This is a genomic window from Sphingomonas sp. Leaf28 (genome assembly GCF_001421685.1).
GTDB lineage: Bacteria > Pseudomonadota > Alphaproteobacteria > Sphingomonadales > Sphingomonadaceae > Sphingomonas > Sphingomonas aurantiaca.
On record NZ_LMKX01000010.1, the window covers coordinates 1 to 114097 of the forward strand.

105 protein-coding genes, 1 tRNA gene, 5 pseudogenes and 3 riboswitches (1 of these 114 cut by a window edge) are annotated in these 114097 nt (G+C 63.4%); of the genes and pseudogenes, 55 read left to right on the forward strand and 56 right to left on the reverse strand.

The features are described 5' to 3' along the window. From ASE79_RS15485 to ASE79_RS22070, 4 genes are all read left to right on the forward strand, one after another. Positions 1 to 1179: YadA family autotransporter adhesin (locus ASE79_RS15485; RefSeq protein ID WP_200910397.1), on the forward strand; the 1179-nt coding region annotated here is incomplete at its 5' end. Positions 1180 to 1228: 49 nt separating this feature from the next. Next, complete coding sequence (gene bamE, locus ASE79_RS15490) at positions 1229 to 1672, forward strand: outer membrane protein assembly factor BamE domain-containing protein (protein WP_056418667.1); 444 nt, start codon at positions 1229 to 1231, stop codon at positions 1670 to 1672. Between the two features lie 203 nt (positions 1673 to 1875). Then, positions 1876 to 2490: a tetratricopeptide repeat protein gene (locus tag ASE79_RS15495; protein WP_235516968.1), complete on the forward strand. Its 615-nt coding sequence runs from the start codon at positions 1876 to 1878 to the stop codon at positions 2488 to 2490. 96 nt (positions 2491 to 2586) lie between these two features. Beyond that, complete coding sequence (locus tag ASE79_RS22070) at positions 2587 to 2907, forward strand: TetR/AcrR family transcriptional regulator (RefSeq protein ID WP_416354519.1); 321 nt, start codon at positions 2587 to 2589, stop codon at positions 2905 to 2907. Between the two features lie 1382 nt (positions 2908 to 4289). Here the strand turns inward: ASE79_RS22070 and ASE79_RS15500 are convergent. Next, complete coding sequence (locus tag ASE79_RS15500; RefSeq protein WP_082445367.1) at positions 4290 to 4649, reverse strand: VOC family protein; 360 nt, start codon at positions 4647 to 4649, stop codon at positions 4290 to 4292. Positions 4650 to 4958: 309 nt separating this feature from the next. Here ASE79_RS15500 and ASE79_RS21065 point away from each other — a divergent pair, with 309 nt between their 5' ends. After that, on the forward strand, positions 4959 to 5216 hold the full coding sequence (locus tag ASE79_RS21065; RefSeq protein ID WP_146168888.1) for a DUF6894 family protein: 258 nt from the start codon (positions 4959 to 4961) through the stop codon (positions 5214 to 5216). 160 nt (positions 5217 to 5376) lie between these two features. On the opposite strand, the gene ASE79_RS15505 is transcribed toward ASE79_RS21065, so the two are convergent. Further along, positions 5377 to 6141 carry an acyl-CoA thioesterase gene (locus tag ASE79_RS15505; protein WP_200910398.1) on the reverse strand — a complete coding sequence of 255 codons (765 nt, stop codon included), beginning with the start codon at positions 6139 to 6141 and terminating at the stop codon, positions 5377 to 5379. A gap of 104 nt (positions 6142 to 6245) precedes the next feature. After that, a riboswitch (cobalamin riboswitch) is annotated at positions 6246 to 6446 on the reverse strand. A 158-nt stretch (positions 6447 to 6604) separates the two neighbouring features. Next, a riboswitch (cobalamin riboswitch) is annotated at positions 6605 to 6828 on the forward strand. Between the two features lie 124 nt (positions 6829 to 6952). Here ASE79_RS15505 and ASE79_RS15510 point away from each other — a divergent pair. Together ASE79_RS15510 and ASE79_RS15515 are read left to right on the forward strand one after the other, a co-directional pair. Continuing rightward, positions 6953 to 7936 carry a putative oxygenase MesX gene (locus ASE79_RS15510; RefSeq protein WP_056418674.1) on the forward strand — a complete coding sequence of 328 codons (984 nt, stop codon included), beginning with the start codon at positions 6953 to 6955 and terminating at the stop codon, positions 7934 to 7936. A 27-nt stretch (positions 7937 to 7963) separates the two neighbouring features. Continuing rightward, positions 7964 to 8992, forward strand: a complete 1029-nt coding sequence (locus tag ASE79_RS15515) for a methionine synthase (protein WP_056418676.1) — start codon at positions 7964 to 7966, stop codon at positions 8990 to 8992. Between the two features lie 62 nt (positions 8993 to 9054). On the opposite strand, the gene ASE79_RS15520 is transcribed toward ASE79_RS15515, so the two are convergent. After that, entirely contained in the window at positions 9055 to 11094 is a 2040-nt protein-coding gene (locus ASE79_RS15520; protein WP_082445368.1) for a TonB-dependent receptor, read from the reverse strand. 168 nt (positions 11095 to 11262) lie between these two features. After that, positions 11263 to 11500, reverse strand: a riboswitch (cobalamin riboswitch). A 517-nt stretch (positions 11501 to 12017) separates the two neighbouring features. On the opposite strand from ASE79_RS15520, the pseudogene ASE79_RS20460 reads away from it, so the two are divergent. The 3 genes and pseudogenes from ASE79_RS20460 to ASE79_RS15530 form a co-directional block, all read left to right on the forward strand. After that, positions 12018 to 12257, forward strand: a pseudogene (locus ASE79_RS20460) (recombinase family protein); the annotation flags it as partial. Further along, positions 12254 to 12712, forward strand: coding sequence for a manganese-binding transcriptional regulator MntR (gene mntR, locus ASE79_RS15525; protein ID WP_056418680.1), 459 nt, complete (start codon positions 12254 to 12256; stop codon positions 12710 to 12712). The pseudogene ASE79_RS20460 and the gene mntR, both read left to right, overlap by 4 nt. 64 nt (positions 12713 to 12776) lie before the next feature. Then, positions 12777 to 14792 carry a TonB-dependent receptor gene (locus tag ASE79_RS15530; protein WP_082445369.1) on the forward strand — a complete coding sequence of 672 codons (2016 nt, stop codon included), beginning with the start codon at positions 12777 to 12779 and terminating at the stop codon, positions 14790 to 14792. A 108-nt stretch (positions 14793 to 14900) separates the two neighbouring features. Here the strand turns inward: ASE79_RS15530 and ASE79_RS15535 are convergent, their stop codons facing one another. Beyond that, positions 14901 to 17150, reverse strand: coding sequence for a TonB-dependent siderophore receptor (locus ASE79_RS15535; RefSeq protein WP_056418685.1), 2250 nt, complete (start codon positions 17148 to 17150; stop codon positions 14901 to 14903). A gap of 138 nt (positions 17151 to 17288) precedes the next feature. On the opposite strand from ASE79_RS15535, the gene ASE79_RS15540 reads away from it, so the two are divergent. The 5 genes from ASE79_RS15540 (at position 17289) to ASE79_RS15560 (ending at position 25476) form a co-directional block, all read left to right on the forward strand. After that, on the forward strand, positions 17289 to 19037 hold the full coding sequence (locus ASE79_RS15540) for a M14 family metallopeptidase (RefSeq protein ID WP_056418689.1): 1749 nt from the start codon (positions 17289 to 17291) through the stop codon (positions 19035 to 19037). 240 nt (positions 19038 to 19277) lie between these two features. After that, positions 19278 to 20018: an ABC transporter ATP-binding protein gene (locus ASE79_RS15545; RefSeq protein ID WP_056418692.1), complete on the forward strand. Its 741-nt coding sequence runs from the start codon at positions 19278 to 19280 to the stop codon at positions 20016 to 20018. After that, positions 20015 to 21454 carry an ABC transporter permease gene (locus ASE79_RS15550; protein ID WP_056418695.1) on the forward strand — a complete coding sequence of 480 codons (1440 nt, stop codon included), beginning with the start codon at positions 20015 to 20017 and terminating at the stop codon, positions 21452 to 21454. Before ASE79_RS15545 ends, ASE79_RS15550 begins: the two co-directional genes overlap by 4 nt. Further along, positions 21451 to 22746 (forward strand): DUF3526 domain-containing protein, encoded by a 1296-nt coding sequence (locus ASE79_RS15555; protein WP_056418698.1) that lies wholly within the window; start codon positions 21451 to 21453, stop codon positions 22744 to 22746. Before ASE79_RS15550 ends, ASE79_RS15555 begins: the two co-directional genes overlap by 4 nt. A 117-nt stretch (positions 22747 to 22863) precedes the next feature. Further along, the gene (locus ASE79_RS15560; RefSeq protein ID WP_200910399.1) at positions 22864 to 25476 is read left to right on the forward strand and encodes a TonB-dependent receptor plug domain-containing protein; all 2613 of its coding nucleotides are present in this window, start codon (positions 22864 to 22866) and stop codon (positions 25474 to 25476) included. A 348-nt stretch (positions 25477 to 25824) separates the two neighbouring features. On the opposite strand, the gene ASE79_RS15565 is transcribed toward ASE79_RS15560, so the two are convergent. Next, complete coding sequence (locus ASE79_RS15565; RefSeq protein WP_056418705.1) at positions 25825 to 26259, reverse strand: pyridoxamine 5'-phosphate oxidase family protein; 435 nt, start codon at positions 26257 to 26259, stop codon at positions 25825 to 25827. Positions 26260 to 26443: 184 nt separating this feature from the next. Then, positions 26444 to 26941 carry a hypothetical protein gene (locus ASE79_RS21070; RefSeq protein ID WP_146168889.1) on the reverse strand — a complete coding sequence of 166 codons (498 nt, stop codon included), beginning with the start codon at positions 26939 to 26941 and terminating at the stop codon, positions 26444 to 26446. 106 nt (positions 26942 to 27047) lie between these two features. Between ASE79_RS21070 and ASE79_RS15570 the strand changes: the two genes are divergently transcribed. Next, the gene (locus ASE79_RS15570) at positions 27048 to 27200 is read left to right on the forward strand and encodes a hypothetical protein (protein WP_162237051.1); all 153 of its coding nucleotides are present in this window, start codon (positions 27048 to 27050) and stop codon (positions 27198 to 27200) included. A gap of 119 nt (positions 27201 to 27319) precedes the next feature. Here the strand turns inward: ASE79_RS15570 and ASE79_RS15575 are convergent, their stop codons facing one another. The 3 genes from ASE79_RS15575 to ASE79_RS15585 form a co-directional block, all read right to left on the reverse strand. Beyond that, on the reverse strand, positions 27320 to 28117 hold the full coding sequence (locus ASE79_RS15575; protein WP_056418710.1) for an SHOCT domain-containing protein: 798 nt from the start codon (positions 28115 to 28117) through the stop codon (positions 27320 to 27322). Then, positions 28114 to 29070, reverse strand: a complete 957-nt coding sequence (locus ASE79_RS21075; protein ID WP_146168890.1) for a DUF3617 domain-containing protein — start codon at positions 29068 to 29070, stop codon at positions 28114 to 28116. The genes ASE79_RS15575 and ASE79_RS21075 overlap by 4 nt, the downstream gene beginning before the upstream one ends. Before the next feature lie 134 nt (positions 29071 to 29204). After that, positions 29205 to 30515 (reverse strand): cation:proton antiporter, encoded by a 1311-nt coding sequence (locus ASE79_RS15585; RefSeq protein ID WP_056418714.1) that lies wholly within the window; start codon positions 30513 to 30515, stop codon positions 29205 to 29207. 521 nt (positions 30516 to 31036) lie between these two features. Between ASE79_RS15585 and ASE79_RS21945 the strand changes: the two are divergent. Together ASE79_RS21945 and ASE79_RS21740 are read left to right on the forward strand one after the other, a co-directional pair. Further along, positions 31037 to 31420, forward strand: a pseudogene (locus ASE79_RS21945) (HPP family protein); the annotation flags it as partial. Positions 31421 to 31787: 367 nt separating this feature from the next. Beyond that, entirely contained in the window at positions 31788 to 31934 is a 147-nt protein-coding gene (locus ASE79_RS21740; protein WP_235516970.1) for a hypothetical protein, read from the forward strand. A gap of 323 nt (positions 31935 to 32257) precedes the next feature. On the opposite strand, the gene ASE79_RS15590 is transcribed toward ASE79_RS21740, so the two are convergent. From ASE79_RS15590 to ASE79_RS15605, 3 genes are all read right to left on the reverse strand, one after another. Beyond that, positions 32258 to 32932: a hypothetical protein gene (locus tag ASE79_RS15590; protein ID WP_146168891.1), complete on the reverse strand. Its 675-nt coding sequence runs from the start codon at positions 32930 to 32932 to the stop codon at positions 32258 to 32260. A gap of 115 nt (positions 32933 to 33047) precedes the next feature. Continuing rightward, a complete protein-coding gene (locus ASE79_RS15595; RefSeq protein WP_146168892.1) occupies positions 33048 to 33746 on the reverse strand; it encodes a hypothetical protein in 699 nt (232 codons plus the stop codon). Positions 33747 to 34283: 537 nt separating this feature from the next. Next, a complete protein-coding gene (locus tag ASE79_RS15605) occupies positions 34284 to 35759 on the reverse strand; it encodes a diguanylate cyclase domain-containing protein (RefSeq protein WP_056418723.1) in 1476 nt (491 codons plus the stop codon). A 133-nt stretch (positions 35760 to 35892) separates the two neighbouring features. Here ASE79_RS15605 and ASE79_RS21315 point away from each other — a divergent pair, with 133 nt between their 5' ends. Beyond that, positions 35893 to 36042, forward strand: coding sequence for a hypothetical protein (locus tag ASE79_RS21315; protein ID WP_162237052.1), 150 nt, complete (start codon positions 35893 to 35895; stop codon positions 36040 to 36042). Positions 36043 to 36483: 441 nt separating this feature from the next. On the opposite strand, the gene ASE79_RS15610 is transcribed toward ASE79_RS21315, so the two are convergent. The 3 genes from ASE79_RS15610 to ASE79_RS20470 form a co-directional block, all read right to left on the reverse strand. Next, the gene (locus ASE79_RS15610; protein ID WP_235516971.1) at positions 36484 to 37125 is read right to left on the reverse strand and encodes a TorF family putative porin; all 642 of its coding nucleotides are present in this window, start codon (positions 37123 to 37125) and stop codon (positions 36484 to 36486) included. A gap of 98 nt (positions 37126 to 37223) precedes the next feature. Further along, on the reverse strand, positions 37224 to 37673 hold the full coding sequence (locus tag ASE79_RS15615; RefSeq protein ID WP_055876914.1) for a hypothetical protein: 450 nt from the start codon (positions 37671 to 37673) through the stop codon (positions 37224 to 37226). Positions 37674 to 37765: 92 nt separating this feature from the next. Beyond that, complete coding sequence (locus tag ASE79_RS20470; protein ID WP_321163344.1) at positions 37766 to 37918, reverse strand: DUF465 domain-containing protein; 153 nt, start codon at positions 37916 to 37918, stop codon at positions 37766 to 37768. 426 nt (positions 37919 to 38344) lie between these two features. Between ASE79_RS20470 and ASE79_RS21080 the strand changes: the two genes are divergently transcribed. Beyond that, on the forward strand, positions 38345 to 38629 hold the full coding sequence (locus tag ASE79_RS21080) for a hypothetical protein (protein ID WP_146168893.1): 285 nt from the start codon (positions 38345 to 38347) through the stop codon (positions 38627 to 38629). A 190-nt stretch (positions 38630 to 38819) separates the two neighbouring features. After that, complete coding sequence (locus tag ASE79_RS15620) at positions 38820 to 39611, forward strand: hypothetical protein (RefSeq protein WP_056418727.1); 792 nt, start codon at positions 38820 to 38822, stop codon at positions 39609 to 39611. Here ASE79_RS15620 and ASE79_RS20475 read toward each other — a convergent pair. After that, positions 39601 to 40176: a MipA/OmpV family protein gene (locus ASE79_RS20475; protein WP_321163345.1), complete on the reverse strand. Its 576-nt coding sequence runs from the start codon at positions 40174 to 40176 to the stop codon at positions 39601 to 39603. The genes ASE79_RS15620 and ASE79_RS20475 overlap by 11 nt on opposite strands. A gap of 418 nt (positions 40177 to 40594) precedes the next feature. Then, the gene (locus ASE79_RS15625; RefSeq protein WP_056418729.1) at positions 40595 to 41572 is read right to left on the reverse strand and encodes a TerC family protein; all 978 of its coding nucleotides are present in this window, start codon (positions 41570 to 41572) and stop codon (positions 40595 to 40597) included. Between the two features lie 639 nt (positions 41573 to 42211). Between ASE79_RS15625 and ASE79_RS15630 the strand changes: the two genes are divergently transcribed. Next, positions 42212 to 43768, forward strand: coding sequence for an MFS transporter (locus tag ASE79_RS15630; protein ID WP_056418731.1), 1557 nt, complete (start codon positions 42212 to 42214; stop codon positions 43766 to 43768). Between the two features lie 403 nt (positions 43769 to 44171). Next, on the forward strand, positions 44172 to 44678 hold the full coding sequence (locus ASE79_RS15635; RefSeq protein ID WP_056418733.1) for a MucR family transcriptional regulator: 507 nt from the start codon (positions 44172 to 44174) through the stop codon (positions 44676 to 44678). 69 nt (positions 44679 to 44747) lie between these two features. Here ASE79_RS15635 and ASE79_RS15640 read toward each other — a convergent pair. Both ASE79_RS15640 and ASE79_RS15645 read right to left on the reverse strand, forming a co-directional pair. Then, positions 44748 to 45421: pseudogene (locus ASE79_RS15640) on the reverse strand (recombinase family protein). 462 nt (positions 45422 to 45883) lie between these two features. Then, positions 45884 to 46762, reverse strand: coding sequence for a hypothetical protein (locus tag ASE79_RS15645; protein ID WP_082445374.1), 879 nt, complete (start codon positions 46760 to 46762; stop codon positions 45884 to 45886). Positions 46763 to 47013: 251 nt separating this feature from the next. Here ASE79_RS15645 and ASE79_RS15655 point away from each other — a divergent pair, with 251 nt between their 5' ends. The 3 genes from ASE79_RS15655 (at position 47014) to ASE79_RS20480 (ending at position 51083) form a co-directional block, all read left to right on the forward strand. After that, positions 47014 to 47901 (forward strand): ImmA/IrrE family metallo-endopeptidase, encoded by an 888-nt coding sequence (locus tag ASE79_RS15655; protein WP_056418739.1) that lies wholly within the window; start codon positions 47014 to 47016, stop codon positions 47899 to 47901. 482 nt (positions 47902 to 48383) lie between these two features. Next, on the forward strand, positions 48384 to 49289 hold the full coding sequence (locus ASE79_RS15660) for a hypothetical protein (protein WP_056418741.1): 906 nt from the start codon (positions 48384 to 48386) through the stop codon (positions 49287 to 49289). Positions 49290 to 50015: 726 nt separating this feature from the next. Next, positions 50016 to 51083, forward strand: coding sequence for a serine hydrolase domain-containing protein (locus ASE79_RS20480; RefSeq protein WP_162237053.1), 1068 nt, complete (start codon positions 50016 to 50018; stop codon positions 51081 to 51083). A gap of 129 nt (positions 51084 to 51212) precedes the next feature. On the opposite strand, the gene ASE79_RS15675 is transcribed toward ASE79_RS20480, so the two are convergent. The 5 genes from ASE79_RS15675 to ASE79_RS15700 form a co-directional block, all read right to left on the reverse strand. Then, complete coding sequence (locus tag ASE79_RS15675; protein ID WP_056419668.1) at positions 51213 to 52436, reverse strand: S41 family peptidase; 1224 nt, start codon at positions 52434 to 52436, stop codon at positions 51213 to 51215. 102 nt (positions 52437 to 52538) lie between these two features. Beyond that, the gene (locus tag ASE79_RS20485; protein WP_082445377.1) at positions 52539 to 53348 is read right to left on the reverse strand and encodes an AraC family transcriptional regulator; all 810 of its coding nucleotides are present in this window, start codon (positions 53346 to 53348) and stop codon (positions 52539 to 52541) included. Between the two features lie 99 nt (positions 53349 to 53447). Then, positions 53448 to 54317, reverse strand: a complete 870-nt coding sequence (locus tag ASE79_RS15690) for an aspartyl protease family protein (RefSeq protein WP_162237054.1) — start codon at positions 54315 to 54317, stop codon at positions 53448 to 53450. A 73-nt stretch (positions 54318 to 54390) separates the two neighbouring features. After that, positions 54391 to 55836, reverse strand: coding sequence for a S41 family peptidase (locus ASE79_RS15695; RefSeq protein ID WP_235516981.1), 1446 nt, complete (start codon positions 55834 to 55836; stop codon positions 54391 to 54393). After that, the gene (locus tag ASE79_RS15700) at positions 55833 to 56669 is read right to left on the reverse strand and encodes a DUF5694 domain-containing protein (RefSeq protein ID WP_156359727.1); all 837 of its coding nucleotides are present in this window, start codon (positions 56667 to 56669) and stop codon (positions 55833 to 55835) included. The genes ASE79_RS15695 and ASE79_RS15700 overlap by 4 nt, the downstream gene beginning before the upstream one ends. Positions 56670 to 57362: 693 nt before the next feature. Here ASE79_RS15700 and ASE79_RS15710 point away from each other — a divergent pair. The 3 genes from ASE79_RS15710 to ASE79_RS15715 all read left to right on the forward strand — a co-directional run bounded on the left by ASE79_RS15710 (position 57363) and on the right by ASE79_RS15715 (position 61503). Next, the gene (locus ASE79_RS15710) at positions 57363 to 59327 is read left to right on the forward strand and encodes an AAA family ATPase (RefSeq protein ID WP_056418762.1); all 1965 of its coding nucleotides are present in this window, start codon (positions 57363 to 57365) and stop codon (positions 59325 to 59327) included. Between the two features lie 147 nt (positions 59328 to 59474). Continuing rightward, on the forward strand, positions 59475 to 59864 hold the full coding sequence (locus ASE79_RS20490; RefSeq protein WP_082445379.1) for an HNH endonuclease: 390 nt from the start codon (positions 59475 to 59477) through the stop codon (positions 59862 to 59864). Next, complete coding sequence (locus ASE79_RS15715; RefSeq protein WP_082445380.1) at positions 59857 to 61503, forward strand: terminase large subunit; 1647 nt, start codon at positions 59857 to 59859, stop codon at positions 61501 to 61503. Before ASE79_RS20490 ends, ASE79_RS15715 begins: the two co-directional genes overlap by 8 nt. Here the strand turns inward: ASE79_RS15715 and ASE79_RS21085 are convergent. Then, entirely contained in the window at positions 61500 to 61994 is a 495-nt protein-coding gene (locus ASE79_RS21085) for a hypothetical protein (protein WP_156359728.1), read from the reverse strand. The two genes, ASE79_RS15715 and ASE79_RS21085, sit on opposite strands and share 4 nt — an antisense overlap. A gap of 258 nt (positions 61995 to 62252) precedes the next feature. Between ASE79_RS21085 and ASE79_RS21090 the strand changes: the two genes are divergently transcribed. From ASE79_RS21090 to ASE79_RS15760, 8 genes are all read left to right on the forward strand, one after another. Then, positions 62253 to 62855 carry a hypothetical protein gene (locus ASE79_RS21090; protein ID WP_156359729.1) on the forward strand — a complete coding sequence of 201 codons (603 nt, stop codon included), beginning with the start codon at positions 62253 to 62255 and terminating at the stop codon, positions 62853 to 62855. Between the two features lie 87 nt (positions 62856 to 62942). After that, positions 62943 to 63578 carry a hypothetical protein gene (locus ASE79_RS15730; protein ID WP_156359730.1) on the forward strand — a complete coding sequence of 212 codons (636 nt, stop codon included), beginning with the start codon at positions 62943 to 62945 and terminating at the stop codon, positions 63576 to 63578. 221 nt (positions 63579 to 63799) lie between these two features. Then, positions 63800 to 65008 (forward strand): phage major capsid protein, encoded by a 1209-nt coding sequence (locus tag ASE79_RS15735; protein ID WP_056418782.1) that lies wholly within the window; start codon positions 63800 to 63802, stop codon positions 65006 to 65008. Positions 65009 to 65010: 2 nt separating this feature from the next. Beyond that, positions 65011 to 65544, forward strand: a complete 534-nt coding sequence (locus tag ASE79_RS15740) for an HK97 family phage prohead protease (RefSeq protein WP_056418784.1) — start codon at positions 65011 to 65013, stop codon at positions 65542 to 65544. Further along, positions 65535 to 66698, forward strand: a complete 1164-nt coding sequence (locus ASE79_RS15745; protein ID WP_056418786.1) for a phage portal protein — start codon at positions 65535 to 65537, stop codon at positions 66696 to 66698. Before ASE79_RS15740 ends, ASE79_RS15745 begins: the two co-directional genes overlap by 10 nt. Then, positions 66688 to 66981, forward strand: coding sequence for a head-tail connector protein (locus ASE79_RS15750; RefSeq protein WP_056418790.1), 294 nt, complete (start codon positions 66688 to 66690; stop codon positions 66979 to 66981). The genes ASE79_RS15745 and ASE79_RS15750 overlap by 11 nt, the downstream gene beginning before the upstream one ends. Then, positions 66981 to 67175 carry a hypothetical protein gene (locus ASE79_RS21320; RefSeq protein ID WP_056418793.1) on the forward strand — a complete coding sequence of 65 codons (195 nt, stop codon included), beginning with the start codon at positions 66981 to 66983 and terminating at the stop codon, positions 67173 to 67175. The genes ASE79_RS15750 and ASE79_RS21320 overlap by 1 nt, the downstream gene beginning before the upstream one ends. 1 nt (position 67176) lies before the next feature. Beyond that, a complete protein-coding gene (locus tag ASE79_RS15760) occupies positions 67177 to 68253 on the forward strand; it encodes a site-specific integrase (protein ID WP_056418796.1) in 1077 nt (358 codons plus the stop codon). 12 nt (positions 68254 to 68265) lie between these two features. On the opposite strand, the gene ASE79_RS15765 is transcribed toward ASE79_RS15760, so the two are convergent. Continuing rightward, positions 68266 to 68339, reverse strand: a tRNA-Gln gene (locus ASE79_RS15765). 186 nt (positions 68340 to 68525) lie between these two features. Here ASE79_RS15765 and ASE79_RS15770 point away from each other — a divergent pair. Beyond that, a complete protein-coding gene (locus tag ASE79_RS15770; protein ID WP_056418799.1) occupies positions 68526 to 69581 on the forward strand; it encodes a Ppx/GppA phosphatase family protein in 1056 nt (351 codons plus the stop codon). Further along, positions 69578 to 70258 (forward strand): RlmE family RNA methyltransferase, encoded by a 681-nt coding sequence (locus tag ASE79_RS15775; protein ID WP_056418800.1) that lies wholly within the window; start codon positions 69578 to 69580, stop codon positions 70256 to 70258. The genes ASE79_RS15770 and ASE79_RS15775 overlap by 4 nt, the downstream gene beginning before the upstream one ends. Positions 70259 to 70638: 380 nt before the next feature. On the opposite strand, the gene rpoZ is transcribed toward ASE79_RS15775, so the two are convergent. Further along, the gene (rpoZ, locus tag ASE79_RS15780) at positions 70639 to 70983 is read right to left on the reverse strand and encodes a DNA-directed RNA polymerase subunit omega (RefSeq protein ID WP_055882033.1); all 345 of its coding nucleotides are present in this window, start codon (positions 70981 to 70983) and stop codon (positions 70639 to 70641) included. Positions 70984 to 71102: 119 nt separating this feature from the next. Here rpoZ and ASE79_RS15785 point away from each other — a divergent pair, with 119 nt between their 5' ends. Continuing rightward, complete coding sequence (locus ASE79_RS15785; RefSeq protein ID WP_056418803.1) at positions 71103 to 72263, forward strand: phospholipase D-like domain-containing protein; 1161 nt, start codon at positions 71103 to 71105, stop codon at positions 72261 to 72263. Between the two features lie 191 nt (positions 72264 to 72454). On the opposite strand, the gene ASE79_RS15790 is transcribed toward ASE79_RS15785, so the two are convergent. Beyond that, positions 72455 to 73069 carry a class I SAM-dependent methyltransferase gene (locus ASE79_RS15790; protein WP_056418806.1) on the reverse strand — a complete coding sequence of 205 codons (615 nt, stop codon included), beginning with the start codon at positions 73067 to 73069 and terminating at the stop codon, positions 72455 to 72457. 243 nt (positions 73070 to 73312) lie between these two features. Here ASE79_RS15790 and ASE79_RS15795 point away from each other — a divergent pair, with 243 nt between their 5' ends. The 4 genes from ASE79_RS15795 (at position 73313) to ASE79_RS15810 (ending at position 77230) form a co-directional block, all read left to right on the forward strand. Then, entirely contained in the window at positions 73313 to 73573 is a 261-nt protein-coding gene (locus tag ASE79_RS15795) for an antibiotic biosynthesis monooxygenase (RefSeq protein WP_321163346.1), read from the forward strand. Next, entirely contained in the window at positions 73570 to 74895 is a 1326-nt protein-coding gene (locus tag ASE79_RS15800; RefSeq protein ID WP_056418812.1) for an MFS transporter, read from the forward strand. Before ASE79_RS15795 ends, ASE79_RS15800 begins: the two co-directional genes overlap by 4 nt. 276 nt (positions 74896 to 75171) lie before the next feature. Beyond that, positions 75172 to 76611: an ATP-binding protein gene (locus ASE79_RS15805; protein ID WP_056418814.1), complete on the forward strand. Its 1440-nt coding sequence runs from the start codon at positions 75172 to 75174 to the stop codon at positions 76609 to 76611. Next, positions 76601 to 77230, forward strand: a complete 630-nt coding sequence (locus tag ASE79_RS15810; RefSeq protein ID WP_056418818.1) for a response regulator transcription factor — start codon at positions 76601 to 76603, stop codon at positions 77228 to 77230. The genes ASE79_RS15805 and ASE79_RS15810 overlap by 11 nt, the downstream gene beginning before the upstream one ends. Before the next feature lie 43 nt (positions 77231 to 77273). Here ASE79_RS15810 and ASE79_RS15815 read toward each other — a convergent pair whose 3' ends face one another. Then, positions 77274 to 79547, reverse strand: a complete 2274-nt coding sequence (locus tag ASE79_RS15815) for a CDC48 family AAA ATPase (protein WP_056418822.1) — start codon at positions 79545 to 79547, stop codon at positions 77274 to 77276. A gap of 265 nt (positions 79548 to 79812) precedes the next feature. On the opposite strand from ASE79_RS15815, the gene ASE79_RS15820 reads away from it, so the two are divergent. Continuing rightward, a complete protein-coding gene (locus ASE79_RS15820) occupies positions 79813 to 80697 on the forward strand; it encodes a LysR substrate-binding domain-containing protein (protein WP_056418825.1) in 885 nt (294 codons plus the stop codon). A gap of 438 nt (positions 80698 to 81135) precedes the next feature. Here the strand turns inward: ASE79_RS15820 and ASE79_RS15825 are convergent, their stop codons facing one another. Then, positions 81136 to 81594, reverse strand: a complete 459-nt coding sequence (locus tag ASE79_RS15825; protein ID WP_056418828.1) for a peptidylprolyl isomerase — start codon at positions 81592 to 81594, stop codon at positions 81136 to 81138. 108 nt (positions 81595 to 81702) lie between these two features. On the opposite strand from ASE79_RS15825, the gene mgtE reads away from it, so the two are divergent. Next, positions 81703 to 83112 (forward strand): magnesium transporter, encoded by a 1410-nt coding sequence (gene mgtE, locus ASE79_RS15830; RefSeq protein ID WP_056418832.1) that lies wholly within the window; start codon positions 81703 to 81705, stop codon positions 83110 to 83112. A gap of 31 nt (positions 83113 to 83143) precedes the next feature. Then, positions 83144 to 83548 carry a DUF1489 family protein gene (locus ASE79_RS15835; RefSeq protein ID WP_056418834.1) on the forward strand — a complete coding sequence of 135 codons (405 nt, stop codon included), beginning with the start codon at positions 83144 to 83146 and terminating at the stop codon, positions 83546 to 83548. 19 nt (positions 83549 to 83567) lie between these two features. Here the strand turns inward: ASE79_RS15835 and ASE79_RS15840 are convergent, their stop codons facing one another. The 9 genes and pseudogenes from ASE79_RS15840 to ASE79_RS15880 form a co-directional block, all read right to left on the reverse strand. Continuing rightward, complete coding sequence (locus ASE79_RS15840) at positions 83568 to 84293, reverse strand: GIN domain-containing protein (protein ID WP_056418836.1); 726 nt, start codon at positions 84291 to 84293, stop codon at positions 83568 to 83570. Between the two features lie 36 nt (positions 84294 to 84329). After that, on the reverse strand, positions 84330 to 85061 hold the full coding sequence (locus ASE79_RS15845) for a head GIN domain-containing protein (RefSeq protein ID WP_056418838.1): 732 nt from the start codon (positions 85059 to 85061) through the stop codon (positions 84330 to 84332). A gap of 133 nt (positions 85062 to 85194) precedes the next feature. Beyond that, on the reverse strand, positions 85195 to 85557 hold the full coding sequence (locus ASE79_RS15850) for a Rap1a/Tai family immunity protein (protein ID WP_056418841.1): 363 nt from the start codon (positions 85555 to 85557) through the stop codon (positions 85195 to 85197). A 27-nt stretch (positions 85558 to 85584) separates the two neighbouring features. Continuing rightward, complete coding sequence (locus ASE79_RS15855; RefSeq protein WP_156359744.1) at positions 85585 to 86349, reverse strand: hypothetical protein; 765 nt, start codon at positions 86347 to 86349, stop codon at positions 85585 to 85587. A 56-nt stretch (positions 86350 to 86405) separates the two neighbouring features. After that, on the reverse strand, positions 86406 to 86717 hold the full coding sequence (locus tag ASE79_RS15860; RefSeq protein ID WP_055882210.1) for a hypothetical protein: 312 nt from the start codon (positions 86715 to 86717) through the stop codon (positions 86406 to 86408). 323 nt (positions 86718 to 87040) lie between these two features. Further along, the gene (locus ASE79_RS15865; RefSeq protein WP_056018441.1) at positions 87041 to 87574 is read right to left on the reverse strand and encodes a CarD family transcriptional regulator; all 534 of its coding nucleotides are present in this window, start codon (positions 87572 to 87574) and stop codon (positions 87041 to 87043) included. 206 nt (positions 87575 to 87780) lie between these two features. Beyond that, positions 87781 to 88122 (reverse strand): ferredoxin FdxA, encoded by a 342-nt coding sequence (gene fdxA, locus ASE79_RS15870; protein ID WP_031393648.1) that lies wholly within the window; start codon positions 88120 to 88122, stop codon positions 87781 to 87783. A gap of 272 nt (positions 88123 to 88394) precedes the next feature. After that, positions 88395 to 88649, reverse strand: a pseudogene (locus ASE79_RS15875) (RNA-binding S4 domain-containing protein); the annotation flags it as partial. 7 nt (positions 88650 to 88656) lie between these two features. After that, positions 88657 to 91149, reverse strand: a complete 2493-nt coding sequence (locus tag ASE79_RS15880) for a helicase-related protein (RefSeq protein ID WP_056418844.1) — start codon at positions 91147 to 91149, stop codon at positions 88657 to 88659. A 155-nt stretch (positions 91150 to 91304) separates the two neighbouring features. On the opposite strand from ASE79_RS15880, the gene ASE79_RS15885 reads away from it, so the two are divergent. Next, complete coding sequence (locus ASE79_RS15885) at positions 91305 to 91649, forward strand: hypothetical protein (protein ID WP_056418846.1); 345 nt, start codon at positions 91305 to 91307, stop codon at positions 91647 to 91649. 223 nt (positions 91650 to 91872) lie between these two features. Here the strand turns inward: ASE79_RS15885 and pyrC are convergent, their stop codons facing one another. Then, the gene (gene pyrC, locus ASE79_RS15890) at positions 91873 to 92910 is read right to left on the reverse strand and encodes a dihydroorotase (RefSeq protein ID WP_056418849.1); all 1038 of its coding nucleotides are present in this window, start codon (positions 92908 to 92910) and stop codon (positions 91873 to 91875) included. Positions 92911 to 92991: 81 nt separating this feature from the next. Between pyrC and ASE79_RS15895 the strand changes: the two genes are divergently transcribed. Then, positions 92992 to 93735 (forward strand): YgfZ/GcvT domain-containing protein, encoded by a 744-nt coding sequence (locus ASE79_RS15895; RefSeq protein WP_056418852.1) that lies wholly within the window; start codon positions 92992 to 92994, stop codon positions 93733 to 93735. Positions 93736 to 94139: 404 nt separating this feature from the next. Here the strand turns inward: ASE79_RS15895 and ASE79_RS15900 are convergent, their stop codons facing one another. From ASE79_RS15900 to ASE79_RS22075, 4 genes and pseudogenes are all read right to left on the reverse strand, one after another. Then, on the reverse strand, positions 94140 to 95258 hold the full coding sequence (locus ASE79_RS15900; protein ID WP_056418855.1) for an OmpA family protein: 1119 nt from the start codon (positions 95256 to 95258) through the stop codon (positions 94140 to 94142). A gap of 119 nt (positions 95259 to 95377) precedes the next feature. Then, positions 95378 to 95881 carry a DUF2793 domain-containing protein gene (locus ASE79_RS15905; RefSeq protein WP_056418860.1) on the reverse strand — a complete coding sequence of 168 codons (504 nt, stop codon included), beginning with the start codon at positions 95879 to 95881 and terminating at the stop codon, positions 95378 to 95380. A gap of 22 nt (positions 95882 to 95903) precedes the next feature. Further along, entirely contained in the window at positions 95904 to 98054 is a 2151-nt protein-coding gene (locus tag ASE79_RS15910) for a phage tail protein (protein ID WP_056418864.1), read from the reverse strand. Positions 98055 to 98262: 208 nt separating this feature from the next. After that, positions 98263 to 98664, reverse strand: a pseudogene (locus ASE79_RS22075) (DUF2163 domain-containing protein); the annotation flags it as partial. Between the two features lie 988 nt (positions 98665 to 99652). Between ASE79_RS22075 and ASE79_RS15920 the strand changes: the two are divergent. Beyond that, the gene (locus ASE79_RS15920; RefSeq protein WP_056418866.1) at positions 99653 to 100219 is read left to right on the forward strand and encodes an energy transducer TonB; all 567 of its coding nucleotides are present in this window, start codon (positions 99653 to 99655) and stop codon (positions 100217 to 100219) included. 94 nt (positions 100220 to 100313) lie between these two features. Here ASE79_RS15920 and ASE79_RS15925 read toward each other — a convergent pair whose 3' ends face one another. From ASE79_RS15925 to ASE79_RS15945, 5 genes are all read right to left on the reverse strand, one after another. Beyond that, positions 100314 to 100520 (reverse strand): hypothetical protein, encoded by a 207-nt coding sequence (locus ASE79_RS15925; protein ID WP_156359731.1) that lies wholly within the window; start codon positions 100518 to 100520, stop codon positions 100314 to 100316. Between the two features lie 132 nt (positions 100521 to 100652). Continuing rightward, the gene (locus ASE79_RS15930) at positions 100653 to 100925 is read right to left on the reverse strand and encodes a hypothetical protein (protein WP_056418872.1); all 273 of its coding nucleotides are present in this window, start codon (positions 100923 to 100925) and stop codon (positions 100653 to 100655) included. A 125-nt stretch (positions 100926 to 101050) separates the two neighbouring features. Further along, complete coding sequence (locus ASE79_RS15935; RefSeq protein WP_056418874.1) at positions 101051 to 101251, reverse strand: hypothetical protein; 201 nt, start codon at positions 101249 to 101251, stop codon at positions 101051 to 101053. Between the two features lie 189 nt (positions 101252 to 101440). Further along, a complete protein-coding gene (locus tag ASE79_RS21325; RefSeq protein WP_056418877.1) occupies positions 101441 to 101926 on the reverse strand; it encodes a hypothetical protein in 486 nt (161 codons plus the stop codon). Between the two features lie 102 nt (positions 101927 to 102028). Then, positions 102029 to 102910 carry a 3-hydroxyacyl-CoA dehydrogenase NAD-binding domain-containing protein gene (locus tag ASE79_RS15945; protein WP_056418880.1) on the reverse strand — a complete coding sequence of 294 codons (882 nt, stop codon included), beginning with the start codon at positions 102908 to 102910 and terminating at the stop codon, positions 102029 to 102031. Positions 102911 to 102981: 71 nt separating this feature from the next. Between ASE79_RS15945 and ASE79_RS15950 the strand changes: the two genes are divergently transcribed. Beyond that, entirely contained in the window at positions 102982 to 104130 is a 1149-nt protein-coding gene (locus tag ASE79_RS15950) for a DUF1176 domain-containing protein (protein ID WP_056418883.1), read from the forward strand. Position 104131: 1 nt separating this feature from the next. On the opposite strand, the gene egtD is transcribed toward ASE79_RS15950, so the two are convergent. The 4 genes from egtD to ASE79_RS15970 all read right to left on the reverse strand — a co-directional run bounded on the left by egtD (position 104132) and on the right by ASE79_RS15970 (position 107391). Continuing rightward, positions 104132 to 105109 (reverse strand): L-histidine N(alpha)-methyltransferase, encoded by a 978-nt coding sequence (gene egtD / locus ASE79_RS15955; RefSeq protein WP_056418886.1) that lies wholly within the window; start codon positions 105107 to 105109, stop codon positions 104132 to 104134. Continuing rightward, positions 105109 to 106377 (reverse strand): ergothioneine biosynthesis protein EgtB, encoded by a 1269-nt coding sequence (gene egtB / locus ASE79_RS15960; RefSeq protein WP_082445383.1) that lies wholly within the window; start codon positions 106375 to 106377, stop codon positions 105109 to 105111. Before egtB ends, egtD begins: the two co-directional genes overlap by 1 nt. 54 nt (positions 106378 to 106431) lie before the next feature. Further along, the gene (locus tag ASE79_RS15965; protein ID WP_056418890.1) at positions 106432 to 107016 is read right to left on the reverse strand and encodes a cob(I)yrinic acid a,c-diamide adenosyltransferase; all 585 of its coding nucleotides are present in this window, start codon (positions 107014 to 107016) and stop codon (positions 106432 to 106434) included. 144 nt (positions 107017 to 107160) lie between these two features. After that, positions 107161 to 107391, reverse strand: a complete 231-nt coding sequence (locus tag ASE79_RS15970; protein ID WP_056418893.1) for a twin transmembrane helix small protein — start codon at positions 107389 to 107391, stop codon at positions 107161 to 107163. 83 nt (positions 107392 to 107474) lie between these two features. Here ASE79_RS15970 and ASE79_RS15975 point away from each other — a divergent pair, with 83 nt between their 5' ends. Then, the gene (locus ASE79_RS15975; RefSeq protein WP_056418896.1) at positions 107475 to 107825 is read left to right on the forward strand and encodes a DUF3147 family protein; all 351 of its coding nucleotides are present in this window, start codon (positions 107475 to 107477) and stop codon (positions 107823 to 107825) included. A gap of 25 nt (positions 107826 to 107850) precedes the next feature. Here ASE79_RS15975 and gluQRS read toward each other — a convergent pair whose 3' ends face one another. Further along, positions 107851 to 108675, reverse strand: a complete 825-nt coding sequence (gluQRS, locus tag ASE79_RS15980) for a tRNA glutamyl-Q(34) synthetase GluQRS (RefSeq protein ID WP_156359732.1) — start codon at positions 108673 to 108675, stop codon at positions 107851 to 107853. Positions 108676 to 108764: 89 nt separating this feature from the next. Here gluQRS and ASE79_RS15985 point away from each other — a divergent pair, with 89 nt between their 5' ends. The 3 genes from ASE79_RS15985 (at position 108765) to ppc (ending at position 112554) form a co-directional block, all read left to right on the forward strand. Continuing rightward, complete coding sequence (locus tag ASE79_RS15985) at positions 108765 to 109331, forward strand: HNH endonuclease (RefSeq protein WP_056418900.1); 567 nt, start codon at positions 108765 to 108767, stop codon at positions 109329 to 109331. Between the two features lie 25 nt (positions 109332 to 109356). After that, positions 109357 to 109749 (forward strand): hypothetical protein, encoded by a 393-nt coding sequence (locus ASE79_RS15990; protein ID WP_056418901.1) that lies wholly within the window; start codon positions 109357 to 109359, stop codon positions 109747 to 109749. Between the two features lie 90 nt (positions 109750 to 109839). Further along, positions 109840 to 112554 (forward strand): phosphoenolpyruvate carboxylase, encoded by a 2715-nt coding sequence (gene ppc, locus ASE79_RS15995; RefSeq protein WP_056418904.1) that lies wholly within the window; start codon positions 109840 to 109842, stop codon positions 112552 to 112554. A 113-nt stretch (positions 112555 to 112667) separates the two neighbouring features. On the opposite strand, the gene ASE79_RS16000 is transcribed toward ppc, so the two are convergent. Then, the gene (locus ASE79_RS16000; RefSeq protein WP_056418907.1) at positions 112668 to 113060 is read right to left on the reverse strand and encodes an acyl-CoA thioesterase; all 393 of its coding nucleotides are present in this window, start codon (positions 113058 to 113060) and stop codon (positions 112668 to 112670) included. Continuing rightward, positions 113057 to 114097 carry the 3' portion of a S9 family peptidase gene (locus tag ASE79_RS16005; RefSeq protein WP_056418919.1) on the reverse strand. Its footprint extends 1014 nt past the window's final position, so the window shows 1041 of its 2055 coding nt (coding positions 1015-2055); the start codon falls outside the window, past its right edge; it ends in the stop codon at positions 113057 to 113059. The genes ASE79_RS16000 and ASE79_RS16005 overlap by 4 nt, the downstream gene beginning before the upstream one ends.

A 114097-nucleotide genomic window follows, 5' to 3' on the forward strand; every position in this document is an offset into this window, starting at 1 on the left:
GCGGGCGTCATCGGCGGTACCGTCAATCCCGACGGTACCTATACCGGGCCGACCTACGCCACCACGGGTGGGACGACCGCTACCACGGTGCAAGGCGCGTTCGACAACTATACCACCGCCATCACCAATACGGCAGCGGTCGCAAACCGGGGCTTTGACATCACGACCGCCCAGACGGGTACAGGTACAGTGACGGGCACCGCGGTTGCCAACGTCGCACCGGGCACGCGGCAGACGATCACGGCGGGTAACAACATCTCGATCAGTCAGAGCGGTACCGATCTTACGATCGCGACCAACCCGAACCTGGTGGCTGACAGTCTGACGACCGGTGGCACGGTCATCAACGCAGCCGGTCTCACAATCGCTGGCGGCCCGAGCCTTACGACCACGGGGATCAATGCTGGCGGGAAAACGGTGACGAACGTCGCGGCGGGGTCAATTGCTGCCGGATCGACTGATGCGGTAAACGGTTCGCAGCTTGCCGCTACCAACAGCAGCATCTCAGCACTTACCACTATTGTAGGCGGCAGCACGATCGGAGCCGTTCAGCGCCCTGGCACTGGCGACCGGCTTAACTTAGTGGCGGCAGGCGCTTCAGGCGCTGCCCCAGGCGCCGCACAGACGCTGGCGAACGTCGCAGCCGGTCTACTCGCAGCCGGTTCGACAGAGGCGGTCAATGGTGGCCAGCTTGCCGCCACCAACCTAGCGCTCGCGACACTTGGGCAAAGCGCAGTGCAATATGATGATGCAACGCGCACTGGGGTCACGCTGAACAGCGGCGGATCGCCGGTCGCCCTTCGCAACGTTGCCGCAGGTACCTTGGCGACCGACGCTGTCAACGTCGGGCAACTGGGATCCGGACTGGCGAGCACGTTGGCAGCAGCTAATGAGTATACCGACGTACGGATCAACGCGGTCAACTTCGATCTACAGACCTACAAGCGTGACGCAAACGCTGGCACGGCCGGAGCGTTGGCTTCAGCGGCGCTTCCCCAGGCCTTCGAACCGGGCAAGAGCCTCGTTGCGGGAGGCGTTGGTACATACCGTGGTCAGGCCGCCTTCGCAGTTGGCGTTTCGCGGATCTTCGACGACGGCCACACCATTCTGAAGGCCGGCGTCAACCGCGACACGCGTGGAAACAGCGGTGCCAACGCAGGCATCGGGTACCAGTTCTGACTAATAGCGGGTCGCGTCACGTGACCCGCTCCTCCAGCGGAGAACCATCATGAAGCAGTATGTCAGTTTGATCCTTGCCTTGGCCGCGCCGGCGAGCCTCCTCGTACCAAAGGGCGCGGCCTTTTCCCAAGTCCCCACTATGTCTGCGCCATCCCCACGACCACTCGTCGATGGCAGCGCGTTCAAGACAAAGTCCGCTTATGATCGGAAAAAGGGCATCGTCATCCAGCCTTCAATAGTCAGATTGATTGTGCCAGGTATGGACAAGGACGCAGTCTACCGCATCGTCGGCGCGCCGCATTTCGGCGAGACCATGACGCGCACATTCAATTACATCCTGAATCTTACGGCAACAGGCGACGACCCGATGCGCTGCCGGATGCAGGTGGTCTTCGGAACTCCCCAGCAGGGGCCGCTGGCTAGCCGTCGGCCGATCGTGCTGCGGGTTGTTTGGCAGACGTCGGCATGTGCCGACCGGGTAGGTGCGGGATGACGTCAGGACGGCGGAACCGTTGTGTGATCCGACGCGGCGGACCTAACGGCTTGGCCTGGTGCAAGCCCACGTTACGCCTCGCTGCCGCGCTTCTGGCGGCACCTGTTTCGGTCAGCACGGCTCAAACGCCCCCCGTCGACGCGCACGTCTTTGCCGAAGACACGGCGCGAGAAGTGGCAGCTTTGGTAAAGCCGGGGGCCGTCTTGATCGTCGGTGAACCTCAAGGCTATTATCAGATGGCCGTTGTCGCGCAGCTTGAGGCGAAAGGCTTTGTGACCGCTACGAGGTCGGTAAAAGGCGGGATACCTACTCGATTTTTGATGGCCGATGGCGGGCGCAGTGGGGCGGCAAAAGTCGACCTGGCGGTCGGTACCACTATCCTCTGGCGCACGTATGAGCGTTCGAGCGGAAAGCCTTCCGGGACATGGAGAAAGCAGGCACCGACGCCGACGCCGGTCGACCAAACGCTGAATGAATCCGAACAGCTGTATCAGCTCGGCCGCAGCATCGAAAATCAATCGCCAGACCGCGCAATGAGATATTATCGGCTTGCGGCGGCGTTAGGCCACAGAGAAGCAGCCTTGCGCCTGGGGCTGACCTTGATCGCGAATGGCAAAGCGGAGGAAGGCATCCGGTTCATCACCGTCGCATCAAATGCCGGTAATGCCCAAGCTGAGTACGTTCTTGGCCTGGCGTACCTCAATGGCACCGGGATCGTGAAAGACCCGATCCGCGGTCGGAGCTTGCTCGGTAAGGCGGCAGATGCGGGTATAGTTGCAGCCAGTCGGGCTTTGGGCCGCGAGGCTTTGGGCAGATGATACAACTCTTATTGCAATGATGACGCAATACCGTAATTTTATCGAGGGACCATTTATATGGTGAGATTTTCCCCTGGTATTCGATCGCATACACGAATGACCTACGTTAGGCGCCGTCTTCAATTGCTAGATATAGCTCTAAGCACTATTGAGATGACCGGAACTGCATCTCTAAAACTTGGTGATCTTGCTAAGAAAGCAAATATTACCAGTCCCGCGGTGTATAGATATTTTGCCAACGTTGACATATTAATTTTTGAGTTGCGAGAGCATTTCTTTTACAAAGAGGACATATGCAGAGAAATATCAGATCATCTTGCAAAAAGGCATAGTTCGCAGCCCGTAGGCGTGACATTCGACAATTCAATCTATGCCATGTCGCGAAATGGACAGCGAAAAATCGGAGTATCTCACTGACCAGCCGGCTAAGGGTCTGCAACCATATCTCCTCCAAAACTATGGCAGGCCAGGGCTCACTGGCGGTTGCCAAGTGGCGTCGCTCCCTCCGATCGAGGTGGTGGAGCTGAGGTAATTTACCGTCAGGACATTAACGGTATTCAGTCCTAAGATTTATAGGACAACTAGTACAAGAGGCATCCCCAAAAGTAAAACGTACTACGTCGAATAATTGACCTAATTGATCTAGATTATATACTAAATTACTAATCTATATCATATGCGGCAAATGCATGGTGATGAGCGGCGAGCGCAAATAGCAAAGATGATACTATCTACGCGTCTGAATCGTAATGTGCTATTTCCTAGTAATATGTTTAATGACCACGCATGGATAATTTTGCTTACCCTATTTGTTGCCCACGCAGAAAATAGAATATTATCCAAGTCTGAGGTAATCCATAAGTTAGGCGCTAATGTAGAAACGTGTACGCGTTGGATAAAATACCTAATTCAAAGCCGACAAGTTTTTGATATAGAAAAAGGAAAAGACTTAGTTTTATCAGATGAAACGATATCTCGCCTAAGAAGCGTATTTGACGACGTTATCACCGAAATATATGGTTTTAGTAAGTGACCTATAATGATTTGTTAGTAACAGGTATATCATTAGATATTAATATACGATTCTTATCGATCTCGGATAGGGTAATAGATCAGAACTAAGCGGGAAGGTCATCGACGGTTGGCAGTCGAGCGATCTCCACCTCACATTGGGTTGAGTCAGGAGGTCCACCGGTTGGGCCCCCGACACGGACCAGCTTTGGCGCACAGCTTATTTAGCGTGTTTTGGCGCATGAAACCGGTGGAACAGCTAAATCTCATATTTCTCTAGTGAGGTGGTGTTCGAAGTGGTCGTACCATTGGTCGGCGAGGCCAGACAATCTCAAAGATGAAGCGACCTCTTGGAACGTATGTGGCGTTTGGCGGACAGCCCTGGCCAGTCGTTGGGGATGTTCGGCGATCCTCACGATCGAACGGTAAACAACCCCGGCTATTCCCAAAATTCGATCGATTCCGAGAACGCCCTCACCGTCTCACTGGCGGTTCCCTTTTGGGAATGGCCAAAATGACCAAACCGCCCAATCGCCCAATCGCCGACGCAAAGATGGGTAATTTGCATCCGCGAAAGCGGACATTGGTTCAGCACGACTTTTGCTCCGAACCTATAAAATCGGGTTCTAGCAAAGGTTGGGGTGGGCAAATGACAAGTTCTGTTATTACAAGGCCAACGTTCTAGGCTTTGCCGGTATGTGACATGCCAATAGTAGACGGTTTGGGCTAAACGGGTGGATATGTCCGGTATCCATTATGATGGTGGACGTGTGAGATCAGCTCTTTCGTCAACCGGTGAAATCCTTTGGGGGCTCCGCTATGATGATCCTGTTGCCATCCTGATCAGCAATCTCGGCTATAGCGCCGAAACTACCCCAGCTGATCGGGCCGATATCGAGACCCAGATCGGTAAGTCTGTCCTTTTCCGCGCCCATATTGGGCGTCACGATCGTAACTACGGACCGTCCAGCCTTCTCGAAATCGCAGATTAATTGAATACCCGCCGTGCCAATATTCCGCCACTGCGTCAGGGTAGGCATAGGATGGTCGTCAGCGGGTCGGGCAAGCAGAGTCGTATACCAATCTTCGGCGCGAGCCATGTCAGTTACACATGCCACCGCATACAAGCCTTGGATGTTCATCGCCATGCTCCGATCAGCCTCATTGATAAGCTAGCTCAACGTGGTCGTCCTCCACAATATCGCAGCGCAAGCTCTCCACAATCTTGGGGTGTTGCCAGCCACCTCTCACCGAACAGTTCGCCCAATTTCAGACGTTTTTTGATCGTCTACCTCGGCGGCAGACCAAGCGAAATGCGATTAAACATGAGCTACCAGACGGACCGTCAGGTCAGATGCGCCCAGTGGAACCGAAGCCCTACGGTATTCGCTTACGGTAAATCGTTGGTTGTCGGCGACTGAGAGACTTGGTGCTCCCGCGTAATTTCGGGAGTTCTAATGCCAATTTACTATTTCGAGATTGCCGATGCTAATCCGGCTATTCCCTGTGTCGGAGAGAATTTACCGTCGCTTGCTGCAGCCCGTTGCTTCGCACTAAAATATGCAGGTCTACTTATACGTGATCAGGGCGAGGTGTTCTGGGGCGGAGAAGAGTGGGTCATGACGGTATCGGACGTAAACCACCTAACGATGTTCACGATAATGATTTGCTCCACGGCCGCGCCCGCCACCTTGAACCTCAAGATGCTGATCTGAGAAAGCCATAGGCGGCTATCCCTCGCCCCTTCCCGAATGCAGGCGGTCTGCTTTCCTCTCCGTTCCAGACATTCCCGAAATTGGATCGATTCCGAGAACGCCCTCACCGTCTCACTGGCGGTTCCCTTTTGGGAAGGTTTGGGGGGCTGAAGGCCCGGTACTATCCGATACAACCGAACGGCTTCGCTCGACCATTTTCATCAACCGAAACCATCGTGGATAGAGCCGTGGCCGCATGTCGTCGTTCCCCGGATATTAAATCCTCGGCGCTAAGATCAACACTGATGCGCACGGAACTGCGCCCGGTCATCCGTACTTCGGCGGTTAGCTCGACCATCTCGCCCTTCTGGATAGGGGAACGGAAGTCGATCCGGTCAGATGCTGCCATAACCATTACCGCCCGGGCTTGGCGGGTTGAGGCAATGAATGCCGCCTTGCCCATCATGCGAAGTGCATCACCACCATAGAGGGTGCCGTAATGGTTGGTCTGGTTCGGGAAAATCATTTCGACCATTCGCAACGGCTGCACCGCATCATGCGGAACCATCTCACCCATCGGTGGCAGAGGGTCTTCGCTTCCGACTGCGACGAGCGTGAAACGGCCTCGCGTACACAGCCGTCGTTCGCCCGATACCGGTGCCTCCGCGATCAGTTCGACCTCGACGTCGAGCGACTTACGTCCAACCCGCACGACGCAACCTGTCACCTCGACCATATCGCCGATCCGGGCAGGCGCCGCGAAATCGATCTTTTCCGAAGAGGCGGTGACGAAGGCCGCGCGACCGTGGCGTGAGGCCGCCAGGAAGGCGACCTTGTCCATATGCGCCAGAGCCACACCACCGAACAGCGTGCCGTGGTGATTGGCGTCACCGGGGAAGACCATGTCGATCAGCTGAATAGGGGTGCTGTGGTGTTCCTGTGGCATCCTGGTCCTCAATCATTCGCGAGGGCATCCAGACGCCAGCGACCAACGGGAGAGGTACACCTCTTCCTACAGCACGCAGCGGCCAGACCGGGCACCCCGCCGGTGGTCGTTATGGCGTCGAAGGCAGGTATCCTGGCTCGCGGGTCATCGTCGAAATCCCGGCCTTCCCAGCGCGGAAGCGCCAGTGGCACACGAGGGAATTTCTACTCGCCGCTTACAGTTGCGGGGGCAGCATCGGAATCGAACCGATTTCCCGTCTTAGCCTTCGGCCAATCGGCGAAGGAACCTTGACCTCACTGAGGTCGCAGGAAACGGCCCTTTACGTCAAGGCCAAGTGGCTTCGCGGACTGAGAACGGCATGGTGGGCGTAGCCGTACCACCGTCCGCCATGCTTCCACTCATGCCGCCTCATCAACATATAAAGATATCTTTATATGTTTGTTGACAATGATCGCTCGCTCGTGTCGAACGGCCACGTCGAGGTTCCCCATTCCAGGCATGGCGATGGGGCTAAGACGGGAAGCCGGTGGTGTCCTTCGGGTCAGATTCCGGCGCTGCCCCCGCAACTGTAAGCGGCGAGTGGCGGCTCCATTTCGTGTCACTGGGTTCTCGCAAGGAGCCTGGGAAGGCCGGAGCCACTGCGTTGACCCGTAAGCCAGGATACCTGCCTTCGACGCCATAACGTTCCTCGGACGGGGGTTCCTCCGGTGGATCGCGCTTGATGCGACGGTCCGTGGCTTGCCGCCATCCGGGCCTGTTCACGCCTTGCGCGCTTTCGCCTGACCTCCCGCCCGCATAGCCAGGGTGAGTCATGACGAATAGCGGGTTCATATTCTCGATCAGCAGTATCCCGTTCGACGAGGATTATCGTCCGGCCGACAACACGCGCATCACCACCAATTTTGCCAATCTCGCGCGCGGAGACAGCCGACAGGAGAATCTGCGCAACACGCTGGTGATGATCGACCATCGGTTCAACGCGCTGATGCACTGGGATAATCCCAGGGGTGATCGCTACACGCTTGAGCTGAAGATCGTCTCGGCCGCGCTCACGCTCGGGGATGGTGCCGACGACGAAGCCTTCCCGCTGATCGAGATTCTGCACACGACCGTGACCGACCGGATCAGCGGAGAGCGATCCGACGGCATGATCGGCAACAACTTCTCGTCCTATGTACGTGACTACGATTTCAGCGTCGTCCTGCCTGACCACCTGAAGGCTGGGGGTGGCGGTGCGCCAGAGGGGTTCGGCGATCTGCACGGCAACTTGTTCAAGCACTTCCTTGGCTCGAGCGCCTACCGTGACAATTTCCGCAAGCCCCCGGTTATCTGCCTCAGCGTGTCGAGCAAGGAGGTGTATCACCGGACCGCCAACGTGCATCCGATCCTCGGCGTCGAGTACCGGAACGACAAGTTTTCCTCGACCGATCAGTATTTCGCCAAGATGGGTATGAAGGTGCGCTACTTCATGCCGCCACACAGCGTCGCGCCGTTCGCCGTCTATCACACCGGCGATCTTGTCAGCGACTACACCAACCTTGAACTTGCCAGCACCATCGCAACGATGGAGACGTTCCAGAAAATCTATCGTCCTGAAATCTACAATGCGAACTCGGTCGCGGCGGAGCATTATCAGCCGAGCCTGAAGTATCAGGACTATTCGCTGACTCGCATCGTCTACGATCGCGAGGAACGTGGTTGCCTCGCTGTCGAGCAGGGCAAATTCGCCGAAGAGCATTTCATCAAGCCGCACAGTGCCGCGCTTCGGCGCTGGTCCGCGACCTGCGGCCTCTGATCCCCACGACACGAAGGTATTTGCATCATGACGACATTGTTGCCGACGACGACCGCGGGTAGCCTGCCCAAGCCTTCCTGGCTCGCCCAGCCCGAGACCTTGTGGTCGCCCTGGAAGCTGGAGGGCGACGAGCTGGTCGCTGGCAAGCAGGACGCGCTCCGCCTCGCGGTCAAGGACCAACGGCAGGCGGGTATCGACATCCTCGGTGACGGCGAGCAGACCCGCCAGCACTTCGTCACGACCTTCATCGAGCATCTCGACGGTGTCGATTTCGAGAAGCGCGAGACGGTGCGCATCCGCAACCGCTACGACGCCAGCGTGCCGACGGTCGTCGGCGCCGTATCGCGCCCGAAATCGGTCTTCGTCGACGACGCCCGTTTCCTGCGCGCGCAGACCGATCAGCCGATCAAGTGGACGCTGCCGGGGCCGATGACGATGATCGATACCCTCTACGACGCGCATTACCGGAGCCGCGAGAAGCTGGCATGGGAGTTCGCCCGCATCCTCAACGAGGAAGCCCGCGAGCTGCAGGCGGTCGGCGTCGACATCATCCAGTTCGACGAACCCGCCTTCAACGTGTTTTTCAACGAGGCGAACGACTGGGGCATCGCTGCCCTGGAGCGCGCGGCCGAAGGGATGACGGCTGAGACCGCCGTCCACATCTGCTATGGCTATGGCATCAAGGCTAACACCGACTGGAAGAAGACGCTCGGCTCCGAATGGCGCCAGTACGAGGAAACCTTCCCCAACCTGCAAAGGTCGAAGATCGATATCATCTCGCTCGAATGCCAGAACTCGCGCGTGCCGATGGACCTGATCGAGCTCGTCCGCGGCAAGAAGGTGATGGTCGGCGCGATAGACGTCGCGACCGACACGATCGAGACGCCGGAGCAGGTTGCCGAAACATTGCGCAATGCGCTGCGCTTCGTCGATGCCGACAAGCTCTTGCCCGCCACCAACTGCGGGATGGCGCCGCTGTCGCGCGACGTCGCTCGGGGCAAGCTCCAGGCGCTGAGTGCCGGCGCGGAAATTGTGCGGCGAGAGATACTCGGCTGATCACGGCGGTGTTGCATCGCCAGCGCGGAACGGGTCCCAGGCTGGCGATGCCCTCGGCCAGGTCAGAAATTGACCCTGGTACCCAGACGCAAGGTTCGTGGTTCGACCACACGACTCAACCGGCCATCCGTTGGCCCTGAAGCGTCAAACGAGGGAATATAGGATTCGTAAAAATAGGCGATGTCCTTGTCACGGCTGTCGAGAATGTTGAGCACCTCGCCATACACCTCGAACCGGCCGATTTTGCGGGCCGCCCGGACGTTGACGACGGTGCTTCCTGAATCCCGGACGCTATTGTCTTCGATCAGCGGATAAGGCCCGAGGTGACGGACGCGAACGCTTGCCTCCCACGGATCGAGCACCAGCGCGATCCCGGCGGATGCGGCGTTCTCGAAGGCGTTCGGAATGCGATCACCATTGTCGTACCGCGACCGGCTCGCGGTGTAATTGCCGTCGATCGCAAGCCACGGCCTGGGCCGCCAGAACGCCACCAGTTCATAGCCACGACGCTCGCTGGCACCGGTCGGTTCGACCGCGTTGGAATCTCCGACGAAGCGCAGTTCGCTGTCGACGTCGAGCCACCAATAGGTCGCGGTCAGCGTAATGCCGGGTAACTGCCACCGGGCGCCGACTTCACGGCCGTTGCCGCGGACCAGCACAGGCACCGGCGTTTCGACGTTTACCGCGCCGCGGACGTCGTTGGAGTGGAACCCACGTCCCCAGTTGCCGTAGAACTCCAGCCGATCGGTCGGCGAGTACGCGATCGATGCCTTGGGCGATAGGATCGTGTCGTCGCCGCTGCCTTCCCCGGCCAACACCGCCGCCTGATCCCGCGCGCGAACGACGTAGTGATAATAGTCCCCGCGGACCCCACCGATCAGGCGGAGGCCCTTAACCGGCGTCCATGTCGCTTCGCCATACAAAGCTGCCGACGCTTCCTCGACATGGTAGCGGCCGAGCGATGACAGGAACGATCGCGCGCTGGTGCGGTACACACCGACGCTACCGATATGGTCGTAGCGCTCTTCGGTACCGAGCGAGACGGCGAGGGTCGGCGCGAGCGTCCAGCGCTTTTCGCCCCGTGCACCGACGATCCAGCGTTTGTCGAACTGGCGGATTTGCGCGCTGGTCCCGTCCGGATCGGTGTAGGTCGGGTTCGAATACATCGACCAGTCGTAGAACTGACCATACACATTGGCGTGCCAGTCCGGCTGGCGGACCGCGATATTGCCGACCAACCGTGTGGTCTCGCCGCGTGCAGTCGGATCGGGTGAGCAGAAGACGTCCTTGCAGAGCGCGGTACCGATTATGCGCTCCGGAATTTGTTCGGTCGGACGCCAGGTCGCGCGGTAGGCGTTGAGCGACGCTTCGATCTGGCCTGCACCGGCTGGAGCAGTATATTTCGCGAAGCCAGAGGCATGGCGCAGATGCTCAGGCTCCTCCCAAGGGCCGTCATAGACCTTGGTCTGCGCGACGAGCGTCAGTTTGCCGGTGCCGATCCCGTCGATCGTGCCACCCGCGGCGATCCGGCCATAGCCATAAGAGCCGCCCTCGACCGACAGGAACGGCCGGGCGAGGCCATCGATCGTGGTCATGTACGCAGCCCCCGCCAGCGCGAAGTCGCCGCCATCGGCACGGTATGGCCCTTTGCGAAAATCCTCGCGCGCGACGATCTCCGGGATCAGTCCGTTGAGATCGAGATAGCCCTGGCCGTGACCGTGCGTGCGCAGGTTCATCTGCACCCCGTCGATATAGGTCGTGAAGTCCGAGCCGTGATCGAGATTGAAGCCACGCAGGAAATACTGGTTGGCCTTGCCGCTGCCCGAATGCTGCGCAGCGACCATCCCGGGAATCGCTTCCAGCAGTTCGGCGACGCGCAGCAGCGGGCGAACCAGAAGGTCGGCCCCGGCGACGGTGCCCTCACTCGCTGCATGCGCAACACCGATCTTCGCTTCGCCGCGGCCGAACACGACGATGTCGTTTGGTGCCTGTGACGGCACAGCCTCGGTGTCTTGCCCCTGAGCCCATGCGGGTGTGGTGCTACATGCCGAAGCGATAGCTATGCATTCGAGCCATTTTGTTCGTAATCTCAGATTCTTCATGTCCGTCCCCCGTGCGCCAAGCGACTTTGGACGGGGGCGTCCGCTGTGAACGGTCGGCGCGCGTCGGCAGGCGGACGCAAGCGCCCGCGACACGAACCGATGCGACCCCCGCCGCTCGTTCGTCGCTCAGACGGAAGAACCGTGCCCCGACCATCCCCTGGACCAAAGCAAGAGCGACCAGACGCTGGCAGGTCTCCTGGCTCACGGGTCGTCGCTCGACATACGGCCTTCCCGGATCTCGGCCGTTACGGCGTTGGTCCAGTGGCTGCACCCTCCAGAAGAGGACGCGATGTACGTCTCGCTCGCCGCTTACAGTTGCAGGGACAGCCTCGGCTTCGGGAGAGCGTCTCCCACACCGTGTTCCCTATTAAGTCCCTCTCGGGACACCAACGCGATCATTGTCGGGTCGGAGACACTTCTCCGGCCTGACGGACATTGCGTACCGGGGAAGGTTCCGATCGGCAAGACAGCCTCGGCCTTCTCTGATCCCGTCCGTTTGCAGGGTAGATCGACACGGCAATGACAGGACTGCCTGCCTGCGCTACCCGCGTTCGGTGTTCGCCGTTCGTCGCCTCCTAGCGCAACGCTACTTCGCGGCCTCGTGTGCGCGGCAACGCTGTTGCTCAAGCTGCTCGTACCGACCGGGTACATGATCGGCAGCGAGCACGGCCGGATCACAATCGAGCTATGTTCCGGCGTCGCCCCTCGAGCCGTGACGATGGCAATGCCGGGTATGCACGGCGACATGCCTGATCACAGCAAGTCGCGGGACCACGGCAAGGCTGAAATGCCGTGCGCGTTTGCGGGCCTGTCAGCCGCAACGCTCGGTGCGATCGATCCTATTCAGCTCGTCATCCTGATCGCCTTCGTCATGGCGGTCGGGCTTTCACCGACCGTGCTGCCGGCGATCACTCGCGTCAGCTACCTGCGCCGCGCTGGCCTCCGCCCGCGCACGTGGCCGGCATGGCGGTCGTCCGTTCAAGATGACACCTGCCAAGCTGCGCCTCGCCCAGGCGGCGATGGGCAAGCCGGAAACCAAGGTTGCAGACCTGTGCGCCGAACTCGGCGTCACGCGTTAGACGCTATACCGGGACGTTACTCCGCAAGGTGAGATCAGACCCGATGGTGAAAAACTGCTGTCGCGCAAAAGGACGAGCGCATGACCACTCAACCGAAGATGCCGGTAAAAGCTTTACCCGACGCCACACGTCGCGCAGCCGCCTTTCGGCGTATGCGCGAAGCGCAGCGCACCGAAGTCGCCGAGGATTATGTCGAACTGATCGGCGACCTGATCGCGATGATCGGGGAGGCGCGGCTGACCGATCTGGCCGAGCATCTCGGCGTCAGCCATGGGACAGCGGCCAAGGTCGTGCAGCGGCTGCAACGGGAGGGGCTGGTCGAAAGCCTGCCCTACCGATCGATCTTCCTGACCGAACGCGGGGCCGAGGTGGCGGCCATGTCACGGGACCGGCATCGCATTGTTCATGACTTCCTGCGCGCCTTGGGAGTGAGCGAGGCTGTTGCCGAGGCGGATGCGGAGGGCATTGAGCATCACGTCAGTAAGGAAACCCTGGAAGCCTTCATCCGACATACGAAAACCCTGGTCGCCGATCGCTAGTCGAATTGCCATTGCTCCACAATTAAGCCGAGGCTAAATCATGTAGCCTTGTATGGAGTGAGCAATGCTTGGACAGGCCTTGACGGTGATGATCGCGCCTGTCGCCGCGTCGCAGGAAGCAGCTCCACCAGCGAAATCTGCGGCATCGACCCCCGACCACGATCACTCAGATATCGTGGTGACCGGACGCAGCGAACGCCGCATCGGTACGGCTCAGTCCGCCAGCGAAGGTGTCGTCTCGGGGGCCGAACTGCGCGTCCACCCGCTGTTGCGCACCAGCGAACTGGCCGAAGCCGTGCCGGGGATGATCGCGGTTCAGCATTCGGGGGGCGGCAAGGCCGCGCAATATCTCATCCGCGGCTACAACCTCGACCACGGCACCGACTTCAGCATCGCGATCGACGGGATGCCGTATAATCTGCGTAGTCATGCGCACGGCCACGGCTATCTCGACCTGAACGGCCTGATCCCGGAAACGGTCGATCACATAGCGTATCGCAAAGGCCCGTACCGGGCGGCGGATGGCGATTTCTCGTTCGTCGCCGCGGCATCTCTCGATACGCTGGATCGGTTCGAGCGTCCGTTCGCTTCGGTGACGGCGGGCAGCTACGGCTATCACCGGCTCGCGGTCGGCGGGTCGTTAGATATCGGACCGGGCACGCTGTTGCTCGCCACCGAGGTGAAGGCGAACGACGGGCGCTGGCAGTTGCTCGAACGGCTGCACCATGTCGGCGCGTTTGGCAAATATACCTTGGAGACCGGCATCGGCACCCTGCGCGCCAGCCTGTCGCTCTACGATGCGCGTTGGCGCCCGACCGAGCAGATTCCGGTCCGTGCGATCGGCAACCAGATCCCAGACCGGTTCGGTACGCTCGACCCGTTCCTGCGCGGCAGTACGAACCGCGAGGTGTTCAACATAGGCCTGACCGGCGATCATCTGACGGCGACGGCCTATGCACAGCATTACCGGTTCGATCTGCTATCCAACTTCACGTTCTTCCTGAATGACCCGGTGCGCGGCGACGAACTGGAGCAAGCGGAGAATCGCTGGACCTATGGTGCGCGGATCGCGCGGCGGTTTGAACTCGCCGACGCCCTCACGCTGACGATCGGGGCCGACGGCCAGACCGACCGTATCGACCGCCTCGGTCTCTACCATACGCAGTTCGGCCAACGGATCGGCACCACCAGTCTAGTGGATGCGACCGAGACATCGCTGAGCGGCTATGCTGAGGCCAGCTGGAAGCCCGTCGAGCGGATCAGCCTGCTGGCAGGCGCGCGCATCGATCATTTCCGTTTCCGCACCACCGCCCGCGCCGGCGCGGGGTTCACCGGGGCGGTCAATGACACTATCGCGACACCGAAAGCCGGGGCGAACATACAGGTCGCACGCGGGCTGGCGATCTATGCGAACTATGGCCAAGGGTTTCACTCCAATGCCATTCGCGGGGTGATTGCGCCCGGCGATGCGACGCCGGCCCTGGCACGCGCGACCGGATACGAGGTCGGCACCCGGTTCGAGCGCGGCCCGCTGATCCTGGCGATCGATCACTGGTGGAGCCGCGCGTCGAGCGAACTGGTCTATTCGGGGGACGACGGCACGGTCAGCCCGACCGGCCCGAGCCGACGGCGTGGCTATGAAGTCACCGCCTACCTCAAGCCGGTGCGTTGGCTGGCGATCGATGCCGTTTACGCCACCAATCATGCGCGCTTTGTCGATGCGCCGGGCGGGGATCGCATCCCCAACGCGCTGGAGGGGGCGGGTGAGCTTGGCCTCGCCACGATCTTCGGTCGCTTCAATGCGGCGGTCCGCGTCCGCTACCTGGGGCCGCATCCCTTGATCGAGGACAACAGTGTCCGGTCCCCTGCCACGACCGTCGTCAACCTGCGCGCGGCACGTCGGTTCGGCCCCGTCGAGGTGACCGCCGAGATGCTCAACATCTTCGACACCGCGCGTGCCGACGCGGACTATTACTATGCGTCAAGACTGCCCGGTGAACCGGTCGACGGGATCGAAGGCATCCACAGCCGTACTGTCGAACCCAGAATGTTGCGCATCGGAGCGACGATCACGCTGTAGCGAGGTGCTAGACCGGACCACCCCTGAGCTTAGCGTACGTTTTCGAACATCCTTTCACCGGTCTCCCATATGACAAACAACTACACGCGCGGGCCATACAGGGGGCCATCAAATCTTGAAGCCGGCGCGCACCAGAAACTGGCGTGGCGCACCAGGCTGGATCCACACCCGCGAGTAGCTGCTGGACGAATAGTCCCGATCGAACAGATTGGTGACCTCACCCGAGATCCGGACAGTAGCGGTCACGTCTACGGCAGCGTGGAGCCTGATTGTCGTGTAGGCCGGCAGCTTGAAGAACGAACCGTCCGGAAAACGGTACCCGGTCTCGCCAAGCCGCTGACCCGCATAGTTGACGCCGCCACCGATCGTCAGCGTGCGATCACCCAAGGTAAAGTCCTTGAACAGCAGCGCGGAGCCGCTGGTTTCCGGGATGTTTATGAGCGGATCGCCAATACGCAGTTGGTAACCGAAATTGGGATCCGATGCCGCGGCTCTGACTTCCGCATCGAGATAGGCGAAGGTCACAGCTAGCCGCAGATCGGCAGGCAGCGACAGGTCCGCATCGAACTCGATACCCCGACTGCGCGCCTTGCCCAATGCGCGCGAAAATCCGGGATTGGTCGGATCGGCGGTCAGCACATTTTCCTTGTCGAGCTGGAACAGCGCAATCGTTCCAGTCAGCCGCTCCTCAAGGGCGGCGAACTTGGCGCCCACTTCATAGCTTTGCGTATATTCGGGCTGGAACAACGTGGCGGCGCCGCGCGTGTCAGGTGCGCCCGTGCCGGCATTCGCCCGAAAGCCGCGGGCATAGCTGGCGTAAAGGGTCAACGGCACACCCACGACATAGGCGATACCGACCTGCGGGCTAAAACGCTGCTGCACCTGCCGTGCGGCGAGCGCTGGTACGCCGGCCCCGCTGCGGATGCGGAAATCGACTTGCTGTTCCAGATGATCGTAGCGACCGCCGAGGCGTACCTTCAGTGCGTCGGTGATATCGATCTGGTCCTGGAGATACAGTCCCCAACTCCACTGCCGCTCGCGTTGATCGGTGAACGGCACGAGTGAGGGCAAATTGCCATAAACGGGTGCAAAGACGTTGATCGCGTTCGCACCGGCGAGCTGGGCAGGCGTCGCCGACGCACTCAGCGCGTTCGCACCGGTGCCGGGACGGAACCGGTCCTGACGGGTGGCCAGGTCAAACTCGTCGTAATCAGCACCGAACAGCAGGTGATGTCGGATGCTACCGGTGTCGAGGTGCCCGCTCAGTTCAGCGCGGAACACCAGATTCCTGGTGTCATAGTTTCGGAACCGCCGCTGGCGCGACAGGATCGGCGTCGTCGCAACGGCAGCGTTGCTGAAATAGGGCTGACGCCCGTCGACATTCTCGGGATCGCTGGAGAAACCCTCAAGGCTGGTGTTGCGATAGGAGCCACCGAGCAGCAGCGACCAGCGCGTGCTAAAGTCATGCTGGAGCTGCACCTGATGGCCCAATGCATCGACGACGATGTCGCCGTCGCCTGGCTCCCCAAGAAAGAGCCCGCGTGGCAAGCCCTGCGGATCGCCGTCAACGGCCGCGATGCCGCGATCGAACGGCGCTTCCTGGCGCACATATTCCAGTTCGTAGGACAGCCGAGTGTCGCGATCGAGCGCGGCCAGGACGGACGGCGTCACCGTATATTTCTTGAAATGCACAAAATCGCGGAAGCTGTCGCCCTCATCATAGGCGCCGGTCACACGCAGCGCGACACTGCCGGCGATCGGCGCGTTGATATCCGCCTCGCCCCGGAACCGATCGAAGGTCCCATAGGCCGCGGTCACGCCCGCCGCGAAGCGATCGAACTGCGGCTTCTTGGTAACGATGTTGATCGCGCCGCCCGGTTCGCCGCGGCCGAATAGCGCCGAAGACGGGCCTTTCAGTATCTCGATCCGCTCGACATTCGATGTGTCGCGGATGCCGCCATAGCCGCGCGAGGCGGGAAAGCCGTTGAGCAGGTAACTGCTCGCGGTATTGTCGTCGCCCGCGAAGCCGCGAATAGAGAAACTGTCGAAGAACCCGCCGAAATTGTTCTGGCGCGAAACACCGCTGGCGAAATCGAGCGCGTCATCGAGCCGGACGATCCCGGCATCGGCGAGCTTCTCGGCGGACAGAACCTGCACGCTCTGGGGCAGTTCGCGCAAGGGCACGTCGCCGCGATACTGCTGGCGCAGGCCAGTCACGGTGATGTCGGCATTGCCGTCGGCCGTTTCGGTCGCCCCGGCCTGATCGTCGGGGATCGCCTTCGCGGCTTGTGCTGCCGCGCGATCTGCCGTCAGCAGCGCCGCCCCTGTCAGTAGCATCATCTTCCATTGCGTCGCCACGTTATCCCCCTTCGTGGAACTAATCGGCAGCTCTTGCTGCTGCGCAGCAAATCATGCAAGAGGAAAGATATGTTATCTCATCGTGTCCTCTTCGGATCCTCGCGTGGAACTTGCCGCTTCGCCCTCCTGCTCTCCACAGTGTTGCTGCCGCTCTCGTCGCCTGCGCACGCGCAAGCAGTTGATGTTCAAAGCGTTCTGCCCCCTGTGTTGCCTTGGTCGGGAGCGAGCGAGCGACTGATCGTGGGCGCGGACGACCCCTGGATCACGCCGGCCGAACGTGCCGGTTTCCAAACCACTCCCACCTATGCCGAGACACGAGCCTGGCTGAAAAGGCTCGTCAAAGCATCGCCGCTTTTGAAAATGGAGACGTTTGGTAGAAGCGGGGAAGGACGTGATCTCCTGATGGTCCGAGCGCACAAGGGTGCCGCGCGCAAGCCGGTCGTGCTTGTCCAAGGGGGCATTCATTCCGGCGAGATCGACGGCAAGGACGCCGGACTGATGTTGCTGCGGGACATAGCATTGCGCGGCAAGGACGGCCTCCTTGATCGCGTCGATCTGGTGTTCGTGCCGATCTACAACGTCGATGGGCACGAGCAGCGCAGCGCGTACAATTTCGTGCATGTGCGCGGGCCGGCGCAAAAGGGTACCGATGCCAACGCACGCAGCATCGATCTGAACCGCGACTATGCCAAGGCGGACGCGCCCGAAACGCGCGCGATGATCGGGCTGATCCGCTCGCTTGACCCGATCCTCTACATTGACTGCCATGTCAGCGAAGGCTTCGACATGCAGTATGACGTGACCTACACCTATGCGGGGTGGGGGACGTATGCGCGCCATCGCGCGACCGCCGACTGGCTTCAGACGCGGTTCGGCCCGGCGGTGTCCAGCGCGCTGACCGCGTCCGGCCACACGCCGATCATATACCCCAGCCCGATTGATACGCGGAATCCGACCCGCGGAATCCGCTACAGCCCCGAAGGGCCGCGCTATTCCACCGGTTATGGCGATTTCATCGGCATGCCGACGGTGCTGGTCGAGAACCACATGCTCAAGCCCTATCGGCAGCGCGTGCTCGGCACCTATGTGCTCCTGGAAGAGGCGTTAAGGGTCGCGGCACGCGACGCGAAGCAAATCGCGGCTGCCAAGGCTGCGGACCGGGCAAGCCGCCCGGCGACACTGATGACGAAGTGGAAACCGCGAGAAACGCCGATCGGGTGGGTCGAGAATTTCAAGGGAGTTGCGTTCGAATGGTATCGATCGCCCGCGACCGGGCGGCTGGAACAGCGCTGGCTGGGTCGGCCCGTTACCTGGCGCATGCCGATCATCGGGCAGGAGCCGACTGAAACGGTGCGGCTACCCACCGCCTGGTGGGTGCCGCCTGCACAGACGGAGGTGATCGACCGGCTGCGACTGCACGGTATCGGCTTCGAGGTGCTTCCCGCGCCGCGGGCGATGACGCTTGATCGCACCACTTTGCTCGACCCGAAGTTGAAAGCGCCGAGTGAAGGCCGCGTGCCGGTAGAAACGCGGCTTGTTCACGCTTCCGTCCGCGAGACAATGCCAGCCGGCAGCCTGCGCGTGCCAGCCGACCAGCCGCTGGGGCTGCTTGCCGCGTCGCTGCTGGAGCCGGAAAGCCAGGACTCGTTCCTTGCCTGGGGCTTCTTTCCCGAGGTAGTGGCAGGGGCGCAAGTGGCGGAAGCGTTCGTGTCGGCGCCGCTGGCCGAAGCGATGCTCGCGGCCGACACAACGCTGCGTACGGCATTCGAAGCGAAGCTCGCTGCCAAGCCGGAATTTGCCGCCGATCCGCAAGCGCGGCTGACCTGGTTCGCGGAGCGGCTACCGAACAGTCAGGTGCGCGTCTATCCCGTCCGCCGTGAGGAGTGACCGCGGTATCGCTTCCCAAAGGTGCGGAAGTCGCTTGCTGGCTTGCCAGGGCCACAACCACTGGTTCTGGCACCAGAGCGATGAAGAACCTGTCGAACGAATAGTTCAAAAAGGGATAGTCGTCAGAAGCGCCGACCCGCGTGTCGCGCGCTCCCAGCCCCCTTTCTCACCATGCGATGTTGCAACGCAGTAACAACGCCGTATGATACGCTATATCATGTCGCTTGCAGATTGAGGCCTATGCCCGATAACAACGGTAACCCTATCGCCATTCACGAACTGGCACTTGCCTACGGCAACCATCGCGTTCTCGACGGTCTTTCGCTTACCGTTCCCGCCAGCAGCATCACGGCGTTGCTGGGCGGCAACGGAGCCGGCAAGTCCACCACCTTGTCCGCTCTCCTTGGCTTTGTGCGCGCCGATGCGGGACAGATCGCAGTCTGCGGCATCGATCCAGGGACTGACGCTGACGCGGCACGCCGACGCATTGCCTATCTCCCCGAGAACGTCGCGCTGTACGAGCATCTGAGCGCGGTCGAAAATGCCGATTACCTGTTGGCACTCGCCGATCAACGTCAGGACCGAGGAACGATCACCGCTGCGCTGGCTGCTGCCGGATTGCAGAACCGGGCGTGGGACCAGCGGCTGGGCGGCTTCTCCAAGGGGATGCGGCAGAAGGTTGCGATTGCGGTGGCGCTGCTGCGCGAAGTCCCGGTGCTGCTGCTCGACGAGCCGACCTCTGGTCTCGACCCGCGCGCAACCGCCGACTTCAACGCGCTGCTGCTGAAAGTGCGCGACCGTGGCACCGCGGTGCTGATGGTAACGCACGACCTCTTATCTGCCGCCGATGTCGCCGACCGGATCGCCTTCCTTGAACAGGGCCGGATCGTCGAGGATGTCACGGCCACCGGGTCCGAAAGATTCGACATTCGCGCCCTGCACGCGCGATTCCAGGTCGGCGTAGGGACCCGTGCGGCGTGAGTGCGACCCACCTGATCGCGCGTGACGAACTTCGGTTGATGGCACGCAACCGCGTGGCGGTGATCGCGCTTGTTCTGCTCGTCCTGCTGACCCTGGCGGCTGTACTCAGTTCATGGTCGCACCAACGCGGCATCGCCGAGCTGCGCATGCGGCATCAGCAGGTGGCTGCTGCGGCGTTCAAGGCTCAACCTGATCGCCACCCGCACCGCATGGTCCACTACGGCACCTTCATCTATCGTCCGCTGGGAGCGTTGGCCGCGTTCGATCCCGGTGTCGACGCCTTCACGGGCAACAGCATGTTCCTCGAAGGCCACCGCCAGAACAGCGCCAATTTCGGCGACGTCCGGCAAAGCTCCTTGCTGGTCCGTTTTGGGCAACTCACCCCCGCCTTCGTCCTTCAGGTAGTCGCCCCATTGCTGCTGATCTTCCTGGGCTTCGGCGTGCTGGCGGGCGAGACCGAACGAGGAACACTGCGATTACTGATGCTGCAGGGTGTCTCGCGCGGACAGCTCGTGCGTGGCAAGCTTGCCGCGCTCGGGATCGTGGCATTGATCGTCGGATTGCCGGCGATGGTCGGTTTTGTCGCAGTCGTCGCGCAACCCGGTACGCTGGCGTTACCAATGGCAGCCATCGGGCTAGGCTATGCGCTGTATCTTGCATTGTGGGTCGTCCTGATTTTGCTCGCGTCGGGCTTTGCCCGGCGCGGGCGCGATGCCCTCCTTGCACTGCTGGCAATATGGACGGTCGCGGTCGTGCTGGTGCCGCGCATCGCCCCCGACATTGCGGGGGCCGCGGTGCCGCTCCAGAACCGTCTTCAGACCGATGTCGCCATCGCGCGCGACCTGCGCCAGCTGGGCGACAGTCACAATCCCGACGATCCGCATCTGGCGGCCTTCAAGCAGTCGGTTCTGCAACGCTATGGCGTAACCCGGGTCGAGGATCTGCCGGTGAATTACAAAGGACTGTTGGCAATGGAGGGGGAGCGGCTGACGTCCGGCTTGTTCGATCGCTATGCAGGTGCCAGCTTCGCGGCGCAGACCGCTCAGAACCGGTTGGTCGATGCGATCGGTGTCCTGAGCCCAACGATCGCGATCCGCGCGCTGTCGATGGCTGCGGCGGACACCGACTTTGCCGGACATCGTCGCTTCCTCGAACAGGCAGAGACGTATCGCTACGCCCTTGTGCAGCGTCTTAATCGGATGGAGGCGAAGAATGTCAGCTACGCCGACGATATCGCCGAGGATGCGGGTGCCGATCGCCGCAAGCGAATTGCAGCGGACAATTGGCAGCATATGCCCGATTTCGCCTTCATTGCGCCAAGTGCCTCGGCGCTTGCGGCCGCGGCGCTGCCCGGGATCAGTATTCTGGGACTGTGGTTGGCAGTCGCCACCCTGCTGCTCACGCGGGTGACTCGCCTTCTGGGAGCCCGTCAATGACCCTGTGGATGCATGAACTGCGCCTGCTGCTCCGTGCGCGGTTAAGCGTCGTGGCACTGATCCTGATGGCCATACTCACCGCTGCTGCGGTCACTGCAGGCATGGTGGAAATTTCCCGGCAGCGTACCGCGATCGCCGCAATCCCGGCCGCGCAATCCGAAGATATCGCGGCCGTTGCCGACTATGTCGACCGGACCAAGGACGCGGGCAGTGCGGGCTATTACAGCTTCCACCCAACCTGGGACGCACCGTCCCCCCTAGCCTTCGCCGCACTCGGGATGCGCGACGTCTCGCCCTACATCCTGCGAGTCCGGGCGTTGGGGCTGGAAGCGCAGATCTATGACGGCGACATCTTCAATCCTGAACTCGCTTTGCCAGGCCGGTTCGATTTTGCGTTCGTCCTCGTCTTCCTCGCGCCGTTATTTGTGGTCGCGTTGTTCCATGATCTGACGTCCGGAGAACGCGAGGCTGGGCGGCTGCGGATGCTGGATGCTCTACCACGGGGTGGCGCAAAGCTGCTGCGTCGACGTATGCTGCTGCGTATCGCGCTGTTATGGGCGGCGCTTGCCGTGCCCTTCCTCGTTGCCGCGGTAGCGTCCGGTGTCGGGGGCGCAGCGATCTTTGCGGTTCTCGCCGTAATCCTCGCTTACCTCCTGTTTTGGACAGCGCTCGCCGCATTGGTCGCGAGACTCCGCTGGAGCTCGGTTGCAAACGCTGCAACGCTCGCAGCGTGCTGGCTTGTGCTGGTGCTCGTCCTGCCGACACTGGCGCACGTCGCAATCAACCGCGCCGTGCCGATCGGTCAGGGCGCAGAGATCGCGCTTGCCCAGCGCGAGATGGTCAACCGCGCCTGGGACATTCCTCGCGAAACGACGATGCGCCGCTTCTATGCCGGTCATCCCGAATGGGCGGACTCTGCCCCGCTCGGGTCGGCCTTCCATTACAAATGGTATTTCGCCTTCCATCAGCTTGGTGACGAAAGCGTCGCGACCAAGGTCCGCGCCTATCGAAGCGGGTTGGAACGCCGCGATGCCGCTGCGCGCATGCTTGGGTGGGTGCTGCCTTCGGTGGGAGTACAGGCTTTGCTGACCCGGCTGGCCGATACCGACGTGCGCGCACAGCTGGCATATCAGGACCGAGTGCGTGCCTTCCACGCCAGGCTGCGCAATTTCTACTACGGGTATCTGTTTCGCGACCGGCCGTTTGGCAGGGTCGACTTCGGTCGGGCACCGATCTTTGCCGCTCGCATGAATACAGCGGGTGGATCAAACGAGGCCGCTGACCGGCCCTGAAACCACCCTTTACGGCGGTGAACGGCTCACCCGGAGCTATCAGGCTGTTCGCTGATCAAAACACGGCCATCGGCAGCCTGAGCAACATAATAGAATAACATCACTTAAGGGGTCTACATGCGTTCATTTGCGATAGCGCTTGCCGCCACAGCTGCGATGCCGATGCCTGGGTTTGCGCAGGAGGTCGTTCGGGAAGCCGACGCAGTCGAAGACAATGATGAGGCCCGGGAGATCGTCGTTACGGGCAGTCGTTTTGGCGGCCGCACGACAACGCAATCGTCGACGCCAGTGGACGCCATATCGCGTGAGGCGCTGCAACAGAGTGGGCGTGTCGATCTCATCCAGATGCTGAAGGTTCAGGTGCCGAGCTTCAGCGCCCCGCGACCGCTGGCATCAGGTGTCGGCGATTTCATCCAGCCACCTTCCCTGCGCGGACTAGGGGCCGGCGAACTGCTTGTGCTGATCAATGGCAAACGTCGCCACACCACAGCCGACCTCAATTCGAGCAACGGCATCGGTCGCGGCGACGTCGCGGTTGATTTCAATGCCATTCCGACCCTTGCCATGTCGAGAATCGAAGTGCTGCGCGACGGTGCTGCCGCCCAATACGGCTCGGACGCGATCTCGGGGGTGATCAACATGATCCTCGACCGCTCGCTCGGCACCATCGCGCAGGCAGGCTATGTGCAGACCACGAAGGGCGACGGTGACACCTACGAGGCAAGCGCCTCCACCGGCATCCCGCTCGGAGCGAACGGGGTCCTGCGCCTGACCGCAGCTTACCAAGACCGGGACGGCACTAATCGTGCGCGGGCAGATACGCGGCAGCAGTATTTCGGGACGAACGCCGCTGGTCGGCCGGTCGCGCCTTCTGGCAATTATGGCTCCGGTGTTGGACTGACACCATCGAACGGGACGCTCGACCCGCGGGAAGCCAGGTTCGACCGGAACGTATTTCAGCAGGGCGATCAGCCAAACCGAAACTACCAGCTCTTCTACAACCTCGTCGCGCCCCTGCCAGGGGGCACCGAACTCTACAGCTTCGGTGGCTACAATCGCCTCGACGGCGACATCCAGTACTTCTTCCGCCGTCCTGGACAGGACGAGACGGTACGCGCGCTCTACCCGGACGGTTACAGCCCAGGCCTCGACACCAGGCTGGAGAATTTCTCCACCGCGATCGGTCTGCGTGGAGACGATCTGGCAGGGTTCGGTTGGGACCTGTCGACCGTCTATGGCGTCAGCACCGTCCGCACGACTTACGTCGACAGCGTCAACGTGTCCTTGGGGGCTGCCTCCCCGTCGCGCTTTTACCGCGGCGGTAGCGACTTTTATCAATGGACCTCGAACCTCGATTTCACGCGAGAGATCCCGGTCGGTGACGATCAGCCGTTTAGACTGGCTTTCGGCGCCGAGTATCGCGAGGAAGCCTACCGTCTCTTCTCGGGGGCGCCCGATGGCTATCGCAATGGCGGCGTATTGATCCCGGATGGCCCCAACGCCGGTCGTCCAGGGCCGATAGGTTCGCAACCCGGACCGAGCAACGGACCCGATGATCGTGCCTCGATCACTCGTGACAGCGTCGCGATGTATGGCGAAGTGGAAAAGCAGTTTTTTGGCCGGCTGTTGCTGTCAGGTGCGGCCAGGCACGAACGTTATTCCGACTTCGGCAGCACCACGAATTTCAAGGCTGCCGGGCGGCTCGGTCTGTTCGGCGGGCTTGCGCTGCGAGGCTCTTACAACACCGGCTTTCGTGCGCCTGCGCTGGCACAGTCCGGCTATAACGCATCGAATACGCTGATCCTCAACGGTGCCCAGGCGATCGTACGAGTGGCGGCAGTCGACAATCCTGCAGCGCGGCTGGCAGGCGCGACTGACCTGAAACCTGAACAGTCACGCAACGTATCTATCGGTACCGTCTTCGAGGCTGGCGGTTTCACAGCGACACTCGATGCCTACCGGATCAAGGTGCGTGACCGCATCGCCATCTCATCGACCTTTCAGGACGCCCGCCTGACCAGCTATTTGGCAGCCAACGGGCAGTCTGGCTTCGCTGCGTTGTCGTTCCTGACCAACGCGGTCGACACGGAGACAAAGGGCATCGATCTGGTCATGAACTACCGACATCGCTTTGGAGGCGGAAGCCGGATCACAGCCACGCTTGCCGGCAATTACAACAAGACGACGTTCGACAGAATCGCGGGCACCCCGGCACCGATCGCGGCGCTGGGCATCACCACGCCACTCTTTGATCTCACCCAGCAGCTCCGCTTCTCTGACAGCCTACCGCGCGACAAGATCACGCTGGATCTGAACTATGCGCGAGGGCCGTTTACGTTCTCCGTCACCAACACCCGGTATGGTCGCGTCGCGACGGTAGCGTTGCTCAATCGTACGCCGGCTCAAGTCGCAGCATTGGTACAGGGCTATGACGTTCGCTTGGTTCCCTCGGTAGGTAGTGCGGCGAACTCGGACATCATCCAGCGCTTTGGTGCCAAGATTCTGACGGATATCGATGTCGGCTGGCAGGCGACCCGTGCGCTTAGGCTCAGCGTGGGAGCGCAAAACGTCTTCAACATCTATCCGGACGAAAATATCGCCTCAACGGTCTCTAGCGTTGCGGTCGGGAGCAATGGCGCCGACAATGCCGGCACCCAGCCTTACAACGCCGTTTCCCCGTTCGGATTCAACGGTAGATCAGTGTTCATGCGCGGCAGTTACAGCTTTTAACACGGCATGACTCAGGACGGAGTGTTGAGCGTAGCGATAACTGAAAGGGACCTGCTGCGTCGCTTCCCTCGAACGAGGCGCTGGCTGGGACGGGAGTCTCCCGCCCTTCGCACTGTCTGAACGATGACGCCAGTTCGTGGGCACCTATGTGGAAAACCCAGTCGCAATTACGATTATGCGACAAACAGGTGTTTTGCGACACTTGGGCGGGTCGCATGTAGCGCTGACAAGCCGCGCCGATCAGCATCGACGGTTACACAGCAATCGGCTGTCCTGCTGTCGCGAAAGTTAGGACTTCCGCGAGAATGCCGCGGAAGTCCTATGTGATACGGGCTTTAGGTGACTTGCTTAGATTGTGATCTCGCCCTCATCGCTACCATCCCAGTAGCGGATCGCCTTTGCATCGACACGGATCATTACGATACCGGGTGTGTCGATGCCCTCGGGAAAGTACCGATCGAGATCCTTGGTCCAGTGATCGGCGAACGCGCCTTTGTCCTCGATCAGCGCAGCGGCGCCTTCGACAGTTACAAACAGCGGGGGACCGCCGAGCATACCGACGGCACCGGTATAGCTAAGCGTGACGTGCGGATCGGCACGCAGGTCAGTAATCTTTCGCGAGTTTTGGTAGGCGAAAAAGTAGCTGTCGCCTTGGTATTCTACATCGCCGTTGTTGCTCATCGGGCGGGCTGTCAGGGTGCCATTGGGTGAGCGAGTGGCCATCATCGTGAAGTCCAACTTTGCCATCTTCTTTGACAGGTCGTGTAGGCTGAGGTCCGACATCGTGTTGCTCCTTCAAAGTGGGGCCATGAAAGTTTGCCCAAGCGGTTGCAACGAACATGGTGGCATAACGGTCGCGTGCGGCAATACGACTATCGGTACAATCGGGAACAGTTTTTGGAAAATGGACAGGTGAGACAGAGGCCCCTCCCCAGTTCTGCCGAGCCACCTCTGTTCGCAGTAGTTGCTAAGAACCACTGCTCACGACTGCAGATAACGATCCGTCCGGATTGCGCCCCTCACGAATTAGTACAGCATCCTGTTGCACTTGCCGGATATCTTGCGGACTGCCTTCTCTAGCCGGCGGAAGCGCAACCTCGGCAATTCCCCCGACGTTAGCCGAACCATGGAGCGCACCTGCTATCTCACGATCAAATTCGCCTGCTTCGATAGCGGCCCGCATGTTCACTAGGTAGTCGGCAAAGCGGTCAGCGGGAATGAAGTTCGTCGTTTGACCACCGATCGTCAGTGTCGCCCCATTTCGCGTCGTGGGCGTGAAGGCAACATGCTCGCCGTCACGGACGAACCATACTCCTGAATGAACACCGTCGGTCGCCCATGCCTTTTCGGCCAGATGTAAGTCCTGCAAAACCTCGTCACGGTCGGAAATTGGGTCAGCAGATGGCGACGAGACGACATCCTTCAAAGCAGACTTGGCCGCGTTAACAATGTTTTCTAGTGCCATTTCACTTCTCCAATACGGCTCCGGGACGTTATGAACGCAACGGTCTAATTTGCAGATCGGGCGCAGGTTCACTGAATCAAATCGCCAGCGCCCCGCGTGGTCGGGCGTGCGGCTGATGTCGCCGGGCGCGCTCAGCAACGTCCATGTGCTGCGGCTCGACTTCGACGGGCAGCTCGCCACCAATGACATCAAGGAAAGCGACTACGCTGAGTTCGCCACCGATGGCAAAACGCTCAAAGAGAATAACCTGAAGCCATAAACAGACGAGCATGCCGCCGTCGTGACATCGTCTAACGACGGCGGAGACCCGCGTGGTTGTTCATGGTCGCCGCTTCCTGCTTGCCCAAACAGTCAGCGACGAGAACTTGCGCTAGGAATTCATTGTCGCGGCATGGTCAGGGCGGCTTCGTTTTTGACAATCATACGCCGCCACAATGGCAGGATGGGGATCCCCGCCTGATACCCAACCGTTCGCCAGCGGCCGTTCCGCTGCACCTGCAACGATGTCCAAAACGGCGACGTATCGCGGTAGGCCGTTCGCACCAGCAATCGGCCTGATCCAGCTATCAAGGCTTCAAGCCCTTCCGCGAGGTCAGCCGGCAAGCCGATTTCCGGATTTCCAGGGGCCGCCCCATCAAGCGCCCACCCATCGCCCCAGCAATGGATCGAGCCCTTCTCGAGCGCCAGCGTGACCGCGAAGGAAAGCCCCGGCTGCACGGGGAGGGTGCAGACGACCTCGAAAGACACGTCGTCCGGCCATTGCAGATCAAGATGATGTCGCTGCGCCAGATCGACAAAGGCGGCGCGGGCGGCTGGGTGATAACTCGCCCATGTCCAACCGCTATCTGCCAAGGCCCGCGCTGATCCCAGCGCATGTGGGTCTGTCGATCCGACCGGCCAGGCCAGCACCCGTGCCTTGCCCTGCTCGAACTGGTCGTCAGAGATAAGACCTCGCTCCCGCAGTTCCTGTAGTTCGCGAATTTCGCTAGCGAGTGACCGGATCGGTGTCGGTGTAACGACCGCCTTTCGCGATGGCAGACACAGGAGCAACGCGACGGCAATGGGGCCGGTGAGCGCGCCTAGGATCGTCCACAGGATCACAGAACGATCCCTCACAGTGGCAATCACGCCGCTCAGGATCGTACTGACGAACATGGACAGAATAAGTCCGTTCATATGCCGATTCCCTTCACGGCGAGGGCGCGCGCAGACAGCGGCACGGCTCCAGGCAGCAAAGCTAGCACATGGGCGGCCAGCGGCACGGCACCGAGATTGGCCGTGAAGTTCAGCAGCGATCCGTAGAAGGTGAAGTCAAGATTGACGGTGCCCCTGCCCTGCCGGACATCGACACATTCGATTTCGGCATAACGACGTTTCCGCTGGCGAGCGACGCGGAAACGAATGCCGTCAGGTTCGATCACGAACAGCGGTTTGGCATTGTTCGACGCGACCGCATACCACCACGGCAGACCGCGGACTCCGGTGAAGGTCGCAAGCACGGGTATCGTTGCCGCGCCTGCCCCGTCGACAGTGATGTTAGCAACCACGGCTCGTTCGTAGGCGCGACGTCCCAGCCGCGACGACAGCCAGGCCATCCCGCGGTACGTCGCATATGCCAGTCCGACGAACGCCATCCCCTGGAGGACGAAGACCAGCGCAAACCCCAGGGCTGTCCACGTGGTTTCAGGTACTTTTTCTTCGTCGGACACCGCTTCGCGGTCGTCCCCCTGGCATGGCCCCAGATAGCGGCTTGTCGTGTCGAAGGACTGAGCCAACTCCGCCTGCATGCCTGCCCGTGCCACCAAGGTTTCGGTGGAAAGCCGATACTGGCGGGCCAGATCACCTGATAGCTCCCGTTGTATGATCAGCAGCGTACCGGGTTGGCCACTTTCACATTCCACCCTGGAAACGATCCCGGCAGTTGTTTTCCTGACTTTGGCGGCAGTGCAGTTCGCAGGCCATAAACTGAGCGAGTGCAACGGTGCATCGGCAGCGACGCAGCATCGGACTGGTGCAACTTGCGCAGCACCGGCGATGCTGACCCGGGTCTCCCATAATCCAGCCCGCTGCCCCTGGCCGACCGCGGGCATGAAGATCAGAACACCCGGTAGCAGCTTGAGCCACCGCATGATTGAGCCGGGACAGCTTATAATTAGCATCGTCTGTTGTGGCGTATGAACAATCGAAGGTCCGATTTGAATCGCAGCAGCTCGCTGGTTGGCGGGTGGCGCTGCCCTAACTCATATGTACTTCACGCGAGATGTCAGGCGAGGCCTTTGGCAGGGGCGGCTACTATGTCCTCGTTATCGTCTGCCTCATTAAGCTGGCCAAGCTCGCCAGACGCCCGCGCTTTTCTACCATACACAAGCTCGAACAGGGGCGATGCCATCAGCGTCGTCACGATGGCCATGACGACCAGCATCGAGAACAGCGCAGGACCGATGATGCCCTTTTGCAGACCAATGTTGATGATGATGAGCTCCATCAACCCGCGTGCATTCATCAGCGTGCCGACCGCCATGGCGGTCGCATTGTCCTGACCCGTGACACGGGCTGCCGCCCAGCATGCCAACCCTTTGGCCGCAACCGAACCCACTAGAATCACGGTAGCGATGGCAGCCAGGTTGAGGCTGTTGACCATTGTGAGTTGCGTGTTGAGCCCTGAGAAGGCGAAGAACATCGGCACGAGCAGCGCTGTGGTAAACGGTTCAACCTGCTTTCTAATCTCACGGGTCAGCAGCCCACGCGGCATTGCCACACCGAGCAGAAAGCCTCCGAACACCGAGTGCAGTCCGGCAGCGTCCATAGCCCAAGCGCTCAACCCAAACAGCATGACCGCGACGGCCAGGATTTGCGGGGTGACCTTACCTTCACGCTCCGCCCAACGGGCAAGTGGCGCCAGCAGCTTTGGACCCAGGACAATCATGAACGCGGCAAACAGACCGCCGCCAACGATGGCCTTGATGGCGACCTCCGGACCTCCGCCAAAGCTCGCCAGGACGATCGCGAGCACCGTCCACGCACCGGCATCGTCGATTGCACCGGCAGACAGTGCCAGCGAACCGAGCGGCGTCTTCGTCAGCCCGCGTTCCTGAATGATGCGCGCGAGCACGGGAAACGCGGTGATCGAGATACAGGCACCCATGAAAAGCGTCGCCTGGACGCTGGTTATGCCTTTGCCGAAGAGATCGAGGTTGAGGAGCCACGGCGTGAGCGCCACGGCAACGAGGAAAGGCGCGGCCATGCCAGACACTGAAACAGCAACCGCGCTCCTTGCGTTCAATCGGAAATGGTCGGTGCGGAAGCCAAGGCCGACGAGAAACATGTAGAGCCCGACGCCGAGCTGGGCACAGACATACAGCACCGGCTTTGCATCCTTGGGGAAGATCATCGCCTGGACGTCGGGCGCAAGCAGCCCGAGCAGCGACGGCCCCAGGATGACGCCGGCGATCATCTCCCCGATGACTTGCGGTTGATCGAAGAAGCGCTTCATGATCCAGCCCATCGCACGGCATGCGGCGACGATGACGAAGACCTGCAAAAAGAATGCTACGCTCAGCTCAGATAGAGCCATATGTCCCCCCCATGCGCCAGCCAGCCGATCGATTGTCGATTGTGTCCGCGGTGCCGCTACCTACCGCGGAAGAAGACGCAAATCGGGGCCGATTTCAAGCCGGATGCATTGCAGATGGTACATGCACTCAAGCATTCCTGATGATCGCTCCAGGTTCTGTTGCCCAAGCGCCACAGGGTAGTCGTTCTAATGTCACGCCTTCAGCGTGGACCGCGATCATGCCCCCATGGCACAGGGATCGGTAGAACGTTGCAGGGTCCGGTTCGGCGTAAGCTCAGTTCGTAAGGAGGCTCAGTCGCGTGCCTGCCATATCCGATACACCGAGCTTGGCAATTCTGCTAACGATTGAGCAGTTGTAGTTGATGTGGTTACCGCGGTTTGGTCTCCATCGTTGTGGGTAATCTGAGAATATGAGACGGCCATTTTTCCCCATGATGCTTGCTGGTGCAACCCTGCGTGACCGCCTTTTTGCGTGTATTGGGGGGGTAATCGGGGTCGCACTGACGAGCCTCGTGTGCGCTATGGCGCTGCACGGATCTGAGCCGCTCCCGTTGCTGGTGGCGCCGATCGGCGCTTCTGCAGTGCTAATTTTTGCCGTCCCGGCGAGCCCATTGGCACAACCTTGGTCGGTGGTCGGCGGTAACATCATATCGGCGCTGGTCGGCGTAACAGCGGCCCGCTTCGTACCCATACCGTATCTGGCGGCAGGGGTTGCTGTGGGCGGGGCAATTCTGGTCATGTCGCTCCTACGCTGCCTGCATCCCCCCGGCGGGGCTGCTGCGTTGACAGCAGTGATCGGTGGGCCTTCAGTGCTGGAAGCTGGTTACGCTTTCCCTCTCGTCCCGGTCGGCGTTAATTCACTGATCCTAATCTTGGCTGGCATCGCGTTCCACCGGGTTTCGGGCCATTCCTACCCGCACCGCGCAGTCCCGGTAGTAGGTCACAAGCTTGCTGCATCCGAGTTAAGCATCCCGCACCCCCTAGACATCGACCTTGCGCTCGCGGATCTCGGAGAAACCTTCGATGTGAGCCGGGAAGACCTCGACCTGCTGTTCCGGCGTGTTGAGTTCCACGCGGCCAGTCGGGCGGCAAGCGGAATTCTCGACAGGCGCCCACGAACTTGACTTTGAATTCATATTTGTAATGCAAACGGGAGTTTTTTAGATTATAGAATCTATTAATATCCTTCTTGCGCTATTTATAGCGTTGCTTTGCGATTTGCTCTGGCGATCGGAAGCGAGAGCGGAAAAAATATTGTTAACATCGCTTACAATGGCAATACTGACCGCCACAATTTGGATTGCTCAGGTCGGTTTAGTCCAAGAAGCGGATCCTATATTTTCTTGGGTTGCCATTTTGTCAGCAACGCTTCTGCTAAAGTGGCTTCACACCATTATTCGAGAAGTAGACGGAAAATGACGCTATTGCTCTGTCTAAAGAGAGTTTAGGATACCAGAAGATTCGGGATACTAGTCAGGGTTGCTCTTGGGCGTTCGCCCGAGCTTGGCGACAGGAATAGTTCGGGGTATCTTCGTTAGTTTCTCGGCCGTCCGACAGCGGTAAAAGTCTTCGACGTATCGGCGCGCCGTGTTTTAGATGGCAACTCCCGTCGACTAGACGGTCGGAATGATGCATTCCGTGGATGCGGGTTTTCGGCGATTGGGAGGTCTGCGCAATCCGAAGGCATCCTGCCAGGTCGCACTGAAATTACGGTACTCCCGGCTGCGCCTTCCGCAAGACGATCACCGTGGCGGGCGAGCCTCACCTTCTTCGGCCATCCGCCGGATATCCGCGCCTGCCTTGCGCATGGTATCCTCGGCGCCACGTGCCGCATCTAGAAAATCTTCCTGCGACGCCACGGCGTAATTGCACCCGACCAGGAGCATTTTCGGATCCGTCGATGGCGGCACCTTCGCAGACTTCGCGGCCGGATCGCCGCCGAAGGCATCGACTAACATTTTCGCCATCGCATCAACGGTCGGCGCGAACCCGCCGATCATCGGCCCGGTTTCGGGATCGACAAAGCGGTAATATTGTTCCGTGATCGCGATCGGCGCCCGCGTCATCTTCTGGGCAGCAATCACCCGCTCGGCGCTTGCGCGGGGTAGCAGCGCAACGACCCAGTCGCTCATGAAATAGACGTGGTCGACCGGCTCCTCGAACACCGAGACGTTGCCCTCGACCGCGAAGCCATACAACCCGATCATGCCGTCGAGCGCCTTAGGAAGTTTACTCGGGCGCATCCACGCTGGCGGGCGATACTGCAGGAAAAGCAACTCGGCGAAGGTTCCGAGCGCGTCGCGCGACTGGCAGGACAGGACCTGCGTTAGCGATGCCGGCGTCGGCAGCACCTCATGCTCGGATTGGGCCACGGCTGGCGATGCCGCCAACGCGCTGGCAACCGCGACGGCGACCATCGCTCGCACCGGAAACCGCCTCAGGGTGAAGCGCGTCGGCGACGTGGTCGCGCGGTGGTGACGATGATCCATGTTCGCGGTACTACCCCGCCAGTACGCAGGATCAACTCCAGCGTTACGCATGCCGCTCGTACCGGCCTTTATCCGTGCCGTTCAGCAGCAGCGCACCATGGTCAATCAGCAACCGCAATTGCCGGAAGGCCGGTTCTGCGGCAGCGCCGGGTCCGGTTCCGGCCTCCAGCAGGACCGCGTCGCCATCGACCCGCCACTTGCCCTCCGCCGCCTGATCCGCGGCGCCGTAGCTCATGAACCAGACAAAGCTTTGATCTGGACGTAGCAGCAGTTCCGATCCCGTCTCCATCACACCTAACAGGTGGTAATGACCGGTAAGACTGCGACTGGCGCCGGATGCAACCGCTGATGCATCCGGCGCGTAGCGTGCATTGCACCGCAGTTCTCGCATATCCATCGACGACATGTACAGGAACGACGTCATCGGATCGCCGGCGTCGACGTTCTTGTGGACGTAACGTGGGCCGCCACTGAGCAGGAAGGTCATGAAGCCGCCGTCGTCAGTTTCGAACGCGGTGATCGCTCCTCGATCATGCGGTGCCTGATACGTCTTCGCTACCAAGTCGAAGCTGTAGCTTTCCTTGGCCTCGCCTTCGCGTCGCTTGCAGGTCTTCGCTTCCGCGCAAGCCCAGGTTGTTACCGCCGTACACTGCAGACCCACGGGCGACCGTATCGTGGCAGATGCCGCGGCGGTGGCTAGCAATCCCATCGCCGCCACCGCCGGTCCAACTCGCTTCAACACGATCCATCCTCCGGTCGACACTCCGGCTCGCTGCACACGGTAAGGGCACCGTCCAGCGCGGGCGAACAGGTCCTACCATGATCTTTACTGATGCACAGGCGGATCCATTCGCGACCTGTCACAACGGTCGTGAGCGAGCCGCAAACCAGCCGGTAAAAGCTGAGATTGCGACAGCCGGCACAGCGAGGACGCAGCACATTGCCAGGCCGATTACCCAGAGCGAGATAGTCCCAGCGTTGAGCCATATCACAGGAAGCTGGGCAAACGTCAGGATAACTCCTGCCATCCACCCCCTCGTCTTGAACGCTGCCCCTGCTAGCGCAGCTAGGCCCAACGAGGACGGGTACCAGAGACGCCAGTAGGCGTCGGCATCCCAGGGTTCCGCCGCGCCTGTCACCCAGCAGACGAAAAGCCAGTACAGGACACCGGATACCAGCAAGACGGGGATCTTCATCAGTCCGGTGCTCATCGGCTCATTGTCACATGCAAAATGCCTGAATCCTATTCTCGCCAACCAGGTGCCGGGGTCAAAGCAGATTATCGCGGCTCACCAACCAAACTTTGGATATGGGCGCTGTTGCCTGCAATAGCGCCCGTGCCTCGCTGCATCCGCTTCGCGCGGTACAGAGCCTCGTCTGCCTCTTTAAGCAACGAAGCCCGATCGACATAACTTGCGCCATAGACACAGGCTCCGATCGTCGCAGACACCGTTATAACGCTACGGTCGTCAGGCACGGCGTAGCGTAGGTCTGCGAGCAATCGCGCGATGTCTTGGACGAGTTCTTCGTGCGTACGCCGTCCGCGTAGGATCAGCACGAACTCGTCCCCGCCCAGTCGGGCGATGGAGTGATCGCCCAGATACTGTACTGCTTGCAGCTTGGCGGCCATCACCTGCAAAACCTTGTCCCCTGTCGCATGGCCAAGCCGGTCGTTGACCTCCTTGAACCGATCCAGATCGATGATTGCGATAGCAAGCGGTGCGCCTTCCCGGGCGCGATCGAGCGCAGCTTCCAATTCTTCGTTAAAAGCGCGTCGGCTTGGTATGCCCGTCAGTTCGTCGGTTCGAGCTACCGCAACCAGACGGCGCTCGAATTGGTACCGGTCCGTGATGTCCTGGATCACTCCCATGACGGCGACACGCTTACCGGCGCGCTCATCGATCTCACCCAATGTGCGCACGCGACGGGGCCGCCCCTGCGCATCTGTGAAGTTCAGCTCCAGATCCCATGCAGTCCCTTGCCGCACACAGCGGTCTAGCGCTGCTTCCAACTTGGCACGATCGTCTTCGGGGTAGAACTGCATAGCTAGGGCAAGCTGCGCTTGCGAGCCCGGTGCCAGGCCGTGGATCGCGTAGGTCTGATCGGACCAGTGTATCCGTCCGCCTTCAAGCTCGAGGCGCCACGACCCGATCCTTGCCATGCGTTCGGCGTGCTGGAGCAGTCTGTGCGTGCGGGCCATGTCACCGAGGGCCTCCTGGCGATCAAGCGCCAGCTGTAGGTTCTCTTTGCTGGTCCGGCGCGCCTCAAGCAGCGCTTCGACGACCCGCGCCATACCGGCGAGTATCTCCAGCTTTTCGCGGGTCGGATCCTGCGGTTTGTCGTCAGCCACGCACAAGGTGCCGATCGGCAGCGCGGCACCTCCTCCTGGTGGTGTCACTCGCAACGGCACGCCTGCATAGAAACGCACAAAGGGTGTTTCCACCACCATAGGATTGGTTGCAAAGCGCGGGTCTTCGCGCGTGTCCGCAATGACGAGCAGATCGTCGGCAGCGATCGTATGGGTGCAAAAAGACACATCTCGTGGTGTCTCGCTAGCCTCAAGGCCGCACGCTGCCTTGAACCACTGCCGGTCCGCGTCAACTAACGAAACGAAAGCGAACTTGCAGCCAAAGAGGTGCCGCGCCCCTACAGCGATGGCGTCGAACTCGGCTTCAGGGGGAGTGTCGAGCATATCGAGAGCACGAAGCGCGTCCAGCCGCGCTACCTCGTCGACTATGCCGGTTAGGTTTACCATGGGGGACGGTAGCATAAATGAGGTTGGCATCGGGTTAACGGCATGTACAGGGTCGGTACATCGCCGCGACTCGCTAATGGCATGGCGGCGACTGAGAGACGCTGGAGCGCTCCCGCTTGATAGGAGCATAAACGTGTCCAACTCGAGCGATCTGAGCACTCTTGTTCGTAACGAAGCGCGCGCGCGGGAACAGGCCGAAGCCAGTAACGACGTTTCAGCTCGCATCGCTCATCTGGCTCGTGCTGCCGGGTACGCCAAAATGATCAAGGCTTTGAAGCCATGATGGACGGCGAAACAACCGCTCAGCGCCTCGAACGTCTAATAACGGTTATCGGTCAGGCTTTGGCGGTCGCGGATGCTGGTGACCAACCGTTGGTAGGCGCGCATCTTCATAAATGCCTTCGAACGGCAATCGCGTTGCGTGCTATTCCCGATAGTTTGTCACGGCCTTTTTAATAGCAATCAGCCCGATATCGTGAAGGCGGCAGCAAACAAGTTCGCTCGCCAGCAAAACTTACCATCCGCGACTTCTAATCCCGCAAACGAACGATGATCGAGACGGATAGGGCGTTCTCGGACTCGATCCCGGTCGATACGATCAGGAGCGCGACGTCAGGCTATTTTTCAACCGCACCGGCCGTTTGTTTAACATATACAGACGGTTCTGCCGAGGCAGATCGTATACACATCAGCGTTAATGGGCACTCACTGACCGCGGTAATCGTCAGAACGAAACCTGTACGCGCCCTACGATTCTGTCTCCGGCGTTGCGTTGATCGGCAAACCTGCTGGCAGTGGCGGTGCGGGAGACGTCAGTCCCAATATAATCGACGCCGATCGTCAGACGGTCACGACGATGCTCGAGACCCAGCCGCCAGTTGATGTAACTGCCGCCCGGACGAAGACGCTGCACCCGACTGGGGTCGCGGACGCTGCCGGACGAGTGGCCGACTTCGGCCAGCATCGTCAGCGGCGTACCAGGAATACCGGCATTGGCGTTCGCATAGACATACACGTTGCTGCCACCGATCGCGCGCTGCGACGGCGCGCCGATCACGCCGGCCGTGGCGTAGAGCGGACCATAGGCATAGCTTGCCGATACGCCGGCCTCGACATAGTCCATGCGGCCCCGCGCGCCCGCGAATGCGTGGCCGGTGGCGTCGGTACGGATACGCACCGCACCCAGATCCCAGTCGGTTCCCACCGAAAGGTCGACGACCGCATCGGCGCCACCGTGTCGCACGCTGTTCCGAAGCGTTACCACGCGCGCCGATGCATCGAGCCGGCCGCGCGAGACGCGAATATCGCCCGCTAGCGCGGCACGTCCCTCACTCCAGCTCAGCCCGCGCCGTTCCTCTTCGCTCATCATTTCCAAGGTTACCGACCCGACATCTTGTGCAAACGCGGGCGTGATCAGGCCGCAACTTGCGGCACCGAGCACGCCCGCCAATCGAACGCGCCGGATCATCCTGCGCGCTGCGGACCGTGGATCCGGTCGAGCTCGACGCGCAGCATCTGCTCGTCTTCCTGCGCCAGCTTTACCAGATGCTGCTGCATGTCCGCGGACTTCGTCGCGACCTCCTTCTTGATCGCGCCATGGCTCGCAACGCACCAGCCGGGCCGGGTGCCGGAAATCACCGGTTCGCTGTCGATGCTGCGCACCAGCCTGGTACCCGACGCCGCGACCGCGTGCCGTGCCACTGACATGCTCGCCGCCCAGTCGCAGCGTAGCGACGACGGTCTTCCGCCGGGTGCAACCGCGCCCACCTGCTTGTGCGTGATGACAACGTCACCGCGATATTTGACGGCGACCGGACCGCTGCGGTGATCCACCTGGTTCTGATGATCGACAGTCATGCCGAGGGCCGCCCCGGTAGCAGCAAGCACCAAGCCGGCGGTTAGAAAATAGGCCATATTCGTTCTCCTTTTGCCATCCCGATCCATTCTGATCGGTGAAGCCAATCCTTACGGACGATGATTCTACAACGATGGTTCAGCGTGTCGGTTCAGCTGAACTGCGGCCGCAAGGCGCGTGCGTGCAGGCGGTCCTTCACGTCGAGACGCAACCGCTTCAGCCGAAATAGCCGCAAGGTATCGGGCATGCGTCGCTTCATCTCGACGCGGATCTGCTCATCCAGCCGGGCATGCAACTGGGTCAACTTGTGAGAAAATATAGGCAAAGCCGCTCTCCAACCAACGATTGAACGATCGGATCAGTCGCGATGAAAGGAGGCAAACAGGCCAGGCCTAGACATCGAGATAACCCGATGCGGTCCGACATCACGTTCGTCCTGAGACGACCGCCAGAGGGGCCCGGCCCGCTCCCTCAAGCTAGGGTTTAGCCGGTCAAGGTCAATAGGAGAGCAAATGGATTTGCACGAGTTGACATTAGGACACGGGTCCCCGATGTTACTGGCATGTACGCTCCTGCGACACATAAGCGTTTCCGCGACCACGCCGGCCAACTCGCCGCACGCGCTTAGCCCGAGCTCGCGGCCACTGCCGCTCGAGTTCGGGCTTTATTCGATCTGACCTTTGGGACGCGTTCTACGCGCCCATGATCTCGAATAAGTGGAAACCGTGTAGTGGAAAACCAAGTCTCGAAATCCGATGATTTGTGTCAGGATGACCGTCAGCATCAAGCTGCCAATCCAGCACCTCAGCCTTTCTTGCGGATGCGACCACAAAGTTTTTTCTCGAACAAATTCGATCTGGAGATTGTAGAAGACTATTCTAAGGCTGATGCCGAAGCCCGGCAGAATGAAGGTAAGGACTGGCTGAGCCGACTTATGGAGCTCAACCTGTTACTTTTAATCGTTTTGGTTGGCGTACCGGTGCTGGTATATTGCGTCTTATCCTCTGCACTTTAGAACACGATAAGATACCGCCTTCGCGTCGCAACCGGGATCGTGGATAAAGGCCTCTGGGTCGTCCCACTGAAGCCTCGGGTAAATGACAATATGTCAGGCGCCCGAGGACCGTTTAAGTACGATAGCGCTGAATGCGAGCGAGTTTCTTTGTGACATTGCAACGCGTAAGCTGATCGGCCGTTGTGGAAAAATGGCAACGAATACCTTACCCCAACGGACCGCGTTCGATCTGCCGCATCTCGCGGTGCTGCTGACAGCAGCGCTTCAAATTCTAACGCCTCTTTTACCGCAGATTGGGATCGGTGAGCCTATCGGATCCCGGTCGCTGGCGGTCCGAACCTCGATAACCCCGGCAGGCTGGGCATTCTCGATCTGGGGCGCGCTCTACCTCGGAGCCACGGTGTTTGCTGTTTATCAGGCCCTGCCCGCACAGCGCCAAAATGCATTGCTTCATCGCCTGCGCTGGCCGGCAGCGGGCGCATTTTTGGGGAACGCACTCTGGGCTGCTTACACACAGCTTTACGGGTTAAGCTTCGTATCGGTTCTGATCATTACCTTCACGCTGACGTGCCTGATCATTGCCTATCGTGCCCTGTCGAATGCGGCGGTGTCGAAAACCGCGTGGTGGTGTGCGTACCTTCCGTTGAGCGCGCTCGCCGCATGGTTGACCGTCGCTACCACCGTCAACATCGCAGCTAGCCTGAGGTATCACGGCATGGAGGGCGGTGCAGCCGCGCCGGTAATAGGTGCAGCGGTGATCGTGATTGCTGGACTCATCGCGGCCACCGTGATGGTCCGAGGACGTGGCAATCTGCCGTACGCAGCTGTTTTCCTTTGGGCTCTTGCTGCTATCTTCGCTGCAGGTGGCCAAGCTGCAGGACCTATTGCCGTAGCAACCGGCGCTGCCGCGATCCTCGTTATTTCAGGCTTGGTCGCTGGCTACCGGCGTAGGGTATATGCGTCTGATTCGATTAGAGGTTGAACCTAAATCCGTAGCCGAGACCTAGGGTGAATTGGGTCCGGCGCCCACGTTCGCGGACGAGAGGTGAATCGCCTGCGTTCTGACCTAGTTGATCCAGGCCAGTGAAAAGCGTGACGGCGCTTCGCCGGCTCAGGGGACGAATTACGGTACCGCCTACACCGTAGGACAATAGTCCGCCTGACGCAGAATACGGTCTAAGCCCGGACCGTTGCGACTGGACCGCATCGATGCCGAAATACGTCTCGATATACTCGCGGCTTGCCAGCGTTGCGCGAGGCCCGACGTTGATGATGGTCCGTCCCCGGCGCGCTTGGTAAGCAACTGACCCGTCGGCGACAACGCCGTCATGTCCGCCGAAGCCGCGACGAACCTCGATCCGTCCACGCCATGGCCCAGCCCGTTTCTCGATAAAGCCTCCCACCTCAACAGCTGCATCTACGTCGCCGAGGCCGCGTAGCGCGTCACTCCCGCCTGTAATGAGGAACGGCGATCCCCCGCGCTCCTCATCCCGCCCGAAGCGGAGTTTGGCCAGAGGTCCTGCCTTCCACCCGTCGTGGTTCACCACATTCCAGCCAAACCGTCAGGAATCGAGGCAAAGATCACGTCCTTGTAGTTGAGCCGCAAGTCGGGAAAAATCGACAAGGCCATGTCTCGCGAGCCTTGCCATGCAGGACTGAGGACTGGCGCGACGCCAACGGTAATGCTCCATCCGGCAGTGCCTGCCTCCAAAGGCCTACCTGCAGGCGGGCCTGGCCTCGGGTCAGTTTGCGCGAAGCAAGGTTGAGCAGAGACTAGCGCGATGATGGCTAAAACGGCGCGCATCTTGATCCCTTTTTTTGACCATGTTGGTGGACGGCCGGACGGTCATAATCAGCAGCCACCTTATCCCTGTGCGTCGTAAACGCCAGTCTCGGTAAATGGAGTACGGCTATACCCACAGCGTATGACCGGTCCGCTTTCAATGCCGGCGGACGCGTTCAAACTCAGGCCGAAGCAGCCGCTCGCGTTTTCCACAGGGACCAGCCGACGCCGCAACCCAGTATCGCAAAGGTTACCGCCAACGACGCTGCGGGCGGGAATTTGGCGAGCCCGAACATGTCGGCAACGAAAATTTTCGAGCCGATAAACACCAGCAACGCGGCTAAGGCGTATTTCAGGTAATGGAACCGGTCGACCATTGCGGCGAGCGCAAAATAGAGTGCGCGTAACCCAAGGATAGCAAAGATGTTCGACGTGTAGACGATAAATGGATCCGTTGTGATCGCGAAGATAGCCGGTACAGAATCGACCGCAAAAATGACGTCAGCGCATTCGATCATGACCAGAGCCAGTAGCAACGGCGTAGCGATCCGGCGCATGCGCCCAGTCGCCGGGTCCTGCTCTTTTACCCAGAAACGTTCCCCGTGAAGTTGGTCGGTAACCGGCATGCGCTGGCGAATCCAGCGTAAAACGGGCGAACTGGCTACGTCATATTCCGTGTCGGCAGTCAGCCACATCTTGATACCGGTGAAAACCAGGAAGGCAGCAAAGACGTACAATACCCATTCGAACCGATCGACCAATGCCGCGCCAAAACCGATCATCACTGCACGCAGGACAATGACACCCAGGATGCCCCAGAACAGTACGCGGTGCTGGTGGATGCGGGGGATGGCGAAGTAGCCGAAGATCATGGCGATGATGAACACGTTATCCATCGCAAGGCTCTTCTCGATGACGAAGCCCGTCACGTAGTTAAGGCCGGCAGTAGGCCCGATATACCACCAAATCCACCCGCCGAACGCCAGTCCCAGCGTGATGTAACCTGCTGACAATGCAAGGCTCTCGCGTACCCCAATTTCCCGCTGTCCGCGGTGCAAGACACCCAGATCGAGGATCAGCAACGTTGCGACGATGCCGAGAAATGCCAGCCACATCCAGACAGGCGTACCGAGGAATAACAAGGAAAGCAGCTCAGGCATGGGGACCTCTAACAAACGTGATGACGTGGGGCGGAATTAGCGGTCAGGAGGGCAGGTATCTCGCGGGTGGCGCGCACAAGCGACCTTTCAGGCCCAACTCAAAGCGCTACAATTGCAGCGCAATTGGAGAAGCCGGGGTTCGGCGCGCCATCGCGATACGCGCGTGCTCGTCCAACTTCTGATGGAGCTGTGCCGGTCTGTTCGTTTCCATGCTCAGAGCCTCTTTTCAATCGGTGATCGAAAGCTCGGATCATCAACGACGACAGGAGGCAAAGCGGCCAGGCCTATATCGAGATAACCCGATGCGGTCCGACATCACAATCACCCGAGGGAAATTGTCAGAGGGGCCCGGCCCGCGCTTTCTAGATAGGACACGGTTCGCAGTGATCAAGCGGTTTCACTATTTGATAACGACCGTAGTCTGCGCTCAATCTGCCGCACTTCTCATTCCAAAACATCACGCCGATCGGGAAGAGGAATCGGTCAAAAACGCCCACTTTTGGACGCTCAGTTTGGCGAGCCGCAAGCCTGAAAGCCAATCGGCAAGCCATGAGCCGCAACGTGCCCCGCCGGCAGATGCTCTGCTTGCGGCAGGCAAGCCGTGCAGCGTATGTCGCTACTGCTGGTGGGGGGAAATGAATGGCGAATGGCAGTAGCAGCCGCGGAAACTCGGTGGTCGGCGAGCGCTGGCCGCTCTTCTGGGCAGGCTGTGCGGCGATCAGCGTTGGAGTTGCCCTTCACTTACCGATGCTCGCGATGGCCCATAGGATGGGCAATCACCTGTCGGGTATGCCCATGGACGGATGGATGTACCTGGGCATGGCGCTGATCGGCATCGGCGTGCCGGCAGCTATATTTGGCGCTTTACCCAAGAAACGGCCTGATCACAGGGCAGGCGTTGGCATCGCATATGAAGCGCCCGATGATACCCCTCTGACGCGCTCGCATGCTGCCGTTCTGCTGGTGCTTACCCTTGGGCTCATCATCGACACTATGAAGCCAGCAACGCTTGGCTTCGTGCTCCCCGGCATGCGTGGCGAGTATGGGCTCGCCAAATCGACCGTTGCCCTGCTTCCGTTCGTTGCCCTTACAGGGACCACAGTTGGCTCGTTTCTGTGGGGGTGGCTTGCGGATATCTACGGTCGGCGTGTGTCGATCCTGTTGTCGACGATCCTGTTCGTCTCGACCTCTATCTGCGGAGCTATGCCTTCCTACAGCTGGAACCTGGTCATGTGTTTTCTGATGGGGTGCTCGGCCGGCGGCATGCTGCCCGTCGTCTACACGCTGTTGGCAGAGATCATGCCTCCGCGGCACAGAAGCTGGGTACTTGTGCTGGTTGGCGGTACGGGGCTGGTTGGCGGCTACCTCGCGGCTAGTGGCGCCGCTCATCTGTTCGAGCCGTTGTTCGGCTGGCGTAGCTTGTGGCTGCAGGGCTTTCCAACCGGTTTGCTGCTGCTTGCGATGGCAAGGTGGATACCTGAGTCCCCGCGTTTCCTGTTGGAACGGGGCATGGATACTGAGCTGGCGGATATGGCCCGGAAGTTCGGTATTGTCAGGCGTGCGCCTCAAGCTCCTCCAGCGGATGCTGATAGTGTTGCGGCGCACCAACGCGAGTTGACCATTGCCTTGGTCATAACCGCCCTGTCGTGGAGCTTCGTCAACTTCGGTTTGCTGCTATGGCTGCCTTCCGATCTGCAGGATCGAGGTTTCAGTGCCGAGATTGCGAGCGGCATCATCGCCAGCTCAGCACTCGTTGCCCTGCCCACGATCATGATCGCGGCCTTCCTTTACAGCCGGTGGAGCAGCAAGCGCACCCTGATCGGCACTGTACTTCTCACACTCGCCGGGCTTACCGGAGCCCTCCTGCCGGCGCCTACGCTGGCTTGGCCGCCACTGCTCATTGCTGTGATCGCGTTGCTGGTGGTTGGCACAAACGGATTGATCGCCGTGCTACTCCCCTATGCAGCCGAAAACTACGCATTACGCGTCCGTGGACGTGCCACAGGGCTTATCGCGGGGAGTAGCAAATTTGGTGGCGTTGCTGTCCAGCTGGGCGCCTTCGCTGGGCTGATCCCGACGATGGGGGGCGCGGCAATCGCACTGATTGTACCAATGACGCTGTCAGCGGTACTGATCGGGCGCGCAGGAAGAGAGACGCGGGGCCGCAGCTTACGCGAGCTGGAAGCAACGGCTTAGCTTTCGGCTCGATATAGGCCTGCAGAGTGTCCTCAGCGGTCAGATGTGTGAAAAACCAGTCGCAATCACGACTGTACAACAAACAGGTGTTTTGCGTCTCCGGCGCGACCTTGCCAGTGCTTAGGCCCCGCGACGGATACGGTTAGAGCGGTGACCGCTCCGCGCATGAGAGCTTGATTAATTATCGTCGATCAGGAGTTTGGAGCAAGTCCGGCAAGATGCAAACGGTCGCTGGCGTCGGCGTCAGCGAAGGAGCAAATTTGCCAAGGTCTCGGATGGTAATTAGGAATGCGTATTCCCGGGTTCATTTTATGTATCAATCTCAAATAGATGATTTAGCGCGACCTGATATTGCCAGCGACCAATCAAGTACCTAGATGCGCCTCCAGAAACGGAGACTTCTATGCCCGACACTACCCTCGACCTGAACCCCGTTGAACTCGCTACGGAATTGACAATCGCCTGGTTGGCCAATCCCAACACGCGTACCAATGCTGACGACGTTCCAGCCTTCCTGAACAAGATGTATGAAACTGTTTCGGTGCTGGTCGGTGGAAACGTGACCGCTGCTGAACCCGAAGCATCTGCTCAAGAATACACCCCGGCAGTGACGGCTCGTAAGTCGCTTGCCAGCCCTGATCACATCATCAGCATGATCGATGGTAAGCCGTATAAGACGCTGCGCCGTCACCTCGCGACTAACGGCATGACGCCCGTGGAGTATCGCGAGCGTTATGGCCTGAAGGCTGATTACCCCATGGTCGCTCCTACCTATTCGGAAGCACGTCGTACGATGGCCAAGAGCATTGGACTGGGTCGCAAGCCTGGCCAGACGAATGTAGCCAAGGCAGACGCAAAGCCCGCTTCGGCTCCGCGCAAGCGCAAGACCGAAGAAGCAGCGGCGGAATGATCTAGGGACTGGCTTCTCAGGGAACGGGGAGCCAGCCATTTATGGTGCGTGTAGATCAGCCGCATGCGGCTAAGCGACATTCTCTTCCGCGCTAATTGCCTCTTGTTCTGGTGCTGGCAAATGCCGGTATAACGTCGCGATCGAGACGCCGATGGTTGGGGCTATTTCGCGGGCAGTCATCCCCGAGGATAAAAGTTTCCGCGCGGCCTCGAGGCGTTTGGGTGTCATTACTGTCTTCCGGCCACCTACCCTGCCCTCACGCCGGGCGACGATCAACGCAGCCGTCGTGCGCTCACGTACCAAGTCACGCTCCATCTCGGCCATCGCCGCCATGATATGCTGCCCTCACGCCGGGCGACGATCAACGCAGCCGTCGTGCGCTCACGTACCAAGTCACGCTCCATCTCGGCCATCGCCGCCATGATATGGAAAACGAGTTTCCCAGCTGTGCCTGCGGTATCGATCCCGTCAGTAATCGATTTTAGCCCGATCCCCCTCGCCGCCAGATCGGACGCGAGGTCGATCAGTCCCTTCATGGTACGGCCGAGCCGGTCGAGCTTCCATACTACAAGGATGTCGCCGGTTCGCGCATGGGAAAGCGCGTCGGCTAAGCCGGCGCGGTCGGCTTTTGCTCCGCTGGCCTTATCCGAGAAGGTTCGCTCGCAACCCGCACTGCGCAGCGCTTCGAGCTGCGGGGTCAGATCCTGTTCCGGGGTCGACACTCGGGCATAGCCGATCAGCATGAAGCATTCTCAGAACTCATGTCCGACGCCTATCATGTCGAGCTCCAATCGCGAAAGTGTTTTGAGACGCTGGCATCGACTGCTAAAGGTTCTCACATGATGGCGCATCAAAAACGATCCTTTTCGAGAAAGGCCGCAGCGTCAGCCTACGTCCGCTAACGCCATCTGCCTTTTCCAATAGCCGCCAATCCGCTTACCTTCCCATTGTCGCCTTTGAGCGGCCCGATGTGTGGAAAACTCGGTCGTAATCACCATTGTGCGACAAACAGGTGTTTTCCGTCACGGCAGGTCCCGCCCCCTTTGACTCAGCGGGGGTTGGCCGAGATGGGTCGCAACGCCAAGCATTGGTCCCGCGCAGCGCGCAGCGTGAGTGGCAGGTTACGCGAAAAGCCGCCCTCACGCCGTTGCTGGTGGGTAGCGTGAGTTGGTCGGAAGCCGCCGATTCACTCTACCGGACGCCGGCTAACGGTCCCTGCTGGCTTCGACCGTAGTCGCACGTTCGCTGCTGTAAACTGGGCCACTGTCAACAATGCTCGGCCGATCGCCTGCCTCGATGCGGGTTGCTAGATCGCTGTGAAGCGAGCCGAGCTCGGGTGGAAAATCCACGCCAGCCGCAGACCCCAGCCTGCGCTCCGCATCGTCGAAGAGATCTATTGCGCCTGCCAGTTCGGGTTCACTGTAGAGCGCTGCGCTCTCCCCTGCTCGCCATAGGCCGGCAAGTTGGTGGGACCGGATCATGCAAGCCGAGGCCGTTCGATCGCCCGCAACCGTGGTGTCCGGTGGTCCTGGCGGCGCGGTCCCCCTCCCCTTGATCTCGGCCCGTGTAATTGCCGCCAGGCGGTAGCGGAGGACCCGGGATTCCGGGGTATCCGTTGGTGAGGGGTGCTGCTGATGGGTCAGGAAAGAAATAAGCTCCCCGGTGGTGATGGACGACGTGGCGTTGCGCCAGTCCGTCAAAGCGCGCTCCTCCGATGCCAGATCCGCAGGCTGAGCCAGGATAAAGCGCTCTAGAAGTGGATCGCTGGCTACTGCGACCGGCAGCGGTGCCCGGTTACCGTTAGCCGCGGCATGGGCAAAGCCGATCGCCGTCGCAATCGTACCGAGCTGCGTCTTCATGATCTCGCGATCGTCGATCGATCGCCCTAGGATCATCTCGAGGATCGGCGTCAGATCCGTCACCGCGGCTTGGCCTGCATCGATCGTGTCGAGTCTATGGACGATCTCTCTGTGTGTCGCCTCGATGCGCTGGCCGCTTTCGGTCAGCGCATCGAGCTGCTCCTGCACGAGCGTCAACGCGTCCAGAACGCCTGCCAGAGCAACGCTTACCTGGTCCGTGCTCATCGCTCTGGCCCACCCCTATCCGGCAAACGCGCGCGGTCCAGAGTTGCGCGATCACGATCCAATATCTCGCGAAGGACTTCCTCCGGCTTGCTTGGCGTCGGTGCCGTGCGCCCGAGCGCGCCGCAACTGATGATCCCAAGTTGCAGCTCGCTGCCCGCGAGCTCAGCAAACTCAAACCCGATGACCTCGACCGCCTACTGAAGCTCATCGCCGCCATGAAGTCCGACGATGACGAGAAGGGGGCCTAACCCATGAAAGCGCTTGCCAAGACGATGATGCACAACCGCCGCGCCTTGGCAGACAAGGCAATGAAGTCAGCGATCACAGCGCGGCTGAAGGCCGGCAAGGACCTAATCAGCCCGGTCTGCATCTATTCGATTGCAGAGGCGCACGGGGTTCGCGTGACCTTCAACGACATTGACATGGAAGGAATGTATCAGCGTGGTTCGCCGCCGCGCATCCACCTCTCCAGCAAGCGCCCGCTGCCCCGCCGTACCTACAACTGTGCACATGAGCTTGGCCATCATCTGCTGGGTCACGGGTCGTCGATCGACGAGTTGCGCGAGAATCAGCTGATGCGACCGTGGGACGTTCCCGAGGAATATAGCGCCGACACGTTCGCCGCTTATGCGCTGATACCGACGCTAGGCCTGCGCCACGCTTTTGCCGTCCGCGGCCTCAAACCGGAAACCGCAACCCCGATCGAGCTCTACCGGATCGCCTGCTTGTTCGGCGTCGGCTACTCGACGTTGGTCACGCACCTTCTGTGGGGCGAAGCGATGATCAGCCGGGCACGCGCCGATGCGCTTCGCAAGTTCACGCCGCGCACGCTGCGCGCTCACATCCTGGGATCGCTGACGCCGAATCCGCTCATCGTCGCCGACGAGGTTTGGGGCGGCCATGCGATTGATGCTGAGGTCGGGCATCTATTGCTGCTTCCGTCCGGCACGGTCGCGCATGGCGATGCCATCTCACCGGTGGCTGATCTGGAGAGCGGAAGTCTGTTCGAGGCGAAGCGCCCGGGCTTGGTCCGCATTGACCGGCCGGGAACCGATTGGGCCGCTTTCGGCCGTATCGCGCGCACCGCTTATGTCGGGCGTGCAGAATTTCGCCATTTGGAGGATGACGCCGATGACTAAAACTAGCTCACGAGCGAGCGTTCCGCTGCTTATCGAGGGCGACAACGTCTCAGAAGCCTATTGCAAATTGCTTCTTCATATAGCCAACAATCCGGGCTTGGAGGTGTCGCCGCTCGTCCTGACCGTAGATGGGTTTCCCGCCGATTATTCAGTACCGGAGGACTCGGCGGTGCGCAGCACGCTTGACGCCTTACTGGCTAAGAAGCAGAAAACGAGTGTCGAGGACGTCGCGTTCACGATTTTCCCCCAGCAGCTCTGGACCATGGCCCAAGGCGATCGGGCCAAACTGTTCCAATTTTATCGGTGGTCCTTCCCGTTTTATCGCGCGAGGCACAAGGCCAACCCCCGCGCATGCGGGCTCGGTCTTCCACGGCCTGGCCCTTGCCGATCCGGAGCGCCTCCTCCGCCTGGCCAACCAGCTTGCGGACACCACCGCCCTTCCGGAGCGTCGGTTTCGCGCAGCGCTGTTCGCCCTTCGGAATATGGCCGACGAGGTGGGGGAGGATCTGCGGCATCGGTATGTGCGTGCCTCAATGGAACTCGGGCTGAAGCGCGTCGCAGAACTTGAGGACAACGATCTTGCGAACCAGATCGTCGCCTGGTGTGCTTCGGCGACCGACCTGCGCGAGGAGGCCTGGCGCCAGCTTCTCGCACTCGTGGATGCCGGTTGCGCGGAGACGACCGCGCTGCGGGCCTTCCTGACACACAAGTCCGCGGAAGTCATGGACCTGGGCTCGTCGCGACCGGAGGCGTTCGCAACCCAGGACGGGTCCATTATGATCGACCTCGCGAGGTCGCCGATGTTCCCGACCGGCGCCGTCAGCGACGAGGTTGCTGCCCTAAGGATGGGCATCCTCACCGATGTGATCTCGGCGCAGGGCTTCTCGAAGCGTCTGGGCGGTGTCATCGAGGGTCTGCTCTACGAGTTCTCGCCGGAGCAGGCGGAGCGTGTCGGCGTGGTCGATCTGGCTTTGGAGGCGATCAGGGCCGGTTCGGGGTCCGAGCTTATCGTCTACTTCGCGGGCGATCAGAACGCTGCCCTCGCCGGTGGGCGACTTGCGCACGCCGATCTGCTCGCCCGCGCCTTCGCGCGCGAGTGCCCGGATCTTGAGCTCGTCGAGCACATCCTCTCATTGCGTCTGCTCCGGGCGGCTCGCGCCAGTGGTGAGGCCGGCGGCGTCCTGGTCGACATCATAAAGGCTGGCATCGAGCGCCTTGGGGTCGAGCGTGTCGTGCACGAGATCGTGAAGGTCCGGATCTTCTTCGATCGTTCGCCCGGCAGGTGGAACGCCACTCTTGCCGACATCGCTCGCGAGGTCCGCCATCTGGCGTTCAACGATGCCGTTGAGGGCTTGATGCTCGCGACGGATGACGAAGGCGGGTCCTAATTGCCGAACGTCGTGGAGAACTCAGCCCCCGACGTCTTCACGACGATGGTCCTGCTTGAGGCCGTGGCGTAGACCGCTTTCGTCATCGCGGGCTCGTCGCGCACGACGTAGCGCGGACCGGGTGCCTCGCCCGCGCGCCAGTGCCGGAACGCGTGGGCCGGCACGGACTGGGCGAAGGGAAGCAGCCTTTCGACAACCTCGCGCGGGTGGATGCCCGTAGGCGTTCTGCCAGCCTGAGCTGAGCACCAACGCGAGGGGCAAAGTGTCTGCACCCACGCCGCTGAGGTCGAGGTCGCCAGGCTCTGTGGGGACCGACACGTAGGACATCGATGTCTAGCCATATGGCTGGATACCGCGACGTGGCGACCGGCTCGATCGCAATGATCACATCTCCCGTGGTGGCGGCCTCGAAGGTCGAATAGGCGGCAGCTTTCGAGATCATCTGCGTCGCACCCTAATGGCGGCTTATAAGGCGCCTACCTGCCGTCGTCGGCTTCGATGAACGGATGTCCGGTTTCGGGAATGCGATGGGCCCGCCCCAACGTCCGGAACTGGGTCCTCGCTGACGCGGATCGGTCGTCGGTTTCCCGCAGCGCTGGTCTCAGCTAGCCTAGTCGCGCCGAACCTGTATGCCAGTAAGTAGGTCGCTGACGGGAGTTGATAATGGATTTGGTGTCCAGGCGGACGATGCTCGCTGCCCCTTGCTTCGGGACGCTCGCCATAGCCGTGGCGGCAGATGCAACAACCGCGACGACGCTCGGCACCCTTGCCAACTTGTCGACCTGGATGGACCTGGCGTCCGTACCGGGCGCGAGCTGGGCAATGCTGAACGGGTCCGGCGCAATCTCGTCTGGTGCGGTCGGCTATGCAAAGGCTAATGCGGTGCTCGCGACACCCAATACACTGTTCGAAGCAGCATCGCTGTCCAAGGTGGTCCTTGCGGTCGCGGTCCATGACATGGTGCGGGAAGGCCTGATCGACCTCGACCGGCCGGTGGCAGAGCATGTCGCGTTCACGGATGATCCTGCGACGCGATCGATTACGCCTCGCCACCTGCTCTCCCACTCTAGTGGCCTGCCTAACTGGCGCGACGAAGCGGGCGAGCCGTTAACAGCCGCGTTCCCTCCCGGCACGCGATTCCGCTACTCTGGCGAGGGCTTCGTCCTGCTTGGCCGGTTGGTCGAGGCAGTTACAGCCCAGACCGCCGCGCAGGTGGTGGAAACGCGGGTCCTGCGACCGGCAGGAATGAGCCGAAGCATCTATGGCTGGGCAAGGGGCACCGAGCCGGCAGTCGCGTGGGCGCACGACGGGGGCGGAGGTGTACTCATCGACAAAGGCCCGGCGGGCTATGCGATGCGTCGCGATGCTGGCCCGCTGAAACCAGTCGACCGGTGGACGCTAGGCGAACGGGAGAAAGCGGCCATCGCACTTGGCAAACCGGCGATGCCAATATTCATGACGCCCAACATGGCGGCCGGATTGTGGACCACCGCCAGCGACTATGCGCGATTCCTGGCTTTCGCGCAGCGCTATCCGGCGCTTTCAACGAAGACCACTCGGGTGAAGGGAGCGCTCGACTGGGGACTAGGCTGGGGGATGGAGAGTGACGGCGGGCGGGGTTTCGCTTGGCACTGGGGTGCGAACGACGGCGTCGCGAACCTGTTTGTCGTGGACCTCGTATCGGGCGCAGCGGTTGTGGTGCTCACCAACGGCGACGCTGGGCGCAAAGTTTACGAGCGTGCTGCCCGCACTGTCTTCGCACGCGAGTTCGATGCGTTCGCTTGGCTGAAGTGACCTCCGCCGGCCCATCCGTCTGCTTGCGATATGGAAAAGGCAGCCGCTTTAAGGTCGCAACCCTGTCACCCGGCGCGTCTCAGTCGTCTTCTGAAGTATGAACGAGACGCTCCCAGTGGCCGGGATGGGTCACGCTGATCGCAGATAGCGTATCGCAGCCTCCAAAATGTCGTCGCCCATGAGGACAGGTACATCGGGTTCCAGTTCCCATCTGGGTTTATCCTGGACGTCGTAAACTGGCTCTGCTGAGTATTGCAGCGCCAGACCAGTGCGGTCGAGCCGTAACGGAAAGACCGCGGCACCTACCCGCATCATTGGCGTTCCTACGATAGCCGCACGCCCGAGACCACGCATGCCCATGGGAAAGCCTTCCGCCATGCTGGCGCTCCACCGCGTTGTGAGGACAGCGACCTTACCGGTGTAGGTAAAGGGGCCCCGCGGCTCTACGGTCTCTGTCCAGGCAGCACTCAGTCGGTTGCCGTCGCGCCTGCGCATGCGGGCATAGGGCATCGTCTCGGTGATAAATCGCCCCATGATCGGGCGGGCGACCGCGGTGTCGCCGCCGCCATTCTGACGAACATCGATGATGAGTCCGGGTGCATTCCGGAAACTTGCCAGCGCCGCGTCGAAGGCCGTCACAACCGCATCGTCAGCAAAGCTGCGAACGACGATGCAACCAATGCCATGAGCTAACATCCGGCTCTCGACATTGGGGAGCGTAACAGGTTGCTTCACGCGAACGGGAACGACGTGTTCCGAACCTGGGGTCGACCGCACCGTTAACGTCCTTGGCATGCCGCGCCGCCCCGATACCGCCACGTTAAGCGCAAACGCCGTTGCCGCTGGATCTGGACGGCTAAGACAGCGCGGCATTGTGTCCAAGACGATCTGTCCAATCGGGCGGCCGTCGATCGCAAGCACGCTCTGGCCAGGCGTAATGCCCGCATCCGCTGCGGGGGACCCATCGCGAACGCTTGTGACAAACGCCGTACTATCGCGGTTGGGTTCGACCCACAGATCAAAATATGGCCCGCGCGCCGCATCCGGTGCCGGATCATTCAAGTGGGTGTGCGCGTCGTACAGTTCGCCGATCACCCGGCCAACAATGCCGGCGAACGCTTCAGACGATTGGGCGGCAGCGGCGAGCGGGCGATACATTTGCCTTACTGCCCTCCAATCGGTGCGCTTCTCCCCGAAATAGCAGTAGCGCTCGTCCAGTGTCCGCCAGAGTTCGTCGAAGTCCTCGACATAGGTCACGTCATGAGCCGGCTCGCCCGCCTGGGCTATACCCGGCGGGAATGCCGCAGCCGTACCCAGGGCAATACCAGCATGAAGCAGCGAGCGACGGGTCATGGGGTGGTGCATGTGATCGGCTTTCGCTGGTGGTCGTCCGTGGTTAGCCGAAGGAAATCTCGCCGCCTTGAACGATATTGCTGTCGCGCGAACGGTGCGAGCTTACCTGTTTGCGTAGCGTGCCGGCGATACACCGACGATACGCTGGAACTGACGTGTGAGATGGCTTTGATCGGCATAGCCCACATCAAGCGCAACCTCCGCGATTGGCTGGCCCGCCAACAGCAGGCGTCGCGCTGCGACGATGCGGCACTGATTGCGGTACGCGAGGGGGGTGATCCCGACTGCCTTGCGGAAGCTACGCGCAAGATGGAAGACGCTGATCCCTGATACGGTCGAGAGCGTGCCCAGCCCAAAGCCGTCGGCGAAGTGGGCGTCGATGTAGCTTCGAGCGCGCGCAACGGCATCGCTGGATACGCGGGTGTCATCCGACGATTGTTTTACCTGGTCGGCGAACAGGACCCCAACCAGCTCTGCGAGCGCGCTTTCCTGTTCCAAACGCCCCGCGTCGTCGCGACACAACAAGGCGTGCGCATCAGCAACGATGGAGTGAGACCGATCGCCAGCCAATACAGGAGAGTCAAACCGCGGCGCGTTCAGGCGCTCGGCGATGTACGGACGTATCGCTTCGTCGGGAATGTACGCAACGCGATAGCGTAAGGTCTCACCTCCCGTCGTTCTGTTGGCATGCGGCTGATCGGGATGGAGACGCAGTACCTGACCTGTCTGCACCTCGTACGTTTTGCCGCCAACAGTCAGGGCCTCACAGCCTGCCATGACCGCGCCGACCACCCATTCCGCATGGCTGTGTTCGGGAAAGGTTCGCTCGCTATACTCGACGGATACGAGTTCAACGCCGGAGAGGTAGGGTGGGCGGGCGAAGCGGGCGTCATTCCGCGCTGGCTCACTCATGTCGATGCGCAGCTTGTTCAGAGAAGCTGACCTGATTGAATATGGGAAACTGAGTCATTGCGTCTCGCCAATTTGAAAAGCTTTGAAGGCCGATCCTTCTTACCCCACGGGCTTCACTGGCGGCGGGGTCCCCATGCCGGCGGGTGCTGCAACGGCACTGCGTTTGAGCCAAACCCGTCCTTGAGCGAGATCCATGGTGACCACCCAATCTTTGAGAAACGGCATGCCAAGGTTTCCATCGATCACGATGTCGGGGCTGAAGATCATCCCGGACGCTTCGACACTGGGGGCGATCTGGAAGCGGCCCTGTTGGGGGCCCTCGCCGGTAACCTTCTTCAAGCCAAGTAGAGGAAGAAGTTTTGGTGCAACCAGGATCGTGCCGCCATTGCCGCTGTCCAGCTCAAGGCGCGCCAGTCCACGTTCGGTGGGGACGTCAATGAACACAGACAGCGCCAGGCCGCCAATCTCACGAGCCAAATGAGCAGGAAGCTCTACCGCGTTCGCCTTGCGCCCGGCCGCGCTTTCACGTGTTTCCAACGTGAGCTCGCGACCTGCAAAATCGATGGTTACAGTGCGTCCGGCGAATGCGTCGAGGGCAAGCAGACCATCGATGGGTGTGTCGGGAGACCCCACGTCCATGACGATTGCAACAGGGCTCTGTAGGGTCTGGTTCTTCCAGTGGATTGCAACATTGTCGCAACGTGGGGCGGTGATCTTCGTGCCGGTCATATGAAACCCGGTGATTGATCCCCAAGGTTGGCAGTCCATCTCCTTTGCCAGCGCTGGTGAGATCACCGTCAGTCCGCCTGCAGTGTCGAGTTGAAAAAGCCGCTCCCGTCCGGCCACCTTCACTCGTGCCGCTACGCCTTTGCGGTAGCTTTCTAACGGCAGCCGCACCGGACTCGTTGGGGCAGCATAGGCTCCAGACGCCACACTAATGAGCAACGCGGCCGATAATAGCTTTTTCAAATGAATGCCCTTTTCGCGGTACGATACTCGCCCATCTTAGCGATCGAATAGACGCTGATTTTTACTGTTCAGGCTAAAGGCCGGCGATCCAGCGCTCAAGCTGATCGGTACTGCGCATGTCGCCGGTGTAAGCATGTACCGGCCTGGCCGGGACGTTCGAACCGCGTTTCCTGCCACGATACACCTTCATCGGAATAACGGCCCGGGCAAAACCGCTGGGCAGAGCGACTTGCCGTACGTCCATATAAAGCGAGTCAGCGCTCGTCTCCTGCCCGACGTGAATGCCGCCTAACGCGGTCCATAGATCGACCGCATCAAGGCATGCCGATCCGCATCCCCAGTCCGTCAGCACGAATACCCGCGCTTTCAGCACGGGAGCAGCGCCAGTCGCCGCTGCTTTTGCTTCGTCGGCATCAATTTCATGCCAGAGCGCCTGCCCGAGCGCGCGGGCAGATGTCATGCCCTTTGCTGTACGAGCGGCCCAGTCTTTCGCCGCCTGCGAGACGTCCGCGGAATTCTGCCAAGCGGTACGATAGCCTTCGAGCGTGGCGATGTTTCCAGCCGAAGCGCGCCAGTCCACCGCTTCCGATCCTGATGGAAGCGCATTCACTGCAGCCTGGCCCCATAGGATGGCAGCAATCTGATACGACCAGTCGGACGATCCACCGCCGTTGCCTCGAAGGTCGAGCACGACGCGCGGTGCCGCTGCGATCGCGAGGGCGTCCATCCTCATCGATTTGATGATTGGCGTAAGGGACTTGGCATCAGCGCTTTCGGGGTCACCGTTGAAGCCAGGCAGCGAGAACCAGCGCGTGCCGTTAGCAAGGGTTCGAGCCGCGAACTCCGAACGCGCCCGAGGCGCAGTTGCAGCAAAACGTGTGTCGAAGTCTGCATCAGGCAGATCGCGCCAGCTGAGTGTCGCGTCCTTTAGCTTGCCATCGACCTTGAAGCGGCAGCGGACTGGACGCTTGATGTAAGGGTTGGCGGCGTCAAGGAACAACCGACCACCATTAGTCGCTCGTTGGCTGACCAGTTCCCACCTGCCTCGGAAGGCGCCGACGTTGCGGGCAGCCAGGTGTTCGGCATCAATGCCATCGCAGCTTACGAGTACTGCTCCGAGCGGTAAGGGAGCGTCATCTGCTCGGGTCATCACGACCTGACGGCCGGTGCCGTCAAAGCCTGTCAGGAAGCCCGGCCAGCGGATCGGCAGGGCGGCTGGCTGGTCGAGGTCGAGCGCAACATGTCCATCGTTGAAGCTCGCCACGTAACCGCGCATCGCCCACAGATACCCCGGGTAGTCTCGGACGGTAGCAGCGCGACGCAGGGCTGAAGCCAGACCGGCATCGTTGCGCCGCGCAAAGTCGGGGTCGAGTTTGTTATAGGGACCAGGATGATTGTCGGCGATCTGGTCGTGATAGGCCTGAGCGTCCGTTCGCAAAGTTGCTGCCCAGTCGCGAGGCACGTTAGTCGCACCGATCAGCAGAACCGCCGTTGGTATGGCAAGGAGCGACAGGTTCATCTCGGCGCCGCCAGTTTGCTCGCTGCCTTCTCAAGATAGGGCCTGACATCAACCGAACTGTAGCCCGGCGTCGTTAAGGCGAAGTATCGCAGCCAGTACCCGTGACCAGCCCCATACACGACGAGGATGCGATCGCCTGGTTTGGCCACATTGATGAGCTTTGCAAAGATTTTCGCATTGCGGAGGTACCACATGGCATTCAGATCTGCACCGGGCTGCTCGTTACCGTCACCAAGTCGGAGCAGAGAGTAGTATGAATCCTGTCCACCCATGGGCGTAGAGGGGTCGTTATAGCGGATCAGCATCCGCGGTATGCTGGTGGTTGCCTGCTCAGCCTCAAACTTCTTGGCAGACGCCTGGACCGTTTCAAAGGCGGCGTCGAGATAGGCCTGCTGCCCGTGAGTCTTTGCATAAGCTTCGACCCGGCCGATCGGGAAATAGTCTGGTTCGCCCTTGTCGGGTTGCTCGTCGATACCTTGAACGGACTGTAGGCCGGCGCGAGCAGCGATGCGGTAGCCGATCTGGGTTGTCTCGTCCCGGTCGGTCTTAAGCACGTTTGGGGAAAACGTTGCGAAGTCAGTCACATCGTAGGTCGGGCCCGGGCGTTGCGCCTCGACCATGACCCGTGTTGGTCTAAACTCTGCAATGGCATCAGCCAGTGCTTCCAGTTCGCGCTGGCGCTGCGGCGTGGTGACATCGTCGACGTGGGCATTCACCTTGTCACGACCAGGGTTGCCGAAATGATAGCTACCCAGCACCATCACTTGGACAGGTTGCTGTGGTGCAGCGGTGACAGCAGGCGTTACTGCCGCAGCGAGTATGGGTAGCAGCATGCAGCAGGTCTCCTTGGTGTGGTGCTCAAACAATACACGTCGAATGGCAGCTGTCTATCTGGATTTGCGGCATTGGACGCCAAGCTAACAGAGGTTGATCCGGTCAACCGAAACGCGCGTCAGATTGCTTGCAAAATGCAGCGAGCAGTCCGTTGAAGGCGAGGGAATGTCGGCGGCATCGCCTCTGTTACAGACATGAATGAATGTCTGAAGTTGGGAAGTGCGCAGGGTGCTATGAACGACCGGTTATGGGTCTTAGGCGCACAGCTCCCTAATCCGCCGCATATGATCTTGTAGGAATCTCTCTCGGGGCGAAGCGCGCATTTCATCCCAGCGACTTTACCTCTTACCAGCCATCTCAGCCCCACATCCCAGAGAAACGCGGCGATCTCGAGCCAACAAGGGGAAGCACGCCCAAGGCGTACTCCTGTCACAGAGGTCCGGTTTCGGTGTCAAAGGATAGAGCGCTGGATGCCCCGTGAGGATAGTCTGCGCCGTTTGTTTTCAATGGCTTAGACTGGCTAACTGCTCGACGTTCTCGAAAACCCCCCTCCGTGCAAAAACGGGAATGACTAACCTTTCCGGCGTCATTCTGTGACTCCAGCTCAAAATATTACCCGCCATTACGGTGGCGACTGGCAGGGCCACCAAGGTGCGTTCCCGACGCCGGGACATAGCCCGTCCGATCGCGGCATGACTGTCAAGGACGCTGACGGTGGCGGCGTCGTGTTCCATTGCCACAACGGCGACGATGACGCGTGGAAGGGTCTGAAAGACGAGTGCCGCCAGCTCGGGCTACTACCCGAACGCGAGCGGCCTCACGGCGGCAAGTGGCAGCAAACCGGCTGTTATGAGTATGTCGATGCCAATGGCACTGTTGCCTATCGAACCGTGCGGATCGAGAAACCGGGCGAGCGCAAGCAATTCCGCGCGCAACGTCCCGACGGTCGTGGCGGCTGGATCAATGGCCTTGATAAGGCCGCGCCTCGCATCCTCTATCGCTTGCCCGATATTCTAAACGCCGATCCGCACGCTTTCGTCTATCTGACCGAGGGCGAACGAAAAGCCGACAAGCTCGCGCAATGGGGCTTCGTCGCGACCGCGATCGCGTTCGGAGCAAAAGGCTGGCGTGACGCATACGCACAGAGTCTCGCCGGCCGAACCGTCGTCATCCTCCCCGACAACGACGATGAGGGACGCGGCTTCGCGGATCGTGCAGCGAAGAGCATCGAGGCGGCACGCGGACGGCCCGTTATTCTTCCGCTGCCAGACTTGCCCCCAAAGGGCGATATCATCGATTGGCACGGCACGGCCGACGATTTGCGCGTGCTCACGGATGATGCGATTGACCGCCCCCAGGTAGTGCAGCCCGAACGCGCGCCGATGTTCGCGTTGATCGATCCTAGTTCTTGGCAGGGGCAGCCAGCCCCGCCTCGCGCGTGGACGTTGCACGAATGGATACCGGCACGGCAGGCGACCTATCTGACGGGAGCGGGCAGCGCCGGCAAATCCTTGATGGCGCAACAGCTCGCGACGTGCATCGCACTCGGCCGACCGTTCCTGGGCGTGGAGACACGGCAGGCCAACGCGATCTATCTGACGTGCGAGGATGATGCCGACGAGCTGCATCGCCGCCAGTCGGCAATCTGCGCGGCGATGAATGTCGAGCCGCGAGAGCTATCTGGAAAGCTGCATCTTGTGTCGCTGGCGGGCGCGATCGGCAACGAGCTGGCCGTGTTCGATGTCCAAGGCCGCATGGGAACTACCGAGGCGTGGGCCATGCTGCATGCGACCGTGATGCAGACGGGCGCGGGCTTCGTCGCGCTCGATAACGTCGCGCACCTATTCGCCGGCAACGAGAACATCCGCAATCAGGTGGCAGCGTTCTGTAGTTTGCTTAATCGCCTCGCGGCCGATGCTGACGCATCCGTGCTGTTTATCGGGCACCCGAACAAGGCGGGCGATAACTTCTCAGGCTCGACGGCTTGGGAAAATCAGGTGCGATCCCGCATTTTCCTAGACTGCCCCCGGGACGCCGATGGAGAGGCGCTGGACCCCGATGCACGGCAACTGTCGCGAGTGAAGGCCAATTACGCCCGCAACGGCGAGACACTGGCCTTCCGGTGGCATCAATGGGCGTTCGTACAGGAAGCCGACCTTGCCCCCGGCGTCCATGCGGAGATCGCAGCGGTAGCCCAAGAGAATGCCGTCAATGACGCTTTCCTACGCTGCCTGACGCGCTGCACGGAAACCCGCCGCGCTGTCTCTCATGTCAACGGCATCAACTACGCGCCGCGCATATTCTCGCAGATGATTGAGGCGAAAGCGACGGGGCAAGCCGCCTTCGAACGAGCAATGGAAAGGCTAATCCACAATGGCACGGTCTTACTCGATCAAGAGCTTTGGAAGGGCGAAAACCGCCACTGGAAGCGGGGCATGAAGCTCGCGCGCCAACCCGGTGAAAGTGCGCCAACCCCCGCGCTAACCCCCGCGCCAACCCCTGCGCCGACCCCGCGCCAACCCCAAGCGGCTCCTCTCGTTGAGCAGCGCGCCGACCCGCGCTGCGCTAACCCCCTTTATACTACGTATAAAGAGGCGGGCTGGTCGCCCGCCGCGCCTTCTGATTTAAGTGACACAATCTGGGGGGAAGGCGAGTGACCCCTGCTGCTCGCCTCACGGCCATCTCCAAGCGAGTCGGACGCTTGCGGCCCGACTGGAACAACCCCGAACGGTACTTCGAAGAACGCAGCGAGATTGAACGCGCGCTTCGCACGCTGGCCCATGATGTGAAGGAAGGTGGGCGGCATGGCTGATTGGCCCTACAACACCGCAAATTGGAAGCGCTTGCGTCTTGCCCACCTGTCGCTGTCCCCGTTCTGTGTCGGATGCGAGGCGCGCAACGTGCTGACCGTTGCCAACACCGTCGATCACATCACGGCCATCGCAGATGGAGGCCCGCCGTTCCCCGGCCATGACGGACTGGCGAGCTATTGCCCGCCATGCCACGGCGCGAAGACCGCCCGAGGAACGGAGGCCGGCCCGGTCCGGACGAGCAAGCCGCGCCGGGGCTGCAAGCCAGACGGAACGCCGCTCGATCCCACCCATCCGTGGCACGAAAAATCGCTCGCAGCTGACCAGACAAGACCGATGGTCTACCTTCATTCTCAATTAGTTAGGGATTTAACAGATGGGTAAGCGCGGCCCCGGCGCGGGACGATTGAGGGCCGCGTCAGTTGGCGCGCCGGTTCCCCAGGCGGTGTGGGATGACACCCTTTTCGCGGGGTTTCAGCCTCCGCGCGCCGCTGTCCTCAGTCATCCGTGGGAAAAGGAGGGCATGCCTCAAGTGGAGCAAGTGCTGGCGTTCCTGCGCGACCTTCCGATCGTCTCAGGCTTGCGGGCCGGTGAAAAGTTGGAGCTGATTGAGTTCCAAGAGCAATTCGTGCGCGGCACGTACGAACCCCTGCGGCCGGACGGCAACCGCATCGTGCGCCTCGCTGGTCTTTCAGTCGGGCGAGGCAACGGCAAGTCTGCGCTCCTCGCGGGCCTGTCGCTGGCGCACCTCCTCGGACCGATGCGCGAACCCTATGGCGAATGCTACGCAGCGGCACTCGATCGCGAGCAAGCCGGCGTGCTGTACAATATGACCCGTGCATACATCGAGGCGGTGCCGTGGATGGCGGCGCGGGTAAATATCCGCGACTGGCATAAGGAAATCACCGACGAGGAAACGCGTTCGATCTGGCGGGCGCTCACCTCGGATGCCCGTAAGGCTCACGGCCTCGCTCCATCGTTTTGGGTTGCCGACGAAGTTGCCCAGTGGCGGTCGCGCGAGCTGTGGGACAATCTGAAAACCGGCATGGCGAAACGCCGAAATGCGCTTGGCGTGACGATATCGACACAGGCCCGCGACGATTTTCATTTTTGGTCGCAGATCCTCGACGCGGAACCAGCACCAAGTTTCTACACGCAGTTGCATGCCGCGCCGGCTGACTGCCGTCTCGACGATCGTTCTGCATGGGCGGCCGCAAACCCGGCGCTGGGCGCGTTCCTCAACGAGGATGAGTTCGCGGACTCAGCCGCGATGGCTATGCGCTCACAGTCGTTTGAGCCAGCTTTTCGGCTGCTTAATCTAAACCAACGGATTGATGGCGAGGCGGCGTTCCTCAACCCTGTCGACTGGATGGCGAATGGCACTCCGTTCGATCCGGGCGAGCTCGAGGGACAGCGCTGTTTCGGCGGCCTCGACTTGTCCAGTACCCGTGATCTCACGGCATTGGCACTGTGGTTTCCCGACTCCGGAAAGCTGCTCGTGTGGCATTTCGTTCCGGAAGACACGATGCGCGAGCGGTCTGAACGGGACCGAGTCCCCTACGATCAGTGGGCGGCGGATGGCTGGATTGAAACTACGCCAGGTCGCGCAACCGACCGTCTCGCCATCGCCCTCCGGCTCGCGGATATCAGATCGATGTACGACGTGCAGGGGATCGCCTTCGATCGCTGGCGATTCGAGGATTTGCAGAAGCTGCTCAACGATGAAGGCATTGAGCTTCCGCTATCCGAGTTCGTTCCGGGGTTTCGTTCCTATGCAGCTGCGATCGACACCTTCGAACGGGCGGTGTTAGAAAAGCGAATGCAGCACAACGGCTCACCTATCCTTAAATGGCAGGCCGGCAACGTGGTGGTGAAGCCCGATCCGGCCGGCAACCGCAAACCGATGAAAGATAAGTCGTTCGATCGTATCGACGGCATAGTTGCGGCCATCATGGCATGCAGTTTAGCAGGGAAAGACGAAAGCCCGGAAATTTATAGAGGTGACGGTATTATGTGGATCTAGCCTCGGATCCGCTTTTGTTCGTAGTACGAATCTAGAGCCTCCATCACGATCGGGGCCACGAAGTCAGGAAACGTACCACCCTGAAAAGTCTTGTCGGATATTGACGCGCCATAGCGCTTAGTTGTTATTGTCGTTCCATCATGCTCAAACACGTACTTGGCGCCCATAACGGATTGCATACCCGATGGGTGACCCTCTAACCGAGAGAAGCAATGAAAAGTAACAATTCTTATCTTTATTGAATTACCTAGCCGGCCCGGCTCAATCTTAAAAGATTCAGCTTCTTCAATATTAACTTTAATGCCGTCAGCAGCGAATGCTTCCTTCGCCTGATTAAGAATAGGCACTACGTGCTCGTGAAGCACGCGCTCCGCGTTTTCAAGTCGATTTGCTTCCGCCTCCTCCTTTACCTTTCGAGCGTGATCTGCGGCGGCAACGATTCCATTCGATTTCTCACGCGCGATCCGAGCCAGTTCTTCAAAGTTTGCCATTTAAAACTCCGGCTAAAAGTTGACGGATAGCCTCCGGCCGCGAGGGCGAGGATGCTTGCCCCGCAATCCATATGTCCAGTGCGGCCAGCTGTTCAGGTTGGAGTCGAACCCCAACCATAACGCCGGGAGCCTCTGGGCGTTGCGTTTTCGTGTAAACTCGAATTGACCGGGCCATGCATTGGCGATAACACCAAAGCGAGCCGGACGGAAGCTACCAACGACCGCACCGGCTCTGACCCATCGCAGGAGGCTTAGTCCATGCAACAGGCTACTTACGCCCATAGCGGCGCATATACCGGCACGTCACCGGAAAATATTTCTAATATTCCCACACCCAGCCGTCGCTCGTTTATGGGCTTCACAGCAGCCGCGCTGACGATCGCGACCGTGAGTGTCCCGGCGATCGCTTGTGTTGCTCCCGAATGGTCGGCTGGCAGATGGCTCGATCGTTGGCACCGCTTGGGTTGTGGCGCACGATTGGACGGTCATTGCTTACTCCAACTCACTGTACGCGCCGGCCAAGAAAATTCGGCCGAACCAATGCTGGCGGAACTTGCCGACGGACGAATGCAGGAAATCAAACAACTACTTCTCAGCTTACATGAGGAAGATGCAGCGTTCCGCGCTGTCCAAGTGTGCCGGCAGATCGACACCGAGTGCATCATGTCCGATGAGGACGAGGTGGGCCACGAGGCGTGGCTAGCAAGGTCACATGCAGCCGAGCATCGCCTTGCGTGGATCCCGGCCCGTACCGGGAAGGGACTTGCCGCAAAGCTGCGCTACGCACTGGAAATGAATGGCACCGACCTAGGGGACAAGCTGGTCGAACAGGTACTGGGACAGCTCGAACGCTGGGCGTGAAACCACGAACTGATGGCTAACCTTAGACAGTTGACTATGGACAGGCGTCGAAGCATACAGCCTTCAACACCTGTCTAAGGAATGGAAATGACGGACCTCACGAAGCTGGAAAACTGGGACACCCCGTTGTTCCCACTCGTCGTTGTAGCGCAGGCAGCGCTGGTTGCTCCCGCCACACTTCGCCAATGGATTGTCCGCTACGGCGATGACCTCCGCCTTTGGGACGACGGCAAGACCTCGAACGACAAGGCAGAAGGCAACGGCCTCGCGCATCGTTTTTCGCTTCGTACCGCTCTGCATATTGCTGCTGCCGCGCGGCTGATCGCCAAGGGCGTGACCGTGAAAGACGCGTATACCGCTGCGATCAACTGGGTCCATATCGGCGCGTTCGATCGCCCCGCAGTTTGGGCGAACGAACCAGCGCCGGAACTGGTGAGGGAGCCGGCCGGGCTCTTTGCCGATCCCGCTTGGACATTTTTAATTCATTCGCATGGCGCGGAAGCGCGTGTCGTCAGTGTGAACCGGCAAGCCGGCACGCTGCCATTCGAGTTTTCCGACCTTTTCGCCACCGGATATCCGGTTCGCGCCGCCCCGACGATCGTGTTTCTTAACAACATCGATCATTATGTGCGCGGCGTCTGCCAAGGCTTCCTGCGCCCGGTCGACCATCCCGCTTGGGATGAAGCATCTGTTGAAAAGATGCTCGGCGAAGACGGCGAGTAAATGGATTCCGCCCCACGCATTGAGGCCTCCGCGATGAGGCCAAAAACGGGAAGTCGGATGCCTGGGGCGGACGCGTCCGCAAGCGCGCATGAAAAGGCACAATCCGACAACATCGCACGAACACCCATCGTCGTGAGACTGACGGCTCCCACCATCGTCGCGAGACAGACGGCAATCACCGCGCCGGGGCATAGCGCCCCGGCCAATTTGAGGACTGAATAATGTTCAAGCTGGCAGACCTTCTCGAAAAGCGGACGGCGATCGTCGCTCGCATGACGACCGCACACACCGCCGACGAAGGCGAAGCGTTCACCACGGCTGAAACCGAGCTGCGCGCACTGGACGGCCAGATCGCCCGCGCCCGCGCGCTCGACGCAGCCGACCGCGCCGACCCCGGCACGACGCTCAATCAGGAGCACACTCCCGAATTTCGGCGCTATAGCCTTGCCCGCCGCATCGCCGCTTCGCTGGATCCGCTGATCGACGCCGGCCGCGAACGGGAAATCGAACAGGAGCTCGCGCGGCGCTCGGGCCAGACCGCGCAGGGCATCCGCGTACCGCTCGAATATTTCGAGACGCGCGCCGTACAAGTGACGGCCAACAGCGCCGCGATCGTCCCCGACGACTTCCGCCCCGAACTGTTCACGTCGGCCCTCACGGCCTCCACCGTCATGCAGACGATGGGCGCAACCGTGCTGACCGGCCTTTCCGGCAACGTTATCATCCCGCGCGAGACGGGAAGCCCGAACGTCGGCTGGGTGAACGAGAACGAAGCGCTGCCGACCGGCAACGCCACGTTCGATAGCCTTAGCCTTGAACCACACCACGTCGGAGCAATCGCCGAAATCAGCCGCCAGCTCATCATGCAGGCGAACCCGGCTGCGGACGCGATCCTGCGAGCAATGCTGTCGCGCAACCTTGCTCTCGAGATCGACCGCGCCGCCATCACAGGCAAGGGCATCGGAGCCGAGCCGCGCGGCATCCTCTACGATCCGGATATCGACGCAGTGCCGTTTTCGACCGACCTGTTCACGACGACCGCCAACATGATTGCAGCGGCCGACCTCGCGAACATCGGCACGACGCGCAGCTTCCTCGGGACCAACGGGGTGAAGGCCGACGCGTCAAAGCTGCGGGATGCCAACGAGCGGGCGATCCCTCTGACCGAGACGTTCCACAACGAGCTGGCGCGCTTCTCCAATCAGGTACCGAACGTGCTTGGTGCGACGAACGACGAGCACGGCCTCGTCTATGGCGACTGGGCCGACTTCCTGATCGGCATCTGGTCGCAGCTCGATATTCTCGTAAACCCGTATGCCGAGACGGCTTACAGCAAGGGGAACATCTTGATCCGCGCTATGGCGACGGTGGACTTCGGCGTTCGCCGTCCCGCCAGCTTCGTCAAGGCCAGCGGCATCAAGGTCGCCTGACGATGACGGGCGGCACCCTCGAACGCCGGCAGGCAACCGAGCTGCGGACCAATGGTCGCCGGCTTGAGGGCTATGCCGCCACGTTCAACTCCGAGGCACGGATCGGCTCGTTTATCGAGACGATCCTGCCAGGTGCATTCCGGTCGGCGTTGGCCGGCGACGTGCTGGCGCTACTCGATCACGACACCGGCAAGGTGCTGGGGCGCACGCGCTCCGGCACCTTGCGGCTGTCGGAGGATACGCGCGGCTTGGCGTTCTCCCTCGACCTTCCTGACACCGCTGCCGGCCGTGATGCGCTCGCGCTGGCGGAACGGAACGACCTTGGCGGCATGTCCTTCGGGTTCCTCGTACCCAAAGGCGGCGAAAGCTGGGTGGGAGAACGCCGCACGCTTCAAACGATCGGGCTCAAGGAAATCAGCATCATTTCGGCATGGCCGGCATATCCTGACACGTCGCTGGCGCTCCGCGCGCGTGACGCTGGACAGGACGGCCGGCGTCGTCGTCTCATTCTCGCGGAGCTTGGCGCATGGGCGTGATGGATCGTATCGCCGGCTGGGCCGGCTTCGAAAAGCGGAACGATGCAACGGACCCGTCATGGGCAGCTATCGCCCCAGGTATCGGATGGCCGGGGGCTATGTCGGCACACGCTGCCGAAAGCCTCTCGGCAGTGTTCGCATGTTCGACCGTCATCGCCAGCTCGCTCGCGAGCATTCCGGCTCTCGTATATCGCCGCGAAGGCGACAATCGGCTTGAGGCCATGACGCACCCGCTACGCCGCATCACGCGCGTAGGAGTCAACGAACAGATGGGATGGCCCGACTTCCTCGAACATCTGGTCGTCTCGATGCTGTTGACCGGCAACGGACTAGCCGAAATCGTTCGCTCCGATCGCGGGCAGCTCACTGGCTTCCGCTTCATACCTTGGGGCATGGTGACGGTCCAATACCCGTCCAGCGGTCGGCTCGCCTATGACGTGACGGACGGCCGGGGCGGCACTCGCCGGCTTCTACAGAACGAAGTCCTGCACCTTCGCGATAGGACCGACGATGGGCTCATCGGCCGCTCGCGTCTGAGCCGCGCTGCGGAGACCGTGGCGGGCGTTGCCACCGCCAACCTGTTCGCGCGATCGTTCCTTGACCGTGGAGCCGCCCCAAGCGGCGCTATTGAGGTTCCCGGAGCCATGACGGAACCCCAGCGCACCGCACTCCGCAAACAGATGCAGGACCGCCACAGCGGCGCCGCGAACGCAGGCAGCACGCTCGTCCTCGATGGCGGCATGAAGTGGTCGAAGATGTCGCTAAGCCCCGAAGACGCCGAGCTGCTCGAAACGCGTAAGTTCGGCGTCGAGGAAATTTGCCGGCTATTCCAGGTGCCGCCCCCATTGGTGCAGGACTACAGCCACAACACCTTCACCAACAGCGAGACGGCGGGCCGGTGGTTCGCCATGTTCACCTTGTCGCCGATGGCGCGGAAGATCGAGGCGGAATTCGCTCGCAGCGTTTTCCCAAGCGACGGCGGTTTCGAACTTGAACTGGATCTTTCCGGCTTCCTTCGCGGCGATCCGCAAACCCGTTGGGCGAACCACAAGATCGCGATCGATGCCGGCGTGCTCGACAAAGATGAAGTGCGCCAGATCGAAGGCTGGAACCCCCGCCCCGCCGCAAGGGAGGTAATCAGCAATGACGCCTGATATCGTCAGCCTCGAAGAGGCCAAATTGTTTGTCCGTGTCGACCATGACCACGAGGACTCGCTGTTTGAGGTTATTATACAGGCGGCGACTGACGCCGTTCTGGAATATGCGGACGACTGGAAGCCGCGCGATGACTGGCTTCCGGGTGACGAGGTGCCCGCCCGTATACGGCTGGCGATCCTATGCCAGATCGCAACCGCGTATGATGAGCGCCAGGACGGTGCCGACACTCCCGAGGCCGCGTTGCGCCTCATCAGACCGCTGCGCCGGCTTTCCGTCTGATGGCGACAAAAGCCCTCATACGCGAAGCCGACCTGCGCCGCTGGGCGCGGGTCGCTCGTGAGGAAGGCGTGGCGATCCACGGTCGAATAGACACGTTGGGCGTGGTGACGATCCACATGAGCCCTGCAACGCCTGTGCCTCATGACGAAAACGACGATTTGCGCGCCCGTCTGGACGCGTTTGGAGCTATGTAAGATGGCGAAGAAGTATCCATTCGTCGGCAAGGGCTTCGAAGATCGGCACGGCAAAATGCGGTATCGCTTTCGCCGAAAGGGGTATCCCGATCGCTATCTGAAAGAGCCGTATGGAACGAAGGCGTTCGAGCGCGAGTATGCCGCGTGCCTCGAAGCAGAGCCTGCACCTGTCGGGGCAGGACGGATCGCGCCCGGCAGCGTGTCCGACGTGGTCGCACGGTACTATGCGGACAACGCCTTTCAGGATCTGCGTCCCAGTACCCAGGTGGTCTACCGCGGCGTCCTAGAGCGCTTCCGGATAAAATTCGGCAACGATCCAATTCGCAAGTTCGATGCCGAGCTGATCTCGCGCCTTATGACCGCTATGCGCGCAAAGCCGCATGCTGCCGCACGTCTGCGCAAGCTCCTAGCTCAACTGTTCGTGATCGCCCGCCGCGCTAAGATCGTGCCACATGGCTTTGACCCGGTGCGCGACACGAAACCCCCCAAAGCGACCGGCGGAGGCTATCATAGATGGACCGAGGACGAGCTTGCTGCCTTTGAGGCAAAGCACCCCCTCGGCACCAAGCCCCGCCTCGCCTTCGCGCTTCTGCTGTACGCTGCGCAGCGTAGCGGAGACGTGCGCTACATGACTTCCGAGACGATCGCAGGCGGCCGCATCCGCCTCGACCAGAGCAAGACGAGCAATGCCGTCGACGTGCCGATCGTCGAGCCGCTGAAACAGGCTCTAAAGGCCGGCCCGATCGGCGCGTCCACGCTGATCGAAACGAAGGACGGCGACCCGTTCACGCCCAAGGGCTTTTATGGCCTGATGAAGAAGGCGTGTGTTGCAGCAGGCATCCCGCATTGCTCGCCTCACGGCCTGCGCAAATCCGCCGCGCGGCGATGCCGTGAAGCCGGATGCAGCGACGAGGAAGGCATGGCGATCACCGGCCACAAGAGCGTTCGCGAGTACCATCGATATGCTGGCGACGACGCGCGCGGCGACCGTGCTGACGCTGCAATGACGAAGGTAATGGCTAACCAAAACTCAAGGTTAGCCGACAAAGAAAGCCAAGCTCTTGAGATCGCAGCATAAAATGGGAAACGCTGGATGCCCCGTGAGGATTCGAACCTCAATAGGCGGTATCAGAAACCGCAGTCTTACCATTAGACGACGGGGCATCAGCGAGGGCGGGCTCTAGGCGGGCGGTTTGCCGCTGTCAACGCCCAAGATGTTGCCGATGTGCCACGTCGCTTGCGTAATCGCGCCGCTGCGCTACATTCGTGTCCAAGCACCGGGCGGGTATTTTCCCGCGGCGGCAGACATAGATAGCGAGTTTTACGGCGATGGGGGATGTTTCCGCCCGAATGCCGTTCCGGCAGGGTAGTCCTGCCCGTCCGGCGGCGACCCGACCCAGTCGTGGGCGGTGGGCCGATGCGCAGGCATTTGCCGCGCTCGATCTCGGCACCAACAATTGCAGATTGCTGATCGCGCGACCGCAGGCGGGCGGCTTCGCGGTGATCGACGCGTTCTCGCGAATCGTCCGGCTCGGCGAAGGGCTGGCCTCGACCGGCGAGCTGAGCGACGCGGCGATCGAGCGCACGATCGCGGCGCTCCGCGTGTGTTCGGACAAGCTGCAGCGCCGCAACGTCACGCTGGCGCGGTCGGTCGCGACCGAGGCGTGCCGACAGGCGTCGAACGGCCCCGCCTTCATCGCGCGCGCGCTGGCGGAGACCGGCATCCATCTCGACATCATTTCCGCCGAGGAGGAGGCGCGGTTGGCGGTGCTCGGCTGCCACGCGCTCATCGAGCCCGGCGAGGACCCCGCGCTCGTGTTCGATATCGGCGGTGGATCGACCGAACTCGTGCTGGTCGATACCTCGACGCCGATCCCGACCGTGCTTGACTGGCATTCGGCGCCCTGGGGCGTGGTGTCGCTGACCGAGCATGCCGGCGGCGGCGAAGGCGAGGCCGGTCGCCGCGCCGCCTATGCGCGGATGCGCACCGTCGTCGCGGACAGCTTTGCCGGATTCGCCGCACGGCTGCCGCGCAATATCGCGCGGCCGCGGCTGCTCGGCACCAGCGGCACGGTGACGACGCTGGGCAGCGTGCATCTCGGGCTCAGCCATTATGACCGCTCGGTGGTCGACGGGCTGATCGTGCCTGCGTCGGCAATGCGGCGGATCAGCGCCGACCTTTCCCATATGTCGATCACGGAGCGCGCCAAGCTGCCGTGCATCGGCAACGAGCGCGCCGACCTGGTGGTCGCGGGCTGTGCCATTCTGGAGACGATCATGGATTTGTGGCCCGCCGAACGGCTCGGCATCGCCGACCGCGGTATTCGCGAGGGGATCTTGCGCCGGCTGATGGGGGCACCCCGCCCCGGTGGCAAGCCCGGCAAAGCATCGAGCGTCGCGGCATGAGCCGGGGTGGCTCTGGCGGGCATGTCCGCGTCCTCACCGCGCGCAAGCGCACCGCGCAGTCGACCCGCTGGCTCGAACGCCAGTTGAACGACCCCTATGTGAAGCGCGCCAAGGCCGACGGCTATCGCAGCCGCGCGGCGTACAAGCTGATCGAGCTCGACGAGCGGTTCGAGCTGATCCGCGGATCCAAGCGAGTCGTCGATCTGGGGATTGCCCCGGGCGGCTGGGCGCAGGTGATCCGCCGGCGGATCCCCAAGGCGTCGGTGGTCGGGATCGATCTGCTCCCGGTCGATCCGATCGACGGCGTGACGATCTTCGAGATGGACTTCCTCGACGATGCAGCGCCCGGCAAGCTGATCGAAGCGCTGGGCGGCGCGCCCGACCTGGTGCTGTCGGACATGGCCGCGAACACCGTCGGCCATCCGCAGACCGATGCGCTCCGGACGATGGCGCTGGTCGAGACCGCGCTGCACTTTGCGTGCGAAGTGCTCGAGCCGGGTGGCACGTTCGTGTCGAAGGTGTTCGCCGGCGGTGCCGATTCCGAGCTGGTCGCGGAGATGAAGCGGAACTTCAAGACCGTGAAGCACGCCAAGCCGCCGGCGAGCCGGAAGGGCTCGGTCGAGTGGTTCGTGGTGGCGCAGGGGTTTAAGGGTCGGTCAGCGGATCAGCCCCGCTGATCCGCGTCGCGGACCGACCCCGGCCAGCTTCGCGCAGCGACGACTGACGACGCGGCTTCGCCGCGGCGCTCTGCCTCAGGGTGATACCAACCGCACCGGCTCGTCACAAAAGCATGTGTCCCCGCGAAGGCGGGGACACAGCCTGGGCTCCCGCCTTCGCGGGAGAACAAGGGGAGCCGGCCACGCGTGGCATCTGCCTCTCGCCTGCGAGCGCCGCAGGTCACTCTGGGGAAACGCGTTAAAGAAAAAGCCCGCGGACCTGGGTCCACGGGCTTTTCTCTATTTCGCGCGCCGCGGCAAAGCCGCGTCGTCGGTCGGGCGATGCCCGCCGGCCGGGGTTTCGGCCGAGCCGCGGATTAGCTTTCGCTAATCCCGCTGCCTCAACCCTCGTAATCCGCACCCAGATTCTGGTTCCGCGGCGGTGCAGCGGCGGTCAGGCGGAGCGCCTCGGCCGACGCGGCCAGGCTGCCGACGGCATCGACCTCGTCGTCGTCGTCGACGCGAACCTTCTGCAGGCCCTGGATGACCTGTTCCTTGAGATGCGCCGGCTTGACGTTCTCGTCGGCGATCTCGCGCAGCGCGACGACCGGGTTCTTGTCGCGGTCGCGGTCGAGCGTCAGTTCGGCGCCGCCCGAGATCTGGCGCGCACGCTGGGCCGCGAACAACACCAGGTCGAACCGGTTGGGGATCTTGTCGACACAATCCTCGACGGTAACGCGCGCCATGCGGCTTCCTTCGTAACAACGATAGAATGAGAATGCGTCGCCTACGGGCGATGGCCTGCAAAGTCAAGAAATCCGCCGCGGGTTGCCACCGCCGCCCCCGCGTGGTCATCACAGCCGTCATGGACGATCCCGCAGACCAGCCGACCTTTGCCGTCGACGGCAACCAGATGACCCTGCTCGACACCGGCCCCCGGCGGCTCGACGCGGTGCTGGCCCTTATCGACGGCGCCGAGCGGTCGCTGCGCGTGCTCTACTATATCTATGCCGACGACGAGTCCGGCCAACGCGTCAACGCCGCGCTGATCGCCGCCGCAAGCCGCGGCGTCGCGGTCGCGCTGATCGTCGACGGCTTCGGCAGCGACGACGCGCCACATGCCTTTTTCGAACCGCTCGAGGCCGCCGGCATTTCGGTATGCCGCTTCTCCGCGCGGTTCGGCCGCCGCTACTTGCTGCGCAACCACCAGAAGCTCGCGCTCGCCGACGAAGCCCGGATCATCATCGGCGGCTTCAATATCGAGGACGATTATTTCGGGACCGCCGCCGACCAGGCCTGGCGCGATCTCGGTCTGCTCGTCGAAGGGCCGGCGGCGGGGCGGCTCGCCGGCTATTTCGACGCGCTGAAGGACTGGATCCACGAACCTAAGGGCAAGCTGCGCAAACTGAACGCCGCGCTGTCGCACTGGAGCGAGACGCGCGGCGCGACACGCTGGCTGATCGGCGGACCGACCCGCAAGCTGTCGCCCTGGGCGCGCGCGGTGCGCGACGACATGCGGCGCGGCCGGCGGATCGACGTGATCGCGGGCTATTTCACGCCGAGCCCCACCTTGCTGCGGCGCCTCGACAAGGCCGGCCGGCGACAGGCCGAAGTCCGCATCGTCACCGCCAGCAAATCGGACAACAACGCGACGATCGCCGCCGCGCGGTTCACCTATGCAGGGCTGCTGCGCAAGGGCGTACGCCTGTTCGAATACCAGCCGACCAAGCTCCACACGAAGCTCTACGTCATCGACGACGCGTTCCATATCGGCTCGGCCAATTTCGACATGCGCAGCCTGTTCATCAACATGGAGCTGATGCTGCGGATCGAGGATGCCGCGTTCGCCGCGCATGTCCGCCGCTATGTCGACGGCGAGATCGCCAAGTCGACCGAGGTGACTGCCGCACTCTACCGCGCAAACACCGGGTGGATGCAGCGGATCAAGCAGTTCGCCGCCTATTTCGCCGTCGCGGTGGTCGACCCGAGCCTGTCGCGCGGGCTGAACTTCGGGATCGACGAATAGGGGCAGCCGGAGTCGAAGGACTTCCGCCCCTCTACGTCATCCCGACTTTCGTCAGGATGACAGCCGAACTTCGAGCAATAGCAGCGCCGACGGCAAAGCCGCCGTCGGACGGGTTCGACTATTCTAGCCGACCCGCCGGCCGGGCCTGACGCTGCGCTTCGCGCACCGGCGCGGGCGTGGGCGCGGCTGCGTCAGTCCTTCCAGGCCCAGTAGAGCTGCGCCGGCGGCACGTTCCACCACTCCATGTCGTGATCGATCGACTCGAAGTGCGGCGTGAGGAAGTCCTTCACCTTGGGCGAGAACTGATAGACCAGGAACGCGCCGCCGCTGCGCAGCACCGCATGCGTCGCGGTCGCGATCGCCGGACCGACGCCGGGGGGCAGCGTCGAGAAGGGCAGACCCGACAGCACGTAATCGGCCTTTTCGAAGCCGTGATCGGCAACGATAGACTCGACCGCATCGGCCGAGCCGAGCACCGCGAAGAAACGCGGATCGGTGATCGTGTGGCGCAGATACTGGATGAACTCGGGGTTGGTATCGATCACCACCAGCTTGGCGTCGGGCGCCATCCGGTCGAGGATCGGACGGCAGAAGGTGCCGACGCCCGGGCCATATTCGACGAACAGCTTGCAGTTCGCCCAGTCGACCGGGTCGAGCATCTTGCGGATCAGCTTGTCCGACGAGGGCACGATCGATCCGACCATGACCGGATGTTTCAGGAACCCTGAAAAGAACATCTGCCACGGGGACGGCACGCCAGCGGGTCGGCTGCGTGCACGCCGGGTGGCGGTGGTCGAACTGGGCATCGCGTTCCTTACGGTCAGGGGTCCCGCACGTTGGCGAGGCTTTGGCCCTCCCGTCGCACGAATTCCGAACGCGTTTCAAGGGCCGCGGGTTGCATCGGGCGACGAACCGCACCGGATGTCATGGTTCGCCAATCGGTTCTGCGGATTTGCCAAGCGCCGCGCTTACCCTAAACACCGGTCATGCAGGACGATCGGACAGGACAGGTCGCCGTCGTTTTCGTGTCGTTCCGTAACGATGCGGACATGACCGGTTACGCAGACGCCGCCGCGGCGATGGACGCGCTCGCCGCGGAGCAGCCGGGCTATCGCGGAGTCGACAGCGCGCGCGAGGCTGACGGCATGGGTATCACCGTCAGCTACTGGGCGGACGACGAAGCCGCGCTCGCCTGGCGCGACCATCCCGACCACGCCGCGATTCGCGACCGGGGCCGCGCGCTCTGGTACGATCGCTATACGGTGACCGTCGCACGGGTCGAGCGCGCCTATGCCTGGGCGCGATCATGACCGGGATGTCGGCCGAAGGGCCCACTACCGACACACCGAAGATCGACCGGCGATTCGCGCTGATGTTCCTCGTGATGCTGACGATCGCGGCGGGGAACACCGCGCTGCAATCGGTGCTGCCCGCGCTCGGCCGATCGCTGGGCGTCGCCGACAGCGCGGTCGCGGCGGCGTTCTCGGTTTCCGCGCTGCTGTGGGTGATCGCCGCGCCATTCTGGGCTAATCGATCGGATCGCCACGGCCGGCGCGCGATGATCCTGCTCGGCGTCGGCGGGTTCAGCGTCTCGCTCGCGCTATGCGGCGTGTTCCTGCTTGCCGGGATCAACGCTTGGATCGGCGGCACGGCGGCGTTCCTGTGCTTTATCGGCGGACGGCTGATCTACGGGACGTTCGGTGCGGCCGCGCCACCCGCGGTGCAGGCACTGGTCGCGGGCGAGACGACTCGCGAGGAACGGACCAAGGCGCTGACCTTGCTCGCCTCCGCCTTCGGGCTCGGCACTATTCTCGGCCCGGCGATCGCGCCGTATCTGATCCTCGGCTCGATCGGCGGGGTCGAGATCGGGCTTGCCGGTCCGGCCTTCCTGTTCGCGCTGTTCGGCGTGGCGGTGTGGATCACGGTGCGGCGGATGCTCCCCGACGACAAGATCGTGCCCCCGCACGAGACGCACGGCGCGAGTTCGGCCTATCCCTCGATCGGCGGCGCGCCGACGGGGGCGTCGGTCGCCGCCGCGACCGGATCGCATGTCGAGCATGTCGGCTACACCGATCCGCGCATCCGTGCGTGGATGATCGCCGGGCTGGTGATGGGCCACGCTCAGGCGATGACGGGGCAGGCGATCGGCTTCCTCGTGATCGACCGCCTCCACCTCGCGCCCGCGCTGGCGCTCGAGCCGACCGGCATCGTCCTGATGATGGGCGCAGGGGCGGCGCTGCTCGCGCAATGGGGAATCATCCCCCGGCTCAACATGACGCCGCGACAACTGGTGCTGACCGGGCTGGTGCTCGCCGCAGTCGGCACCGCGCTCACCGGGATCGCGACGTCGCTCTACACAATCGCGACCGCCTATGCGCTGGCGAGCCTCGGCTTCGGCTTCACGCGACCTGGCTTCACCGCGGGCTCGTCGCTCGCGGTCGGCGCAAATGCGCAGGGCTCGGTCGCGGGCAAGGTGACGTCGATCAACGGCGCAAGCTTCGTGTTGGGGCCGTCGATCGGCGTCGGTCTGTACGAGGCCCAGCATTCGCTGCCCTATCTGGTCGCGGGCGCGGCGTGCGTCGTGATGATCGGCTATGCCTATGTCGCGCTCAAGGACGCCAGGGACGCCTAGCCCGGAGCCGCGCGGGTCGGGCCGAGCAGCAAGCAACGCCGCGCAAGCCTGTCCATACGCACAGTATTGGAGGCTTTAATCGCCGCCCATGACTTAACCAAGGTCAATAATCACGTCCCTATTCCCCCAAAATGAGGGGATCGCCCCAGCCGCGCGCGCGTCGAACTTTTTCGTTTGCCCCAAATCTGAACGTTTTAGACATGACGCCGCCCACCGACGTTATTGAATAACCACGCGTTAAGCACAGAATAGAACCGAAATGGACCAAGGTGGGCAATGCAGCGCTTCTGGGAGATGATCGACGATGACGCCGCGCTTGCCGATCCCGAAACGGGGTGGTTGGTAGCGGCGGCCTCGGGCGTTGCCGCACTGAGCGCGACCTGGCTGGCACACACCCTGATCGCCGTGAACCTGCCATTCCTGTTCTGTGTTGCCGCCGTCATCGCCAACGCCGCACGACGCGGCCTGATCGCGGGCCTTGTCGCAGCGGTGCTGTCGCTCGCCGGCACGATGCTCGTCGCGGAATGGAGCCATGCGCTGGTCAACCCGCGCAGCGTCGCGCTCGTATCGCTGTTCTGCGTCATCGTCTCGATCGGCGGCGAATCGATGAAGCGATTGCGGCGTCGCGAACAATACGCCGCAATCAACGCCTGCCGACGCGAGCGCATCCTTCGGATCATCTTCGATGGTTCGCCCGCGGTCATGCTCATCATCGATTCGTCGGGCGATATCGTCGATGCCAACGAGGCCGCGTGCAGCCTGTTCGAGCGACCGCGCGAAGCGTTCATGGGGGAGCGGCTCGAACGGCTCGTTCCGACGCATGCGCTCAAGACGAACGCGCTTCACACGGTCATCCTGCCCAGCGCAAAACGGTTGCGCCTCGACATTCGCGACACGTCGCTGCTGATCGGTACGCATCGCTTCAGGATCGTCTACGTCCGCGACGAGACCAAGGCCGTCCTGTCCTCCGAACGGCTCGCGATGGCGCAACGCGAGCTGTACCAGATCTCCCGCGCGACCGCGCTGGGGCAACTCGGATCGTCGATCGCGCACGAACTCAACCAACCGCTGACCATCATCGCCAATTACGCGGGCGTAGCGCGTGCGGTGCTGGCGGCCGACGCGCCGGACCTTGCCGCGGCGCGCGAAGCGATCGACGATACGCTGGCGCATGCGTTTCGCGCCGCGACGATGCTGAAGCGGCTGCGCAACTTCATCGGCCGCAAGCCTCCCGTCCTGCAACAGGTCGATGTCCGCACCTTGCTAGAAGAGTCTGCGAAATTGGCGGCACTCGCCGCCAAGGGGGTTCGCGCCGAGCTCCAGACCGATCTGTCCCACGTCGATTTCGACGTGTCGGCGGATGCGATCCAGCTTCAACAGGTGATTCTCAACCTTGTCATCAACGCCGCCGATGCGCTGCGCGGGTGCGACGATCGGCGGATCCGCCTGCAGGCCTGGCGCACCGCGACGGGGGATGCGACCTTCGCGGTCGAAGACAGCGGCCCGGGCCTTCCCCCAAAGCTCCGGCACGACGTCTTCGCCCCCTTCCAGTCGACCAAGACCGACGGCGTCGGCATCGGCCTCGCGCTCTGCCGGACGATCATCGAGGGGCATGGCGGGCGTATCTGGTGCGACGACGATACGGAATTGGGCGGTGCGCGATTCCTGTTCACCGTGCCGCACACCGCGATAGGAGGCACGACGCATGCTGCCTGAACGCCCCGTCTACATCATCGACGACGAACCCGAGATGTGCCGCTCGCTGTCGCTGCTGCTCTCGACCGATGGAGTCCCCGCGCGATCGTTTGGCTGTGGCGAGCTGTTTCTCGATGCGCTCGATCAGTTGCCGCCCGGCATCCTGATCTGCGACGTCATGATGCCCGGTATCTCGGGGATCGAAGTCACGCGCACGGTGGTCAAGCGCGGCCGCACCGATCCCGTAATCATGATTGCCGGGCACGCGGACATTCCCCTCGCGGTCGAAGCCATGCGCGCGGGCGCGATCGACTTTATCGAAAAGCCGTTCGAGGCATCCACGATCCTGAGCGCTATCGCGTCCGCCAGGTGCTGGCCGCCGCTCCACCAGACCGACGTCCTCGCCGAGGAGCTCCCCTTTCGCGAACGGCAGGTGCTGGAACTCGTGGTCTCCGGCCTGACCAGCAAGGAGATTGCGCGCGAACTCGATATCAGCCCGCGCACGGTCGAGACCTATCGTACCAAGCTGCTGAAAAAGACCGGCGCCAGCAGCACCGCTCAACTGATCCGCATTGGGCTGCAGGCGGGCGCGGGTCGCCTCTCCTTCACGGACCTCGGCGTCACCAACCCGGACGAATAGCGCCGGCATGCCCCCTCTCCCGGCTGGGAGAGGGGGGACACCGTCAGTCGTCGGTCTTGCTGGGGAACGCGAAGCCCAGAGGCTGGATCGCCGTGGCATCCTGCTTCAGCCGCGCGGCCATCTGCTCATATTCGCGCTCGGTTTCCGGGGTGACGCTCGCGCGCGACTCTTTCAGCGCGCCGTCGAAGTCGGCCATCGTCACGTCGGTCGAATCGATCGACCGCCGCAACGCGACCAGGCCGGCGCGACGGACGACATCCTCCAGATCCGCACCGCTGAAGCGGTCGGTCCGCTCCGCCAGACGATCGAGATCGACGTCGGACGCGAGCGGCATCTTCTCGGTCTGGATGCCCAGGATCCGCCGGCGGCCAGCCTTGTCGGGGACGCCGACATAGACGAGCTCGTCGAACCGCCCCGGCCGCAGCAACGCCGGGTCGATCAGGTTCGGCCGGTTGGTCGCTCCGATCACGACGACCGACTGCAGCTCCTCCAGCCCGTCCATCTCGGCGAGGATCGTGTTGACGACGCGCTCGGTCACCTGCGGCTCGCCCGCACCGCTGCCGCGCGCGGGCACCAGCGAGTCGAGCTCGTCGATGAAGATCACGCACGGCGCGACCTGACGCGCGCGCTGGAACAGCCGGGTGATCTGCTGCTCGCTCTCGCCATACCATTTGCTCAGCAGGTCGGACGATTTGGTGGCGATGAAGTTCGCCTCCGCCTCGCGCGCGACCGCCTTCGCCAGCAGCGTCTTGCCGGTGCCGGGCGGACCATAGAGCAGGAAGCCCTTGGCGGGCCGGATACCCAGACGGCGGAACGCATCGGGGTTCTTGAGCGGCAGTTCGACGCCTTCCTTCAGCCGCATCTGCGCATCGTCGAGCCCGCCGACATCGGCCCAGCGCACCGTCGGCGCCTGGACCATGACTTCGCGCATCGCCGAGGGCTGGACGCGTTTGAGCGCACCGAGGAAATCCTCGCGCGTGACCGACAATTCGTCGAGCACTTCGGGCGGAATCGTCCGCTCCTCGAGGTTGAGCTTGGGCATGATCCGCCGGACCGCCTCGATCGCCGCCTCGCGCGCCAGTGCTGCGAGATCAGCGCCGACGAAGCCGTAGGTGGTACGCGCCAGCTCATCGAGATCGACCCGGTCGCCGAGCGGCATGCCGCGCGCGTGGATGCCGAGGATTTCGCGGCGGCCGCGTTCGTCGGGGACGCCGACCACGATCTCGCGGTCGAACCGGCCGGGACGCCGCAGCGCCTCGTCGATCGCCTCGGGCCGGTTGGTGGCGGCGATCACGACGAGGTTCGCGCGCGATTCGATGCCGTCCATCAACGTCAGCAACTGCGCGACGAGCCGCTTCTCAGCCTCGCCCGACACCTGCCCGCGCTTGGGGGCGATCGAATCGATCTCGTCGATAAAGACGATCGAAGGCGCGGACTTCGCGGCTTCCTCGAATACCTCGCGGAGGCGTGATTCGGACTCGCCATAGGCCGAGCCCATGATCTCAGGCCCGTTGATCAGGAAGAACTGCGCATCCGATTCGTTCGCGACCGCACGCGCGAGACGCGTCTTGCCGGTGCCGGGCGGGCCATGCAGCAACACGCCCTTGGGCGGATCGACGCCCAGCCGCTGGAACAGTTCGGGATAGCGCAGCGGCAGTTCGACCATCTCGCGCAGCTGGTCGATCGTCTGCGCCATGCCGCCGATATCGTCGTAGGTGACGTCGGCACGACGCGCGGCCTGCGGCTCCTCGTACTCGGAGCGCAGCTCGATCTCGGTATTCTCGTCGATATGCACCACGCCCTTGGGGCTGGCGGCGATCACCGCGAGGCGGATTTCCTGCAACGCATACGCCGGCGCGTTCATGAACTGCTGGACGCCCGGCGGCATGTTGCCGACGCGCTGATGCCCCGCGGTCGCGACGATATCGCCCTGGCAGATCGGCCGGCCGAGGAACGTGCGCTTGAGCGCGTTGGTCGATCCCTGGAGGCGGAGATTCTGCTGTGCGGGCGCGAAGACGACGCGCGTCGCAGGCTTCGACTCGGCCTTGCGCACCTCGACGAAATCGCCCGAACCGACACCGGCGTTCGCACGCTGGAGCCCGTCGATGCGGAGGATGTCGAGGCCCTCGTCCTCGGGATACGGCCCGACGGCACGCGCGGGCGTGTTCTGCTTGCCGAGGATTTCGATCACGTCGCCCTCGCCAATGCCCAGCGTCGCCATCAGCGCGCGCGGCAGATGCGCCAGACCACGGCCGCTATCCTCGGGCCGCGCATTGGCGACCTGAATTTTCCGCGTGGGGATTTCGCTATCGGCCATGTCGACTCCATTCGCATTCCTAGCGCCCGAGATAGGGCGCCGGTTCCGATGGTTCGAGGACTTGAAAACACAAAAAAAGGGCCGGCCAATGAAGGCCAGCCCATGAAAGTTTTTAGGAGAGGATGCCTGAAAGGCGAGGTCTTTTTGCGTCGGGACGGTTGATGTTGCAAGTGCGAAGGGATCAGCTACGATTGCGCTAACTGCAATCGTATGTCTGAATGCGTCCAGCGGTTGTTGTCACACTCGTCGAGTCGAAAGAGGGATCATGCGCAGGCTGCCGCCATTGGGGGCTATCGAGGCGTTCGTGCAGGTCGCGCGGCTGGGGTCGATCAAGGCCGCGGCCGAGGATCTCGCGCTGTCGGCCCCCGCACTCAGCCGGCGCGTGCAGAGCCTCGAACGCTTCATCGCCAAGCCGCTGTTCGCGCGCCGGCATCAGGCGATGGTGCTGAACGCGGATGGCGAGCGGTTGCTGGCACAGATCGCGCCGGTGCTGGACTCGCTGTCGGATGCGGTGGAATCGCTGACCAGCACCACCGAGGTGCTGCGGCTCAGGCTCGGGATCCTGCCGCTCTATGCCTCGCAGAAACTCTTCCCGCGGCTCGGCGAGTTGCGGACCACGCACCCCGAGCTCCATCTCGACATCGATACCGCCGCGCATCTGGTGTCGCGGCTCGGCGACGGGCTCGATGCGGTGATCGCGTTGTCGCGCGAGATCGATCCGTCGCTCTATGCGCGGCGGCTCGATCGCAACTCGGTCTATGTGATCGGCGCGCGCAGCCTGCTCGAGCGTGCCGACCCGGTCACGCGGCCCGAACAGCTCGCGACGCTGACCGCGCTGGTGCACCGCGACATGACGGATACCTTCACGGCGTGGCGGACGGCGGCCGGGCTCGACGAGATCGAGCCGCTGGCGATCGACCATTTCGATTCGGGTGCGCTGATGCTCGAGGCCGCGGCGCAGGGCCTGGGCGTCGCGTTCATGCACGCGAGCCATTTCGCCGACGCCAACGATCCGCGGCTGGTCCGGCTGTTCGATATCGAGGTGGAGAGTCCGTACAGCTACTGGTTCGTCTGCCGCCCGCGGGCGCTGCAAACCAAGCCCGTCAAGCTGTTCCACGACTGGCTGATCCGGACCTTGGCGGAAGTCTGACCGCTACTCCCCTCCCGCTTGCGGGAGGGGGCGGGGGAGGGGCGTGCCTCACCGGCCGGACGCCAGTACGTACGTCGTGCCCTCCCCTAGCCCCTCCCGCGAGCGGGAGGGGAATATGCTTACCCGACGCCTTCGTCCCGAGCTCCAGCCCCAGCCCCGAGCTGCGAGCCCCCCGCCCGTCACCCCAGCGAAAGCTGGGGTCTCCCCGTTGGGAAGCGGCGAGGCTCGAACCGGGAGATCCCAGCGTTCGCTGGGATGACGGGTGGGGTTTGGGTTGATGGTGGTGGTGGGTTGGAGGAAAGATAACACAGCAACTGCGACGCGCTTCTGTCTCGAAGCGCGTCGCGGCGAAGCCGCGCCGTCGGACGGAGTTTCACTCCGCCGGCCGGCTTCGGCTGTCTCCGGCGCAGCCTTTGCTGCGACGGTGCAGCCTTTAGCTCAGGCTGCGCGTGCCTTGACGATCTTGCCCGGTGCGCGCGGCGGCTCGCCCTTGGGGAGCGCGTCGATCAGGTCCATGCCGTCGGTGACTTCGCCCCACACGGTGTACTGCTTGTCGAGGAAGCGTGCGTCGTCGAACACGATGAAGAACTGCGAGTTCGCCGTGTCGGGCTGGTTGGTGCGCGCCATCGAGCACACGCCGCGGACATGCGGCTCGGCCGAGAACTCCGCCTTGAGGTTGGGCTTGCTCGACCCGCCGGTGCCGTCGCCGCGACCACCGTCACCGCCCTGTGCCATGAAGCCCGGGATCACGCGGTGGAAAGGCACGCCGTCGTAAAAGCCTTCGTTCGCGAGTTCGGCGATCCGCTCGACATGCTTGGGCGCGAGATCGGGGCGGAACTTGATCGTGACGTCGCCGCCATCGAGGGTCAGCGTGAGCGTTTCGGGGGTGTCAGCCATTCATGTTCTCCTGAATTGATGAGGCGCAGATAGGGAGCCGCACTCCGACTGGCAAATGCACGCGCGTCGCGTTAGGGCCCAAGCGCATATCTTTTAAGGGAGGCAGCCATGAGCGAACTCGAGCTTCCCGAGGTCGAAACCGACACCCAACCCGAAACGCAGCTGGATCGCGACGATCATCTGCGGCCCGAATTCGTCCGCGCGGTGCTCGACGCGGTCGAGGACGGCGACGACGAGGCCGCGCGCGCGCTGGTCGAGCCGCTGCACCCCGCCGACATCGCCGATCTGTTCGAGCTGACCCCGCAGGAGGATCGCGCCGCGCTCGCGCGGGCGGTCACCGACCTGCTCGGCGGCGACGTGTTCGCCGAGATGAACGATTATGTCCGCGAGGATCTGATCGACGCGCTCGAGCCGCACCAGGTCGCCGATCTCGCCTCCGAACTCGATACCGACGACGCGGTCGCGATCATCGAGGACATGGACGAGGACGAGCAGCGCGCGGTGCTGCGCGCGCTCGATCCGGACGATCGCGCGGCGATCGAGGAGGCGCTGAGCTACGCCGAGGAGTCCGCCGGTCGCCTGATGCAGCGCGAGCTGATCGCGGTGCCCGAGCATTGGACGGTCGGCGACGCGATCGACTATCTGCGCGGCCACGAGGAACTGACGACCGATTTCTGGGAGATCTTCGTCGTCGACCCTGCGCACAAGCCGATCGGCACGTGCCAGCTGTCGTGGATGCTGCGCACGCCGCGCGGGATCGCGATCGCCGACGTGATGAAGCGCGAGCAGACGCTGATCCCGGTCGACATGGACCAGGAAGAGGTGGCGCTGCGCTTCCAGAAATACGCGCTGATCTCCGCCGCGGTGGTCGATCATGGCGGCCGGCTGGTCGGGATGATCACGGTCGACGACATCGTCCACATCATCTCCGAAGAGGCGGGCGAGGATACGCTGCGTCTGGCAGGGGCCGGCGATGGCGACATCAACGAGCCGATCCGGCTGACCGTGCGCACGCGCTTCACCTGGCTGGTCGTCAATCTGGGGACCGCGATGGTCGCGTCGTCGGTCGTCGGGCTGTTCCAGGGGACGATCGCGAGCTTCGCGCTGCTCGCGGTGCTGATGCCGATCGTATCGGGGATGGGCGGCAATGCGGGCACGCAGACGCTCGCGGTGGTGGTGCGCGCGCTCGCGACCAACCAGCTGACGAGTTCGAATACCGCGCGGATGATCGGCCGCGAATTCCGCATCGCCGCGGCGAACGGCGTGATGCTGGGGACGCTGATCGGCTGCGGCACCTATGTGATCTTCCACAACCCCAATCTGTCGATCGTGATCGCGGCGGCGATGCTGACCAACAATATCGTGGCGGGCTTGAGCGGCGTGCTGGTGCCGGTGACGCTCGACAAGTTCCGGATCGATCCCGCGGTGTCGTCGGCGGTGTTCGTCACGACGATGACCGATACGATGGGGTTCTTCTCGTTCCTCGGCCTCGCGTCGTTATGGGGCCTGCACGGTTGATCGGCGCGGTTTAAGGCCCATTTCCAACGCCATGCCGCTTCACCTCACCAAAGTCGCGTTCGGCGCGGACAGCGTCGACCATCTCGCCGAGCGGCTTCGCCTGCGCGGCGAGGAGGGTCCCGTGTTCCTCACCACGCGCTATCTGCCCAAGCGGCACGAGGAGGTCGCGGGACAGGGATCGATGTTCTGGATCCTGAAGCACCAGCTGATCGCGCGCTCGCCGATCCTCGGCTTCGGCGAGGCGGAGGGCGGCCGCGTCGCGATCCATATCGATCCGAAGCTCGTGCTCGTCCAGGCCCGCCCCAAGCGCGCGCATCAGGGCTGGCGCTATCTGGAGGATGCGGACGCGCCGCTCGATCTGGGGGGCGACGCGAGCGGGCTCGACGTGATGCCACCCGCGCTGATGACGAAACTGGCCGAACTCGCGCTGATCTGAGCGGCCCGCCTGTCTGGTCTCAGGAAGGCGCGCCATCTTTTCCGCACACGACCGGGCCGCCCGCCGCGGCATCCACCCGGCATTTCGCAGCGCCGGTGACCGTCACCGTCCCCAACCCGCTGTTCGTTACCTGCGCGGTGTAGCGCGCCGCCGCCTTCGTCTCGCCGACCCCGTCGAGATGGACGGTCAGGTCGTTGACCGCCAGCCCCGATGCGTCGATCGCGCCCGGCCCGCTCGTCACCAGCCGCGCCCGCGCCGCGCGACCCGCGAGCGTCATCTTGCCCGTGCCGATCAGCGTCGCGTTCAACTGGTCGGTGTCGGCGGCAGCAACCGACAGGCTGCCATTGCCGCTGACCGTCACGTCGACCCGCATGCCGCGCATCTTCGCGATCGTCAGCCGCCCTCCCGCCGCGACGCTGGCCGAGGTTAGCCCGGGCGTCGACAGCGTGACCACGATCGGTCCTGCCCCCCGCCCCTGCTCACCCCGCGGCTGTTCGCCCCAGCCACCCGCACCTTTGCGCACCGACAGCGTCGTACCGTCGACTCGCACCGCCACCGCCTGCGTCGCGCGGGGATCGCCGGTGATCGTCGCGCGCGGCGAGCCGATCGTGACGCGGACCTCGAACGGCCCCTCGACTCGCACCCGGTCGAAACTGCCGACCGACTCGGTCCGGCTGGCGGTGGAGGGCTGTGCGAACGCCGGCGAAGACAGAAGCAGCAGCAGCGGCGCGAGCAGATATCTCATGCCCACACCGTCGCCGCTCCCGCCGCATCACGCAAGTCAGCTCCCGCAGCGCACGCTCCCCGTGCCCATCTTCGATATCGTGCAGCGCGAGCGTGGGCCGAGGTCGACGTCGCCCGACCCCATCATGTCGACCTTGGCGGGGCCGTCGACAACCGCGCGGACGCTGCCCGAGCCTGCGATCTCGACCTTGGCGGACTTCGCCTGCAGCCGCGTGCCGTCGACATCGCCCGAGCCCGCAATCTCGACGTTCAGGTCGCGCGCGGTGCCGCTGGCGCGCGCGGTGCCCGAGCCCGCGATCGAGAACTTGGCCGCCTCCACCTGCACCGCGGCGATCGTCAGATTGCCCGAGCCCGCGATCCCGCCCTCGAATGCGCTGCCCTCGACCCGGTCGATCGCCATGTTGCCCGAGCCGGAGACGGTCGCCTCGCTCAGCCGCGGCAGCGTGACGTACACCTTGACCTTGGGCCCCTTGCTCCACCCAAAGCCCGTCCCGTTCTTGCGGCCGATATCGAGCGTCGCGCCGTCGCGCGCGATACGCAGCCGATCGAGCTGCTCGGTCGGCCCCTCCGCGCGGACCGAGAAGCCCGTCCCCACGCGAACGTCGACATCGTCCGAACCGCGCAGGTCGATCTGGTCGAAATCGGCGATCTGGAACGTGCGCGTGGTGCCCGACCCCGAGGCGGCGACACCCGACCCTTCCGAGTCGCTGTCCCAGCCGAAGGAGCAGGCCGCGAGAGGAATGATCAGCCCAAGCGCAAGAAAGTTCATCGCATCCTCCTGTGTGTTGCTAGAACAATACACCTGATCGAAAGCGGTGCCAAGCGGATTTGCGTGCGAGGCTTATAGGGAATGGTGACGATACGCCCGAGTTGGGGGCGTGATGCCAGGACCGATCGTCGCGCTATTTGCGCTTGCACGGATAGGCGTCGCGCAGCGCATCGCGCACGACGAAGGACGGCGCACCGGTGCCCGTCTTCTTGGCCCGCGCGCGCAGATAGCCGCGCACGGTGGCCGCGACCTTGATGTTCGAGACACTGGCCGGCAACGGACAGATGTCGCCCGTCAGCGACAGTGCGTCGAACTCGCCGAGGATGTACCCGGTGCAGAAATTCGCGCTCGGATCGCTGTCCTTGCCCTGGCAGAATTCGAGCAGCTGTTGGGTCGTGAGCGAACTCACCACCACCGGTCGATCGGCCGCCCCATCCGTCTTGCGAGCAGGAACTCGATCGGCCGCGACGAGTGCGGCAAGCATCAGCAGGATCATCGTTTTCCCTTCGCGCCGGACCGCACTTCAGCGCGCGACGGCGGCACTGACATAGGGCAGCAGGCGTACGCGTGGGAACACGTCGTCGAGCGATTTCGTGTCGGGCAGGATGTAGACCACCCCGCCCTTCTTCTGGAACGCCGGCGTCAGCGTGCCGGTATAGAATTTGGTACCGACATTGATGCAGCCGAAACTGATCCGGTTGTCGTCTGGCGACGGCGACAACAGCCGCTCGACCCGGTGCTCGCTCTTGTGCGTGGTGATCACCGCATGCAGCGCCACCGAATTCGAATAATCGACCCAGATCACGCGCTGCCGACCAAAGGCACGCCCGAACTTCGCGACGAACCGCCCCGCGGGCGTCGTCCGCTCGGCCGGACCGATATCGGCCAGGTCCTTGGCACCGATACCCGGCGACGAGTCGTCGCCGATGCCGACGCCGAGCAGGACCGGTGTCACGCCCATGAAGTCGCCCTTGCCGCTGAAGAGCAGCAACGACGCCGCCTGCTTGTCGATCACGACATAAGGCAGCCCGCCATTGTCATGCTCGGCCGCAATCCACGCGATCATGCGGCTCGCCGGCTCCGATTGCGGCGGCAACACCAGCGGCGGCGCCACGACCTTGGCGGTCTTGGCGCGCGCGCGCTTTGGCTGCGCGCTCGGCTTGGCTTTGCGCGACTTGGTCGCGGCAATCACTGCCCCCGCCGACGCCACTTGCGGCGCGACGAGGGCGAGCGATAGCGCCAGGCCGAAGCCTGTACGACACGCGCGACGGGACACCCCGGCAGACATCACGATGCGAATGTCCAACCGGGCCGTCCGTCGATGCAGGCGTTCGCGATGATGGCTTAGCCGCGCGGCTTGCGCTGGCGCTGCTTGGCCTGCATCTGCATCTGCTGGTCGAGGCCATCGACGCGGCTGTTGATCTGGTCGATCCGCTGGCCGTTTTGTTGCGACTGGCCGGCAGCCGCCTGAGCCTGGGCAAGCGCCTGGCCCGACGTGCCCTCGACGGTCCGCAGCTGGCCGTCCAGGCCGTCGATGCGCGTGTTGACCACGGCGATCTGCTCGCGGACGAAGCCCTTGGTGGCGCAACCGCTCAGGCCGATCCCGGCGATCAGGATCAGGGCAACCGTCGGGTATTTCGGGAGATTCGAACGCATAAACTTATCCTTCCAAAACTGGATGGCGTCAGTCAGCGGAGAGTCGGCGGAATGACAATCGATATCCGGCGAGACGTTCGTACCGTGCGGTGAGAGTTGGTCGGCACCGGCATCTAGGACAGCATTGCAGGTGCAACGAGTCTGACGGTTGCTTTCTTTGCCTATAGCAAGCTTAGGTTCAGATAAGCAGTTATCGACTCGCCGAGTCGGACATATACTTGAATATGCCACCCCGGCCCGCGCCGCTACTTTCAAAGGCCGCGCACAACGAAAAAGGGCGGCCCCGCAGGACCGCCCTTTCGTCTTGGCAAGATGCGCGGGCGTTACGCCGGCACCTTGTCCTTGTTGTAGATCGCAGCCGCCGCGCGGAGGATGTCGAGGATCTTCTCCTGCGCCTTGGGCTCGTCAATCTCTTCCATCGCGGCCAGTTCGCGTGCGAGGCGGCTGGTCGCGCCTTCGAAGATCTGGCGCTCGGAATAGCTCTGCTCGGGCTGGTCGTCGGCACGGAACAGGTCGCGAACCACTTCAGCGATCGACACCAGGTCGCCCGAATTGATCTTCGCCTCATATTCCTGCGCGCGGCGCGACCACATGGTGCGCTTGACCTTGGGCTTGCCCTTGAGCGTGTCCATCGCCTCGCGCATCGTCTTGTCCGACGACAGCTTGCGCATGCCGACGCTTTCGGCCTTGTTGGTCGGCACGCGGAGCGTCATGCGCTCCTTCTCGAACCGCAGGACGTAGAGTTCCAGTGTCATGCCGGCGATTTCCGAGCGCTGGAGCTCGATCACACGGCCGACCCCGTGCTTTGGATAAACGACGAAATCACCGACATCGAAGGACAGTGCCTTGGCAGCCATTTGGGGCCTTTCCGGATCAGGCCTCCACGCGACGCCTCGACGAAGGGCTCGTCGCTGCTGCATCGGGGGGAGGGATAGGTCTAACTCACGCCAGGCGCACGACTATCGTCATCGCACCCGTCACGGACCCGAATAGCAGCTTTGCAACAAAATTACCAGCCGAACATGGCAGACGGCTTGCCCCATCGGGCAATTCGCATGCGATATCAGTCGCCTGCGCCGGGTTCCGGCGAGAAATATTTGTCGAACTTGCCCTCGACGCCCTTCATCGCGTCCGCGTCGGGGGGCGTCTGGTTGTCGTTGCGCGTGACGTTGGGCCATTGCGCCGAGAAGGTCGTGTTGAGCTCGAGCCACTGCTCAAGCCCGCTCTCGGTGTCGGGCAGGATCGCTTCGGCGGGGCATTCCGGCTCGCACACGCCGCAATCGATGCACTCGCTGGGATTGATCACCAGCATGTTCTCGCCCTCGTAGAAGCAATCGACCGGGCACACTTCCACGCAGTCCATGTACTTGCAGCGGATGCAGGCGTCGGTGACGACGTAGGTCATTATGAGAACTCCTGGGCCGGATTCCTTTCCGGCGACGAATGCGGCAGCGACTATGCCCGCCTGCCCCTCGCGTCAATCATAGCAAGCCTTCTGCGAGACGTTATCAAGCTATCCCGCTGATCCTCCCCCCTCCACCGTCATCCTGACGAAAGTCAGGACCCAGAGTTGCGAAGGGCTGCCCGGCTTGGCTCTGGGTCCTGACTGTCGCCACGATGACGGATGTCCGCCTCCAGCATGCCCTGCGCCGGATCACGCACCGCCCCGACAGGCGTGCTGCCCGCGACCAGATCCTGATAGCAGGCCTGCGCCTCCGGAGCCGGCCCGCGGCGCGTCGGCAGCGCCTCCACGCGAATGACACGAACCTGGTCGTACGCGGCAAAGGTCAGCACGTTGCCGATCCGTACCGGGCAATGCGCCCGGTCGATCGGACGCCCGTCAATGCGCAGGCGCCCCTTCTCGGCGATCGCCTGTGCTGCGCTGCGCGTCTTGGCGAGCCGCACGAACCACAGGAACCGGTCGATCCGCATCGCGCCTTCACCCATGGCGAACCAGTGCAGCAAGCCCGGCAAACGCGTTCTGCCGCGACGGATCGATCGCAACCGGCGGCGCCGGGCGCGCAGGCGGGCGACCGCGCCAGACCCAGCGCGGCGTGTCGCCCGCCAGCGCCTTGAACCCGAGCTCGGCCATCAACCGCTCGAGCGACGCCGGATCGACCCCGATCGACGTGGCCAGCGCCGGATCGGGCGCGAACGGCGTGCGCCCCTGCCGCGAATCATGCGCGGCGCGCGCGATCCGCTCGATCAGGTCGACCCGCACCGCCTGCAGCCCGAGCGGGCGGAACCCGGCGTCGAGCGTCGCGCCGTCGCTGCCGCGCGCGAGAACGGTCGCCCCATCGCGCGGCGCCGCGATCACGCTCCCACGCGCCGCGGCCAGAACCCGCCGCCAGCGCGCCGATTCGGGCTTCAGCAACCGCGCATCGAACAAATCGAGCGCGCCGATCGTGATGCCGGTCTTGCGCAGACGCTTGCGCGCATCGGGATCGATCGCGTCGAGCGCCAGCCGCATCGGCAGCCGCGGCAGGATCCCGCCAGCCTCCTCGATCGCGCTCGCCACCGCGCGCAGCGCAGGCGTCGCGGTCGCGTCGCGGCTCGTCTCGGCAAGCTCGACCAGCACCGCCACCCGCCGCTTGAGCATCGTCGCGAGCCACCGCACCAGCCGCGCCTCGATCCGCTCGCGCGCCACCTTGTCGAGACAGTCGAGCGACCGGTCGAGGATCAGCTTGGGCCGTGCGAACGATGGCCCCGCCCCCAGCTTGCCCACCGGATGCCCCGCCCAGACGATCTGCGCGCTATCGTCGAGCGCGATATCGGCATCGGCCGCGTCGACCAGAGCCTGCCCGCGCCGCGACCGCTCGCCCGCCAGGCGCTTTTCCGCCGCCGCGAGCAGCAGCCTTTTGTCGCTCGCGCGCGCATCCGCCGCCACGGTGAAGCGGAACCCGTCGAGCCGCCCGATCGGATGATCCTCGACCATCACCTCGCCCTCGGGCCCGATCACCACCGGCAGCGCGCCCGCATCCGCGCCGATCTGCCGCATCAGCGCGGTCGTGCGCTTGTCGACGAACCGCTGAGTCAGGCTGGCATGCAGCGCATCCGACAGCCGCTCCTCCAGCGCTGCGGTCCGCGCCGCCCACAAGGTCGGTTCGGCCAGCCAGTCCGCACGCTGCGCGATATACGCCCAGATCCGCGTCGCCGCGATCCGCCCCGCGATCACCGGCACGTCGCCGGCGACCGTATCGAGCCGCGCGATCTCGTCGGCAAACCATTGGTGCGGGATATGCCCCCGCCCCTCGCTCAGATGCCCGAACACCCGCGAGACGAAGCGCGCATGCGGATCGAGGCCGACCTTGCGGAAGTCGGGCACGCCGCACGCCGCCCACAGCCGCGCGACCATCGCCGGATGCCGCGCGCGCTCGCGCACCCAGCCTTCCTCGGCCAAGCGCTTGAGCACGCCCAGGTCGAGCGATTGCGGCGCGGCGCGCAAAACACCCGCGGGCGGGCGCGCTTCAAGGCTCGCGACCAGCGCGTCGATGCTCGCGAAATCGGGCGCGCCCTGCCGCCAGTACAGATTTTCGAGCCGCGGAAACCGGTGCTCCTCGATCGCGAGCACCTCTTCGGGCAGGAACGCGCCCGGCCCGTCGTCGGACAGCGCGCCGAACGTACCGTCGCGCTGGTGCCGCCCCGCGCGCCCCGCAATCTGCGCCATCTCCGCCACCGTCAGGCGCCGCTGCCGCTTGCCGTCGAACTTGTTGAGGCTGGCGAACGCGACATGCGCGACGTCCATGTTGAGCCCCATCCCGATCGCGTCGGTGGCGACCAGATAATCCACCTCGCCCGCCTGGAACATCGCGACCTGCGCGTTGCGCGTCCGCGGCGACAGCGCGCCCATGACGACCGCGGCACCGCCGCGCAGCCGCCGCAGCATCTCGGCGACCGCATAGACTTCCTCGGCCGAGAAGGCGACGATTGCCGATCGCTTGGGCAGCCGGCTGATCTTCTTGGCGCCCGCATAGGTCAGCGTCGAAAAGCGCGGCCGGTTGACGATCTCCGCCTTGGGCACCAGCGCCTTGATCATCGGCCGCAGCGCCTCCGACCCCAGGATCATCGTCTCCTCGCGCCCGCGCGCGCGCAGCAACCGGTCGGTGAAGACATGGCCGCGCTCGGGATCCGCGCCCAGCTGCGCTTCGTCGAGACCGACAAACGCGACGTCGCGGTCGGGCATCGACTCCGCGGTGCACAGGAACCAGCGCGCATCGGGGGGCACGATCTTTTCCTCGCCGGTGACCAGCGCGACGCGGTTCGCACCCTTGATCGCAACCACGCGGTCATACACTTCGCGCGCCAGCAATCGTAGCGGGAAACCGATCATCCCGCTGGAATGCGCGCACATCCGCTCGATCGCGAGGTGCGTCTTGCCCGTGTTGGTCGGCCCCAGGACCGCGGTGATACCACCGGACGCGTCGTCGCTCATGACAGACAACATCGGGGGTAAACCGCGCCGGTGCAATGACCTGTACGCAATTGCGTGATCGGCGGTCGCCCGATTGGCCCTACTCGGCGCGCGCGGTTCGCCGCGGACATCACCACATGCGTTGACCGCCCCGCCGGGCGCGCTACGTCGGGGGAATGGCAAAACCCGACCGCCTCGCCCGTCTCGACGCCCAGCGCGAGGACCTCGAAACCGACTATCGCGACACGCTCGTCGCCGCGCTGGAAAAGACCGCCGCCGGTTCGCTCGGCCTGTTCGACCGCAGCACGGACCGCCGCGTCCGCGCCGCGATCGCCCCGACGATCGACTCGCTCGCCGAGATGGGCGCCGACATCGCCGCGATGCGCGAGCGCCTGATGATGGAGCCGTTCGCGCTCCACCGCGACTTCTTCGCCGCGCGCGGCCCGGTCAAGGCCAGCGCGGTCGGCGAACAGAAGGAAGCGCGGTCGTGGCTCGACCGGCTCAACGCGCCGCCGTCCTGACGAAAGCGGTAGCGGCGCGGTTCCTGGGGTAACCGCAACGCCTCCCACGCCGTCATCCTGATGATCCACGCCGTCATTCTGCCAACCGACGCCGTCATCCTGACGAAAGTCAGGATCCAGGGTTACAGGCGGCGCGGTGCGTGGCTATGGGTCCTGACTTCCGTCAGGATGACACTAGCGGGGGGCAGGTGGACCGGTAGGGGGGCAAAACAGCCGCCCCGGATTACCCCTCGAACCGCCACCCGGCGTTCGTCCCCGCGAGGAACGGCACCACCGCGGTCTCGCCCGTACCGATCGACGCCGGCACCTCGACATCGTCGCGCACCAGGGTCACCGTGCCCTCATTGAGCGGCAGCCCGTAGAAGCGCGCGCCATGCTCGGAGGCGAACCCCTCGAACGTGGCGAGCGCGCCTTCCTCGTCGAACACGCGCACATACGCCTCCAGCGCGAACGGCGCGTTGAAGATCCCCGCGCACCCGCAGCCGGATTCCTTCGCCCCGACGACATGCGGCGCGCTGTCCGTCCCCAGGAAGAACCGCGGCGACCCCGACACCGCCGCCTGCCGCACCGCAAGCCGATGCTTTTCGCGCTTGAGCACGGGCAGGCAATAGGCGTGCGGCCGCAGCCCGCCGTCGAACAGCGCATTGCGGTTGATAAGCAGATGTTGCGGCGTGATCGTCGCGGCGATCGGGTGGTCCGCCTCGGCGACGAACGCCGCCGCCTCCGCGGTCGTGATATGCTCCAGCACGATCTTCAGCCCCGGATAGTCGCGCACCAGCGGCGTCAGCACGCGCTCGACGAACACCGCCTCGCGGTCGAAGATGTCGATCGACTTGTCGGTCACCTCGCCATGGATCAGCAGCGGCATGCCGATCCGCTGCATCGTCTCCAGCACGCCGGTCAGCGCGCGGATATCGGTAACGCCGTGCGCCGAATTGGTCGTCGCATGCGCGGGGTAGAGCTTGCACGCGGTGAACACGCCCTCGGCATGGCCGCGTTCGAGCTCGGCGGGATCGGTACCGTCGGTCAGATAGCACGTCATCAGCGGCGTGAACGTCGCCCCCTCGCCAAGCGCCGCCATGATCCGCTGCCGATACGCCGTGGCCGCCTCGATCGAGGTCACCGGTGGCGTCAGATTGGGCATGATGATCGCACGCGCGAACTGCCGCGCGCTATGCTGCGCCACCGCCTCCAGCATCGCGCCATCGCGCAGGTGGACATGCCAGTCGTCGGGGCGGCGGATCGTGAGGCTGTCGGTCATGCCGCCTTCCTATCGGCGTGGTCGCGGAGATGCCAGCCGCCCGGTGCTTGGAAATCGCGACGCACGCACTAGGTGATGGTGATGGACCAGCATATTCCCGGAACGATGCTCGCGGACCGCAGCGTGATCCGCGTCGCAGGCGAAGACGTGCGTGGCTTCCTGCAAGGGTTGGTCACCGCCGACACCGCGCTGCTACCCCCCGACGCGCCCGCCTGGTCTGCGCTGCTATCGCCGCAAGGCAAGGTGCTGTTCGATTTCATCCTCTGGGCGGACGGCGACGACGTGCTGATCGACGCCGAGGCGACGCAGGCCGAGGCACTGACGAAGCGCCTCTCGCTCTACCGCCTGCGCCGCAAGATCACGCTCCAGCCGGACGCCGCGAAAGTCCACTGGTCCCCGACCGGCGATCAGGGCGTTCCCGACCCACGTCTTGCAGCGCTCGGTAGGCGCTGGCTCGCACCGGCGGGCGAACCCGCAGCCGACTGGCACACGCACCGACTGTCGCTCGGCGTCTGCGAAGGCGTAGCCGAGCTCGGCGCCGGCGAGACCTTGTGGCTCGAATGCAACGCGCGCGAACTGAACGGCGTCAGCTTCACCAAGGGCTGTTATGTCGGGCAAGAGAACACCGCCAGGATGCACCACCGCTCGAAGGTCAACCGCCGCCTCGTCGTCGCGCCCTTCACCGAGCCGAGCAACCGTACCCGCACCACCTATCCCGAACGCGCCCTGATGATCGAACTCCGCCGCGTCGAGGCGCTCGGCGACGCGCTCATCCCGACCTGGCTCGCCGCGGCTTTGGCAGAGAGCGACCCAAGCGCGGCGTAGCCGCTGCACTTCGCCCACAAGTAGATATCACGCGAAGGCGCGAAGGCGCGAAGATGTTGCGCCCGCACCAGCGTCCGAATCCAGTCCATGACCACGCACGGCACTGCTCCACGATATCTGGAAGCCGGGCAACGCAGCGCCGCCAAAGCTATCTTTGCGCCTTCGCGCCTTCGCGTGAACGCATCTACGTTTCGGAAAATCGATGCCGCCGGCAGGGCGGGTGCGATTCCCCCGAACGGACCGTCTCCGCGCCGCCGCGCCTCCGCGCGAACCCATCACCGCCGCACAGCACGCTCCCCCCGCGAAAAGCCGCGTACGGCAGACAAAAGAAAAGGGAGGCCGGCTTGCGCCGACCTCCCCGATCTTCATTCCGTAGTCGATCCGAGGATCGACTGGCGAAAGTCTTACTGGCCCGAACCCGGACCGTAGGTGACTTCCACGCGACGGTTCTGCACTTCGCGAACGCCATCGGCGGTCTCGACGCGCGGACGGCTCTCGCCGAATGCTTCCGTCGAAATGACGCTGTCCGGGATGGCATGCGAAGACAGATATGCCTTCACGCCATCTGCGCGGCGCTGCGACAGACCGACGTTGTACGAAGCCGAACCCGACTTGTCCGCGTGACCTGCGAGCATGACCTGTGCGTTGCCGCACGACTGGTACTGCGTGATCGCGTTGTCGAGAATCGACGCTGCCTCTGGCGTGATGTCCGACTTGTCCCATTCGAAGAACACGATGAACGGACCAGGCGAGCAGACGACTTCAACCGGCGCCGGGGGCGGCGGGGGAGGAGGCGGCGGCGGCGGCGGCGGGGGCGGCGGCGGGGGAGGTGCAGCCGGCTCGCCGAAGTTGTACGTCACACCACCAAGGATGCTGTGCGAACGATAGCGACCGTCGAACACGCGGTTCGAGATGTCGACCAGCTTGACGTTCTCTGCGTTGAAGAAGCGATACTTCAGCGTTGCGTCGATGTGGTCGGTCAGCGGTGCACGGATACCGGCCAGGCCCTGATACGCGAACACGGTGTCCGAGTCGTTCAGGAAGTCGCCGCTGTTGTTGAGTGCGTACTGCGCCTTGACGCGAGCAACACCAACACCACCGCCGACAAAGCCCTGGATGCCATCGTCCGGACCGAAGTCCAGAAGGCCGTTCAGCATGAAGCTGAGCGCCGACGACGAACCACCAGCATAGTCGTAGTTGCCGGGGTTTGCGTTACCGCGAGCGGTACCCTGGAAGAACGGCGTGGTCGTGGTCGACGAATAGCCGTCCACGGTGGCCTTGCGGTAGCCGACTTCGGTTTCGAGGCGGAAACCGCCAAAGTCGTAGCCCATTACGGCGTCGACATCGTAACCATAGTTATGATCGACCGAACCGGCATTGTTCAATGCGCCGATATCATAGTCGATGTCTTCAACGATCATCGCACCGCCTTCGACGCCTACGTACCACGACTTGTCGCGGGCGAGGGCGGGAGTGGCGAGTGCGGTGGAGGCGAGTGCCAGAACGACGGCAAGCTTCCGCATACTAATCCCCTTTCATGAGTGTCACACGGACATCGCAAACTCCCTATCCTCGGGCTTGTTTCCACGCAAGCTGACAAAAGTTAGAGGTGTTGCTGGAACGACACAGTTTTTGGGGTGTTTCAGCCGCCAATCAGCCCGTGACCGCGTAAAGTGCCCAATATGGCGCCAATTGCGGCCCGCGCCTGACTATCGACGACGGTGCCGCCGGTCGGGTCGGGAATCGCCGCACGCCGCGCGCCGACCACGTCGACTCCGCCGATCGACACGCGAGTCCCGGCCAGCACGCCAACCGTCCACGCGCCGCCGCCGAACCGCATCGGCTGCCCGTCGGCGATGCTCCACACCGTCATCCCCTCGCGCGGGGCGACGAACCGCCACCCGCCGCTCGTCCACCCCGCGATCGCCCGCGCCTGCCCGGTCCAGCCGCCGGTCGGCGCAGTGCCGACGATCCAGGCGTTTCCCGCCACCGGCGCGCCCGGCGGCGTATTGGTTCCCGCGGTCAGTACGCTCGCCTGCACCGTCAGGTCGAGCAGCGCGAGCGCCTCGTTGTGAGTCGTTTCCTTCTGCGCCTGGCCAGGCTGCAGCAACGGCAATGCCAGCCGCGATGTGCGTTCGTCGCTCATAATTCGTTCCCCCGTTGGTGAATCACGCCGGTACGATCAGGTCCGCCGCCAGCGACTCGCCGAACATGCCGCGCTGCCGCACCGTCACGACCGCGCCGGCGGCCCGCTCGGTCGCGCTCACCGACACCGTCGGCGCGACGACGTCGACGTCGCGTGTGCCCGCCGGCGTCGAGACGGTCGCCCGGTACGCCTCGCTTTCCTCGGCAAGCGGCGAGTCGACTCCGTCGATCCACCGCCACCCCGCCCTGCTGCGCCGGGTCCAGCGCACCGTCGCGCTCCCGTCCACCTCGCCCGCGCACACCAGATGCACCGGCGACGGCGGCACCACCGATGCACCCGTCATCAGGCACCGCGTCTCGGCCGGCGTCGAGTCCCCCACCCCCGACGCCATCACGCGCACGGTCCGCCCCAGCACCGACACCGGCAGGTCGAACGTCCGCACGGCGTCCGCCTCGATCAAGACGAAGCGGTCGCCGATCGCCTGCGCACCCGCCGCCGCCTCGCTCCCCCGCCGCCCGCGCAGCAGCCCGCTCAACCGCCACCGCGCAGCCCCCAGCGGTTCCGCCCGCGCGAACTGCACCAGCTCGTCGCCCAGCAACGCCAGGTTGACGCCGCGGTCGAGCGCCGCGGCATCCGCATCGCGCAGCTCCATGTCGGCCTGCGCCAGGATCACCTCGAACGCGCCGCGCAGATCGACCAACGCGGTCGACGCGCCCGGCGCCACCACCGCGATCGTCCCCAGCACCGCGGGCGCCGCCGTCGCCCCCGCCGCGACCCAGCTCACCCCCTCGTCGATGCTGTAGAGCAGCGCCGCCTGCCGCCACGCCGCGCCCGTGCCCGCGGCGACCACCGTCATCCGCGGCGCGCTCAACGCCGCATCCTCCAGCCCCGCCACTTCGAACGCGCGCAGGATCGTCGCGCCGATCACCGCATCGACCGCGCCCGACACGCGCCCACTCGTCGCGCTGGCGGGCAGCGACGCGGGTACCAGCGGCACCAGCCCCAGCGTCGTCACCATCCCCTCGATGCTGCTATCCGCCACCCGCCAGACACCGCTCTCGCCCGCGATTTCCACGCAGTCGCCGGGCGCTATTCCCATCGCCGCAAACGCTGCCGCGAGCGTCCTGCGCACGCGCCCGGCCTCGGCACGCGCCAGCATCGCCTCCGCCACCGTCTTGGCCGCCCCCGCCTCCAGCACCGCGGGCACCTCGACCGATACGTCGCGCAGGCCCGCCCCCGGCCGCCGCGCGCGCTGCACGCCCGCCTGGTAATCGCGCGCCGCGTCATAATAGCCGACGCTCACCGTGCGCGGCACCGTCTCGATCGCCGCCACCGCACGCGCCCGCCGGCCACCCGTCTTCCCCGACGCAGCAAACCCCTCATCGGCCACCACGACGGTGGCCTCAGCCGCATCGCGCATCACCAGCCCCGCACCCGATGGCGCAAACCACGCCCCGCCGGCCTCCCCCAGCATCGTCAGCACCGCGCCGACGCTCCCGCCGGCCGCAGCAAAGCCGCCCACCGCCAGCGCCGTCGTCCCCGACACCTCCGCCGCCAGCACGCGGGCGATAGTCGACACCAGCAATATGCCGTCGTCGGCAATCACCTCGAACGTCAGCGACGGGATCCGGTTGCCGAAATCCGCCAGCTGCAACAGCTCGAACACCGCATAGGCCGATCCCCGATAGGCGGGCGTCGCCGCGCCTTCCGCCGACGCGATCAGCGGATCGACCGCCTGGTCCTCGCCGCCCAGATGCAGCCGGAACCCCGTCGAAGTCTTGAAGTCGCCCGCCGCCCCGCGCAGCAGCTTGCCCTCCGCCCAGATCCGCCCCACGCCCAGCACCGCGCGCGCCGACAGCAGCACCGCGAACGACGCCGCATAGGAATAGGTCGAGACGCTCGGCTGCCCCTTGCCCGACCGGGACGTCGCGCGGCTCTCGATCAGGTCGGTCGCCCAGATCACCGTCCCCGCCACGCGCATCGTCCCGAACAGCTTGGGGATCTGGCTGCCATAGGAGGATGTCTGCACCGCCAGCTCGACCAGCCTCGGCCCCTCGCGCCGCGCCGGCGCGAACACCGTGTGATCCACCGCCTGCCCGATCAGCGCGCCGATCGCGCCGCCGATCGGCCCGCCCACCGCGCTTCCCACCGCGGTCAGTACCAAGGTCGCCATGTCACACCTCCATCCGCCAGACACCGATCAGCGGCCAGGGCGGCAGCCCCGGTCGCTCCACCACGCGCCGCAGCGTCGCATCGGCATGCACGAACCCCGCCGCCGTCCGGATCCCCAGATGCCCCTGGCCCGGCCCCACCGCCATCAGCAGCACGTCGCCGGGCGCCGCGGTTCCGACTCGCACCAGCACCCGGTCGAGCCCCCCCAGTCGCCGCCACGCAGGCAATACCCGGCACCGCCGATCGCCCAGTTCCGCGCGACATTCCGGCGACGTCGCCTCCACCACCGGCCGCTCAAGCGCCGCGCTCGCCCCGCGCAGCTCGGCAGTGAACCCCGCCTCCCCCAGCTCGACCGCGCCGATGATCCCCTCGCCCAGCGCGACGCGCGCACCGGGGTCGGTCCAGTCCACCGCGAACAGCATCACCCGCGCACCATCCCACCGCCCGCCGAGCAGATCGCGCTCACCGATCGCGGCCGAGGTCAGCGCGCCTGCAACATCCATCGTATCCGCCTCCAGCCCGTCCGACCGCTGGATCGCCGACGGAGTCATCCCCGGCGCCGCCCGGTGCACCAGCCCCGCCACCACCAGGTCGCGATCATGCGCGGTCACCCGCTTGACCTCCGCCGCCGCGATCCGCTTCGCCAGCGCGTCGAGGTGCTTGATCAGCGCCGCATCGGTCTCCTCCGCCGACGCACGCGCTTTCCGCCCGCGTCCGCCCGCCGTCCCCGCGACCCGGTCCGCATTCCGCGCCAGCAACCGCAACGCCAGATCGACCGACGTGATACCCGCCGACCGCACGCCCCCGCCGCCGACCCCGACCCCGACCCCGCCGACACCAGCATCGGGCACCACCGCATCCCCCGCCCCCTCGGCAGCGCGCGCTTCCGAGGCGGCCTTCCGCCGCGCCGCGCCATACCCCTCGGTCTTGGCATGCGCGCCCGTCGCGTCGCGCGCCTGCGCGATCCCTGCCTCGATCGCAGGCGACGGGTCGATCCCCTCGAGCGCGAGCGCCATCAACCCCTGTTCGAGCCGGCCATAGCCCTCCGCCAGCGCCTCCTGCCACTGCGCCGCGAACACCGGATCGCGCCGCCGCAGATAATAGGCGCCGCAATCGGTCATCCCCATCGCCGCAGCCGAGGCGCGCACGTTGCACGTCGCGCTCAGCATCGCGAAGAACCCGGCGCGCCGCGCCTTGGTCCAGCCGTCCTTGCGCACCGCGGCGCACTGCACGATCCGTTTCTCCCCCGCCACCAGCCGCACCATCCCCGCTCTCCCCCCGACAGGACCCGCCAGACCGCAAAAGGGCCGGCGACACCCGAGGCTCTCACCCCGACCGTCCCGGCCCGACTCGCAATTCTTCAGCGTTCCTGTTATGTACCAAACGAGCGTGACGATGTCAAGCGTTTTAACCGATCTGGTTCTAGGCCGTCACTGCAACCCTACGCCTGCAAGCGATCTCCCCCACCACGTGCGCTACACTTGAGAGACACCGCAGTTTTGAGTAGTATTCGACAGTAAGAATCACACCTGTACCGATGGGCCGACAGGACATACTCCCAACAGCCTGAACCAACTTGTGACAAAGACAGGGGTTAGCATGCAAAGGATCCCGGCTCTATTTGCCCTGCTGCTGCTGGCGGGCGCCGCGACGGCACAGGAGACTCCGCAGGAGGTAACCCGGCGAACCAATGGCGAGATCCAGTTCGCCAATTACCCGCGCGGCTCGCTCGCGCGCGGCGAACAGGGCACCGTCGGCATCGACGTCACGACCGACCGGCAAGGTCGGCTACGGTCCTGCGCGGTATCGAAGAGCAGCGGCTTTCCCGCGCTGGACGAGGCGACGTGCGACCTCCTCATTACCCACCTGAAGATGAAGCCCTGGCTCGCGCCCAATGGCGGCGGCGTGGTGACGCGCCAGCAAGGCCAGATCATCTGGGCGCTGCCGAAGGACTATAAGGGCCCGATCGCCAAGCCCGCCACGACGCTGGCGCTCAATACGAAATCGGCGGATCCGAACCGCAAGATCTGCCGCCCGCAGGCAACCACCGGTTCGCTCATCGCCAGCACGCGCATCTGCCTGACGCGCGCGCAGTGGCAGATGCAATATCTCCATGCCCAGGAAGAGACCCGGAATATGCACTCAGGATTCCTGCCGGGCGATTGAGAAGTGCGAAGAGCGTTATCCAACCACGCTACCACTTCGCACAGATCCAGAAACTACGGTCTCGCACTGTCCGCTTCTGTGAGGAACGCGGACATCAACTCTCCAACGCCGACACGAGATGCGTGAAAGCGTCTACGTTCGCTTTCTGATGCGAAAGCACCCCGGCAGTAATGTCCTGCGTCGTTCCATCCGGCATGACAAGCTGCGCCTTAACGCCGCCGGTACTGAAGAGATCGACCTGTCGCAAAGCCTCTTCGCGCTGCTCGTTCGCCCACTCGATCAAGTCATCTGGTGTCTTCACCGTCCGCACTCCCCTCCGCCGTCGGCATCGTAGCACGGCATCGAATTATGCGTCTTGTGGCCGCTTGTGGCCAACAGCGGAATGGCCGAGATTGGGAGGAAAGCGGACTGGCTGCTTTCAAGCCAAGAGCTGTCAATAATGACCGAAATCCAGCGGCGCTTGCTCGCCGTTCGGGTAGAACATTTTCTCCTCGGCGGTCCAAATTACCAACTCCAGCCCATTCCCGCCTTGAACGACCTCAATTCTAAGCGCCGAGCCATGCTCGTCGGCTGCCCGGTCTGTCGGATCATAGAACAAGATTAGCTCCGCGCCCGGAGCAAGCCGGAACCTCGACGTGGACAGCTCAAGGTTTACAAAAAGCGGCGCGTCGGTCGGGTTATGAAACGTCTGCTTGAGCTTTGCCATGCGCTGTACATGCGCCGCTGAACGATCGCCTGCAATCTGGTGGCTGAAACACGAGGCCGAATGGCTCAAAGTGGGCGTTAGCGGTCATTCAACGCGATCGACTCCGGAACGTTCGGTGTTGGTGGTTAGCGGATGGTCCTCTTCCTACGCTCGCGGTATTCCCGAAATGCGGCCCACACGAGCAAGACAGCAAGGATGAGGATGGCTCTCGTCGGAACGTGACTGATGGCCGACCGTGAGTCGCTGTCAATCCAGTCGAATGCGAACTGTCCGACCAGTACCGGCAAGCCGACAATGACGATGAGTTTCAGGATGCGGCGCGCCATCTAACCATCGTATCTAAGACCCTATTGTCTGCAAGTGGGCGTTTTCGGCCGTTCGTCGTCAGTTGCGTTAACGCGCAAAGCGGCTCCGCAAATTGGTAGCTGCTCTTGTAGTCGCGTAGGCTGCCTCAACTGCGGAATGTCCGGAATGGGCAGGAAAGCGGCCTGGCGGCCTTAGGACTGTTCCAGCCTCTAGCGGCCCTCTGCTCCCCAACTTCGAGGCATCGCACCCTCGTCATAGCCAGAACATTCACAGCCATCGACCGTGCAAAGCATCTGCTCTTCCGTGCCAGCATGGTGGTAGCCGATCGCATGCCCGCACTCGCTGCAATCACCTGTGCCTATGCTATTAGGCGGTTTGATCGATACGCGATGGGGTCGCCGCAATAGCGTGTCGAGAAAGCTTCGCTTACGGATGATCTCCCCAGTCCACCAGGTCGGCGCCTCGTGCGCGGGGTCCAAAAAGCCTTGGATCTTGATAAGGATGGGGCCACCAACCCGCTTCTTCCAATCCGCATCCCATGTGACCGACATATACGGCCCCTCGTTCTGCGGGCGCGTGTAAGTAGTCCCGATCGGAACTCGCTCCGCGAGATCAGCCCATACAAAGTCCGCAACTTCGTATGCGACGTCGCTGACGCGGAGTTCAAGTTCATCACGGTCAGCATCGGTGGGCATGCGCAGAGACTGAATGAATGGCGGCTATCGGGCAACCTACATCGGTACACGAATAACCGACTATGGGCGTTTGTGTCGCCCGCCGACACATCCGCCCCACGCTCACCGCGTCGGCACAGGCTCCACACCCGAATAGTCATAGAACCCGCGCTTGGTCTTGCGCCCGAACCAGCCGGCCTCGACATATTTCACCAGCACCGGCGCGGGCCGGAACTTGGGATCGCCCGTGCCCTCGAACAGCACGCGCGTGATCTCCAGGCACGTGTCCAGCCCGATGAAATCCGCCAGAGTCAGCGGCCCCATCGGATGGTTCAGCCCCAGCTGGCAGGCAAGATCGATGTCGCGCACGCTCGCCACGCCCTCGCCCAGCGCAAAGCACGCCTCGTTGATCATCGGCATCAGCACGCGGTTGACGATGAAGCCCGGCGCGTCGTTGGCGTGCACCACCTGCTTGCCGAGGCGCTCGGCATAGGCCTCGACCGCCGCCACCGTCGCGTCCGACGTCGCGAGGCCGCGGATCAGCTCGATCGGCCGCATCACCGGCACCGGGTTGAAGAAATGCACGCCCATGAACCGCGACGGATCGGGGGCCGCCTGCGCCAGCCGCGTGATCGGGATCGACGATGTGTTCGACGCCAGGATCGCGTCCGGCCCGAGCACCTTGCCGACCTCGGCGAAGATCGCGCGCTTGACGGCCTCGCGCTCGGTCGCCGCCTCGACGACGATGGCGCAGTCGCCCATGTCCGCCACGCTCGCGACCGGCTCGATTAATGCGAGCGCGCCGTCACGCGCGTCCGACGCGATCTTTTCCTTCTCGACCAGCCGCGCGAGCGCCTTGGCGATCCCCGCCTTGCCCTTTTCGGCCTGCTCCAGCGACACGTCCGCCAGCAGCACGTGGAAGCCAGCCTGTGCCGACACCTGCGCGATCCCCGCGCCCATCTGCCCTGCGCCGATCACGCCGATCGTCTGCCCGGTCCCGCTCATGTCTCTCTCCTGCTTTGTTGCGCCCTCCCTAGCGGCTTTTCCCTGCGCTGCCACCGCGCTAGGCTGTGGCCATGTCGTGCAAACCGATCTTTTCCGCGCTGGCCGCCGCCCTCGTGCTGCCGCTGATGGCCTGCTCGCCAAGCCAGCCCACGCCCCAATCCGCGCAGAAGTCCGGGCCGGAGTCCGGACCAGCACCAAGGGCAACCCCCGCCACGCCGCGCCCGCCCGCACCCGCGACCGATTCGCTTGCCAAGCCGACGCCCGGCACGCTCAAGACCTTCGCCGACTGGACCGTCGGCTGCGACACCACGCTGCGCTGCACGCTCGCCTCGCTGCTCCCCGAGCAGGATCTCGGCGAGGACGCGATAACGCTGAACATTACGCGCGAACCCGGCGCCGTGGCGCGCAGCGGCGGCACGGTCTCGCTCGCGCTGGAGACGCGCAACGACGAGGCCGCCACCACGCGCCCGCCCGCCAGCTTCGCCGTCGACGGCAAGCCCGTGGCGCTGCGCGACGCCGCCACGCTCGCCGCGCGGATTGCCAATGCCGCGTCGCTCGCGATCCTCGACGCGAAAGGCGGCACGCTCGCCACGCTGTCGCTGAAGGGCGCCGCCGCCGCGCTGCGCTACGTCGACGCGCAACAGGGCCGCGCGGGCAGCGTCGATGCGATCGTCGCGAAAGGCCCCGCCCCGTCGCGTGCGCCCACGCCGGCGCTCCCCGTCATCGCCGCGATCACCCCCGGAGGCGCCGCCGCCAGCCTCACCCCCGCGCAGATCGCGACGATGCGCAAACGCGGCGAGTGCGATCTCGGTGGCGCCGAGGGTGGCGGGGACCAAACGCAGTTCGCGCCCGAGGTCCACGCGCTCGGCGACGGCAAGTCGCTCGTGCTCCTCCCCTGTTCGACCGGCGCGTATAACCTGATCGGCGCGCTGTTCATCGTCGAGGGCGCGGTCGTCACCCCCGCCCGCACCGACGCGCCCGCGGGCTTCGACGCGACCGGCGCGGACTCGGGCACCTCCGTCCAGAGCGTCGTCAACGGCGCGTTCGAGAACGGCGTCCTCACCAGCTACGCCAAGGGCCGCGGCCTCGGCGACTGCGGCTCGCACCAGAGCTTCGTCTGGGACGGCACCCGCTTCCGCCTGTCCGAGCAAGCCGACATGGGCGAATGCCGCGGCAACATCGACTACATCACCACCTGGCGCACCAAGGTGGTGCGCTAGCTTACGGCGCCGGCCGCTCCACCTGCGCCTCGGCGAGATACACCCCGAACAGCCCCTCGGGGTCGGTCCACTCGGCCACCGGCGTCCACCCCCCCGACCGCAACAGGATCCGCGCATCCCGCGCGCCATATTTGTGCGAATTCTCCGTGTGAATAGTGTCACTTGCAGACATTTCGAATGACCGCCCGTCGACCGTGAAGGCGACGTCGCGGATCGCCTCCAGATGCATCTCCACTCGCGCGCGATCGTCGTTCCACACCGCCTTGTGCGCAAACGCGTCGAGCGGGATGTCGCCGCCCAGTTCGCGGTTGATCCGCTCGAGCAAGTTCAGGTTGAACGCCGCCGTCACGCCCTGTGCATCGTCATAGGCCGGCACGAGCACGTCCGCGCCCTTGATCCGGTCCATCCCGATCAACAGCATCGCGCCCACGCCGAGTGAGCTACGCATCGCGCGCAACAGGTCGACCGCCATCAGCGGGATCATGTTGCCGATCGTTGACCCAGGAAAGAACCCCAATTTCGGCGTGTCGGCGATCGTCTTGGGCAGGCTGAGCGGCCGCATGAAATCCGCCTCGAACGGCATCACCAGCAGGTCGGGAAACTGCTCGCCCAGCGCCTTCGACGATTCGCGCAGGAAGTCGCCCGAAATATCGATCGGCACATAGACCGACGGCGCCACCGCATCGAGCAGGATCGGAGTCTTGGTCGACGATCCCGAGCCGAACTCGACGACTGCCCGCCCCCTACCGGCGATCACCGCCACCTCGGGGCACGCCGTCTCAAGGATCGACCGCTCGGTCCGTGTCGGATAATATTCGGGCAGGTCGGTGATCGCCTCGAACAGTTCCGACCCGCGCCGGTCATAGAACCACCGCGCCGGGATCGCACGCGGCCGCCGCGCCAGCCCGTCCAGCACGTCCGCACGGAATTGCGGGTCGGCGAGCGTCTGCTGGCCGTCCTCGATCTCAGGCTTCAACATCAGATATCTTTCGCGAGGCGCACGCCGGTGAACTGCCACCGTTGGTGCGGATAGAAGAAATTGCGATAACTTGCTCGCGCATGGCCGCGTGGGGTGGCACAACTGCCACCGCGCAGGATGAACTGCGACGTCATGAACTTGCCGTTATACTCGCCGACCGCACCCGCCGCCGCGACAAACCCCGGATAAGGCCGATACGCGCTGCCGGTCCATTCCCAGACATCACCGAAGAATCCCGGACCGCCGGTCGATGGCCTTGGCTCGACGGGCCCAGCGACATCCATCTGGTTTCCACCGCCCGCATCGTGCGAGGCCGCCGCCGCCTCCCATTCGAACTCGGTCGGCAACCGCGCGCCGGCCCAGGCCGCATACGCATCCGCCTCGAAAAAGCTGACATGCGTCACCGGCGCCGCCGGATCGATCGCGCGACGCCCGTCCAGCCCGAACCGGGTCCAGCCCGACTCGCCTTCTTCCCAATAGAGCGGCGCGACGATGCCCTCGGCCTTCACCCAGGCCCAACCGTCCGCCAGCCAATACCGTGCTTCGGTATAGCCGCCGTCCGCGATGAACGCGGCCCATTCGCCGTTCGTCACCGTCCGGTCCGCGATCGCATGCGGTGCCAGTAGCGCTTGATGCCGCGGCCCTTCGCAATCAAACGCGAACCCGTCGCCCCGATGCCCAACCTCGACGATCCCGCCATCGTTCGCGATCCAGCCGATCGCGCCCGGCATCTCGACCGGCACCTTCCGCGCCGCCGGCCACATCGCAGGCTCCAGCGGATTTTCGGAGAACATGTGGAGGATGTCCGTCACCAGCAATTCCTGGTGCTGCTCCTCATGATGACAGCCGAGCGCGACCAGCGCGTGCGCGTCCGCCGACAGGTCCGGCAGCGCCGCCAGCACCGCTGCGTCGACATGCGCGCGATACGCCCGCACCTCGTCCAGCGACGGCCGGGTCACCATCCCGCGCCGATCGCGCGCATGCCGACGGCCCTCGGCCTCGTAATAGCTATTGAACAGGAACGGGAATCGATCGTCGTGCAGCGCGTAACCCGCGACATGATCGCGCAGGACGAACGTCTCGAAGAACCATGTGGTATGCGCCAGATGCCATTTCGTCGGCGACGCATCGGCCATCGACTGCACCGTCGCATCTGCATCCGACAGTGGCGCGGCCAGGTCCAGCGATAGCGCACGAACCTTGGCGAAGCGGTCCGCCAATTCGGACTGCTGCGACGGGGACACTGTGGAGCGAACGGGATCCGGCATCGGCTTTCCTTCTATCCGGCACTTTCCGCGCAGCGCTCGAACGGAGGCGCACACCTAGTCGCGCATAGCCCCCGGTTGCCATAGAACGTCGCCAGCCCCGTTTTGGTTCACCGCCCGCGATGCAACAAACAGGAAATCAGACAGCCTGTTAACATACGCTAATGCTGCCGGATTTAGCCGAGACTCGACCGCGACGGCGGATCGCTCGGCACGCCGCGTGATCGCACGTGCCAGATGCAGTGCGGCCGCCTGCGCCGATCCGCCGGGCAGGATGAAGCTGCGCAACGGCGCAAGGTGATCGTTCATTGCATCGATCTCGCGCTCCAGCCGCGCGACCTGCGACGGCACGATCCGCAACACCATCTCGGACGGCGCGAACGCGTCGTCGTCCGCCCCCTCGCTGGCGGGAGTCGCCAGATCCGCGCCGAGATCGAACAGGTCGTTCTGGATCCGCGCGAGCGCGGCGGCCAACGGATGTTCCCCCAACGCGACCGCGGCAACGCCGATCGCGGAGTTCGCCTCATCGACGTCGCCGATCGCCTGGATCAGCGCGCTGGCCTTCGACACGCGAGAGCCGTCGACCAGACCGGTCGTCCCGGCATCACCCGTGCGCGTGTAAATCGTGTTGAGCTTGACCACCGGTCGTTTCCTTCAGTGCGATCGATTTGCGGGACCGCCGGGTCTTCGGTTCGAGCCATGCCGCGGTCGAAGCTACCGCACCCTCCTCGCTATCCCAACGAGAGCCGGAACGACTAGGAGGGGATGAGCGATGGAAAAAGCGCCTCAGGTACGCCCGGCAGCAAACAGGATCACCACCACGATCAGGATCGCGAGGGCCTGGAAGAAGATCCGCTGCTGCATCATCCGATTCGATTTCAGCGACGCGGCGCTCGGCCCGTTGCCGTCGCGGACCTGCGCGCTGCCCTCCTGCAGGAACGACACGACGCCCCGCACCAGAGCCACGACGGTCGCGATCATGGCCGCGATCAGGAGGATGACGAGGAAAGTGTTCATGGATCGAATGTAAGCGCGCGCGGCAACGCTAGCAATGCCACGTAGCATATTGTGAAGGACCGCATGATGCGCGCAAATACCCTATGTTATACCTGACGCTGAAAGCCCTGATCTCGGGCATCCTGATCGCCGCGGCATCGGAGATCGCCAAGCGCTATCCCGGCGTCGGCGCGCTGGTCGCCTCGCTGCCGCTCGTTTCGGTCCTCGGCATGATCTGGCTCTGGCGCGACAAGGCGGACCCGCAAACAATGGCCGCGCACGCCGGAGCCACCTTCTGGTACGTGCTGCCTTCGCTGCCGATGTTCCTGCTGATCCCGATGATGCTCCGCCACGGCGCACCGTTCTGGCTGTCGCTGCTTGCGGGCTGCCTGCTGACGATCGGGCTCTACGCGGCGATGACCTGGGCCGCGCCACGCCTCGGGATCCAGCTGTAGCAGCGTAACCGCCCCCGCCGCGTTGCTACAGCAGTCGCTGCCGTACCCGGGCCGCCAGTGCCAGCCCGTCCTCTCCGGCCGCGCGCATCGCCGCCAGCGACGGCGCCCCGTCCCGCTTCGCCAGCCGCCGCCCTTCCGCATCCACCACCAGGGGATGATGATGATAGGTCGGCACCGGCAACCCAAGCAGCGCCTGCAGCACCCGGTGCACGTGCGTCGCCGCGAACAGATCCACCCCGCGCACCACGTCGGTCACGCCTTGCGCGGCATCGTCGATCGTCACCGCCAGGTGGTAGCTCGCCGGCGCATCCTTGCGCGCCAGCACCACGTCCCCCTGCGGCATCGGATCGGCGACGACGCGGCCTGCCTCGGCATCGTGCCACGCCAGCGCGCCCGTTTCCGCCAGCGCCTTGCCCATATCCAGGCGCCAGCACCGCGCATCCGTCCGTGCCGCGATCGCCTCGGCCGAAAGCCCCCGGCACGTCCCCGGATAGGCCGGCCCGACGTCGCCCTGCGGCGCCGACGCGCTCGCCGCGATCTCGGCACGCGTGCAGAAACACGGATAAACCAGCCCCCGAGTCTTCAGCGTCTCCAGCGCGGCGTCGTAGGTCGCCAACCGCGCCGACTGGAACACCAGCGCATCCCAGCGCAGCCCGAGCCACGTAAGATCCTCGATAATCCCGGCGACGAACTCGGGCCGGCTCCGCGTCCCGTCGATATCCTCGATCCGCAGGACGAACTGCCCGGCGCGGTCGCGTGCAAAGTCGTGCGCGCGGATCGCCGACACCGCATGGCCCTCGTGCAACCGCCCCGTCGGGCTGGGCGCGAACCGCGTGATAACGGTCACGATGCTTGACCTGACGCCATGCGCCGTGCTGTCATGTCCTTGTCATCGCTGTCGTCCATAGGGCGTTTCGCGAAGCCTGAGTGGGAGGAGCCGTGTTTCACCCCGACCTGATACGCCACCCGGATGGTTGTCCGGCGCTCGTGCTGAATGCCGATTACACGCCGCTTTCTTACTATCCCCTCAGCGTCTGGCCGTGGCAAACCGCGATCAAGGCGGTGTTCCTCGACCGTGTCGACATCGTCGCCACCTATGAACGCGAAGTCCGCAGCGCCAATTTCGCGCTGAAACTGCCCTCGGTGATCGCGCTCAAGCAGTTCGTCCGACCGTCGCAATTTCCCGCCTTTACCCGCTTCAACCTGTTCCTGCGCGACCGGTTCACCTGCCAATATTGCGGCAAGTTGCGCGATCTCACCTTCGACCATGTCGTACCGCGCGCGCAAGGCGGCCGTACCACCTGGGAGAACGTCGTCACCGCCTGCTCGCCCTGCAACCTCAAAAAGGGCGGGCGCACGCCCAGACAGGCGGCGATGCCGCTCCATATCGAACCGATCCGCCCGACCAACTGGCATCTGCAGGAACACGGCCGCAGCTTCCCGCCCAACTACCTGCACGACACATGGCACGACTGGCTGTATTGGGACGTTGAGCTCGAAGCCTGAGGGCTTTTCATCAACGGGAGATACTATGCGGATCGGACTCGGAGCAGCTTTTGCTGCGACAGGACTAATACTGTCGAGCGCGCTGCTGTCTGCCTGTGGCGACAAGGATGCGCAGCGGGCCCAGGCCGATGCCAATGCGGTGGGTTTCGTGCCGCCGTCGGTGACGTCGCGGCTCGATTTCGGCGCCAGCATGGAACGCCGCTTCCGCACGCTCGATCGCAACGCCGACGATCGCGTCACCAGGGACGAGCTGCCCTCGCCCAACGCGCGCATCAAAGCGTTCGACCGCAACAAGGACGGCATCATCACCGCGATCGAGTGGAGCGAAGGCACGCTCGCCTGGTTCGACCGGATGGACCTGAACCACGACGGCACCGTCACGTCCGAAGAGCGCGCGGAGTCGCGTAAGCGCCGATAGGCGAAATTATCTGTCGTCCAGCGGCATGTCTGCACGACAAATCTACCGTGCGAGGTTGACCTGATCCCTGCCGCAGCGCAGCAGGGAATCATGGCCAGCCTTCCCGCAATCGCGAACAATTCCGACATCCGCTTCCTCGGCAAACTGCTCGGCGACGTCATCCGCGCCTATGGCGGCGAGCGCCTGTTCGAGGCCACCGAGACGATCCGCAAGGCCTCGGTCGAGCGCCACCGCGACGCCTCCGAAGGCAAGCCCGGCGACGATCGCGCGGTCGATCTCAGCCTCGAAAAGCTCAGCCTCGACGAGACGCTCGACTTCGTCCGCGGCTTCATGCTGTTCTCGATGCTCGCCAATCTCGCCGAGGACCGCCAGGGTATCGCCGCCGAAGACGGTGCCGACCTCGCCTCCGCGATTGCCCAGCTCGAATCCGAAGGCATCGACCGCACGCAGATCCGTGCCTTGCTCGATCACGCGCTGATCGCCCCCGTGCTGACCGCGCACCCGACCGAAGTCCGGCGCAAGAGCATGATCGACCACCGCAACCGCATCGCCGAGCTGATGGGCCTGCGCGATCTCGGTCGCGACACGACCCCCGATGGCGACAGCGTCGACGACGCCATCCTCCGCCAGATCGCACTCCTCTGGCAGACCCGCGTCCTCCGCCGCGACCGGCTCTACGTCACCGACGAGGTCGACACCGCGCTCAGCTACCTGCGCGACGTGTTCCTCCCCGCGCTGCCCGCGCTCTACCAGCGCTGGGACCGCGCACTCGGCGAACGCACGCCCAGCTTTCTGCGCCCCGGCAGCTGGATCGGCGGCGACCGCGACGGCAACCCCTACGTCACCGCCGACTCGCTCCGCACTGCGCTGTCGAAGGCGAGCGAAGCCGTGCTCGGCTATTATTGCGAAGCGGTCCACGCGCTCGGCGCCGAGCTGTCGATCTCGACCGAACATGCCCCCGCCGACGCCGCGGTGCAGGCGCTCGCCGACGCCAGCGGCGACAACGCCGCCAGCCGCAGCGACGAGCCCTATCGCCGCGCGCTCTCGGGGATCTACGCGCGCCTGGCCGCAACGCACGAGACGCTGACCGGCAAGCCCTCGCCGCGCCCCGGTCGCCTGACGGGCACACCCTATGCCAGCCCCGCCGACTTCCGCGCCGATCTCGTCACGCTCGCGCACGGCCTCGGCTCGGCGCTCAAGAGCGGCGGCGCGCTCGGCCGGCTGATCCGCGCGGTCGAGACGTTCGGCTTCCACCTCGCCACCTTGGACCTCCGCCAGAACAGCGCCGTCCACGAACGCGTCGTCGCCGAACTGCTCAACGTCGCGGGCGTCGAAGGCGATTACCTCGCGCTCGACGAAGACGCGCGCGTCGCCCTCCTCCGCCGCGAACTCGCCAACGCACGCCCGCTCACCTCGCGCTTCGCCGCATACACAGACGAAACCGCAGGCGAACTCGCGATCGTCCAGGCCGCCGCCGACGCGCACGCCGCCTATGGCCCCGCGTGCATCACCAACTACATCGTCTCGATGGCGCAGTCGGTCAGCGACCTGCTCGAAGTGAATCTGCTGCTCAAGGAAGTCGGCCTCTACCGTCCCGGCGGTACAGGATCCCATCAAAGTAATACTTTGATGGGTGCCGAAACCCCGACCGCCGCGATCATGGCGGTTCCGCTGTTCGAGACGATCGGCGATCTCGAGGCCGCCCCCGGCGTCATGACCGCGTGGTTCGCGCTCCCCGAAATCGCCACCATCTCGACCGCGCGCGGCCATCAGGAAGTGATGATCGGCTATTCCGACAGCAACAAGGATGGCGGGTATCTCACCTCCACCTGGCAGCTGTCGAAAGCCTCGACCGCGCTCAAGCCGGTGTTCGCGGCGGCGGGCGTCGGCATGCAGCTGTTCCACGGTCGCGGCGGCGCGGTCGGGCGCGGCGGCGGCTCGGCGTTCCGCGCGATCCGCGCGCAGCCGCCCGGCACCGTCCAGGGCCGCATCCGCATCACCGAACAGGGCGAGGTGATCGCCGCCAAATACGGCACGCGCGACGCCGCGATGACCAATCTCGAGGCGATCGCCTCGGCCACGCTGCTCGCCAGCCTGGAACCCGAACGCCTCTCCAACGCCGACAATGCCAGCTTCTCCGCGGCGATGGACACGCTCAGCGCCACCGCGTTCCACAGCTACCGCGACCTCGTCTACGGGACGGAGGGCTTCCGCACCTTCTTCCGCCAGATGACGCCGATCGCCGAGATCGCCGGGCTCAAGATCGGCAGCCGTCCCGCCAGCCGCACGAAGTCCGATCGAATCGAAGACCTCCGCGCGATCCCCTGGGTCTTCAGCTGGGCACAGGCGCGAGTCATGCTGCCCGGCTGGTACGGCGTCGGCCGCGCGATCGCCGATTTCGAGGACAAGGCGCTGCTGAAGGACATGGCGCAGGGCTGGCCGCTCTTCGCCTCCGCGCTCGCCAACCTCGAAATGGTGCTCGCCAAGTCCGACATCGGCATCGCCGAACGCTATGCCGGGCTGGTCGAGGACGACACGCTGCGCGAGATCTTCACGACGATCCGCGACGGCTGGCACCAGACGCATGACGGGCTCTTGCAGGTCACCGGCCAGTCGCGCCTGCTAGAAAAGCACCCCGCGCTCGACGCCTCGATCCGCCTCCGCCTCCCCTATATCGAGCCGCTCAACCTCCTCCAGATCGAACTCATCAAACGCCGCCGCGCCGGCGAGGACGACCCCCGCATCGGCGAAGGCATCCTCCTGTCGATCAACGCGATCGCCACCGCGTTACGCAACAGCGGCTAAAACTGCTCCCCTCCCGCCTGCGGGAGGGGTCGGGGGAGGGGCGTGCCCCACCGGCCGGACGCCCATACGTACGTCGCGCCCTCCCCTAACCCCTCCCGCCTGCGGGAGGGGAATTACGAGTAGAACGGCGCGGCGATGTCCTCGCGCACCCGCATCAGCCGCCCCGTCGCGCGATCGAGCAAAGCCCAGGTCGTCACCGCCTCGAGCTTCACCCGCCCGTCATCCCCCACGAACCGCACGTGCCGATCGAACCGAGCCCCCTTCGGCGCACCCTCGACCCACGTCTCGCCCATAACGGTTTCTCCCGCGACGACACTACCGCGATAATCGATCTCATGCCGCGTCACGACCCAGACATAGGCCAGCTTGTGCGCAGGCGGCGCAACAGCCTCCCAATGCGCGGTGGCGATGGCCTGGATCCACTGCACCCACACCGCATTGTTCACATGCCCGAGCTCGTCGATATCCCCGTCCTCGGCGGTGATCGAGAGCGTGAACCGGCTCACCCCGCCACGCCCAGCTGCCACAGCACGAACGCGTGTTCTTCCGCGCCCTCCCGCAGCGACTCAAACCGCCCCGACTTGCCGCCATGCCCAGCCCCCATGTTGGTCTTGAGCAGCAGGACGTTGTCATCGGTCTTCATCAACCGCAGCTTGGCCGCCCATTTCGCGGGCTCCCAATAGGTCACGCGCGGATCATTGAGCCCTCCGCTAATGAACATCGGCGGATAGGCCTGCGCCTTGACGTTATCGTACGGCGAATACGACCGGATCAGCTTGAACGCCGCCTCGTCCTCGATCGGATTGCCCCATTCGGGCCATTCGCCCGGCGTCAGCGGCAGCGTCTCGTCGAGCATCGTGTTCAGCACGTCGACGAACGGCACGTCGGCGATCACCGCGCCCCAGAGTTCGGGATCCGAATTGACCACCGCCCCCATCAGCTCGCCGCCCGCAGACCGCCCCGCGATCGCGATCCTGCCCGCCGACGTCCACTTCGCGTCGACCAGCGCCTTGGCCACGTCGACGAAATCGTTGAACGTGTTCGCGCGCTTCTCGAGCTTGCCGTCGAGATACCATTGCTGGCCAAGGTCATCGCCGCCGCGGATATGCGCGATCGCATAGGCAAAGCCGCGATCGAGCAAACTCATCCGCCCGGTCGAGAAGCCCGGCGGGATCGCATAGCCATACGCGCCATAGGCATAGAGGAACAAAGGCGCCGACCCATCACGCACGAACCCGGCCGGATACACGATCGACACCGGAATCTCGGTCCCGTCCCGCGCGACGATCTTCAACCGCTCGGTCGCGTAGCTCGCCGCGTCGTAGCCGCTCGGGATCTCCTGCACCTTGAGCATCGTCCGCTCACCAGTGTCGACGTCGTAATCATACACCGTCCCCGGCGTGACCATCGACTCATACCCAAGCCGCAGCACCGTCATGTCATACTCAGGGTTGTCGCCCAGCCCCGCGACATAGCTCGCCTCGGGGAAGTCGATCCGCTTGCCCTCGGTCGGCGTCTCGTACCGGTGGATCGCGATCTGATC

Excerpts from the sequence above, each read along its gene's own strand:
- bamE (WP_056418667.1), top strand. The coding sequence starts at position 1,229 with ATGAAGCAGTATGTCAGTTTGATCCTTGCCTTGGCCGCGCCGGCGAGC.
- ASE79_RS22070 (WP_416354519.1), top strand. The coding sequence starts at position 2,587 with ATGACCTACGTTAGGCGCCGTCTTCAATTGCTAGATATAGCTCTAAGC.
- ASE79_RS15500 (WP_082445367.1), bottom strand. The coding sequence starts at position 4,649 with ATGGCGATGAACATCCAAGGCTTGTATGCGGTGGCATGTGTAACTGAC.
- ASE79_RS21065 (WP_146168888.1), top strand. The coding sequence starts at position 4,959 with ATGCCAATTTACTATTTCGAGATTGCCGATGCTAATCCGGCTATTCCC.
- ASE79_RS15505 (WP_200910398.1), bottom strand. The coding sequence starts at position 6,141 with ATGCCACAGGAACACCACAGCACCCCTATTCAGCTGATCGACATGGTC.
- ASE79_RS15510 (WP_056418674.1), top strand. The coding sequence starts at position 6,953 with ATGACGAATAGCGGGTTCATATTCTCGATCAGCAGTATCCCGTTCGAC.
- ASE79_RS15515 (WP_056418676.1), top strand. The coding sequence starts at position 7,964 with ATGACGACATTGTTGCCGACGACGACCGCGGGTAGCCTGCCCAAGCCT.
- ASE79_RS15520 (WP_082445368.1), bottom strand. The coding sequence starts at position 11,094 with ATGAAGAATCTGAGATTACGAACAAAATGGCTCGAATGCATAGCTATC.
- mntR (WP_056418680.1), top strand. The coding sequence starts at position 12,254 with ATGACCACTCAACCGAAGATGCCGGTAAAAGCTTTACCCGACGCCACA.
- ASE79_RS15530 (WP_082445369.1), top strand. The coding sequence starts at position 12,777 with ATGCTTGGACAGGCCTTGACGGTGATGATCGCGCCTGTCGCCGCGTCG.
- ASE79_RS15545 (WP_056418692.1), top strand. The coding sequence starts at position 19,278 with ATGCCCGATAACAACGGTAACCCTATCGCCATTCACGAACTGGCACTT.
- ASE79_RS15555 (WP_056418698.1), top strand. The coding sequence starts at position 21,451 with ATGACCCTGTGGATGCATGAACTGCGCCTGCTGCTCCGTGCGCGGTTA.
- ASE79_RS15560 (WP_200910399.1), top strand. The coding sequence starts at position 22,864 with ATGCGTTCATTTGCGATAGCGCTTGCCGCCACAGCTGCGATGCCGATG.
- ASE79_RS15565 (WP_056418705.1), bottom strand. The coding sequence starts at position 26,259 with ATGTCGGACCTCAGCCTACACGACCTGTCAAAGAAGATGGCAAAGTTG.
- ASE79_RS21070 (WP_146168889.1), bottom strand. The coding sequence starts at position 26,941 with ATGGCACTAGAAAACATTGTTAACGCGGCCAAGTCTGCTTTGAAGGAT.
- ASE79_RS15575 (WP_056418710.1), bottom strand. The coding sequence starts at position 28,117 with ATGAACGGACTTATTCTGTCCATGTTCGTCAGTACGATCCTGAGCGGC.
- ASE79_RS21075 (WP_146168890.1), bottom strand. The coding sequence starts at position 29,070 with ATGCGGTGGCTCAAGCTGCTACCGGGTGTTCTGATCTTCATGCCCGCG.
- ASE79_RS15585 (WP_056418714.1), bottom strand. The coding sequence starts at position 30,515 with ATGGCTCTATCTGAGCTGAGCGTAGCATTCTTTTTGCAGGTCTTCGTC.
- ASE79_RS21740 (WP_235516970.1), top strand. The coding sequence starts at position 31,788 with ATGGCAATACTGACCGCCACAATTTGGATTGCTCAGGTCGGTTTAGTC.
- ASE79_RS15590 (WP_146168891.1), bottom strand. The coding sequence starts at position 32,932 with ATGGTCGCCGTCGCGGTTGCCAGCGCGTTGGCGGCATCGCCAGCCGTG.
- ASE79_RS15605 (WP_056418723.1), bottom strand. The coding sequence starts at position 35,759 with ATGGTAAACCTAACCGGCATAGTCGACGAGGTAGCGCGGCTGGACGCG.
- ASE79_RS15610 (WP_235516971.1), bottom strand. The coding sequence starts at position 37,125 with ATGAGCGAAGAGGAACGGCGCGGGCTGAGCTGGAGTGAGGGACGTGCC.
- ASE79_RS15615 (WP_055876914.1), bottom strand. The coding sequence starts at position 37,673 with ATGGCCTATTTTCTAACCGCCGGCTTGGTGCTTGCTGCTACCGGGGCG.
- ASE79_RS15620 (WP_056418727.1), top strand. The coding sequence starts at position 38,820 with ATGGCAACGAATACCTTACCCCAACGGACCGCGTTCGATCTGCCGCAT.
- ASE79_RS15625 (WP_056418729.1), bottom strand. The coding sequence starts at position 41,572 with ATGCCTGAGCTGCTTTCCTTGTTATTCCTCGGTACGCCTGTCTGGATG.
- ASE79_RS15630 (WP_056418731.1), top strand. The coding sequence starts at position 42,212 with ATGGCGAATGGCAGTAGCAGCCGCGGAAACTCGGTGGTCGGCGAGCGC.
- ASE79_RS15635 (WP_056418733.1), top strand. The coding sequence starts at position 44,172 with ATGCCCGACACTACCCTCGACCTGAACCCCGTTGAACTCGCTACGGAA.
- ASE79_RS15645 (WP_082445374.1), bottom strand. The coding sequence starts at position 46,762 with ATGAGCACGGACCAGGTAAGCGTTGCTCTGGCAGGCGTTCTGGACGCG.
- ASE79_RS15655 (WP_056418739.1), top strand. The coding sequence starts at position 47,014 with ATGAAAGCGCTTGCCAAGACGATGATGCACAACCGCCGCGCCTTGGCA.
- ASE79_RS15660 (WP_056418741.1), top strand. The coding sequence starts at position 48,384 with ATGGCCGACGAGGTGGGGGAGGATCTGCGGCATCGGTATGTGCGTGCC.
- ASE79_RS15675 (WP_056419668.1), bottom strand. The coding sequence starts at position 52,436 with ATGACCCGTCGCTCGCTGCTTCATGCTGGTATTGCCCTGGGTACGGCT.
- ASE79_RS20485 (WP_082445377.1), bottom strand. The coding sequence starts at position 53,348 with ATGAGTGAGCCAGCGCGGAATGACGCCCGCTTCGCCCGCCCACCCTAC.
- ASE79_RS15695 (WP_235516981.1), bottom strand. The coding sequence starts at position 55,836 with ATGAACCTGTCGCTCCTTGCCATACCAACGGCGGTTCTGCTGATCGGT.
- ASE79_RS15700 (WP_156359727.1), bottom strand. The coding sequence starts at position 56,669 with ATGCTGCTACCCATACTCGCTGCGGCAGTAACGCCTGCTGTCACCGCT.
- ASE79_RS15710 (WP_056418762.1), top strand. The coding sequence starts at position 57,363 with ATGACTGTCAAGGACGCTGACGGTGGCGGCGTCGTGTTCCATTGCCAC.
- ASE79_RS20490 (WP_082445379.1), top strand. The coding sequence starts at position 59,475 with ATGGCTGATTGGCCCTACAACACCGCAAATTGGAAGCGCTTGCGTCTT.
- ASE79_RS15715 (WP_082445380.1), top strand. The coding sequence starts at position 59,857 with ATGGGTAAGCGCGGCCCCGGCGCGGGACGATTGAGGGCCGCGTCAGTT.
- ASE79_RS21085 (WP_156359728.1), bottom strand. The coding sequence starts at position 61,994 with ATGGCAAACTTTGAAGAACTGGCTCGGATCGCGCGTGAGAAATCGAAT.
- ASE79_RS21090 (WP_156359729.1), top strand. The coding sequence starts at position 62,253 with ATGCAACAGGCTACTTACGCCCATAGCGGCGCATATACCGGCACGTCA.
- ASE79_RS15730 (WP_156359730.1), top strand. The coding sequence starts at position 62,943 with ATGACGGACCTCACGAAGCTGGAAAACTGGGACACCCCGTTGTTCCCA.
- ASE79_RS15735 (WP_056418782.1), top strand. The coding sequence starts at position 63,800 with ATGTTCAAGCTGGCAGACCTTCTCGAAAAGCGGACGGCGATCGTCGCT.
- ASE79_RS15740 (WP_056418784.1), top strand. The coding sequence starts at position 65,011 with ATGACGGGCGGCACCCTCGAACGCCGGCAGGCAACCGAGCTGCGGACC.
- ASE79_RS15745 (WP_056418786.1), top strand. The coding sequence starts at position 65,535 with ATGGGCGTGATGGATCGTATCGCCGGCTGGGCCGGCTTCGAAAAGCGG.
- ASE79_RS15750 (WP_056418790.1), top strand. The coding sequence starts at position 66,688 with ATGACGCCTGATATCGTCAGCCTCGAAGAGGCCAAATTGTTTGTCCGT.
- ASE79_RS21320 (WP_056418793.1), top strand. The coding sequence starts at position 66,981 with ATGGCGACAAAAGCCCTCATACGCGAAGCCGACCTGCGCCGCTGGGCG.
- ASE79_RS15760 (WP_056418796.1), top strand. The coding sequence starts at position 67,177 with ATGGCGAAGAAGTATCCATTCGTCGGCAAGGGCTTCGAAGATCGGCAC.
- ASE79_RS15770 (WP_056418799.1), top strand. The coding sequence starts at position 68,526 with ATGCCGTTCCGGCAGGGTAGTCCTGCCCGTCCGGCGGCGACCCGACCC.
- ASE79_RS15775 (WP_056418800.1), top strand. The coding sequence starts at position 69,578 with ATGAGCCGGGGTGGCTCTGGCGGGCATGTCCGCGTCCTCACCGCGCGC.
- rpoZ (WP_055882033.1), bottom strand. The coding sequence starts at position 70,983 with ATGGCGCGCGTTACCGTCGAGGATTGTGTCGACAAGATCCCCAACCGG.
- ASE79_RS15785 (WP_056418803.1), top strand. The coding sequence starts at position 71,103 with ATGGACGATCCCGCAGACCAGCCGACCTTTGCCGTCGACGGCAACCAG.
- ASE79_RS15790 (WP_056418806.1), bottom strand. The coding sequence starts at position 73,069 with ATGCCCAGTTCGACCACCGCCACCCGGCGTGCACGCAGCCGACCCGCT.
- ASE79_RS15795 (WP_321163346.1), top strand. The coding sequence starts at position 73,313 with ATGACCGGTTACGCAGACGCCGCCGCGGCGATGGACGCGCTCGCCGCG.
- ASE79_RS15800 (WP_056418812.1), top strand. The coding sequence starts at position 73,570 with ATGACCGGGATGTCGGCCGAAGGGCCCACTACCGACACACCGAAGATC.
- ASE79_RS15805 (WP_056418814.1), top strand. The coding sequence starts at position 75,172 with ATGCAGCGCTTCTGGGAGATGATCGACGATGACGCCGCGCTTGCCGAT.
- ASE79_RS15810 (WP_056418818.1), top strand. The coding sequence starts at position 76,601 with ATGCTGCCTGAACGCCCCGTCTACATCATCGACGACGAACCCGAGATG.
- ASE79_RS15815 (WP_056418822.1), bottom strand. The coding sequence starts at position 79,547 with ATGGCCGATAGCGAAATCCCCACGCGGAAAATTCAGGTCGCCAATGCG.
- ASE79_RS15820 (WP_056418825.1), top strand. The coding sequence starts at position 79,813 with ATGCGCAGGCTGCCGCCATTGGGGGCTATCGAGGCGTTCGTGCAGGTC.
- ASE79_RS15825 (WP_056418828.1), bottom strand. The coding sequence starts at position 81,594 with ATGGCTGACACCCCCGAAACGCTCACGCTGACCCTCGATGGCGGCGAC.
- mgtE (WP_056418832.1), top strand. The coding sequence starts at position 81,703 with ATGAGCGAACTCGAGCTTCCCGAGGTCGAAACCGACACCCAACCCGAA.
- ASE79_RS15835 (WP_056418834.1), top strand. The coding sequence starts at position 83,144 with ATGCCGCTTCACCTCACCAAAGTCGCGTTCGGCGCGGACAGCGTCGAC.
- ASE79_RS15840 (WP_056418836.1), bottom strand. The coding sequence starts at position 84,293 with ATGAGATATCTGCTCGCGCCGCTGCTGCTGCTTCTGTCTTCGCCGGCG.
- ASE79_RS15845 (WP_056418838.1), bottom strand. The coding sequence starts at position 85,061 with ATGAACTTTCTTGCGCTTGGGCTGATCATTCCTCTCGCGGCCTGCTCC.
- ASE79_RS15850 (WP_056418841.1), bottom strand. The coding sequence starts at position 85,557 with ATGATCCTGCTGATGCTTGCCGCACTCGTCGCGGCCGATCGAGTTCCT.
- ASE79_RS15855 (WP_156359744.1), bottom strand. The coding sequence starts at position 86,349 with ATGTCTGCCGGGGTGTCCCGTCGCGCGTGTCGTACAGGCTTCGGCCTG.
- ASE79_RS15860 (WP_055882210.1), bottom strand. The coding sequence starts at position 86,717 with ATGCGTTCGAATCTCCCGAAATACCCGACGGTTGCCCTGATCCTGATC.
- ASE79_RS15865 (WP_056018441.1), bottom strand. The coding sequence starts at position 87,574 with ATGGCTGCCAAGGCACTGTCCTTCGATGTCGGTGATTTCGTCGTTTAT.
- fdxA (WP_031393648.1), bottom strand. The coding sequence starts at position 88,122 with ATGACCTACGTCGTCACCGACGCCTGCATCCGCTGCAAGTACATGGAC.
- ASE79_RS15880 (WP_056418844.1), bottom strand. The coding sequence starts at position 91,149 with ATGAGCGACGACGCGTCCGGTGGTATCACCGCGGTCCTGGGGCCGACC.
- ASE79_RS15885 (WP_056418846.1), top strand. The coding sequence starts at position 91,305 with ATGGCAAAACCCGACCGCCTCGCCCGTCTCGACGCCCAGCGCGAGGAC.
- pyrC (WP_056418849.1), bottom strand. The coding sequence starts at position 92,910 with ATGACCGACAGCCTCACGATCCGCCGCCCCGACGACTGGCATGTCCAC.
- ASE79_RS15895 (WP_056418852.1), top strand. The coding sequence starts at position 92,992 with ATGGACCAGCATATTCCCGGAACGATGCTCGCGGACCGCAGCGTGATC.
- ASE79_RS15900 (WP_056418855.1), bottom strand. The coding sequence starts at position 95,258 with ATGCGGAAGCTTGCCGTCGTTCTGGCACTCGCCTCCACCGCACTCGCC.
- ASE79_RS15905 (WP_056418860.1), bottom strand. The coding sequence starts at position 95,881 with ATGAGCGACGAACGCACATCGCGGCTGGCATTGCCGTTGCTGCAGCCT.
- ASE79_RS15910 (WP_056418864.1), bottom strand. The coding sequence starts at position 98,054 with ATGGCGACCTTGGTACTGACCGCGGTGGGAAGCGCGGTGGGCGGGCCG.
- ASE79_RS15920 (WP_056418866.1), top strand. The coding sequence starts at position 99,653 with ATGCAAAGGATCCCGGCTCTATTTGCCCTGCTGCTGCTGGCGGGCGCC.
- ASE79_RS15930 (WP_056418872.1), bottom strand. The coding sequence starts at position 100,925 with ATGGCAAAGCTCAAGCAGACGTTTCATAACCCGACCGACGCGCCGCTT.
- ASE79_RS15935 (WP_056418874.1), bottom strand. The coding sequence starts at position 101,251 with ATGGCGCGCCGCATCCTGAAACTCATCGTCATTGTCGGCTTGCCGGTA.
- ASE79_RS21325 (WP_056418877.1), bottom strand. The coding sequence starts at position 101,926 with ATGCCCACCGATGCTGACCGTGATGAACTTGAACTCCGCGTCAGCGAC.
- ASE79_RS15945 (WP_056418880.1), bottom strand. The coding sequence starts at position 102,910 with ATGAGCGGGACCGGGCAGACGATCGGCGTGATCGGCGCAGGGCAGATG.
- ASE79_RS15950 (WP_056418883.1), top strand. The coding sequence starts at position 102,982 with ATGTCGTGCAAACCGATCTTTTCCGCGCTGGCCGCCGCCCTCGTGCTG.
- egtD (WP_056418886.1), bottom strand. The coding sequence starts at position 105,109 with ATGTTGAAGCCTGAGATCGAGGACGGCCAGCAGACGCTCGCCGACCCG.
- egtB (WP_082445383.1), bottom strand. The coding sequence starts at position 106,377 with ATGCCGGATCCCGTTCGCTCCACAGTGTCCCCGTCGCAGCAGTCCGAA.
- ASE79_RS15970 (WP_056418893.1), bottom strand. The coding sequence starts at position 107,391 with ATGAACACTTTCCTCGTCATCCTCCTGATCGCGGCCATGATCGCGACC.
- ASE79_RS15975 (WP_056418896.1), top strand. The coding sequence starts at position 107,475 with ATGTTATACCTGACGCTGAAAGCCCTGATCTCGGGCATCCTGATCGCC.
- ASE79_RS15990 (WP_056418901.1), top strand. The coding sequence starts at position 109,357 with ATGCGGATCGGACTCGGAGCAGCTTTTGCTGCGACAGGACTAATACTG.
- ppc (WP_056418904.1), top strand. The coding sequence starts at position 109,840 with ATGGCCAGCCTTCCCGCAATCGCGAACAATTCCGACATCCGCTTCCTC.